This window comes from Bacteroides sp. AM37-9 (genome assembly GCF_003603455.1).
In the GTDB taxonomy this organism is placed as follows: Bacteria; Bacteroidota; Bacteroidia; order Bacteroidales; family Bacteroidaceae; genus Bacteroides; species Bacteroides xylanisolvens.
In genome coordinates, this window is the sequence record NZ_QTNF01000007.1 from 2056 (window position 1) to 117398 (window position 115343).

90 protein-coding genes (1 of these 90 running past the window's edge) are annotated in these 115343 nt (G+C 40.1%); 56 read left to right on the top strand and 34 right to left on the bottom strand.

The window, feature by feature from the left end; genetic code table 11:
- The 14 genes from DW862_RS26305 to DW862_RS06820 all read left to right on the top strand — a co-directional run.
- On the top strand, positions 1 to 277 hold a 277-nt coding region (locus tag DW862_RS26305), incomplete at its 5' end, for a tyrosine-type recombinase/integrase (protein ID WP_243636454.1).
- 707 nt (positions 278 to 984) lie between these two features.
- On the top strand, positions 985 to 1203 hold the full coding sequence (locus tag DW862_RS06765) for a hypothetical protein (RefSeq protein ID WP_120067529.1): 219 nt from the start codon (positions 985 to 987) through the stop codon (positions 1201 to 1203).
- A 23-nt stretch (positions 1204 to 1226) separates the two neighbouring features.
- The gene (locus DW862_RS06770; RefSeq protein ID WP_120067530.1) at positions 1227 to 1469 is read left to right on the top strand and encodes a hypothetical protein; all 243 of its coding nucleotides are present in this window, start codon (positions 1227 to 1229) and stop codon (positions 1467 to 1469) included.
- A 3-nt stretch (positions 1470 to 1472) separates the two neighbouring features.
- The gene (locus DW862_RS06775; protein WP_120067531.1) at positions 1473 to 1883 is read left to right on the top strand and encodes a hypothetical protein; all 411 of its coding nucleotides are present in this window, start codon (positions 1473 to 1475) and stop codon (positions 1881 to 1883) included.
- 75 nt (positions 1884 to 1958) lie between these two features.
- Positions 1959 to 2699: a hypothetical protein gene (locus DW862_RS06780; protein WP_120067532.1), complete on the top strand. Its 741-nt coding sequence runs from the start codon at positions 1959 to 1961 to the stop codon at positions 2697 to 2699.
- A 12-nt stretch (positions 2700 to 2711) separates the two neighbouring features.
- Positions 2712 to 3758: a penicillin-binding transpeptidase domain-containing protein gene (locus DW862_RS06785; protein WP_165861891.1), complete on the top strand. Its 1047-nt coding sequence runs from the start codon at positions 2712 to 2714 to the stop codon at positions 3756 to 3758.
- Positions 3759 to 3760: 2 nt separating this feature from the next.
- Positions 3761 to 4984 (top strand): cell division protein FtsZ, encoded by a 1224-nt coding sequence (gene ftsZ, locus DW862_RS06790; RefSeq protein WP_060451149.1) that lies wholly within the window; start codon positions 3761 to 3763, stop codon positions 4982 to 4984.
- Between the two features lie 139 nt (positions 4985 to 5123).
- A complete protein-coding gene (locus DW862_RS06795; protein WP_060451150.1) occupies positions 5124 to 5897 on the top strand; it encodes a hypothetical protein in 774 nt (257 codons plus the stop codon).
- 13 nt (positions 5898 to 5910) lie between these two features.
- Positions 5911 to 6555, top strand: coding sequence for a hypothetical protein (locus DW862_RS06800; RefSeq protein WP_060451151.1), 645 nt, complete (start codon positions 5911 to 5913; stop codon positions 6553 to 6555).
- A gap of 107 nt (positions 6556 to 6662) precedes the next feature.
- On the top strand, positions 6663 to 6821 hold the full coding sequence (locus tag DW862_RS25825; RefSeq protein ID WP_165601816.1) for a hypothetical protein: 159 nt from the start codon (positions 6663 to 6665) through the stop codon (positions 6819 to 6821).
- 77 nt (positions 6822 to 6898) lie between these two features.
- Positions 6899 to 7312, top strand: a complete 414-nt coding sequence (locus DW862_RS06805; protein ID WP_070782457.1) for a hypothetical protein — start codon at positions 6899 to 6901, stop codon at positions 7310 to 7312.
- A 249-nt stretch (positions 7313 to 7561) separates the two neighbouring features.
- On the top strand, positions 7562 to 8440 hold the full coding sequence (locus DW862_RS06810) for a hypothetical protein (RefSeq protein ID WP_243636455.1): 879 nt from the start codon (positions 7562 to 7564) through the stop codon (positions 8438 to 8440).
- A gap of 99 nt (positions 8441 to 8539) precedes the next feature.
- On the top strand, positions 8540 to 9355 hold the full coding sequence (locus DW862_RS06815; RefSeq protein ID WP_120067534.1) for a hypothetical protein: 816 nt from the start codon (positions 8540 to 8542) through the stop codon (positions 9353 to 9355).
- Between the two features lie 285 nt (positions 9356 to 9640).
- A complete protein-coding gene (locus DW862_RS06820) occupies positions 9641 to 10282 on the top strand; it encodes a carbohydrate-binding family 9-like protein (protein WP_118195138.1) in 642 nt (213 codons plus the stop codon).
- A 162-nt stretch (positions 10283 to 10444) separates the two neighbouring features.
- Here the strand turns inward: DW862_RS06820 and lpxA are convergent, their stop codons facing one another.
- The 5 genes from lpxA to DW862_RS06845 form a co-directional block, all read right to left on the bottom strand.
- A complete protein-coding gene (lpxA, locus tag DW862_RS06825) occupies positions 10445 to 11215 on the bottom strand; it encodes an acyl-ACP--UDP-N-acetylglucosamine O-acyltransferase (RefSeq protein ID WP_117811115.1) in 771 nt (256 codons plus the stop codon).
- Between the two features lie 18 nt (positions 11216 to 11233).
- Positions 11234 to 12625, bottom strand: coding sequence for a TolC family protein (locus tag DW862_RS06830; protein ID WP_120067599.1), 1392 nt, complete (start codon positions 12623 to 12625; stop codon positions 11234 to 11236).
- An 11-nt stretch (positions 12626 to 12636) separates the two neighbouring features.
- A complete protein-coding gene (locus DW862_RS06835; protein WP_120067535.1) occupies positions 12637 to 16068 on the bottom strand; it encodes an efflux RND transporter permease subunit in 3432 nt (1143 codons plus the stop codon).
- 16 nt (positions 16069 to 16084) lie between these two features.
- The gene (locus DW862_RS06840) at positions 16085 to 17260 is read right to left on the bottom strand and encodes an efflux RND transporter periplasmic adaptor subunit (RefSeq protein ID WP_008023959.1); all 1176 of its coding nucleotides are present in this window, start codon (positions 17258 to 17260) and stop codon (positions 16085 to 16087) included.
- 181 nt (positions 17261 to 17441) lie between these two features.
- Entirely contained in the window at positions 17442 to 20549 is a 3108-nt protein-coding gene (locus DW862_RS06845; protein ID WP_117811109.1) for a glycoside hydrolase family 2 TIM barrel-domain containing protein, read from the bottom strand.
- A 485-nt stretch (positions 20550 to 21034) separates the two neighbouring features.
- Between DW862_RS06845 and DW862_RS06855 the strand changes: the two genes are divergently transcribed.
- The 4 genes from DW862_RS06855 to DW862_RS06870 are packed head-to-tail and all read left to right on the top strand — an operon-like array spanning position 21035 to position 30431.
- A complete protein-coding gene (locus DW862_RS06855) occupies positions 21035 to 24160 on the top strand; it encodes a TonB-dependent receptor (RefSeq protein ID WP_008776101.1) in 3126 nt (1041 codons plus the stop codon).
- 11 nt (positions 24161 to 24171) lie between these two features.
- Entirely contained in the window at positions 24172 to 25968 is a 1797-nt protein-coding gene (locus DW862_RS06860; RefSeq protein WP_055235792.1) for a RagB/SusD family nutrient uptake outer membrane protein, read from the top strand.
- 27 nt (positions 25969 to 25995) lie between these two features.
- Positions 25996 to 28767 carry a SusC/RagA family TonB-linked outer membrane protein gene (locus tag DW862_RS06865; RefSeq protein ID WP_009039103.1) on the top strand — a complete coding sequence of 924 codons (2772 nt, stop codon included), beginning with the start codon at positions 25996 to 25998 and terminating at the stop codon, positions 28765 to 28767.
- A gap of 8 nt (positions 28768 to 28775) precedes the next feature.
- Positions 28776 to 30431 carry a RagB/SusD family nutrient uptake outer membrane protein gene (locus DW862_RS06870; RefSeq protein ID WP_120067536.1) on the top strand — a complete coding sequence of 552 codons (1656 nt, stop codon included), beginning with the start codon at positions 28776 to 28778 and terminating at the stop codon, positions 30429 to 30431.
- A 96-nt stretch (positions 30432 to 30527) separates the two neighbouring features.
- Here the strand turns inward: DW862_RS06870 and DW862_RS06875 are convergent, their stop codons facing one another.
- Complete coding sequence (locus DW862_RS06875) at positions 30528 to 31004, bottom strand: HU family DNA-binding protein (protein WP_061447846.1); 477 nt, start codon at positions 31002 to 31004, stop codon at positions 30528 to 30530.
- 298 nt (positions 31005 to 31302) lie between these two features.
- Between DW862_RS06875 and DW862_RS06880 the strand changes: the two genes are divergently transcribed.
- The gene (locus tag DW862_RS06880; RefSeq protein WP_120067537.1) at positions 31303 to 32283 is read left to right on the top strand and encodes an Rpn family recombination-promoting nuclease/putative transposase; all 981 of its coding nucleotides are present in this window, start codon (positions 31303 to 31305) and stop codon (positions 32281 to 32283) included.
- A gap of 124 nt (positions 32284 to 32407) precedes the next feature.
- On the opposite strand, the gene DW862_RS06885 is transcribed toward DW862_RS06880, so the two are convergent.
- The gene (locus DW862_RS06885; RefSeq protein ID WP_004316803.1) at positions 32408 to 33019 is read right to left on the bottom strand and encodes a DsbA family protein; all 612 of its coding nucleotides are present in this window, start codon (positions 33017 to 33019) and stop codon (positions 32408 to 32410) included.
- Between the two features lie 337 nt (positions 33020 to 33356).
- Between DW862_RS06885 and DW862_RS06890 the strand changes: the two genes are divergently transcribed.
- Together DW862_RS06890 and DW862_RS06895 are read left to right on the top strand one after the other, a co-directional pair.
- A complete protein-coding gene (locus tag DW862_RS06890) occupies positions 33357 to 35273 on the top strand; it encodes an Ig-like domain-containing domain (RefSeq protein ID WP_120067538.1) in 1917 nt (638 codons plus the stop codon).
- Positions 35218 to 36093 carry a DUF3108 domain-containing protein gene (locus DW862_RS06895; RefSeq protein ID WP_008998202.1) on the top strand — a complete coding sequence of 292 codons (876 nt, stop codon included), beginning with the start codon at positions 35218 to 35220 and terminating at the stop codon, positions 36091 to 36093. The genes DW862_RS06890 and DW862_RS06895 overlap by 56 nt, the downstream gene beginning before the upstream one ends.
- A gap of 170 nt (positions 36094 to 36263) precedes the next feature.
- Here DW862_RS06895 and DW862_RS06900 read toward each other — a convergent pair whose 3' ends face one another.
- Positions 36264 to 36674, bottom strand: a complete 411-nt coding sequence (locus DW862_RS06900; RefSeq protein ID WP_004315530.1) for a PaaI family thioesterase — start codon at positions 36672 to 36674, stop codon at positions 36264 to 36266.
- 205 nt (positions 36675 to 36879) lie between these two features.
- Here DW862_RS06900 and DW862_RS06905 point away from each other — a divergent pair, with 205 nt between their 5' ends.
- From DW862_RS06905 to DW862_RS06915, 3 genes are all read left to right on the top strand, one after another.
- Positions 36880 to 38082 (top strand): glycoside hydrolase family 88 protein, encoded by a 1203-nt coding sequence (locus DW862_RS06905; protein ID WP_120067539.1) that lies wholly within the window; start codon positions 36880 to 36882, stop codon positions 38080 to 38082.
- Positions 38083 to 38246: 164 nt separating this feature from the next.
- A complete protein-coding gene (locus tag DW862_RS06910) occupies positions 38247 to 39797 on the top strand; it encodes a sulfatase (RefSeq protein ID WP_120067540.1) in 1551 nt (516 codons plus the stop codon).
- Positions 39798 to 39927: 130 nt separating this feature from the next.
- Positions 39928 to 42789: a chondroitinase family polysaccharide lyase gene (locus DW862_RS06915; protein WP_120067541.1), complete on the top strand. Its 2862-nt coding sequence runs from the start codon at positions 39928 to 39930 to the stop codon at positions 42787 to 42789.
- Positions 42790 to 42929: 140 nt separating this feature from the next.
- Here the strand turns inward: DW862_RS06915 and cysS are convergent, their stop codons facing one another.
- The 5 genes from cysS to DW862_RS06940 form a co-directional block, all read right to left on the bottom strand.
- Complete coding sequence (gene cysS, locus DW862_RS06920; protein WP_008023995.1) at positions 42930 to 44411, bottom strand: cysteine--tRNA ligase; 1482 nt, start codon at positions 44409 to 44411, stop codon at positions 42930 to 42932.
- Between the two features lie 230 nt (positions 44412 to 44641).
- Positions 44642 to 45454 (bottom strand): Cof-type HAD-IIB family hydrolase, encoded by an 813-nt coding sequence (locus DW862_RS06925; protein ID WP_120067542.1) that lies wholly within the window; start codon positions 45452 to 45454, stop codon positions 44642 to 44644.
- A gap of 332 nt (positions 45455 to 45786) precedes the next feature.
- Positions 45787 to 47784, bottom strand: a complete 1998-nt coding sequence (locus tag DW862_RS06930) for a PL29 family lyase N-terminal domain-containing protein (protein ID WP_120067543.1) — start codon at positions 47782 to 47784, stop codon at positions 45787 to 45789.
- A 21-nt stretch (positions 47785 to 47805) separates the two neighbouring features.
- Positions 47806 to 50412: a DUF4955 domain-containing protein gene (locus tag DW862_RS06935; RefSeq protein WP_008024001.1), complete on the bottom strand. Its 2607-nt coding sequence runs from the start codon at positions 50410 to 50412 to the stop codon at positions 47806 to 47808.
- A gap of 145 nt (positions 50413 to 50557) precedes the next feature.
- Positions 50558 to 53398: a DEAD/DEAH box helicase gene (locus DW862_RS06940; RefSeq protein ID WP_120067544.1), complete on the bottom strand. Its 2841-nt coding sequence runs from the start codon at positions 53396 to 53398 to the stop codon at positions 50558 to 50560.
- A 53-nt stretch (positions 53399 to 53451) separates the two neighbouring features.
- Here DW862_RS06940 and mnmA point away from each other — a divergent pair, with 53 nt between their 5' ends.
- Entirely contained in the window at positions 53452 to 54591 is a 1140-nt protein-coding gene (gene mnmA, locus DW862_RS06945; protein ID WP_004315547.1) for a tRNA 2-thiouridine(34) synthase MnmA, read from the top strand.
- Positions 54592 to 54831: 240 nt separating this feature from the next.
- Here the strand turns inward: mnmA and DW862_RS06950 are convergent, their stop codons facing one another.
- Positions 54832 to 56358, bottom strand: a complete 1527-nt coding sequence (locus DW862_RS06950; protein ID WP_087317611.1) for a GH3 auxin-responsive promoter family protein — start codon at positions 56356 to 56358, stop codon at positions 54832 to 54834.
- A 137-nt stretch (positions 56359 to 56495) separates the two neighbouring features.
- Here DW862_RS06950 and DW862_RS06955 point away from each other — a divergent pair, with 137 nt between their 5' ends.
- Positions 56496 to 57506 carry an ATP-dependent 6-phosphofructokinase gene (locus DW862_RS06955; RefSeq protein WP_004315551.1) on the top strand — a complete coding sequence of 337 codons (1011 nt, stop codon included), beginning with the start codon at positions 56496 to 56498 and terminating at the stop codon, positions 57504 to 57506.
- Here DW862_RS06955 and rnc read toward each other — a convergent pair.
- The 3 genes from rnc to DW862_RS06970 are packed head-to-tail and all read right to left on the bottom strand — an operon-like array spanning position 57448 to position 59995.
- On the bottom strand, positions 57448 to 58515 hold the full coding sequence (gene rnc / locus DW862_RS06960; protein ID WP_117683800.1) for a ribonuclease III: 1068 nt from the start codon (positions 58513 to 58515) through the stop codon (positions 57448 to 57450). The two genes, DW862_RS06955 and rnc, sit on opposite strands and share 59 nt — an antisense overlap.
- On the bottom strand, positions 58481 to 59743 hold the full coding sequence (gene fabF / locus DW862_RS06965) for a beta-ketoacyl-ACP synthase II (RefSeq protein WP_008024013.1): 1263 nt from the start codon (positions 59741 to 59743) through the stop codon (positions 58481 to 58483). The genes rnc and fabF overlap by 35 nt, the downstream gene beginning before the upstream one ends.
- Positions 59744 to 59758: 15 nt before the next feature.
- A complete protein-coding gene (locus DW862_RS06970; protein WP_002558672.1) occupies positions 59759 to 59995 on the bottom strand; it encodes an acyl carrier protein in 237 nt (78 codons plus the stop codon).
- Positions 59996 to 60093: 98 nt separating this feature from the next.
- Here DW862_RS06970 and purN point away from each other — a divergent pair, with 98 nt between their 5' ends.
- Complete coding sequence (gene purN, locus DW862_RS06975) at positions 60094 to 60720, top strand: phosphoribosylglycinamide formyltransferase (RefSeq protein WP_008024015.1); 627 nt, start codon at positions 60094 to 60096, stop codon at positions 60718 to 60720.
- A gap of 84 nt (positions 60721 to 60804) precedes the next feature.
- On the opposite strand, the gene pdxB is transcribed toward purN, so the two are convergent.
- Positions 60805 to 61845 (bottom strand): 4-phosphoerythronate dehydrogenase PdxB, encoded by a 1041-nt coding sequence (pdxB, locus tag DW862_RS06980; protein WP_120067545.1) that lies wholly within the window; start codon positions 61843 to 61845, stop codon positions 60805 to 60807.
- Between the two features lie 117 nt (positions 61846 to 61962).
- Here pdxB and DW862_RS06985 point away from each other — a divergent pair, with 117 nt between their 5' ends.
- The 3 genes from DW862_RS06985 to DW862_RS06995 are packed head-to-tail and all read left to right on the top strand — an operon-like array spanning position 61963 to position 64739.
- Positions 61963 to 62568 carry a DUF4254 domain-containing protein gene (locus DW862_RS06985; RefSeq protein ID WP_015532111.1) on the top strand — a complete coding sequence of 202 codons (606 nt, stop codon included), beginning with the start codon at positions 61963 to 61965 and terminating at the stop codon, positions 62566 to 62568.
- A gap of 3 nt (positions 62569 to 62571) precedes the next feature.
- Positions 62572 to 63603 carry a glycosyltransferase family 9 protein gene (locus DW862_RS06990; protein ID WP_009039118.1) on the top strand — a complete coding sequence of 344 codons (1032 nt, stop codon included), beginning with the start codon at positions 62572 to 62574 and terminating at the stop codon, positions 63601 to 63603.
- Between the two features lie 59 nt (positions 63604 to 63662).
- The gene (locus tag DW862_RS06995; RefSeq protein ID WP_061448425.1) at positions 63663 to 64739 is read left to right on the top strand and encodes a glycosyltransferase family 1 protein; all 1077 of its coding nucleotides are present in this window, start codon (positions 63663 to 63665) and stop codon (positions 64737 to 64739) included.
- Here the strand turns inward: DW862_RS06995 and DW862_RS07000 are convergent.
- Entirely contained in the window at positions 64722 to 65780 is a 1059-nt protein-coding gene (locus DW862_RS07000; RefSeq protein WP_118407503.1) for a glycosyltransferase family 9 protein, read from the bottom strand. The two genes, DW862_RS06995 and DW862_RS07000, sit on opposite strands and share 18 nt — an antisense overlap.
- Positions 65781 to 66012: 232 nt before the next feature.
- On the opposite strand from DW862_RS07000, the gene DW862_RS07005 reads away from it, so the two are divergent.
- A complete protein-coding gene (locus tag DW862_RS07005) occupies positions 66013 to 66924 on the top strand; it encodes a lipopolysaccharide kinase InaA family protein (RefSeq protein ID WP_049701601.1) in 912 nt (303 codons plus the stop codon).
- Here the strand turns inward: DW862_RS07005 and DW862_RS07010 are convergent, their stop codons facing one another.
- The 6 genes from DW862_RS07010 to DW862_RS07035 are packed head-to-tail and all read right to left on the bottom strand — an operon-like array spanning position 66925 to position 72315.
- Positions 66925 to 67737 carry an FkbM family methyltransferase gene (locus tag DW862_RS07010; RefSeq protein ID WP_009039122.1) on the bottom strand — a complete coding sequence of 271 codons (813 nt, stop codon included), beginning with the start codon at positions 67735 to 67737 and terminating at the stop codon, positions 66925 to 66927. It lies immediately after the preceding gene.
- Entirely contained in the window at positions 67734 to 68867 is a 1134-nt protein-coding gene (locus DW862_RS07015) for a glycosyltransferase family 1 protein (protein ID WP_120067546.1), read from the bottom strand. Before DW862_RS07015 ends, DW862_RS07010 begins: the two co-directional genes overlap by 4 nt.
- Positions 68868 to 68896: 29 nt before the next feature.
- The gene (locus DW862_RS07020) at positions 68897 to 69709 is read right to left on the bottom strand and encodes a phosphorylcholine transferase LicD (RefSeq protein WP_120067547.1); all 813 of its coding nucleotides are present in this window, start codon (positions 69707 to 69709) and stop codon (positions 68897 to 68899) included.
- A gap of 17 nt (positions 69710 to 69726) precedes the next feature.
- Positions 69727 to 70458, bottom strand: coding sequence for an NTP transferase domain-containing protein (locus DW862_RS07025; protein WP_120067548.1), 732 nt, complete (start codon positions 70456 to 70458; stop codon positions 69727 to 69729).
- A complete protein-coding gene (locus tag DW862_RS07030) occupies positions 70455 to 71504 on the bottom strand; it encodes a histidinol-phosphate transaminase (protein ID WP_008024033.1) in 1050 nt (349 codons plus the stop codon). Before DW862_RS07030 ends, DW862_RS07025 begins: the two co-directional genes overlap by 4 nt.
- A gap of 1 nt (position 71505) precedes the next feature.
- Complete coding sequence (locus DW862_RS07035) at positions 71506 to 72315, bottom strand: glycosyltransferase family 2 protein (RefSeq protein ID WP_032811956.1); 810 nt, start codon at positions 72313 to 72315, stop codon at positions 71506 to 71508.
- Positions 72316 to 72511: 196 nt separating this feature from the next.
- Here DW862_RS07035 and DW862_RS07040 point away from each other — a divergent pair, with 196 nt between their 5' ends.
- Positions 72512 to 73495, top strand: coding sequence for a glycosyltransferase family 2 protein (locus tag DW862_RS07040; protein ID WP_008024037.1), 984 nt, complete (start codon positions 72512 to 72514; stop codon positions 73493 to 73495).
- Positions 73496 to 73565: 70 nt separating this feature from the next.
- On the opposite strand, the gene DW862_RS07045 is transcribed toward DW862_RS07040, so the two are convergent.
- From DW862_RS07045 to DW862_RS07060, 4 genes are all read right to left on the bottom strand, one after another.
- Positions 73566 to 74606 (bottom strand): hypothetical protein, encoded by a 1041-nt coding sequence (locus DW862_RS07045; protein WP_008024039.1) that lies wholly within the window; start codon positions 74604 to 74606, stop codon positions 73566 to 73568.
- A gap of 6 nt (positions 74607 to 74612) precedes the next feature.
- A complete protein-coding gene (locus tag DW862_RS07050; protein WP_008024041.1) occupies positions 74613 to 76040 on the bottom strand; it encodes an MBOAT family protein in 1428 nt (475 codons plus the stop codon).
- Positions 76041 to 76124: 84 nt separating this feature from the next.
- Positions 76125 to 77285: a glycosyltransferase family 4 protein gene (locus tag DW862_RS07055; protein WP_008024043.1), complete on the bottom strand. Its 1161-nt coding sequence runs from the start codon at positions 77283 to 77285 to the stop codon at positions 76125 to 76127.
- Between the two features lie 74 nt (positions 77286 to 77359).
- Positions 77360 to 79702 carry a glycosyltransferase gene (locus tag DW862_RS07060; RefSeq protein ID WP_008024044.1) on the bottom strand — a complete coding sequence of 781 codons (2343 nt, stop codon included), beginning with the start codon at positions 79700 to 79702 and terminating at the stop codon, positions 77360 to 77362.
- A gap of 180 nt (positions 79703 to 79882) precedes the next feature.
- Here DW862_RS07060 and DW862_RS07065 point away from each other — a divergent pair, with 180 nt between their 5' ends.
- The 7 genes from DW862_RS07065 (at position 79883) to DW862_RS07100 (ending at position 87627) form a co-directional block, all read left to right on the top strand.
- Positions 79883 to 80731 carry a glycosyltransferase family A protein gene (locus DW862_RS07065; protein ID WP_008024046.1) on the top strand — a complete coding sequence of 283 codons (849 nt, stop codon included), beginning with the start codon at positions 79883 to 79885 and terminating at the stop codon, positions 80729 to 80731.
- A 1-nt stretch (position 80732) separates the two neighbouring features.
- Positions 80733 to 81560 carry a glycosyltransferase family 2 protein gene (locus DW862_RS07070; protein WP_008024048.1) on the top strand — a complete coding sequence of 276 codons (828 nt, stop codon included), beginning with the start codon at positions 80733 to 80735 and terminating at the stop codon, positions 81558 to 81560.
- Between the two features lie 28 nt (positions 81561 to 81588).
- Positions 81589 to 82536 carry a hypothetical protein gene (locus DW862_RS07075; protein WP_008024050.1) on the top strand — a complete coding sequence of 316 codons (948 nt, stop codon included), beginning with the start codon at positions 81589 to 81591 and terminating at the stop codon, positions 82534 to 82536.
- Positions 82537 to 82558: 22 nt separating this feature from the next.
- Positions 82559 to 83695, top strand: a complete 1137-nt coding sequence (locus tag DW862_RS07080; protein WP_157462244.1) for a glycosyltransferase family 4 protein — start codon at positions 82559 to 82561, stop codon at positions 83693 to 83695.
- Between the two features lie 971 nt (positions 83696 to 84666).
- Positions 84667 to 85155, top strand: a complete 489-nt coding sequence (locus DW862_RS07090) for an acyltransferase (protein ID WP_008024053.1) — start codon at positions 84667 to 84669, stop codon at positions 85153 to 85155.
- An 8-nt stretch (positions 85156 to 85163) separates the two neighbouring features.
- Entirely contained in the window at positions 85164 to 86294 is a 1131-nt protein-coding gene (locus DW862_RS07095) for a hypothetical protein (RefSeq protein WP_015532124.1), read from the top strand.
- Between the two features lie 7 nt (positions 86295 to 86301).
- A complete protein-coding gene (locus tag DW862_RS07100) occupies positions 86302 to 87627 on the top strand; it encodes a hypothetical protein (protein WP_120067549.1) in 1326 nt (441 codons plus the stop codon).
- Positions 87628 to 87643: 16 nt separating this feature from the next.
- On the opposite strand, the gene DW862_RS07105 is transcribed toward DW862_RS07100, so the two are convergent.
- Complete coding sequence (locus DW862_RS07105) at positions 87644 to 88786, bottom strand: FAD-dependent oxidoreductase (protein WP_015532126.1); 1143 nt, start codon at positions 88784 to 88786, stop codon at positions 87644 to 87646.
- Positions 88783 to 89667: a UDP-3-O-(3-hydroxymyristoyl)glucosamine N-acyltransferase gene (locus tag DW862_RS07110; RefSeq protein WP_008024060.1), complete on the bottom strand. Its 885-nt coding sequence runs from the start codon at positions 89665 to 89667 to the stop codon at positions 88783 to 88785. The genes DW862_RS07105 and DW862_RS07110 overlap by 4 nt, the downstream gene beginning before the upstream one ends.
- Positions 89668 to 90045: 378 nt before the next feature.
- Here DW862_RS07110 and DW862_RS07115 point away from each other — a divergent pair, with 378 nt between their 5' ends.
- A complete protein-coding gene (locus tag DW862_RS07115) occupies positions 90046 to 91599 on the top strand; it encodes an ATP-binding protein (protein ID WP_120067551.1) in 1554 nt (517 codons plus the stop codon).
- A gap of 173 nt (positions 91600 to 91772) precedes the next feature.
- Here DW862_RS07115 and DW862_RS07120 read toward each other — a convergent pair whose 3' ends face one another.
- Positions 91773 to 92384 (bottom strand): HU family DNA-binding protein, encoded by a 612-nt coding sequence (locus DW862_RS07120; protein ID WP_004314474.1) that lies wholly within the window; start codon positions 92382 to 92384, stop codon positions 91773 to 91775.
- A 603-nt stretch (positions 92385 to 92987) separates the two neighbouring features.
- Here DW862_RS07120 and DW862_RS07125 point away from each other — a divergent pair.
- From DW862_RS07125 to DW862_RS07155, 7 genes are all read left to right on the top strand, one after another.
- A complete protein-coding gene (locus DW862_RS07125) occupies positions 92988 to 95072 on the top strand; it encodes a BT4734/BF3469 family protein (protein ID WP_120067553.1) in 2085 nt (694 codons plus the stop codon).
- An 81-nt stretch (positions 95073 to 95153) separates the two neighbouring features.
- A complete protein-coding gene (locus DW862_RS07130) occupies positions 95154 to 96278 on the top strand; it encodes an ATP-binding protein (RefSeq protein WP_008770438.1) in 1125 nt (374 codons plus the stop codon).
- Positions 96279 to 96398: 120 nt separating this feature from the next.
- Positions 96399 to 98234 carry an ABC transporter ATP-binding protein gene (locus DW862_RS07135; protein WP_008024069.1) on the top strand — a complete coding sequence of 612 codons (1836 nt, stop codon included), beginning with the start codon at positions 96399 to 96401 and terminating at the stop codon, positions 98232 to 98234.
- Positions 98235 to 98263: 29 nt separating this feature from the next.
- On the top strand, positions 98264 to 99067 hold the full coding sequence (locus tag DW862_RS07140; RefSeq protein WP_004314478.1) for a polysaccharide deacetylase family protein: 804 nt from the start codon (positions 98264 to 98266) through the stop codon (positions 99065 to 99067).
- Complete coding sequence (locus tag DW862_RS07145) at positions 99064 to 100020, top strand: glycosyltransferase family 2 protein (protein WP_004314479.1); 957 nt, start codon at positions 99064 to 99066, stop codon at positions 100018 to 100020. The genes DW862_RS07140 and DW862_RS07145 overlap by 4 nt, the downstream gene beginning before the upstream one ends.
- Positions 100004 to 100423 (top strand): GtrA family protein, encoded by a 420-nt coding sequence (locus tag DW862_RS07150; protein ID WP_032811961.1) that lies wholly within the window; start codon positions 100004 to 100006, stop codon positions 100421 to 100423. The genes DW862_RS07145 and DW862_RS07150 overlap by 17 nt, the downstream gene beginning before the upstream one ends.
- A 46-nt stretch (positions 100424 to 100469) precedes the next feature.
- Positions 100470 to 102449, top strand: coding sequence for an LTA synthase family protein (locus DW862_RS07155; protein WP_120067555.1), 1980 nt, complete (start codon positions 100470 to 100472; stop codon positions 102447 to 102449).
- Here the strand turns inward: DW862_RS07155 and DW862_RS07160 are convergent.
- Both DW862_RS07160 and DW862_RS07165 read right to left on the bottom strand, forming a co-directional pair.
- A complete protein-coding gene (locus tag DW862_RS07160; protein WP_120067557.1) occupies positions 102436 to 104208 on the bottom strand; it encodes a glycosyltransferase family 39 protein in 1773 nt (590 codons plus the stop codon). The two genes, DW862_RS07155 and DW862_RS07160, sit on opposite strands and share 14 nt — an antisense overlap.
- A gap of 29 nt (positions 104209 to 104237) precedes the next feature.
- Positions 104238 to 104873, bottom strand: a complete 636-nt coding sequence (locus tag DW862_RS07165) for a viroplasmin family protein (protein WP_117684820.1) — start codon at positions 104871 to 104873, stop codon at positions 104238 to 104240.
- 139 nt (positions 104874 to 105012) lie between these two features.
- On the opposite strand from DW862_RS07165, the gene DW862_RS07170 reads away from it, so the two are divergent.
- The 9 genes from DW862_RS07170 to DW862_RS07210 all read left to right on the top strand — a co-directional run.
- The gene (locus DW862_RS07170) at positions 105013 to 105615 is read left to right on the top strand and encodes a nitroreductase family protein (RefSeq protein ID WP_008770436.1); all 603 of its coding nucleotides are present in this window, start codon (positions 105013 to 105015) and stop codon (positions 105613 to 105615) included.
- 115 nt (positions 105616 to 105730) lie between these two features.
- A complete protein-coding gene (locus DW862_RS07175; protein ID WP_004314493.1) occupies positions 105731 to 106258 on the top strand; it encodes a shikimate kinase in 528 nt (175 codons plus the stop codon).
- Positions 106259 to 106394: 136 nt separating this feature from the next.
- Positions 106395 to 108893, top strand: coding sequence for a tetratricopeptide repeat protein (locus DW862_RS07180; protein WP_120067560.1), 2499 nt, complete (start codon positions 106395 to 106397; stop codon positions 108891 to 108893).
- A gap of 9 nt (positions 108894 to 108902) precedes the next feature.
- On the top strand, positions 108903 to 110669 hold the full coding sequence (locus tag DW862_RS07185) for an HSP90 family protein (RefSeq protein WP_120067562.1): 1767 nt from the start codon (positions 108903 to 108905) through the stop codon (positions 110667 to 110669).
- A 9-nt stretch (positions 110670 to 110678) separates the two neighbouring features.
- A complete protein-coding gene (locus tag DW862_RS07190) occupies positions 110679 to 111749 on the top strand; it encodes a hypothetical protein (protein ID WP_120067564.1) in 1071 nt (356 codons plus the stop codon).
- Positions 111750 to 111818: 69 nt separating this feature from the next.
- A complete protein-coding gene (gene speA / locus DW862_RS07195; RefSeq protein ID WP_008019353.1) occupies positions 111819 to 113711 on the top strand; it encodes a biosynthetic arginine decarboxylase in 1893 nt (630 codons plus the stop codon).
- Positions 113712 to 113767: 56 nt separating this feature from the next.
- On the top strand, positions 113768 to 114541 hold the full coding sequence (argB, locus tag DW862_RS07200; RefSeq protein ID WP_044129844.1) for an acetylglutamate kinase: 774 nt from the start codon (positions 113768 to 113770) through the stop codon (positions 114539 to 114541).
- 61 nt (positions 114542 to 114602) lie between these two features.
- On the top strand, positions 114603 to 115112 hold the full coding sequence (locus tag DW862_RS07205; RefSeq protein WP_087320788.1) for an RNA polymerase sigma factor: 510 nt from the start codon (positions 114603 to 114605) through the stop codon (positions 115110 to 115112).
- A protein-coding gene (locus DW862_RS07210) for a hypothetical protein (RefSeq protein WP_004315419.1) crosses the window boundary here: on the top strand, positions 115102 to 115343 show its 5' portion. It continues 238 nt past the right edge of the window; only the first 242 of its 480 coding nucleotides appear in the window; it begins with the start codon at positions 115102 to 115104; its stop codon lies off the right edge, out of view. The genes DW862_RS07205 and DW862_RS07210 overlap by 11 nt, the downstream gene beginning before the upstream one ends.

Here is a 115343-nt window from a genome sequence, read left to right on the forward strand (position 1 = left end):
AATAAGTCAGAAGGGGACAGTGTACACAGTTCAGAGAATCAATGTCATGCTGAAAGAGATTAAGAAAAAATATAGACTACAAATAGGCAATTTTTCGTGTCATTCTCTTAGAAAGACTTTTGGCAGACAGGTTTATAATATGAACAGTGATAATTCAGAGCTTGCACTTGTTAAGCTCATGGAGTTATTCAATCATTCCAGTGTATCAATTACTAAGAGATACTTGGGATTAAGGCAAGAGGAATTATTAAATACTTATGACTGTCTTAGCTTCTGATAATTGAGATTTGAGACAGAATGAATCGGAGTTTACTTATTTATGCTCTGAATAGTTCTGTCTCAATTTATGGATATTCAGAGTAGAAATAGCTCTCAACTCTCATTTTAACAGATACATTTAATTGCAGAATAAAATACCTTTCATTATCTTTGTGCCAATCCTAGAAATAGGAGGACATATTAACGAAAGGTGTTTTGCATAGTTCTTGTCTCTAAATTCGCCAAAATTTATACAATCACAGGAACGTGCACAACACCGCACTAGTGCTATATGCCTATCTAATGATAGTTCATATATCGTCTGGTGCGGGTTACTGTTGTGTATTTGTGATTGGAGCGTTTGGCGATGCTTGGAGACATATACATTGGCAGTTCCCGCACCTATTTGTATGTAGAATTGTATCTATCGGGAACTAGATACAACTAATAATAGACTATGAAACAGGCATATTTACAACTAGCTCCTACCTCTCAAACAGTATGTAGACAGTTAAAATCTTTACTAAATCCAGAGATTAGGCATTTTTATATTAAATTCTTTGGGCAAATAAACTAAGTAATTATTATATTTGTGACAAGATAAAGTATTATAGCAACCAATTATATGCTATCAGTTCTCTAGTACTTTAAATACTATGATTAACTACTTTCTTTGGGAGAATTGGAAAGTGTCTTTTAATACACACATTTTTTATTTTTGAAGGTATGAAATACTTAATTTTATTATTCACTTTTATCTTCTGTACAAGTTGTGGAGGAAGAAGCGGTACAGATGCTTGGAAAGATGCAAAATCTCATATGTTGCCTTCTGATGAACTAGTATGTACCCAAGCAGGTGGTTCTATCATTGTTAAAAATGGTAATAAGAGATACAGAATATATGCTGATGGCGAACGTAGAGAAGTAGTAATACGCTATAAATAATAATATCAAATTGATAATTGAATATGTTGAAATGGATAAGTAAAATATTTCATCTTTCTTCTACATCTGTAAAAGAAGAAAACAACATAGTACAAAGTATTGCAAAGGCAAAAGCTCTACACAGAGTACTTATATCTAAAGCTCATCCAGATAAAAATCCTTCTAAAGAAGAATTGGCTAAAGTCTTAACAGAAGAGATTAATAACAATAGATATAACTATCGTGAATTATTAAAATTAAAACAAAGAATAGAAACTGAATTGTAACATATGAATGTCGTTGATTTTTTTAAGAATTTATTAAATTCTCTTTTAGACGGTTCATTTGAACGTATGAGAATAATAAATGCTATGAACCAAAGTTTTAAAGAAACTTACTACTCTGGGGAAATAGATAGATTATGTAAAGTATCTATAACTAGTGGAAATGACAATTATAGACATGAAATGAGTGCATTTTTTTTAAGAAGTGGTTTTAAAATATCAATAGAAAATGATAGCACTTTAAAGGATTCTGAAATAAGGGATATTTCCCAATACATATTATCAAACAAGGCATTTGTAAGACAATTGATGTCATTGGGATTTGATACTTTAATTATAATGGGAAAGACTACAGGTAAGGCAATGCAATATTGTTTAAAAGATTATACAAGATTAAGTGGTTTTTCATTAGAGTAGTTTTTGATTATGGTATATAGTTCGACAATAAACCGTTTAAATAAGTCTTTAAGGAATAAAGACTTAATACAATGTATGATAGAGCAGAATTATGTTGTAAAGAAAGATTATGTAAGTAAATGGTTTTCTGTTCAGGAAGTATCTAAGGAGGTTTTAGATAGTGAAATGAAGGTTACATTCAATAATGGGAACATTCTAAAATATGAAACTTTATGCTACATTATTACAGGAAATGGTAGCACCATAACCTCTCTTGAAACAATAGAGTTTAAAAATAAGGAATGTATCATTATTAAAAAACAGATTGATGGAAGAGAGAGAGAATTTAAAATTTTGACTCAAGAGGAGTATTGGGGAAAGCCTAAAATTGGCGTAACAACTTTTAATAGTTATGATGGGAAAACACATCATTCATATTACAGTCATGAAGGAACAATTCTTGAATCAAAGGTCTATGATAACAATGGAAAACTTGAAGAACGAAATACATATTACTATAATGATAAAAAATTACTTTATCAGATTATTTCAGAACGCCAAGGGAAACGATATATAAACAGATATGAATATGATGATAGGGGTAACGGAACCTATGCAGAATGGTATGATGATAATGGAGTTAGAAAGCAAGGTATAACTAGGTATAATCAATATAATGATATTGTGTTTGATGATAATTGGTGGGGAGGAAAGCGAATAAAAAAAGAATTTGAATATAGCTATGACGAATATGGCAATTGGTTAAAATGTCGAGAAATGAATAATGGTATTTATACTAGATTTTCGATTAGACAATTTAAATATTTTAATCGTTAAACAATTTTGCTTATGAAGTTGAGATTACTATTAATCAGTATCATTACTGCAATTAATATAGTAGCCTGCCAACATAAACAGCAAGCACCTATTTCTACTATAGACAGTACATTACAGGTTAATGCTACCTCTATTTTAGAAGAAAAATTATCAGAGATAAATGCCCAATCTGGGCAAGTTATAGTAATGGAAGTTCAATCAGGTCAAATAAAAGCTCTGGTTGGACTTACTAGGAAAGACAGTGCGAACTACCAATCATGTGAGAACTTCTCTGTATGGCAGTCTACTGGTCTGATGCACCCAATATCGCTATTGGCAGCTTTAGAAACAGGTAAGGTGAAATTGAGTGATAAGGTTGATACTGGAAATGGTATCTACCAAGTTCAAGGCAGAGAACTTAAAGACCATAATTGGCATAGAGGTGGATATGGTGAGCTTACAGTACAAGAAGGATTGGCAGCTAGTTCCAATATTGCCATTTATAAGACAATGGAGAAGGCTTTTGGTGATAATCCTCAAACCTTTTTTGATTTACTTACTAATATGAGCTATGGTAAGCCAGATAGTATCAATGGAATTGCCAGTCTGCAACCTTACAAGATTACAGAAAAAAATATCACTTGGAACTGTATAGGATATGAACAGCTTATTTCACCTATTCAAGTCCTTACCTTCTATAATGCAATCGCTAATAATGGGAAGATGATACAGCCTCAACTATATAAGGATAGTGTAGTAGTTATTAATCCCCAAATAGCAAGTAGGGCTAGTATTGATAGTTTGAAGAAAGCTCTAGTATTTAATGTTACTGACGGACTGGGGCAACCTGCCAAGTCTGATAAGGTACTAGTTGCAGGTATGCAGGGAACTAGTTCATTATCTACTAACGAGGATAGTACTAAGGATATGTATGCGGTAGAGTTCTGTGGTTACTTCCCTACTGATAATCCCAAGTATAGTATCATTGTATCTATTAATAAGGCTGGATTACCTGCAAGTGGTGGACTAATGGCAGGTGATGCTTTCAGGCAATTTGTTGATAAAATAATGGAAAAATAATCATGGATGGTATAATTGAATTTGATTTAATCAAGAATCAGGCTTCCAACATTATAAAAGTAATAGGTGTAGGTGGTGGCGGTGGAAATGCTGTAAAGAATATGTACAGTCAAGGCATTAAAGATGTTTCTTTTGCTATATGCAATACGGATAGTCAAGCCCTAAGCCGTTCCAATGTACCTACTAAAATACAGTTAGGAGACACTGGTCTAGGAGCAGGTGGTAATCCTGAAAAAGGACGTGCAGCAGCAGAAACAAGCATTGAGCAGATAAAAGCTCTTTTTAATGATACTACTCAAATGGTATTTATTACAGCGGGAATGGGTGGTGGAACGGGTACTGGAGCAGCACCCATAATAGCTCATATTGCAAAAGAAATGGGAATATTAACGATAGGAATAGTTACAATCCCGTTTCAATTTGAAATGAAGCCTAAAATAGTAAAAGCTATTAAGGGGGTTAATGAGATGAAAGAAAACGTGGATGCGTTGTTGGTTATCAACAATGAACGTTTGAGAGAAATATACGCTGATGGAATCACTACAGCTAAAGAAGCGTTCTGTAAAGCTGATGATATTCTAACAACTGCAACCAAAAGTATTGCAGAAATAATCACCATTGAAGGAACTATAAACAGGGACTTCTGCGATGTTGAAACCATAATGAAAGATGGTGGAAGTGCAATTATGGCAATGGGTAGAGCCAAGGGAAAATATAGAATACAAAATGCAATATTGGATGCTCTCAATTCTCCTTTATTGAATGATAATGATATAGAAAAAGCACAAAAGCTATTATATATTATCTATTCCAGTAAAGAGAATCCTATTCTTATCAATGAATTGTCTGAATTGAATACATTCATGGAGGAATTAGACCCAAACATTGAAGTCATTTGGGGACTATATGACGATGATAGTTTAGGAGAGGATGTAAAGATTACACTAATTGCAACAGGTTTTGATAACAAGAAAGATTCTGTGAACGCTGAAATTAGCGATGATGTAAGACTTAAATCTGAAATTGAGAAATATTACAAACCTACTCCTGAACCATTGAGTAAACAAGTCCAATCAGCTATTGTTGAATCAAATAATGATACAAAAGAAGAGATAACAGAGACGCAAGAGCCTATTACATTTGAAGAGACGACATCTCATTCTACAAAAGAAAAACTTATTACTCGTCTTAGTAATATAATAAGTAAATTGATGGAAGATGAATAGCATAGTAGTGTTTTCAAGAAACTGTTTATCGCATAATTTCTACACAAATAGAATATGGAAGGTTGGATAGTTTTAGGCTTAATACTAATAGTTATCGCCTATTTCTTTGGCAGGATTGGATTATGAAGGAGGTCTGTAAATGATGAAAGGGAATAAACTTTTTTTAGTTGTGACAGATTTATGTAGCAATGCCTTACCGCTTACTTTGCCTACAATCATCTTCAATTTCAATAATACTGGAGTTGTAAGAGGGTGTATCATATTACTGCCATCTAAATTTGAAGGACGAAAACAAATAGAATTAGCTAATGAGCGCATGAGTGTTCTGTCTCCATTATTTGACTTTCTTATTGTGGTTAATCCTCAAAAACTTTCCCGTGAATTTGTAAAGATACATAATATTAACGGGTTTGAAGCTTTTTATGATGAATTATGGAAAGAAGTTGCAACTCTTACAGCTATCGTTCATTCTTCCAAGAGTTTGGATGAAGTTAGGAGAAATTGGGAGAAAGATAAATCATCAAAAGCACTATTGCAGGGTGGAGCTTTATATATCATTAGAGATAAGGATATTGATTTCACTATTGATAAAAAAACTTTGCTTTTAGGTGTAGGTGATGCTGGTACTGGAGTGGCAGAAGAAGTTCATTTATTAGGTTTAAACAATATGACGGTGGTTCGATTGGGAATTGGCGGTGTGAGATGTTGGGGAAATAGCTATAGATTAGATTTAGCGGGAGATTGGAATTATTGTAATGGGATTGATAAAAGGTATCATTCTTGTATCGAATTTGTGAAGAAAAACATAAACGTAATCAAATATGATATAGAGTACTTTTTAGGATTCGATGTTTCTTGCCAATCAGATATACAAATTAAAGAACTTGAAAAATATAGTAAACACGGTCATTAATGAACACAGTAGTATGATAAAATTCAGCCAAATACCATATTCTACATATTCCTATGATGGAATGCCCAAACCAACATGGGTAAAAGCTACTTGTCCCCCAAACGGTATTCCTCATAATTTCAGCTTATCTGATGATGATATGCTGACCTATTATCTTGAAATATTTAGAAATAGAACAGCTAAGGATAAGCCATATATAGACCAATATAACTCTATAGAAGAATTGGAAGAAGATATATATGGTAACTGTTTATACTATTGGATTCCTAAAGATTTTAAGGAAATATATTGTGCTCTTGATAAACAAAATTTTTTTCATAAAATAAATGTATTGATAAAGCAATATGGTAATGCCATTGTAATAAAACATCGTGCTTTATGTATAAAAACAGATGAAAGTATAAATCTATATTCTTTTTATAAAGGTTTATGCCCAGATAAAGATATATTGTCTATATGTATTCCAATACGAATATTTGAATTAGGACTGTGGGAGGAAGGGAGCTTAATGTATATGACTAACGAAGATTATTATAATTTATCAAAAGAAATTCTAGTCAAACATGAAGCAGGAGAATTAACGGAAAACCAAATAGAAGAAATAATAGGTTCTGTAATCATAAAAGAATGGATAATTGACATAAAACCAACCCAATAGAATACTTAAAAAGAGATTATATCATAGAAGGACTTACCAATTGTTGTGTGGAATACGATGAGAATGGTGAGGAGATATTTATAATTGAAAAAACTAAATGAACAAATATGATAACAGCAGAACATTGGATGGAAGGGATTAATTCTGTACTAGATGAGTACGGACTATCAAGAGAGGAGTTTTGGAAAGACCCTAAGGCGTTCCTTGACAATTTAGATGATATGGACGCAAAGCTTACACTGGAGTATTTTATGGAAGTAGTATAAATTGGACAATAAGGATTCTTAATATTATCATCAAAATGTGATTCATTTGCAATAATCCCCATTTTAAACAAGAACTTATGAAAACAAGAAATAAACTATTAAAGTATTTAGATACAAGTTGGGAAATGTTAGCGAATAATGAAAAGCCACCTATTATTGATTTATCTGAATTTAATATGTTTTCATTTTATATTCAAATATTTACCAACAGGAATGAAAGAAAAGCACCATTTATTGGGAAGTACTATTCATCAGAAGAACTGGAAGAAGATATATATGGTAACTGTTTATTCATGCACCAAGGATGGAAATCAATGGATTTTAAGAAAGTTTATTCCATGTTGGACAAAGGATTATTTATTGAAAAAATGAACAATATGATTAAAGATTATGGTAATCTCATTATTGATTTAAATAATCCCAATGATTTAAGCTATAACATATATAGTACCACAAGAATTGATTGGGATAATAAATCTGATAGTTTTTAAGTAAGTGATAGTAAAGGTTTGATTAGTTTCCCCTTTATTCTATTTGCCATAATTGGACATTTGGGAAATGTTTAAGAGGTTCTATAATCTAGGATATGACAAGAAACGCAGGGTGTAACTAAGAAAGATAAGTCAAAGGTTAAGGTGGTAAGTGAAATTTCATTTACTGCCTTATTTTTTATAATACAGTGGACTGGAATATTGGATAAATTTGTTTCTTTGCAGTCATTGATTTTAAAAGATAATACCATGAATGAATATGTAGATTTTTATATGCAGAGATGCTTGCAGGTAGCCACAAGCATAGATGACAAAAGCAAACATATTATATTGAACAATATCAAGGCTATAAATTATGAGGAAGCTGTAAAACTCGCTAAAACCATAATCATAGATGATAACAAACGAAAATTATTGCTAAGTGAAGAAGTCTTTGTTAACGATAGTACTTTAGCTCAATATTTAGAAAGAGAGGAACTGGATGCGTTAAAATTATGGAGATTATCCGTATTGCTGTACGCTATGATAATGGGATGTAATGTTGCTGAACTATCCATATCTGTAGCAGACCAATATTTAGACTTGTTCAACCACCTAAACGATGGAATGAATGTTGCAAGTATTGAAGTAGTGGGTAGGTTGCCAACAGAAACGAAAAAAGGTAAATCGTCAACTAAAACCAAAAAGTTTACTATCTCTAGTCAACTACTGATTAATAAAATGAAACAAGCTTATTTAGAACTGCAAGATGATATTGTAACAGTAGATAACTTGAAGCATTATACAATTGAGAGGATTACCACTATGAATGAAATAGCAAACAAAAGAATCTTGAACTATTATTTTGCACAAGAATTGAAAGCCTTCTTGAGCAAATACAAAGGTGGAAAAATGTCCTCAAACAGAAAGAAGCTTGTTTTATACATCCTATACTTGTTTGGTCGTTTCAAGAACAATATTCCAGTAAATACAGATAATTATAGAGCATTAACGCGCGATTATAATAAATCCCCAATAAAACTTTCTCTATTCACAGTAAACGGGCAGTCGTTCCCCTTAATCTTACTGCCTAATCCAGAAATTGAAAAAATAAGGTCTAAATATAGAAGGTTCATAGAGGAAATGTGAAATTTCGAGATAATCTGATTTTTCACGAAAAGTAATTTATGGTTTCTTACCTTCGCAGCGTTGGCAATATTGCCAACTGTATTAAATTATTTTTCAACCATGAATAAAATAATTTCAGTAAAAGACCTCTATATTGGAGGCAAAATGATTGCTTTTATTAAAGGCAATCGTAGTGTTAATTCAAAGAACATTTCAAGAAAGAAAAAGTCCTTTGAGAAATTTGGAATGAATCTTGTCCCTTTAATGTATGTAGACGGACAAAAAGCGGTAAATGACGGCTGTACTTTGGTGCATCCTATTACGAAAGAGGATATACCGGATGAAGAAGCAAGTAAGTATGTTGCCATTGTTGAGGGACAACATAGATATACGGCAGCCGAAGAAACAGGTTTAGATGAAGAAAAGCTGTTCTTGTATGAATGTTACAGCAATGAGAACACTAAAGAGATTCTCTCTGAAACAAACACAATTACTGACCCGTGGAGTGGTGCAGATTATGCTAATGGCGCGGCACTATTTAATCCCCAAAATGAGTTGGCAAAATTTACAAAAGAACTTGCCGATTTAGGTTATCCAACCACTACGATAGGCTATATTGCTTGTTTTGCTCCTGGTAAGTTGGGAAAGACAGCATACTGTAATTTGATTGCAGGTAAAGAAATAAAAACAGATTATAATCTGGAACGTGCTAAATACTTTTTGGATGCAGCACGAACTAAATTTGACAATTCCTTTATCGCTAAAAGATACTTGATTACTGTAGTTGCCGACCTGTCTACAGAACATGGGTATAAACTTGTTTGTGACGCTTTAAAACAAATGCCAGATGCTATAGTAAAAAGAGTCCTAGAAGCTAAAAGTGAAGAGAAACAAAGTATATTGAAAATGACCTTAGAAAGTCTACTCAATAAATAATTAAAATATAGCCAGTTGTCAGTGATGATAGCTGGCTTTTTTTATCTAAATATGAATTGTCACATCTAAATGCAGACTAAAATTCTAATCTCAAAATTATGCCTTATACATAATTAATCCTATCTTTGTGTCGTTCAAACAAGGCAAGATAAGTACAAATTTGAGGAACTAACTTTGTAAGTTACTAATAGACAGCACCCAATCTAAATATATTGTTTTTATTCGATTTCAGTGAATCTTATTAGAAGAAAGTAACTATATTTGTATCATTCAAACGAAAGATATATGAAAGTAAAGAAAATTAGTGCGGCTAACGTGGAGGCTTGTTCGCTTCCTAAATTATTCGATGAAGAAAAAATAGATTTTCAGCCGGTTCAGTGTGTCAATTGGGCTGAATATCCATACAAACCCAAAGTGAACTTTCGCATTGCTCATACGCAGAACTCAATTTTGCTACACTTTAAAGTGAAAGAGGAGAGTGTACGTGCCAAATACGGCGAAGATAACGGTTCTGTATGGACTGATTCCTGTGTAGAATTCTTTTCTATACCTGCAGGTGACGGGATCTATTATAATATAGAATGTAATTGCATCGGAACTATCCTGGTAGGTGCCGGTCCTGTTCGTAACAACCGGGAACATGCACCGAAAGAAGTGACTGCTCTCGTGCAACGTTGGTCTAGTCTGGGTAATCAGCCTTTTGCAGAACGTGTCGAGGAGACAGACTGGGAAGTTGCTCTCATCATTCCGTATGCTGTATTCTTTAAGCATCAGATTGAATCACTCGATGGAAAGGAGATAAAAGCTAATTTCTATAAGTGTGGTGATGAGTTGCAGACTCCTCATTTCCTTTCATGGAATCCAATAGAGATTGACCAACCGGATTTCCATCGCCCCGATTTCTTCGGTACTTTGGAATTTGAATGATGAATTGAATCTCTGGATTTGAAGATGAATCACTAATGTCGCTGAATCACTGAAATATCCTCCATTTGTAAAAATATTATCTATTGCGTCATCCATCTATAAAAAAGAAGGGTGACGCTTTTCTTTAAGCATCACCCTTTCTTCTTATAGATATTACATTGTTTATTTCACAATACCTCTTTCCGAGTTCTTCACGAAATTTACAATATTCTCGATTTCTTCACTCATAGGAACCTGATCGATAATTTTCTGTACGGCATCCTGAACACTGAAATTACCCTGATAAATCAAACGGTATGCATTAGCGATGTGACGAAGGATTCTTTCTGATGTATTGCGATGTTGAGAAAGAACTACGGCGTTTACGCCATGATATGCTACCGGATTTCCTGACATGATAACGTACGGAGGTACATCTTTAGATATACGGCAGCCGCTTTGTACTAATGTCCAGCTACCTATGTGGCAATACTGATGCAGGGTAACGTTTCCACTTAGAATAGCACTGTCATCCAACGTACATTCACCAGCGATAGTAGTGCCGATGCCTACTACACAGTTATTGTTGATTTGTACATCATGGCAAAGATGTACTTTGTCCATCAGGTAGTTTCCGTTTCCGATTTTGGTAGCATTGCCGCCAAATGTAGCGCGGCTGATTACTACATTCTCACGAATATCGTTATTATCTCCGATAATCAGGCTGCTTTCTTCACCGGTATAGTGGAAATCTTGTGGTTCCGCTCCGAGGACAGCATTCTGATGTACCTTGTTTCCTTTTCCCATTTTAGTACCTTGCAGGATACTAGCGTAAGACATGATGACGCAGTCATCCCCGATCTCTACATTCTTTTCAATGTAGGCAAAAGGCAGAACAGTTACATTCTTGCCCAGCTTTGCTTCGGGATCTACGTAAGCTAACGGACTAATCATAATAGTATATGTTTAAAGTTATTCTTCTCTTCCACCACCCAGTGCCTGGTAAAGGCTTACTACGGCCTGCATCCGGTCAAAGCAATCAGAAACCTGTGAGATTTGTGCGCTCAAGTAAGCCTGCTGTGCAGACAATACTTCCAGGTAGGTTGAAGTCCCTAAGTTAAACAATTCTTTTGTATCTTCCGAAGCTTTTTTTGCAGATTCTACTTGCATTTGACGAGATTCTACCTTTTCACTCGTCTTTTGGTATAAACTTAGCGCATTGCTGACTTCACTACCGGCATTCAACAAGGCCTGCTGGAAAGATAACTTCGCAGATTCTTCCTGGGCTTTGGCAGCTTTCAGACGAGCAATGTTTTGTCCCCGGTAGAACAATGGCTGTGTCAGCGAACCGACAACAGAAGCCAGTAATTTACCAGGATTAACGATGCCGGCTCCGGAATTATTAGTCCATCCTGCCGAACCGCTAAGCGTGATTTGCGGATAGAAAGCGGCACGTGCGGAGTTGGTGTCATAATAGCAGCCTGCCAATGACATTTCTGCTGCTTTTACGTCCGGACGATTGGATAATAACTGGATGGGTACACCAGCCGAAAGTTCGGTCGGAAGCACTTGTGCTTCCAATACACCACGTTTGATGGCGTGGGGAGCTTCGCCTAAAAGAGTAGACAATGCGTTTTCCGTTTCGCGGATGCTCTGTTCGATATCGGGGATGCTGGCGAGTACCTGCGCATAAGCAGCTTTGCTTTGTTCCACGCCGGCAGAATTGATGTTGTACATGGCAGCGTCCTTCATGGCTTCCATTGTTTCGGCATTCTTTTTCAGGATTTCTGCCGTAGCTTTGGTTATTTCCAACTGGCGGTCCAACATCATTAATGTATAATACATATTGGCGATGTTAGAGATCACCTGTGTCTGTACTGCCTGGCGATAAGCCTTTGTTTGCTTCAGAGCAACTTGGGCACCTCGTTTGGCGTTCAGCAACTGACCGAATAAATCGATTTGCCAACTGGCTGTGACAGGTAATGAATAAGTTTTTGTAGCTGCATTCTTGTCAAAGCTGCTGATCGTTCCTTGCGGAGACAATCCTAATGACGGGGCATAAGCCAGGCGTGCCGACATGAGGGACGCTTCTGCTGCTTTCACATTTTGAGCGGCGGACAAGAGGTCTGTATTTTGTTTCAGTCCCGTTTCGATGAGAGACTGGAGTTGCGGGTCGGTGAAGACTTCTCTCCACGGCAGATTACCGAAGTTGGCTGTATCCGAAACCAGTGTATCATTATCCGCTACCGGATCGCGATACAGGCCGGAAGTAGTGATGTCTTCGGGTCTGTCATACGACTTATAGATGTGGCAGCTGCTCAAGAGAGCAGTTGCGCACAACATATATAGAATCTGTTTCTTCATATCGAATTTCATTATTTAGCGTATTGTTCAATCTCTGTTACGGCATCTGTATTGTCGATATCTTCCCATTCCATCGGTTTAACCTTCTCTTGTAAGTACTGGAAGACTACAAACAGTGCAGGAACGATAAAAATCTGGCAAATCATACCGATTAACATACCACCGATAGAAGCTGTACCTAGTGTACGGTTACCGTGAGCACCTACACCGAAGGCAAACATCAACGGAAGCAAACCGACTACCATAGCCAATGATGTCATCAAAATCGGGCGGAGACGTGCACCGGCACCCAATACAGCTGCCCAAGTGATACTCATACCCATCTTACGACGGTCGAGGGCGAACTCTACAATCAAGATGGCATTCTTTGCCAACAGACCCATCAACATGATTAACGCGATCTGCATATAGATATTATTGGACATCGTACCCAGAATCATCTTCAATGCCGAAATATTACCGATAGCACTTACACCGTTCACAAATAGGAAGCTTCCTAACAGACCGAACGGAACGGATAACAATACAGCCAGCGGAAGAATGTAACTTTCGTACTGTGCACTCAACAATAAGTAAACGAATACGAAACAGAGCACAAAAATCAGTCCGGTAGCACTTCCGCTACTTTGAGCCTCTTCACGCGCCATACCTCCTAATTCATACGTATAACCGGTAGGCAGGTTTTCTTGGGCAACCTCGGCGAGGGCAGTCAATGCCTGACCGGATGTATAACCGCTTGCCGGAGCTACCATTACTTTCATAGAGGTATAAAGGTTGAAACGGCTGATAATATCCGGACCATATACTTTCTCCACAGAGATGAACTGGGCAATCGGGGCCATCTCACCTGCACTATTACGCACCTTGATATTCTTCAAAGATTCCAAGTTTTTGCGTGACAATGGATCTGACTGAATCATAACACGATACATCTTACCGAAACGGTTGAAGTTGGATGCATACAAACCTCCGTAATATCCTTGCATGGTAGTGAGGATATCGCTCGGGCTGATACCTGCTTTTTTACAAACTGCTGCATCGATGTCGATCATGTATTGCGGGAAATTCGGGTTGAAGGAAGTCTTTGCCGAATTGATTTCCGGACGTGCTTCCAGTGCTGCCGTATAATCATTAACCACATCGAAGAATTTGTTCAGGTCACCGCCGGTCTTATCTTGCATATTTACCTCAATATCTGTAGATGCCGAGTAACCCGGGATCATAGGAGGAGCGAAGAACAATACCTGTGCTTCTTTGATAATCTTTTGTGCACGCATATATAAGGAACCGACTACAACGTCTGAATTCTGTATCATGGAACGTTCGTCCCAGTCTTTCAATTTGATGATGAAAGAACCGTATGACGGTCCCTGCCCACCGATAAAGCTGAATCCGGAAATCATGGTACGTGACAATACCGCAGGATCGGAAGCGATCAGACTGTCTACACGTGCCAGGATTTTTTCAGAACGGTCTTGGGAAGTACCCGGAGGCAATGTCACTGCTCCCATCAGCGTTCCGGTATCTTCATTAGGCACCATACCTGTCGGAGTGGTGTTCATGAAGAATACAAGTATTGCAATGGAAGCGACAACTAATCCCATAGACAACCATTTCTTCTGGATAAAGAACAATACTCGTTTCTTATAACGTTTCAGGATTGATTCGTATGTATCGTTGAATCTGTTTTTAAACTTCTTCGTACTCATTCCGATCAGTGCCAGAATACTAAGCACTACGAAAATTGCAGTAACTATCGGATTGATACTGAACAAACCAAAGATCATGCCAAGAATGGCAATAAGCGTGAAAGTAAGTGTAATTCCCGGATGCAACATCTTTCCGATAGCCTCGGTATATCTGTTGATCATGGTTGTATGGGCTGCCGTATAGGCTACTTTCATACGTTCTTTCAATGTGGAGTCTTCCGTTGTTCCGTCTTCTTTTTTGTGAGGTTTCAGAAGAACGGCACACAAAGCCGGACTCAAAGTCAATGCGTTCAATGCGGACAGACCGATAGCGATTGCCATAGTCATACCGAACTGACGATAGAATGTTCCTGCTGTACCTCCCATGAAACTTACCGGAACGAATACGGCCATCATGACCAGCGTAATAGATACGATAGCACCACCCAATTCATTCATGGCATCGATAGAAGCCAGACGGGCAGATGTATAACCTTGGTCAAGCTTGGCATGCACACCCTCGACGACCACAATCGCATCGTCGACCACAATCGCGATAGCAAGCACGAGCGCACATAACGTCAACAAGTTCAAACTGAATCCTACCAGGGACAAGATGAAGAAAGTACCGATCAGAGCTACCGGAATGGCGATAGTCGGAATCAATGTGGAACGTAAATCCTGCAAGAAGATATACACTACGATAAACACCAGGATAAATGCTTCGATCAACGTTTTCAACACTTCATGGATAGAAGCGAAAAGGAAGTCGTTGGCATTCATGGAGATGTTCAGCTTCAATCCGGTAGGCAACGTTTTTGATGCTTCATCCAACAATGCCTCAATATCACTGATGGTCTGTGTCGCATTGGTTCCTGCCATCTGGTATACGATACAAGTCACAGACTTGTGCCCGTCTACCCGGTTGGTAAAGTTATATCCCAAGCGGTCCAGCTGAATTTCTGCTATATCTTTCAGACGAAGTACTTCACCGTCAGGAAGAGATTTGATAACGATATTTTCAAACTCTTCAGGCTGTTGCAAGCGTCCTTTATAACGGATGGTGTATTGGAAAGTCTGGTTACTGCGTTCACCGAACTGTCCTGGAGCAGCTTCGACATTCTGTTCTGCCAGAGCAGCGGAAACATCACCGGGAACGAGTTTGTATTGTGCCATGACGTCCGGTCGTAACCAGATACGCATAGAATAATCCTGACCCAAAACGTTGGCGTCACCTACACCCTGTACACGTTGAACTTGAGGAATCAGGTTGATCTTAGCATAGTTTTCAATAAACGATTCGCTATATGTATCTGTCTCATCATATAGAGAGAATACTACCAGCATGGAAGTCTGGCGTTTTTGAGTGGTTACACCGACTCTAGTTACTTCGGCAGGCAGCAGACCTTGTGCCATAGAGACACGGTTTTGCACATTGACGGCGGCCATGTCCGGGTCTGTTCCTTGTTTGAAATATATGGATATATCACCGGAACCCGTGTTTGACGCAGTTGAGGTCATATACATCATGTTTTCTACACCGTTGATTTGTTCCTCCAACGGAGCAATCACGGAATTCAATACGGTCGATGCACTGGCTCCCGTATAGGTGGCTCTTACCGAAACGGTAGGAGGCGCGATGTCCGGATACTGCGTGATAGGCAGTGTCGCCAATCCGATAGCCCCCAGGATGACTATCAGGATAGAAATAACGGTTGATAGTACCGGACGGTTAATAAATCTATCTAATTTCATAATGATTATCTGATTATTAGTTGAAGGCTGTGGCTAAATTACCGTCGTGTTGGTCTTTCAAATGTTGTTGATAGTTTGCTTCTTTTTGCGCCGGTGTGATAGGCTGAACCTTCTGACCGTCTTTCAGGTTTTGTACTCCTTCGATTACGATTTTATCTCCTGAATTCAAACCGGAAGTAACCAAGTACTCTTTTCCGTTATCCAGATTGAAGATTTTGATTTCTGTATATTTTACCGTGTTGTCCGGTTGCAAAACATAAACGAACTTCTTATCCTGGATTTCTACTGTTGCAGACTGCGGTATAGTGATTACATTCTCCATGGTATAAGGAATCAGAACGTTTGCAGTACCTCCGCTACGCAATACATGTTCCTTATTCGGGAAGATAGCACGGATGCTTACCGAACCGGTAGATTGGTCGATAACACCTGTGATAGCATCTACTTTACCCTCTATATCGTATGTGGAACCATCAATTAATTGCAGTTTGATAGTCGGTATTTTGCTGATTTCTTCTTTGATAGTGCTACCGGACTTGGTCATTGCCAGCAATTCCTTTTCTGTCATTGAGAAGTATACATATACTTCGTCAATCTCGGAAACAGTAGTCATCGGTGTAGCGATAGAAGGACTTACCAATGCTCCTACACGATAAGGGATATTGTTGATAACGCCATCTGACGGACTTTTAACCTGTGTGAATGACAAGTTCTGTTGAGCAGTGGTCAGTTGTGCTTTTGCTTGTGCCAATTGGGCTTTGGTCTGTGCCAGGGAATTTTCTGCCATTGCCAGGTCATAGTCACTGATGATTTGCTTTTTGTTCAACTCTTTCTTATTGTCATACGTCATCTGTTGAGTACTCACTGCTGCTTCTGCTGTAGCCACTGCTGCTTTGGCAGTGCGTACAGCTGCTTCGTATTGAGTCGGATCAACAATGAACAACACTTGTCCTTTACGGACAGTTGCTCCTTCGTCTACACAGAGTTTCGTGATGAAGCCCGATACTTGGGGGCGGATTTCTACATCTTGTTTTCCTTTAATTGTAGCCGGATAGGCAGTTGTTAAATTAGCAGTCGTTTTTTGTAACTCTTGTACTGCATATTCAGGAACCTTTCCTGTGTCATTGCCCTTATTGCCACAACTAGACAAGAGGGCTACGCAAAATGCAAATAAAACAATTCTACTTTTCATACTTATAAATATCTGTTTTTTAATTTAATGCGTTTGTTGCCAGTGTGCTGTTCATCCATATAGATAAGGGGGTTAAGGAAGAAAAACCGGAAACTAAATTCCTTAATTTAGTTTCCGGTTGCAAAAGTACTTTAAATTCGGTATTCTTGTTCTCTGATACCGTGTTTTTTAACTATGTTTTTTACTTTATTTTATGATATACAGGAGTCATAATAAAACTTAACTCATAATCCTGATAAGGAAGACGATATTTTTCCAGTGCAATAGCTCCCCAGCTGTTGACACAGGCAAGTCCGGTTTGTGCCTTGTCGATACAGAAGTTGGTGAAGTCTGCCTTTTCTACTTCCGGTGAGTGACGCTGGTCTTTGCCGTCGCCGTCATCCAATGACTCGATGGTGTAATTCAGGGCAGAAGCGGAGAAAGGAGCACTCGATACGAATTGCAGTCCGTTGCCACTGATGTTCAGAAGTCTCCACCAGCGGATATCCGTTTTTGTTCCGGTTTCCTGCGGGCGGATGTAAGGATAGAATTGTTCTTCCACTGTCTGGCGATATTTTCCTAACATTGCCGCGTGGTTGCGGTCGGCATAGTTTTCTCCCGGACCACGGCCGTAATATTCTATCTCGTTGAAGTTGACCGGCATACGCATTTGCATACCGAAACGGAACATGTCAGAAACTTTCTTGCTTTTGTCTGCCGCCATCTTTTGGGTAATTTTCACTGCTCCCTTGTTGTTAATGGTGTAAGTCAGCGATAATGTTCCGCCAATCGACTTCATGTCATATTCGGCACGAACCACTGCCTGATCGTTTTCAATAGCATGTTTCAGAGAAGTCAGTTTCAGTTCCGGATTCTTCCAGGCGGCATATTTGTGTTGCAGTCCGGCTCCGAAGTCATTGTCGGTCGGTGCACGCCAGAAGTTAGGAGTCAGTGCGCTGCCATCTTCCATCAGTTGCATGCCGTTGACGTCGTAACGGCAGAGATAACCATTGTGTTTGTTGAAATCCATAGAGAAGTTTTCACCTTTCACAATCAGGAAGTTGCGGTCGTTGTCCAAAATGGTGGGCACGATGACCGGAAGGTTAGATGCCTGTTGGTTTTCCAGTTTCAGTTCCGGTGCTTTGTAGTCACGGATGCTTAGTTGGTCGTAAGCGATGGTGGTTCCGGCCGGCAGCAGTGTTTCGGCGGCTTTCAGTTTGTAGCTCACGTTGAGTAGCAGTTCTTTGCAAGGACAGATGTTCTTTGTGTCAAATGGAATTTGCACTTTCACAGTTTGTTGGGGCGCTACTTTCAGGTCGGATACGATGCCTGTTTGCACTACTTCTCCGTTTGCCAGTAATTGCCATTCCATGTAATAAGCAGATAAGTCGCGGAAGAAATACTCGTTGAAGATGTTGATTTCGCCTTTGGCAAGATCAGCAGGAGTCGTCCATATATCCTGATAGAAATAAGCTACTTCGTATGCATGCGGATTGGGTACGCGGTCGGGGCTAATCAAACCGTTGTCGTTGAAGTTATTATCCGAAGCGTCGTATTTGTTGAAGTCGCCGCCATAGCCGTAGATGCTTACTCCGTCTTTGTTTTTCCAGTGGCAGGACTGGTCTACGAAGTCCCAGATAAATCCGCCCTGATATTTCGGATATTTGCGGATGATGTCCCAGTATTCTTTGAATCCTCCCTGTGAATTACCCATAGCGTGCGCGTATTCACATTGGATTAACGGCTTTTGGATATTGCCTTCGCTATATTTGATACAAGCGTCGTAGTCATAGTACATCGGGCAGAAAATATCGGTGAATTCGCTGGTTCCTGCTTGTTCGTACTGTACGGCACGTGTCTTGTCTTCATTCTTAATCCAAGTGTAGCATTTTTCAAAGTTCGGTCCCATGCCGGCTTCATTACCCAATGACCAGAAGATGATGGACGGATGGTTGTAACCACGTTGTACGTTGCGTTGGTTACGTTCCATGTGGGCTTTGGCGTAGATTGGGTTCTTTGCCAGTGTCTGGTCGCCGTAGCCCATTCCGTGAGATTCTACGTTTGCCTCGGCTACTACATATAGACCGTATTGGTCGCATAGGTCATACCAACGGTTGTCGTCCGGGTAATGGCAGGTACGCACGGCGTTGATATTGAGTTCTTTCATCACTTTGATATCTTGCAGCATACGTTCGGTAGAAACCACATAACCGCCGTCCGGGTCCATTTCGTGACGGTCGGCTCCTTTGAAGAGTACCGGTTGTCCGTTTACGAGTATCTGTCCGCCTTTCAATTCAATCTTGCGGAAACCTACTTTAACAGGGATTACTTCTACTACGTTGTTGCCGTTTTTCAGTGTAGCGGTCAGCGTGTAGAGATTAGGCGTTTCAGCAGTCCATTTCGCCGGATTGGAGACGGACAGGGTCGTGTTTAATTTGCCCGAACCTTTCAGGTCGGCAGTCGTTACGCTGTTGCCTTGAACATCTGTCAAGTCCAAAGCTACTGTGCCGCTTCCTTTCAGGTCAACGGCTATATTTAATGTACCGTCTTTATATTGGCTGTCCAAATCGGGAGTGATGCGAATATCCTGGATGTATTTCTTGTCGCGTGCGTAAAGATAACAGTCGCGTCCTACGCCGGAGTAGCGGAAGAAGTCCTGATCTTCCAGGTAACTACCGTCGCACCAGCGGAAAACTTGAAAGGCGATGACGTTCTTACCCGGTTTCAGGTAGTTAGTCAGGTTGAATTCAGCTTCCAGTTTGCTGTCTTCGCTATATCCTACGTAGCGTCCGTTCACCCAAAGGTACATATTGGACGTTACCGAGCCGAAATGTGCGAAAATTTCTTTGCCTTTCCAGTCGGCAGGAAGGATGATTTCTTTGCGGTAAGAGCCTACGTGGTTGTTTTCTGTCGGTACTAGCGGAGGGTTGTTTTTGAATTGGCTTCTCCAGGCATATCCTACGTTGACATAGATAGGGTCACCGTAGCCGTTCAACTCCCAAACGCCGGGAACTTGAAGGTCATCCCAACCTTTGTCGTTGAAATTAGTCTGATAAAAATCAGTCGGGCGCGCGTCTGCGTGTCTCACCCAGTTGAATTTCCAAAGACCGTTCAGGGTCATGAAATTCGCGGAATTTTCTTTAATGCCGGCTTTAGCTTCATCAGCCGATGCGAAAGCAAAGTAATTAGTGTGCATAGCGGAACGGTTTACGGAATTCACTTCCGGATCTTTCCACTCGTTGAAGCTTTGCGCTTGAATTGCTGTCAGTCCCAATGCAGCCAAGCAGCAAGAGAGTAGTTGTTTCTTCATGGGTTTTTTGTATTAGGTTTGAATTTCTGGAGTCAAAGATAGGGAATAATTTGATTAATAAAGGAGAATAATAAGTCTAATAGGTATGTCAATAGTTCAATTTTAATTTATTTATGAACTATTCAATGGAGTCTGGTAATGGTATGTGAAGTTGGCATAGATTTATGATGAAAGAAGAACTTGGTAAATTAACTTTTTGAGTATCACCTCTCGAGTATGGTAAAGTCAGGAAGAAACGATGAATAGGCTGTATTTTTCTAACGTGACATCCTGATACTATGAGTAATACAGCTAATTTTAATGCTTTTTATTTCTTGTTTTGTACTATTTTGTCCCTTTTTAGTATGATAATTGTATCTTAAAAACTGTTATATTCACTTATTTTGCGGCGAGTGTTTTTAACAAACCTATTTCAAATTCTTAAATTTATTATTATGAACAAACTAACGAGACTAAAAAGATGCAAGAGGTGCATTAGTACGTTAATGCTTATGTGTTGTTCGCTCTTGGCATGGGCGCAAAATACAGTAACGGGAACTGTATTGGATGAATCCAACTTAGAGGTGATTGGTGCCAATGTAAAGGAAAAAGGCACGGCTAACGGTGCTATTACTGACATGAATGGTGTTTTCCATTTAAAAGTAAGCAATCTTCAAAAAGCAGTTCTGCAAATTTCGTTCATGGGATATGAACCTCAAGAAGTGCCATTAAATGGACGCAAACAACTGAAAATTATTTTAAAAGAAACGGCCAATGAACTTCAGGAAGTTACAGTTGTGGCCTATGGTACACAAAAGAAAGAAACTCTGACAGGAGCTATTTCTGCTGTAAACAATGAGGCGTTGATACGTTCGCCGAATGCAAGTGTGGCCAATTCGCTGGCGGGCCAGATTACAGGACTTTCATCCGTTCAGACTAGCGGTCAGCCGGGGCAGGAGGACCCTAAGGTATTTATTCGCGGAGTGGGTTCCTTAACAGAAAGTGCTTCCTCTCCTTTGATTTTGGTGGATGGTATAGAACGTTCGTTTTATCAAATGGACCCGAATGAAATAGAGAGCGTGACGGTTCTGAAAGACGCTTCTGCTACTGCCGTGTTCGGTGTGCGTGGTGCAAATGGTGTAATTTTGGTGACTACACGTCGTGGTAAAGAAGGTAAAGCGAAAATCTCAGTGAATTCTTCAGTTGGTATCCAGATGCCTACCCGAATGCTTAAAATGGCAGATAGCTATACGTATGCTACTTTGAGAAATGAGATTATAACAAATGATAAGCCAAATGCTACCGAGAACGATTTGGTGTTTAATAATTATGCAGTTGAACGGTTCAGATTGAATGATGAACCTATTATGTACCCCAGTATCGACTGGAGAAAGTACCTGCTTAATAAAACATCTGTGCAAACGCAGCATAACCTTAATATTTCCGGAGGAACAAAGGATATACGTTACTTCATATCTTTAGGTTTCTTATATCAGAATGGCTTGCTGAAACAGTTTGAAGGAGTGGGGTATGATAATAATTATAAATACAAAAGATATAATTATCGCGCGAATTTAGACTTTAATGTAACTAAGACTACCACGCTGAAGATCGGTATCGGCGGGATTGTAGGTAACCGAAATGAGCCGATGATTAATGATGCGACTAATTCGATTTGGACACTGATTAATCAGACAACTCCGTTCAGTAGTCCGGGTGTGATTGACGGACAACTCATAGTTACCCCCGAAGAACGTTTTGATAATAAAATCAATCTGGGCAATAGTGCTTTGCCTAAGTGTTATGGGACAGGTTACTCAACAGCTATTAATAATACGATGAATCTGGACCTTCTGTTGAATCAGAAGTTAGACTTCATAACCAAAGGGTTGTCGGCGGAAATAAAAGGTGCTTATAATACGAGTTATGGCTTTACCAAAAAACGTAAAGGGCAAGTGGAACAATTTATGCCTTTCTATCAATCTTCTTTGGAAGATCCGTCACTTGGTTATGATTCGCCGGATTTCAACAAGAATATTGTTTATAAGATCAAAGGAGAAAATAAGAACTTGCAATATGAGGAAACTTCTTCGCGGGCACGAGACTGGTATCTGGAAGCAAGCTTGAGATATAACCGTAAGTTTGGTTTTCATAATGTCGGGGGATTGTTCTTGTACAATCAGAGTAAGAAATACTATCCCGCTCAGTGGGTGGGAGTACCGTCTGCTTACATCGGTTTTGTAGGCCGTCTGACGTATGATTACAAATCTCGTTATATGGCAGAAGTTAACTTCGGTTATAATGGTTCTGAGAATTTTGCTCCGGGTAAGAGATTCGGTGCGTTTCCTGCCGGTTCCATCGGTTATATCCTGTCGGAAGAGGCCTTCATGAAAAAACAGAAGGTGGTTGATTATCTGAAATTCCGTGCTTCTGTCGGCTTGGTCGGAAATGACAATCTTGGAAATAACCGCTTTTTGTTCTTGCCGGATTCTTATGATGTGAATCTGAGCGGAGTAGACGGGTGGAATAACAATAAGTATGGATTCAACTTTGGTTATAACAGTAAGGCGTTAATTTTGGGTGCATTGGAGAAGCGTTTGGGCAATCCGAATGTGACTTGGGAAACTGCGCTGAAACAGAACTATGGATTGGACGTTCATTTCTTGAAGAGCCGTCTGAAAATCTCTTTGGACTATTTCCTCGAAGAACGTAAGGATATTCTCATCAATCGTAAGACAGTACCTTTATTAACGGGATTGACTTCATCTATTCTACCTGCTGTAAATATGGGTAAAGTGAAAAACCGTGGATATGAGGTAGAAGTGAGGTGGAATGACAAGATCGGGCAGGTTCAGTATAATGTTCAGGCAAACGTTTCCTATTCAAAGAATAAGATTATTTTCCAAGACGAAGTTGAGCCTAATGAACCTTATATGTGGCGGACAGGAAATCCGGTCGGAACACTCTTCGGGTATGTGGCGGACGGTTTCTATACAGAAGCGGACTTCGGAGAGAACGGCAAACTGGTGGCAGGTCTGCCCGATCCGGGTGTGTCTGTGAAGCCGGGTGATGTGAAATACCGGGATTTGAACGGTGATGAGGAAATTACTTCCGACGACCAGACTATTATTGGAAACCCGACTCGTCCGGCTTATACATTCGGATTGAATTATGGTATCAATTACAAAGGCTTTTTCCTGACGATGAACTGGACTGGTGCTGCACAACGCTCTTTGTTGCTGGACGGAGCTTTCAGAGAACCTTTTGGTAATGGTAAAATCCGTGGTTTGATGCAGTTCCATGCAGATACGCGCTGGACACCGGAAACAGCTAATACAGCTACTACACCGCGGTTTACAGAGACAAATGCAGTCTATAATATGCGTTCCTCCTCTTTGTGGGTGCGAGACGGTTCTTATTTGAAGCTGAAGAATGTGACAATAGGATATAACTTCACAGATAAGAAGATGTTGAAGAAACTGGGTATCCAGCAGTTAGGCATAAAACTGACAGGCTATAATCTGCTGACTTTTGATAAGTTTGACATCATGGACCCTGAATGTAATCCGAATAATGCGGATTCTTACCCTATCATTAAAATATATAATTTAGGTATTAATCTAACCTTTTAATAGTGCTGACAATGAAAAACTATAAAAAATATATAGGTTGTCTTTCTCTCTCTGTATTGACACTGATAGGGTGCGAAGACCTTAAATTTGGAGAGAAATTTCTGGATAAGCCGATAAGTAACGAACAGAATATCGATTCTGTTTTTAACAAAAAGGTATATGCTGAGCAGGCACTGGCGGAAACTTATCATTCCCTGCCGGATTATCTGCCGATGCAAGGACGTCTGGGATATGGCGTTCTGGAAATGCTAACCGATCTGGGTGACTGGACGAAAAAGGGAGCGCCTAAATTCTATACAGGAACAGTGGACGGAACAAATACATATCTGGAACATCTTCCATATCGGTTGGATGTCGCCAATACTACGATAGGAGTAGGGCCGGTTTATGGTATTCGAAGAGCCTACATTTACATTGAGAATGTGGATAGAGTGCCGGATATGACTGCGGATGAGAAAGCGATAGGAAAAGCGGAAGCGCAAGTAATCATTGCCTATCATTATTCTCAAATGCTCCGTTATTATGGTGGTATGCCGTGGATAGACCATGCATATACGGCAGAAGATGCGATGAAATTTCCCCGTATGACAGTAGAAGAAACCGTACAGAAGATTGTTGGATTACTGGATGCGGCGGCCTCTGTACTGCCTTGGCAGGTGAATGCAGATAATGACGGACGAATGACGGCTGCTTCTGCTTTAGCGTTAAAGTCCAGAGTGCTTCAGTTTGTGGCGAGTCCTTTATTTAATGCTGAAAAGCCCTATCTGGAAGGAGATGCTTCGTCTCAGTTCCTTACTTGGTATGGCAACTATTCACCGGACAGGTGGCAGAAGGCGTTGGATGCCGGGTTAGAATTTATGCGGGCTAATAAAAAGAACTCAGATGCTTATCAACTGGTGAATACAGGTAATCCCCGCGATGATTTTGCAGCAGGATATTTCAATCGCCATAACGGTGAAGTCTTGATTTCTTCCAGAAGATTCACCACTTATGCTACGGGAAAGCTTCCGTTTGCCCAGGTACGTTATGGAGTTGCTTCTCCTACATTGACTTATGTCGATATGTTTCAGATGAAAGACGGAACAGAATTCGACTGGAACAATCCGGACCATAAAAAATTCCCTTTCTTTGATAAGGACGGAAACCCCAGAAGAGACATCCGCTTATATGAAACGGTTGCTGTGAATGGAGATAAGTTTAGGGGCGCCCAGAAAGTGCAAATTTACGAAGGAGCCACCCAGGCGCCTTATAAAGACGGACGAATGAGTTACAATGGGGTTGCCATGAGAAAATTCATACGGAACTTCAATGACGAAGTGAATGGTAAATTTTATTCTTGTCCGTTGATCCGCCTTCCGGAGGTCTATTTGAATATGGCCGAAGCGATGAACGAATTGAATAAGGCGGAAGTCCGTGATGAGTTTGGTAATACGGCTTATGATTATCTGAATAAAACCAGACTGCGTGCGGGTATGCCTGCGATTTCGGCAACAGATGTTCCGGCCGGCAAACCGTTGCGTGAAGCAATATTACGCGAAAGAGCCATTGAATTCGGCTATGAAGAAGTACGTTATTTCGATCTGGTACGTTGGAAACGCTCAGATATATTTACCGGACAATTGTCACGTCTGATTATTAAAAAAGCGGCCGGTGAGCCAAGCGGCTTTTCTTATACCGTATCTCATGCAATGGCGGAAACGCGTCAGTATGCAAAACCTGAAAAGTGGAACGACAAGTATTTCCTGTTGCCTCTGCCTATAGATGAGATAAACAAGAAATATGGATTGATTCAGAATCCGGGTTGGTAATAATCAAATCGTTGAACAATAAGAAGAATGATTATGAATAAATCACTTTATATCGTAGCTTTCTCGTTGGCGTTTGCCACTACGGGTATAGCGCAAAATAATGAAGGACAAGATAAGGTAATCGATCTGGGCACACAGACGACTACTGAATTACGGAAGACACAGGCTGTCTCTACCATTTATTCGAATGAATTAGATAAAAATGCTGCCACTAGTCCTTACAATGCCATTTATGGCTTGTTGCCGGGATTGAGTGTGATGCAGAACACTAGTTGGGGCACAGATAAATCTCGTCTCAATGTGCGGGGACGCGGTTCTTTGAATGGAGATACACCTTTATTTGTAGTAGATGGTTTTGCACGCCCTCTCGAATATATCAACCTTTCGGAAATAGAATCAATATCCGTTTTGAAAGACGGTGCTGCTACTGCTCTTTGGGGAGGCAGAGGCGCCAACGGAGTGGTATTGATAACTACCAAACGCGGTATATATAGCCAGAAGGATATAAAAGTAGACTATAAGTTTGGTTTAGGCTTCCCTGTTAATCAGCCGGAATTTGCCGATGCTTATACCTATGCCAAAGCCCGTAATGAAGCATTGAGATATGATGGTTTGCAACCGGACATGGATGAGGCTTCTTTCCTGTCCGGAGGCAATAGTGATCTTTATCCGAATGTGGACTGGCAGAAAGAAGCGTTACGCAATCATACAACCAGTCATCAACTGGACATCACTTTCCGCGGAGGTGGCAAGCGGCTTCGTTATTTCAGTGTCCTCAATTACAAAAACGATATGGGACTGCTGAATAGCAAGTACACTGATTATACAGATCGCTATAACTCCCAGATGAAGAAATACTTCCTCAATCTTCGCATGAATCTGGATGTGGATATTACGGACGCGACAAAATTGAAATTGAGTATGCTCGGTATGCTGCGAGAGACCAAGCGTCCCACCACGTCGGAAGCTACTTTGTTTGAACAGATTTTCAACACCCCGTCCGCCGCATTTCCCGTGCAGACACAGAATGGATTCTGGGGCAGTAACAATGTGCTGAAAACAAACCCGATAGCCAATCTGGCGGACGTAGGTTATTATAAACTGAATCAGCGTATGTTGCAGGCGGATTTGCGGTTAGTGCAGGATTTGTCTGTATTGACTCGCGGGTTGAGTGCGGAACTCGCTATTGCTTATGATAATAATGCGACCTATCAGGAAACAGCCAAGAAAAGTTTTATGTACCAGACCATTGAAAAAGGCACAGATGGAGAACCGATTTACACGAATTACGGAAATCCTAACGATGAACTGGAAATCAGCAACAAAGGATTGGCCAATCAATACATACATGCCAATTTTGAAGCGAAGGTCAATTATCACCGGACATGGGATAAACATGATTTTACGGCCAGTGCTATGTTTCGTCAAGAATCAATGACGTTGACAGGGGCTAATAACAGTCGTTACCGTCAATACATCATCGGAACCGCAGGTTATAATTTTGACAACCGTTATATGGTGGATATCGTAGCCAACTGTTTTGGCAGCAGCGTATTGGGGAAGAACGACAAGTATCGTGCATATCCCGCCATTTCTGCCGCTTGGATACTTTCGAACGAGAATTTCATGAAAGAAATTTCCGCTTTTGATTATCTGAAACTTCGTGCTTCTTACGGACGCTCCGGATATGATATTTATGATTATGACATGGATAAGCAATATTGGGTAGGAAGCGGTGCTTACTATTTTCAGGCCGGAAATACTTCTGCCGGAAGTAGCCTGAAGGAAGGAGTGTTGGCAATGGAACAACTGGATTTGGAAGTTGCGGATAAATATAATATCGGTTTGGATATGAGCCTGTTCAAGGGACTGACTTTTTCTATTGACGGTTTTTATGACAAGCGCACTAATATCCTGATTGACGGAAGTGGGCTGATCTCATCGGCAATCGGGGTTACTATTCCGCAGATGAATGCAGGAAAGGTGGAAACAAAAGGAACGGAACTCTCTGCCATGTGGAAAAAGGAATACAAGGACTTCAACTATTATATCGGAGCCAACTTCTCCTATGCCAAAAGTAAAGTCGTAGAAAATGGTGAGGGATATCAGCCGTATGGCTATTTGTCTAAAAAAGGTTACCCTGTCGGGCAGTGTTTTGGCTGGGAGGCTATCGGTTATTTCAGAGATGAGGCGGACATAAAGAGCAGTCCGGTGCAGAAATTCTCGGAAGTACGTCCAGGTGATGTCAAGTACAGAGATCTGAATGGCGATAACGTGATTGACAACAATGACCAGAAGGCGATAGGATATTCCACTGCCATACCGGAGATTTATTATGGCATTAATTTGGGATTTGAATATAAAGGTTTTGGCGTGGATGCTCTGTTTCAAGGAGTAGCCCATTATAGTGTGATGTTGAACACTGCCAGCGTATACTGGCCGTTGAGAAACAACACGAATATTTCCAACTGGTATCTGAATGACAGAATCCGCTGGACGGAAGAAACGAAAGACATCGCAAATGTCCCCCGCCTGACTACGCTGGATAATGCCAATAACTTCAGAAACAGTACACAGTGGTTGGAGAACGGGAGCTATTTCAAACTTCGTAACCTGAATGTCTACTATAACCTTCCTTCCTCTTGGGCGAAGAAAGTGAAAATGGAGAAGATTCAGGTGTATGCGAGAGCTAACAATCTTTTTTCGCTCGATCATGTGAAGTATATGAACTGTGAAGATCTGAAAATCAATTATCCGGATATGACTTCTGTTTATTTCGGGTTGAATATTAACTTCTAAAATGTGAGATGACCATGAGAAAATATATCCTATTATATACAGGTTTGCTATTATCCGTATCGGGGTGTAGCTTGCTCGAATTGGACGAATCGACAGGCTTGGACAGGGAAGAGGCCTATTCCTACTTTAGCAATGTGAAAGGTTTGGCTACCTACGTTTATAGCCAGTTGCCCGGAGATCTCGGAGTGCTCGACGGGGCTTTGAGGGAGTCTGCAACGGATAATTCTGTTTATGTCTGGAGTGATAATAGTGTTCACGACTTTTATAACAATGCCTGGAGTCCCAACAATGCAGTCGATAATATGTGGTCGAAGTGCTATGGAGCTATCCGTTCCGTCAATTCATTTCTTGAAAACTATTCACAGGAAAAACTGGAGCGTTTCCGCTGGAACGACACGTATGAAGAAGACATTGCCAAAGCTACCATGTATCGTGAAGAATTACGGGTGTTGCGAGCTTTTTATCTGTTCGAACTGGCTAAACGATACGGTGATATTCCACTTTTGACACGTACGTATGCTTTGGATGAAATCAACGGCGTGGAAAAGACTTCTTTCAATGAAGTGATAAAATATATCTGTGACGAATGTAGTGACGCGGCCAAAACTCTGCCTGTCAGTCATCAGGACTTTTGGGCGGAGACGGGACGTGTGACCAAAGGTACAGCGTTGGCATTGAAATCCCGTGCTCTTCTTTATGCGGCGAGTTTGTTGCATAATCCCGCACAGGATGCCGATAAATGGAAAGCGGCTGCCGATGCGGCTTATGCTATCATAAAAGAGAACTGGTACAGTTTGCCGAAGACGAATGTAGATCCTCTGTATGACAAGAATGGTGGAAACGATGTATTGAAATCTCCGCAATTAATTTTTGAACGTAGAAATGGGGAAAGCTTTGATTTTGAAGCTAACAATTTGCCCATCAGTTATGAAAAGGGGAAAACAGGCAACGTGCCCACCCAGAACTTGGTGGATGCCTTCCAGATGACTAATGGAAAAGACTTTGACTGGGAACAGATTACACCGGGGCAGAATCCGTATGAAGGCAGAGACCCGAGATTCTATAAAACGGTGCTTTGCAATGGCGATACATGGATGAACTCGACCATCCAGTCTTATGAAGGAGGAAAAGACGGTGCCGGAACAACCGGAGCGACTACCACAGGTTATTATTTGAAGAAGTATATGAATGAGACTGTTTCTCTAGCTCCTTCCAATGAGAAAAAGAAACCGCACCATTTCATCATATTCCGTTATGCGGAAATTCTCCTGAACTATGCGGAAGCAATGGATGCCTGGAAAGACGCTGATTATACGGATAATGACCATCCGTTGTCTGCACGTGCGGCACTGAATCAGGTGCGTGCTGCTGCTGATATGCCTGTCATTACAACAAGCGGCGACGCGTTTACTGAAAGCGTCCGTCGTGAAAGACGAGTGGAACTTGCGTTCGAAGACCATAGGTTCTGGGATATCCGCCGTTGGAAAATCGGTGATAAAACCAAAGCTATTTATTGCATCAAGATCACTATGGAAAACGGCTTGCCTGTTTATAAGAAAGAATTGCTTGAAACACGTAACTGGGATGATAAGATGTACTTATATCCTATACCACAGACTGAATATTATAAGAATCCTAATTTAGGTCAAAATACAGGCTGGTAACTATGACTAAGCGAACCCTAAAAGTTTTTGTCTAACTTTTAGGGTTCATTTTTATGGGAAGAAGTCCTTTTCTATGTGTGGTCCCTTGTTCCAGTTTTATGCTGCAGGATCCGGGGCCTCACCGCTACCGCCTTCGTCCGGATTTTCCGGTTTATTTCCCCCTCCATTTCCGGAAGAGATGCCGCCGTTTCCTTCCGTCTTGTAGATACTTACATTATCCAGCATATCCTTAAATTTATATCCCGGAGTAAATACAATTTTCACTCGACGAACGGTATCGGCATCTACATCTTTTTCTTCATTCTGACTTTTACAGTTCATGCCCGGACGGAAACATCCGAAGTCACCTAATTGCACAGACAATCCTTTGTTGAGGTTCGTGTTCAACGCATCAATCAGTGCGTCAATCACGTGTTTCACTGCGCCTTCGGGAATCATACCGAACATGGATACTTCCTTGCATAAATCTCTGAAATTTACCGTATTGGTAATTACATTCTGTGCTACATACTTTTCAGTCTTTGTTTTGTCAAAGCCGAAAACTCTTTTCTTGACAACATACTTTAATGCCATAGTCTTTCTTCTTTTAATAGTTAGTTAATCTGTTTTATTGTTGTTTTGTGATCACGATGCAAAGATATGGTTTCCGAAATTCATGACCAAGCTGAAAAAGAATTGTGCGTTAATAAATTAGTTAATAAGTAGAATGCTGCTGTATTGGGGAATTTTATGTAAAAAAGATGGAACGGAAGGACTACTTTCACAAGTAATTTCTATATATACTGATAAGGGTTATGATTCTATAATACTTTTGGCTGAAATTTATCCCTTTTATCAATATAATGCTTACCTTTGCTAAAAACGTATTCTTATGGAACAGAAAGACAAATATATTCGTTTTGACTGGGCAATCAAGCGCCTTTTACGCAATAAGGCTAACTTTGGCGTGCTTGAAGGTTTCCTCACAGTATTATTAGGTGAGGAGATCCATATTCTTGAAATTTTAGAAAGTGAAGGTAATCAGCAACGGGAAGATGATAAATTTAATCGTGTTGATATTAAAGCCCGCAATAGTAAAGATGAAATAATTCTTGTCGAAGTTCAAAATACTCGTGAACTCTATTATCTGGAGCGAATCCTGTATGGAGTAGCTAAGACTATTACCGAACATATTGATCTGGGCGAAATCTACTCTAATGTGAAGAAAGTATATTCTATCAGTATTCTTTATTTCGACATTGGACAAGGAAGTGATTACCTTTATCATGGACAGAATACATTCTTAGGTGTACACACGGGCGATCATCTGAAAGTTACTACCAAAGAACAGGGAGCTATTGTTCGTAAGTTGCCTGCTGAAATCTTTCCAGAATATTTCCTTATCCGTGTGAATGAGTTTAATAAAGTAGCTGTTACTCCTCTGGAAGAATGGATCGAATATCTGAAGACAGGGTGCATACGTCCCGATACAAAGGCACCCGGACTTGAAGAGGCTCGTAAGAAACTGGTTTATTATAATATGGATAAGGCTGAAAAGCTGGCATACGATCGCCATATAGATGCGGTAATGATACAGAATGATGTGTTGAGTACTGCTAAATTAGAAGGGCATGAAGAAGGACACCAGCTTGGACTTGAAGAAGGACGACAACGAGGACTTGAGGAAGGCATTAAGGAAGGCATTGAAAAAGGTATTGAGCAAGGCATTGAGCGAGGCATTGAACGAGGTATAGAAAAAGGAATCGAAAAAGAAAAAACAATCACTGCCCGTAAGTTGAAATCTCTCAATCTCCCCGTTGATACTATTATACAGGTTACCGGTTTGTCGTCAGAAGAAATAGAGAAACTCTAATTGTTTTTTGCTATTTTCTTATTTAAGAACTCCTCTTTCTATAGAATATATAAAAATAATTCTGCACTGAACAATTGTTTTTTGTCCAGTGCAGAATTTTGGTCATTCCGCTAATGATTGTAATTTATTCTTCACTTTTCTTTGCGTAAACCACCAGTTTACCCGCTCCATAACGGATCAATAATCCACGTTCGATAAAGGTGTTTAACTCATTGATCGCCCGTTGTTTGTCATGTCCTGTCATTCGGCAATAATCTGCACGGGTCAGGCAGGGAAATTGTTGGAGATGTTTATTGATTAGCTTCAGACATTCTTCTTCACTGCGTCCTTTCCCGTGAGGGCGGGTGAACGATGCTCCGCGCTCCGGTCTCATTTGTTGGGCCACTTCTTTCTTGAACTGTTTGCCTGCCCTGAAATTGATATTTTTCAAGCTGATGGATTGTGCATGCACGTCTTTCTTTTTCATTACGGGAGGTCCTTGTAGAGATACGGAAAAATATCCGATGTCACCCAGTTCTACAATCCATCCGTTTGCAAGCAAATCTCGCAATTCATTTTGGAAAGACTGCATGGCACCTACCAGTAGGCTACGGCTTATTCCCGTGAATTTGTGAACACGATCCAGAAATTCTTCCTGATCGATCGTTCCGTTGAAAACAACACGGGGATGAAGCGGTTGTTCTTCGCCTTTCTTCTGAATGTCGGGCGTGTCGTAAAGGTCGTAATGTATACTCATAATCAGAATTGTTTTATATCGGCACTTTTATCTATCCGATTGCCTGCGCGGATTTGTTTCATTCGTTATTCTTACTTCGTTTGACTATAGTTTCCCTTTCGTATGATTATAGTTATACGAAAGGGAGACTATGGTTATCTTTGCGGAACACTATAGTGGAACGAAAAAAGATTAGGCAACAAAGGTAATCTCTTTAGGCAATAAAACTAATTATATTAGCAGGAAAAAAATAAAAACGTCGCAAATATTGTTTATTACCTTAAGTCACCCTTTCCTTTTTTAATAAATTAGCTAGAAAGTGTGGTATTTATTGAATAAGAACGCTTATTTTTGCAGCATGTTACAATTTGAGAATCAAAAGATAAAACAAATAGTTCGCAAGGTGCTTCCGGTAGTAACGCTGGGGGTGATGTTATATTCCTGCGCCAGTATTGGACGGCCGGACGGTGGACCATACGATGAGACGCCGCCCCGTTTCATCGGCAGCACTCCGGAGGCGGGGGCTTTGAATAATAAAAGGACTAAAGTCTCTTTGATGTTCGACGAGTTTATTAAGCTGGAGAAAGCGACCGAGAAAGTCGTTGTTTCCCCTCCCCAAATACAGCAACCGGAAATCAAGGCTTCCGGCAAGAGAATACAAGTCAACCTGCTCGACTCTCTGAAACCTAACACGACCTACACGATTGACTTCTCGGATGCAATTGTCGACAATAATGAAGGTAATCCGTTGGGTAACTTTGCATTTACGTTCTCTACCGGTACGGAAATCGATACGATGGAAGTAGCAGGTACGATGCTCGATGCCTCTAACCTGGAGCCTATTAAAGGTATGCTTGTCGGACTACATTCCAACCTGAACGATTCGGCTTTCAACAAATTGCCTTTCGACCGTGTGGCACGTACGGACAGCCGTGGGCGTTTCTCTATCCGGGGTATAGCTCCCGGCAAGTATCGTATCTACGGTTTGATGGATGCCGACCAGAACTTCACTTTTAATCAGAAGAGCGAGATGATCGCTTTCCATGACTCGTTGATTATCCCTCGTATGGAAGAACGTATCCGCATGGATACGGCTTGGGTGGATTCATTGACTTATGACACGATTGTTGAGAAGAAATATATGCATTATTTGCCGGATGATGTCATCCTCCGTGCCTTTAAGGAACTCAATTATTCGCAATACCTTATCAAGTCGGAAAGACTGGTTCCGCAGAAGTTTACGTTCTATTTTGCAGGTAAGGCAGATACTTTGCCTGTATTGAAAGGCTTGAACTTCGATGAAAAGGATGCTTTTGTTATCGAAAAGAATCAGCGGAACGACACCATCCATTATTGGGTAAAAGACTCCCTGCTCTTTAAGCAGGATACGCTGGCCATGAGCCTGACTTATCTTTATACGGATACATTGAATCAGTTAGTGCCCCGTACGGATACGCTCAACCTCGTTTCGAAGCAGAAATATAAGAAAGAGGAGCCGGATAAGGACAAAAAGAAAAAGAAGAAAAAGAAAGGTGAAGAGGATGAACCCGAACCGACAAAATTCTTGCCGGTAAATGTCGGTGCTCCTTCGTCAATGGATGTATATGGTTCTATCTCTTTGAGTTTTGAAGAACCGATAGCCAGTTTCGATACTGCGGCCATCCATCTACGGCAAAAGGTAGATACGCTCTGGAAAGATATACCATTCGACTTTGAACAGGACTCTGTGAATCTAAAGAGGTTCAATCTGTATTATGATTGGGAGCCGACACTGGAATATGAATTTTCGGTAGACTCGACTGCGTTCCATGGTATATACGGATTGTTTACAGACAAAATAAAACAAGGGTTCAAGGTGCGTAGTTTGGAAGAATATGCCAAAATCACGTTTGTGGTGACGGGAGCGGAACCTAATGCTTTCGTTGAACTGTTGGATGCGCAGGATAAAGTGGTACGCCGAAGAAGAGTAGAGGAAGGAGGTTATGCCGACTTTTATTACTTAAATCCCGGTAAGTACTCCGCCCGGTTGATTAACGACCGGAATGGAAACGGTGAATGGGATACCGGCAATTTTGAAAAAGGGGTGCAGCCCGAAGAGGTGTATTATTATAATCAGATTTTAGAGCCGAAAGCCAACTGGGATCTAGAACAAAGTTGGGATATTCATGCAGTTCCGCTGGATAAGCAAAAGCTGGATGAACTTAAAAAACAAAAACCAGATGAAGACAAGAAGAAAAAGGATCGGGAACGAAATAGTCAGAACCGCCGTCGTTAGCGTTCGACGCAATTTTATTATCGGATTAGTGGCCTTACTGATGGGAGCTTTCGCCCTCCCAGCCAGTGCTCAATGTGAAGCGAAGAATGATGCGTTTCAATCCGGCGAACACGTAATGTATGATTTATATTTTAACTGGAAGTTTGTCTGGGTGAAAGCCGGACTTGCCAGTCTGACGACGAATGCTACTACTTATCATTCACAACCTGCCTACCGGATTAACCTGCTTGCTTTGGGCAGTAAACGGGCGGATTTCTTTTTCAAGATGCGCGATACGCTGACTTGTGTGATCGGTGAAAAACTGGAACCGCGCTATTTCCGCAAAGGTGCCGAAGAGGGAAAACGTTACACGGTCGATGAGGCTTGGTTCTCTTATAAGGACGGTCTTTGCCTGGTAAATCAGAAGCGTACTTACCGGGATGGGGCGTTTAATGAATCTGAAGATAGTGATAGCCGCTGTATATACGATATGTTGAGCATTCTGGCGCAAGCGCGTTCTTACGACCCTGCAGATTATAAGGTGGGAGACAAAATTAAGTTCCCGATGGCTACGGGCCGTAAAGTGGAAGAGCAAACGCTTATCTACCGTGGGAAAGAAAATGTAAAAGCGGAGAATGGAGTTACTTACCGTTGCCTGATCTTCTCATTGGTAGAATATGATAAGAAAGGAAAAGAAAAGGAGGTGATAACTTTCTTCGTAACGGACGACTTGAACCATCTTCCTGTCCGCCTGGATTTATTCCTGAACTTCGGTTCGGCAAAAGCATTCCTGAATAATGTGACGGGTAACCGGCATCCGCTGACTTCTATCGTTAAATAGATATAGAGAAAAAACGAAGGCATATCAGAAGTAAATTGACCTGCCAACCTGTTATTTTTTAGACGCGGATAACGCGGATGACACGGATTTATTATCTTCTTATCCGTATCATCCGCGTTATCTGTGTCTAAAAGGTATACTTTTAAAAGTGTTGATGCACCTTCCTGTTTTTATTCCTGAACTTCGAAAGGCACTTTTTGATCCTTTCGGAATACGCTGGATTCAAAAGTTGCAATCAACTCTCCGTCTTGGTTTGTTATATCTACCTGATAGCAACCTGTGCTTCGGCCGATATAGCGTTCGCGTGCTTCGGCAAAGAGAGTGTCTCCGGGGCCGCTGGCACGCAGGAAAGTAATAGTGGACGAGAGAGAGAAAGCTAGTGTGCCGTGCGAGTTAGCAGCTGCGGCAAGCGCAAGGTCTGCCAGCGTAAAGATGGCTCCTCCTTGTGTGCGGGCACCTGCATTAAGATGTTCGGCTTTTATTTCTAACTTGGCTTTACTATACCCTTTTCTTACTTCCAGCAGAATTATACCTGCATTTTTGGCAAATATGTCATTCTTAAAGAATTCTTGTGGTGTCATGATGATTTATAATTTATGATTTATGGGGTGGATTCTGATTTATGAAAATGTCATTCAGGCATAAATCATAATTCATAAATCCAAAATCTTTTGCAAATGTACCAAAATAGTTCCTCATTTGGATTATTTGGGTCGGTCTATTCTCTTTAAATGCACTATTTTTGCAATCAAGAAAATTAATCACTTAATAAACAATCCATGTATTATGAAAACAATTCTTAGCGCATTAGGACTTTCCCTTTTGATCTTAACGAGTTGCGGTGGACAAAAAAAGGTTGAAGTAGACTTTCTTCAGGACAACATCGACAACGCAGTTGCACAAAACACGATTCAAACGGACATTATTGAAAAATCCGGTAAGATCCTGAATCCAAGAACTATCAACAAAGATGGTAGTATATCCTATATACCTATCGAAGACTGGTGTTCCGGCTTCTTTCCCGGCAGTATGTGGCTCACATATAATCTGACCGGAGATCAGAAATGGTTACCATTGGCCGAGAAATATACGGAAGCTCTTGATTCGGTAAAACATCTGAAATGGCATCATGACGTAGGGTTTATGATCGGTTGCAGTTATCTGAACGGATACCGTTTGGCGGACAAGAAAGAATATAAAGATGTAATTATTGAAACAGCTAAGTCACTTTCTACCCGTTTTCGCCCGAATGCAGGCGTTATCCAGTCATGGGATGCCGATAGAGGCTGGCAGGGAACGCGTGGATGGAAATGTCCGGTGATTATTGATAATATGATGAATCTCGAACTTTTGTTTGAGGCAACCGCTCTTTCAGGTGATTCTACTTTCTATAATATTGCAGTGAAACATGCCGATACGACAATAGCTCACCACTTCCGTCCGGACAATAGCTGCTACCATGTGGTAGATTACGATCCGGAGACAGGTGAAGTGCGTAAGAAACAAACTGCACAGGGATATGCGGATGAATCTTCTTGGGCTCGTGGACAAGCTTGGGCACTCTACGGATACACTACTTGCTATCGTTACACGAAAGACAAGAAATATCTCGACCAGGCACAAAAAGTATATAATTTTATATTTAATAATAAGAATATGCCAGAAGATCTCGTTCCTTACTGGGATTACGATGCTCCGAATATTCCGAACGAACCGCGTGATGCTTCTGCTGCCGCTTGTACAGCTTCTGCCCTTTACGAACTGGATGGTTACCTGCCGGATAATCACTACAAGGAAACCGCTGATAAGATTATGGAGAGTTTAGGGTCGCCTGCTTATCGTGCAAAGGTTGGAACAAATGGAAACTTTATCCTGATGCATTCAGTAGGTAGTATTCCTCACGGTCAGGAAATCGATGTCCCTCTGAACTATGCTGACTATTACTTCCTGGAAGGATTGATGCGTAAAAGAGATTTGGAAAAGAAATAAGGAATAAGAAATAATAAAAAATAATGAACGGTAAGCAGTGAACGATGAATACTCTACAGATTCTAACGTAACATGTTTACCGTTTATCATTCAGCATTGATTGTTTATTATTCCCCTCTCATTATTTATTACTAACCTGTTTAAATCATTTATCGTAAACTATCATGAACAAACCTATTAACCTTCTTGTAGGAGGCCTGACGCTGTTTGCCGCACAGGGTTGCAAGGCTCCGAAGCAAGTGCCCCAACAAGCAGAACATCCCAATATAATTTATGTATTCCCCGATCAATACCGTAATCAGGCGATGGGCTTTTGGAACCAGGACGGATTTCGGGATAAAGTAAATTTTAAAGGAGACCCCGTGCATACTCCTAATTTGGATGCGTTTGCGCGTGAATCGATGGTGCTGTCGTCTGCACAGAGTAACTGTCCGTTGAGTAGCCCTCATCGTGGAATGTTACTGACTGGTATGTACCCGAATAAAAGCGGTGTACCATTAAATTGTAACTCCTCACGTCCGATCAGTTCTTTACGCGAAGATGCGGAATGTATTGGTGATGTATTTAGTAAAGCAGGTTACGACTGTGCCTATTTCGGCAAACTTCATGCCGACTTCCCAACTCCGAACGATCCCGAACATCCGGGACAATATGTGGAAGAGAAACGTCCGGCATGGGATGCTTATACTCCGAAAGAACGTCGTCATGGTTTTAATTACTGGTATTCTTACGGTACATTTGATGAACATAAGAACCCGCATTATTGGGATACGGACGGCAAGAGGCATGATCCGAAAGAATGGTCGCCCCTGCATGAAGCAGGCAAGGTTGTTTCTTATCTGAAAAATGACGGTAACGTACGCGATACCAAGAAACCTTTCTTTATTATGGTAGGTATGAATCCTCCTCACAGCCCGTACCGTTCTTTGAATGACTGCGAGGAACAGGATTTCAATCTTTATAAAGACCAGCCTTTGGATAGTCTGTTGATTCGCCCGAATGTAGATTTGAAGATGAAGAAGGCAGCATCCGCCCGCTATTATTTCGCCTCTGTAACCGGTGTGGACCGTGCTTTCGGTCAGATTCTGGAAACATTGAAAGAGATGGGATTAGATAAGAATACAGTAGTCATCTTTGCTTCCGATCATGGTGAAACGATGTGCAGCCAGCGTACCGATGATCCGAAGAATTCCCCTTATTCCGAATCTATGAATATTCCGTTCCTGGTTCGTTTCCCCGGTAAGATTCAGCCGAGGGTGGATGATTTATTGCTTTCCGCTCCTGATATTATGCCTACGGTGCTTGGCCTGTGCGGGCTGGGTGATTCTATCCCGGCAGAAGTGCAGGGACGTAATTTTGCTCCTCTTTTCTTCGATGAAAAGGCGGAAATTGTTCGTCCTACCGGTGCGTTGTACATTCAGAATGTAGACGGTGATAAAGATGAAAATGGATTGGTGCAGACTTACTTCCCTTCTTCAAGAGGTATCAAGACGGCTCAATATACATTGGCTTTATATATCGACCGTGATACGAAGGAGTTGAAAAAAAGTCTTTTGTTCGATGATGTAAAAGATCCATATCAACTGCATAACTTGCCTTTGGAAGAAAATAAGGAGATTGTGGCACAACTTTGCGGTGAAATGGGAGCTATGCTAAAGGAGATTAATGATCCTTGGTATACGGAAAAGATTCTGTCGGATCGGATTCCTTATTAACGATTTATGTATTCTTATATAATCATTTAGGCACAGATCACGCGGATTCACGGTCTTTAGTGTTGTCATTGTTGCAAAGTAACCGCGTTCATCCGTGTAATCCGTGCCTAAAAAAGATAACAATTCAGTAATGAAAAGCAGTTGTTTTATAATATTATTCCTTTTGGGAATTATTCCTTCAGCTTTCGCCCAACTCATCGGATTTGAAGAGAAAGTGCCCGAAGCATTTACAGTTTCCGGAAAGGGAGAAGTGAAAATCTCTTCTCTTTTTTACAAAGAGGGTGAAAGTAGTCTGGAATGGGACTTTCAGCCCGGTTCTACGCTGGATGTTCAAATTGCTCCTTTATCGTTGAATACGAGAAACGAGAAGCAGTTCGGCATTACCTTGTGGATTTATAATGAGAAACCGCAGCAGGATTCTATTCGTTTTGAGTTTCTGAATAAGGAGGGAGAAGTCTCTTATTGGTTCTCTTATCGTTTGCAGGCAGCAGGTTGGCGGGCTTGCTGGATCTCTTTTGAGTATATGCAGGGAGACAAGAAAGATAAGAAGATTGTAGCCTATCGACTGGTTGCCCCGCAACGGAAGGGGCGTATCTTTCTTGACCGTCTGATTTTCCCGGAAAAGAAAATGAATCTTCGTACCACCCCCGATCAGCAGTTGCCTACTAATAATGGGCTGTCTAATCGTGACTTGTGGCATTGGTGCCTCGTGTGGAAATGGGAACAACAGTTGTATGATATCCCTCTGCCTTCTAAATTGACAAGTAAGCAAAAGAAAGAATTGAAGACTATTGAACAACGTTTGACAGATTTTCTGGAAATAAAGAAAGCACCCCAAGGAGCGATTAATGCTGCCTATAAGACATTTGAGAAGGCTGCAATTAGTCCGTCTATCGCCGGAACGGGATTTATAGGGACTCCTATTGTTGCCCCTGATGAACAGGACAAGAAGAAAGGGGAGATGTCGTGGAATGATATTGAAACAATGCTTTCCGGTTTTGCTTATGATGCTTATTATAATCAGAATGAAACGTCAAAGAAGAATTATTTTACCGTATTCGATTATGCTATTGACCAGGGATTTGCATACGGTAGCGGTATGGGGACTAATCACCATTATGGATATCAGGTACGTAAGATATATACGACTGCCTGGCTGATGCGTGATGCTATCTACAAACATCCTCATCGGGATGCTTATCTATCCACATTGCGTTTTTGGGCGGCTTTGCAGGAAACTCGTCAGCCGTGTTCTCCAACGCGTGATGAATTATTGGATTCTTGGCACACGCTATTGATGGCGAAATTTATCTCTGCTATGATGTTTCCCGATACAAGAGAACAGGCGCAGGCTTTGAGTGGTTTGTCGCGTTGGTTATCTACTTCTTTGCGTTATACTCCGGGAACGATTGGGGGCATAAAAATAGATGGTACGACTTTCCATCATGGCGGTTTTTATCCGGGATATACCACTGGAGTACTTGCGACTGTAGGAGAATATATTGCATTTACCAATGGTACAAGCTTTGAACTGACAGAAGATGCACGCAAACACATGAAATCAGCCTTTATTGCTATGCGCAATTATTGCAATCTTTATGAATGGGGCATCGGAATCAGTGGTCGTCATCCTTTTGGAGGGAAGATGGGAAGCGATGATATCGAAGCATTTGCCAATATCGCTTTATCCGGCGATTTGTCCGGTCAGGGAAATACGTTTGATCGCGGTCTGGCTGCCGACTATTTACGTCTGATACGCAATAGTGATACTCCGAATGCGCGTTTCTTCAAGAAGGAAGGTATTCAACCGGCACAGGCTCCACAGGGATTCTTCGTTTACAACTATGGTTCGGCAGGCATTTTCCGTCGTGCGGACTGGATGGTGACATTGAAAGGGTATACCACTGACGTATGGGGCTCTGAAATTTATACGAAAGATAACCGTTACGGACGTTATCAGAGTTATGGCTCCGTGCAGATTATGGGGAAAGGAAATCCCGTGTCACGTGCCGGAAGCGGTTTTGTGCAGGAGGGATGGGACTGGAACCGTTTGCCGGGCACAACTACCATTCATTTGCCTTTCAACTTGCTTGATAGCCCATTGAAAGGAACGACTATGGCACGCTCCAAAGAGAATTTCTCCGGAAGCAGTTCTTTAGATGGTAAAAATGGAATGTTCGCTATGAAATTGGCAGAACGGGATTATGAGAACTTCACACCAGACTTTGTGGCCCGTAAATCCGTTTTCTGTTTTGATAACCGGATGGTTTGCCTGGGAACAGGTATTGCGAACTCCAATGCGGATTATCCTACGGAAACAACTCTTTTCCAGACAAAATATAATGGTAAGGAGCCCAAGGTAGGAGAGGATAACTATTGGCTTCATGATGGTTATGACAATTATTATCATGTAGTGGACGGAACCGTTCGCTCACAGGTGGCAGAACAGGAATCACGGCACGAAAAGACGCGTGAAGTTACTAAGGGAAAATTCTCTTCTGCCTGGATAGAACATGGCAAGGCGCCGAAAGAGGGGACTTATGAATATATGGTATTGATACAGCCTTCTGCTTCCGATCTCGACGAACTGCGTAAAACTCCTGCATACGAGGTGTTGCAACGCGATCAGACTGCTCACGTTGTTTATGATAGAAAGACTGGTATCACGGCGTATGCCGCTTTTGAAGCTTATCAGCCTGCCGCTGATAAAATGGTCGTCGCTATTCCTGCGGAAACAATGGTGATGTATGCAAAAGAATCTGATAAGGGTATCCGTTTAAGCGTCTGTGATCCGAATCTGAATATAGAAGAGAAGACGTATACAACGAAAGAGCCCAGTCGTCCTATTACTAAGGAGATACGGCTTAAAGGGCATTGGACATTGACAAGCCCGATGGAAAATGTCCGGTTGGAACAGCAGGGAGATCAGACCGTACTGACGGTAACCTGTCAGCATGGACAGCCGGTTGAAATGCTCATGGAAAATAAATAATTAGTGAATAAGATAAGAGAAAACAAGAATTTAAAGAGAGGGTATTAGTTATCATGTTTCTATGAAAAAAGAGAAGACCGGTTCGTAGTGAGCCGGTCTTCTTTGTATTTACACGGTGCGTTGAGCACTTTCTTTTCTTGTTACTTATTCAGTCTCCATTCGAAACCGTCTTTAGTATCTTTGATTTCAAATCCGAGTGCTGTCAGGGTGTTGCGGATTTCGTCGGAAGTAGCCCAGTCTTTGTTGGCTTTCGCTTTCATACGTTGTTCCAGTAGCATATCTACTACCTTGCCGTAGGCTGCTTCACGACCATCAGAAGAGCCTTTTTCTTCTTTCAATCCCATGATGTCGAAACTGAATAGATGGAATGTTTCTTTCAACTCTTTCAGGTCTTCGGCGGATATGGTAGCATTGCCGGCAATGATATTGTTAATAATGCGGGCACCTTCGAAAAGCTGTGCGATGACAATCGGTGTATTCAAGTCGTCATTCATTGCTTCATAGCATTTAGCGCGCAGTTCTTTCACGTTGATTCCCTCTGAAGTTGCCGGTGCGGGAGTAATCTTATCCAATGCGTCAATGGCTTCCATCAGACGTTGCAGCCCTTTTTCGGATGCTTGCAGTGCTTCATTGCTAAAGTCTACCGTGCTGCGGTAATGAGCTTGCAGGATGAAGAAACGGATTGTCATTGGTGTGTAGGCTTGTGCCAGCAGCTTATGAGTACCGTTGAAGAATTCGTCCAAAGTGATGAAGTTGCCGAGTGATTTACCCATCTTGGTTCCGTTGATGGTAATCATGTTGTTGTGCATCCAGTAGTGAACCATGTCATCACCTTGTGAGGCTACCGATTGTGCGATTTCACATTCGTGGTGAGGGAAAATCAAGTCCATTCCTCCTCCGTGAATATCGAAGTGTTCGCCTAGGTATTTGCGTCCCATAGCGGTACATTCGGCGTGCCATCCGGGGAAACCGTCGCTCCATGGAGACGGCCAGCGCATGATATGTTCAGGTTGTGCCTTTTTCCAAAGGGCGAAATCGGCGGGATTTCGTTTTTCGCTTTGTCCGTCGAGGTCACGGGTGGTATTCAATACGTCGTCCAGATTACGTCCGGAAAGTTTTCCGTAATGGTGATCTTTGTTGTATTTGGCTACATCGAAATAAACGGAGCCTTCGCTTTCATAGGCGTATCCGGCATCCAAAATCTTCTGTACCAGTTGGATTTGTTCAATGATATGTCCTGAAGCATGTGGTTCGATGCTCGGAGAAAGTACATTCAGTGCTTCCATTGCTTTATGATAGCGGTTCAGGAAATATTGAACAACCTCCATTGGTTCCAACTCTTCCAGACGTGCTTTCTTGGCAATCTTGTCTTCTCCGTCATCGGCATCATGTTCCAGATGACCTACATCGGTAATATTTCGTACGTAGCGTACTTTATATCCTAGGTGGGTGAGATAGCGGAATAACACATCGAAGGTTATAGACGGGCGGGCGTGTCCTAAATGGGCATCTCCGTAAACAGTCGGTCCGCACACATACATGCCTACATGAGGTGCATGAAGCGGTACGAACAACTCTTTCTTTCTATCTAAGGTGTTGTAAATGGTAAGTTGATGTTCCATAACATTTTATATTTGTTTTATTGGAACTGCAAAGTTAGTATAAAATCTGAATATGCGCTCTATCTTTGATGAGTTGATTTTAGCTCTTGAGCTGTTTTACTGGTAATATTATTAGTTTCCCGGTATGAAACTAAAAGTTTCACACCGAGGAACCAATGGTTTCATTACGGGAAACCAAAGGTTTCTCACCGAGAAACTAAAATTTTGTCGGCATGAAAGTAAATGTTTGGTTATTGTTGACTGTAAAACTTATCAATAGCTTCTGCTACACCGTCTTCTTCGTTGCTTAGAGTGATGTAATTTGCTGCTTTTTTTACAGGTTCTTGTGCATTTCCCATAGCAATTCCCAGTCCTGCAAACTTAATCATGGATAAGTCATTATAGCCATCTCCCATTGCTATGACTTCTTCTCGTGCTACTCCTATTTCTTTCAATAAGACAGCAAGAGAAAGAGCTTTGTCAATTCCTTGCGGAACTAATTCGAGGAAATAGGGTTCTGAACGGAAAACGTTAATATGTCCTTGTAGCCGGAGACTAAGTTCTGCTTCAAGCGGAATGAGTTTATCTGCGTCTCCTACGATGAGGCATTTGGCTACAGGAAGCGTGATCTCTGTGAGGAAGTCGTTTGTTTCCCGTACTGCCATTTTATTGAGAAAGGCCTCTTTCTGTACGTATGGGTCTTGAGAGTTTTCTGTTATTATATCTGCTCCGTCATAGGTTAATATACTTAGTTGGTGGGTACGGGCACATTCATAGAGCATCGGAACAACTTCATTAGGTAACACATTTTCATATACCATCTCTTTTGTTTCCCAATTGATAATTTCACCTCCGTTATAGGAGAGGATGAAACCTCCGAATTCATTCATCCGTAATTCGTTGGCTAATGGTACAATACCATAAGTAGGTCGTCCGGAAGCTAATACGAGTCGTATTCCTTGCTCTTGTATACGTATTAGAGTTTCCCTGTTGCGGGGAGTGATTTCTTTTTTAGAATTGGTGAGTGTGCCGTCAAGGTCGAGCACGATAAGTTTGTATTTCATGTAGCGTTGTTTTGGGTGCAAAGATAGATTAAAATAGTTTTTCCGCAAGGTGGTGGGGGAAAAGATGTGGCTTTAGCTAAGCCAGCCATCGTTTGTTCAACTTGGCAGATGTTTTTGTAAAGTATTGAATATTAATAAAGGAGCTTCAGATCTGAGTCGTCGTGCTGTCATGCATCAGATGCAGGGACTTTCTTTTTGAACCAGACTCGTATTTTTCGGATGTAGTAGCTTCTCCTGTTTCTGATTTCTTGATTGATGATATGACATTTAGATAAATAAAAGCCGCATAACTTTCGTTATGCGGCTTTTATTATTAAACTGGTAAAAGAGTTTTATTCAATTGTTGCTCCATAACCAGCTACATCGCTAGCTAATGTAAATATACCATTTACATAATCATATTGAGTAATAGGAGCTGTTGCGTGCTTGGTTATGTTATTACCGCTTGTTGGTTCTTTAACTAAAGAACTTGTATGATAATAATTCCAATTTTTGGTTAAGCCATATACGATATTGTCGGTTACATCTATTTGAGGTGTGCAACTTTCTAAGAAAGAATAATAGTAGGAGCCGAATTCTGCTTCCGGACTTACGTCAAAGATATTCTTGCTTATAGTCAATGATGTTCCTTTTTGATATCTGAAGAATATATTGCTACCTATCATGTTGACAAAAGTATTATTTATAATTTCGGCAGAAAGTACACCATCTGATAAAGGTATATTACCAGTAGCCCAGTTTAATATTTGCACGCCTTCTTGAGGTGTCTGGCTATACACTATATTGTTCTTGAAGTTGAAAGTTTTATAATCTCCTAAATTGAAGCCTTTATATATATTTATCAAGGCAATTTTGATAGCATTAACTTCAATACGAGTGTCTTGAACAGAGATGTTGTCTATACCAAAGTAAGTCTTTTGTGCTGCATCGTAATAAATTGGTTTCAAGACATTCGCAATCAGACAGTTGTCAATGCAGATGTCAGTAAAGTCTCCCTTGCTGATAACGCCTGCATTATTTATAAAATAACCAGCATTGCTACCTCCATTGAGATCACTTAAATCTATTTTTATATTCTTAAAAAGTAGCTTTCCTTTGCATGATTTCCAGCAATTAATAGGACGAAGTGTTACTTGCTCGTCATCATATCGACCGATGATAATAACATCATTGCTGATTGATTTTACTCCGGTTGTGGTAAAATTGTGTGCTGTACCTGTGAGGAACAGTATAACAGGTTTACTCATTGTAGCACTAAAGTAAGTGTCAAGTGCCACATCGGCATCTGTTGCATCCAATATTTGTATGTCAGCATCTGAATAAATTTGGTTGTTGATGGTGATGCCGCCGATAGTAATGTCTTTACCATGAGCAAAATCGGCTTTATAATCCGTACGATTCTTAATACTAACCTGAATCTTTGCAATCATAGCATACTTTCCACTTGTTGCCAATATCGCAATATCAGTACTGTTATCAGCTGTTGCACGAGTCATCATCTTTGCGCTTGATGCAGGGGCAGTAACAATCAATACATTTTCTTTTCCAGCTTCCTTAGAGAATTTAGCACTCCATCCTTCTGGAGCAGTAATCATTGTATTTTCTACTCCTCTCATGGTCATGGTAAATTCTTTCGTTTCACCTGCAGAAAACTCTTGTATTTGTTCTAAATCTTCAGCCGCAAAACTACATTCAAAGTCGCTGATGATAGGGATACGTATGGTTGGAGCATCCTCACCCGCAAGTACTAAGACCAGTTCGTTGTTTTCTACTGTTACACTCTTGAAGTTTTTGTCTTCTGCCGGAGCGGAACCGTCACCAGTTGCGCTGACTTTGTCAGTAGTTCCTTCTTTGTATATATATTCATAGTTTTTTCCTTCATCATAGCTAACCTGCCAGTAGCCTTCACTATCTACATTAAATGTAGGAGTCTTGCCACTCTCTCCATTAGCTTTCACAGGTTGTCCGTTTACAGTCAGACGCTCCGGAGTTTCATTTTTGTTGTAAAGAACAGTCCAGTAGCCTTCTGAATCGATACCGATAATAGGGCATAACAGGTTATTATCGTTTTTCATATATAGATTTACTGTCTTTCCATTGCTCAAAGTGAGTGTGTAAGAATCAGACTTTTCCTCTATATTAGTAATAAATGTTCCTTCATTATAAAGTTCGCGAAGAGCTTCTGTGTTACTATTTATATCACGTACTTGTGTCTCGAGTGCGGTAACGCGCTTTTTCAGTGCGTCTACATCATCTTCCAAATCGTCAATGTTGGTACATGCTACCAGGCATACAGCCAATAACATGAACATACTCCATACTTTTTTCATGATTATATTGTTTTAAAGTTATTATTTTAAAGAGGATAGCCAGGAAGGAACATATCCCAAACGTTTACGTAATTGAGCCTCATAGAGTGAATATGGTTCCACAGCAGTTCCGTTACTTTCGAGTCGCTTCATTTGAGTAGCATCAAAATCTAAAGGACTTCCGTGGAAACCGACAATGATAGGAGGCATAAATTTCCACCAAAAGCCGTTACTATCCCACCAGGTAAATTTACCTTCTGTATCGATGTCCTGATCTGTTTGTACATTTGTTGCATAGAAATTCCATATTGTCAGATTCTCCATGTGATTTGGCATTTGAGCAGAGTCTCCTCCTTGTCTCCAATGCATGAAACCGCCAGTACAGCAGTCAATTAATGTTGCACGTGGCTGTGTGGCATGTGATTCAAAGCAAGAATCATCTCCCCATTTCACATTCCATATTACAGCACCCATGCTTTGCTTTGAAACACCGCAAGCGTGATATTGACCAACGTTTGTTTTATATTCCATCAATGTGCTTTCACCTTCTCCTTTTCTAAGTGTGTAGCCATTGCTGCTTTCAGTTACTTTTCCAATAAAGATACGGGAAGAAGCTTGCGAGCGGATAGAAGCATGTCCACGATTACCACCAATAGTGATGTCATAAGCAGAACAATTGGCAGAACTTGTGATTGACATGGCTTCACTAACACTTTCAAAATTAACCCGGCGCATCCATGAATTGGTCAGACGTACAAAATCGATAAGCTTAAAACCACCGTCATCTATGTCAGAGCCGTGATGAATAAACTTCTCTTTGGCATGTCCTTTAAATGTAAGGTCTTCTACGCCAACATTGGCATAATTGGCGAATTTATGTACATTCCATCCCCAATCTTTATTAATAGCATGCATGATGGGTTCTTTAAAGGTAATACTGTTACCACTAATCTTTTCAATCTGATGGTATTCGAATATTTGAATACCATTTGTTTTGATATTGGGAGTAATGCCTTGTTGTACCTTAATATCTTGCCATTGATAAGGCGATAGTTCGGAATTAATAACATCATTATCCGTGTTTCCCAACTTGGGGGTTCCCAGTACGAGACATACCCAACTGCCCGCACTTACTCCTGTTAAACTGGCCGTTATGGTTTTGCTGCCTATGGGAGCGTCTTCAGTGATAGCACCAATTGATTCTCCTAATCCTGTATTATGTTTGAACTCCATCATAACAGGAGCATTCCACATTTCCTCAGTAGGTTTGGGAGAATTATTTGCAGCAGTCATTTCGAGTGTTGTTTTGTTTCTTCCGGCTCCTTTTAAAACAATATCACTCATCGATATACGAATCCTGCGATCCTTAGAATCCTCATCTTGTAGAATATAATTCCCTTCTGGGAAGTAGATAATAGCTTTAGCGTTTTCCTTAATATATCGATCTGTCATATTATTGAGATCTTCTTGCTTTGTTTCTCTTGCTATTTCTTCCAGTACCTTCATGAAAGCTGCTCTGTCAGATTTGCCGTCGTTGGGGATAGCCCCATATTGGGGATCTGTAACATCGTATACTTTATATCCTTGTGCTATTAATGTTTCTATTTCAGGAGGAGCTATTTCACCATGTTTATATCCGGCGTATGAAAAGTCCAATAATACATTTTGTTGATCTGCGTTTACAAATTGTTGCCAGGCTTTTGCTCCGGTTTCATTGGAAAGTTGTTTCACTTCAATAGAAACAATACGGATATAATTCTTTGATGAAGTAAGTACAATCTTAATTGTTTCTTCTACGTCTTTTACAACAGTTGCTTGTGGTGTGATAGTTAATAAGTTCTCGGATAAAAGAACATCCCATCCTTTAGGAGCTTGTATTGCAGCTTGTTGCACGTCATTCTGTTCTACTTTATACTCTTTATGGCTTTCATTGGGGGCAAAAACTTGCACAGCTTGTTCACTTTCAGCGTCATTGAGACCATAAATGATCAGTCCGAAGCTGTCGTCTACTGGGAAAGTATATGTTTTTTCACCATCAGCCAGGGTGAATGAGAAAGTATGGTTTGCTTCATTATATTCTACCTTGCTGAATATGCTGGTTCCTCCCTGACTTCCACCTTCGGCCTTAGTTCCTAAGCTTGTATATGTTTGTCCATTATCGTAGCTCACTTGCCAATATCCACTGGAAGATACGCTGATTAATGGAGTTGCCACCACATTGCCTTCTCCATCACGGGGCCAGGCTGATATTTTCTCTCCATCGGCTCCTGGCAGATATTTGAAATCTGTATCATTACTTGTTTTATATATCCAGTAGCCTTCTTCGTCTACGGAAAATTCAGGGACAGACGCTTGTACTGCTTCACTCTCCATGACTTTAATGCTTGTTCCGTCACTAAGTTCCAGCAAATATCCTAAGCCATCTTTAGTCGGAGTAATTCCGATAATGATTTTGTTTTTTTGCATAAGGGCTTGCAGACTGGCAAATGAAGTATTCAGTCCTTCCGTTGCTTTTTCCAAAGCAGCGACACGGTCTTTCAGAGAATTGATGTCTGCTTCCAGGTCGTCTGTTTTTTGGCATGATTGCATGATTGCCAACATGCTGCAAATACCAAATAGTAATAGGTAGGTAATGCTCCTGTTTTTCATACATTTATTATTTCGGGTTATTTATAATTTTCACAGTGGCAAAGATAACCGGATAAAATAAGAGTATATGGATAAAAAAATTCAGGAATACGATGAAATAATACATTTTACACACCTCTGTGATAGATTGAGGCTTTATGTATTATTAGAGCAGGTCTACCCATTGCTCATTGCTTAATATAGGCAATGACTCACTGTCGGCAACAAATGTTTCCGCCAGTTTTCGTTTCTCATCTTGCAGATGCAGAATCTTTTCCTCAATGCTGTTTTGTGTAATGAAGCGATAGGCAATCACCTGTTTGTCTTGACCGATACGATGGGCACGGGCGATGGCTTGCGATTCGGCGGCAGGATTCCACCAGGGATCTATGATAAATACATAGTCGGCTTGTGTAAGATTGAGTCCCACACCCCCTGCTTTTAGTGAAATAAGGAATGCCTGAACATCTTTTTGCTCGGTGAAATGGGCGATTTCGGAAGGCCGGTTGTTGGTTGCTCCTGTTAATAGGGCATATTTCCAGCCTCGTTCTCGGAAAGCTTCAGCCAAGACCTCCAGATGTTTGACGAATGAAGAGAAAATTAGGACTTTGTGTCCTTCGCTTTGTAATGTAGCGAATGTTTCGATTATCTGTGCGGTTTTTCCGGATGTTCCGGTATAATCAGGAAGAATGAGTTGCGGATGACAAGAGAGTTGTCGTAAACGCAAAATGCCATTTAGTACACTAAATGAATGGAGCCTGTTCGTACTTTGAGGGTGCTGGAGAAGTATGTTTCGCAGGCTGTTTTTCTCCTGTTCGTAACACGTGTTCTGCTCTTCAGTCATGTCGCAGTAGATTGTTTCTTCCGTAAGTTCAGGAAGTTCCGGAGCTACCTCTTTCTTGCTTCTGCGGAGGATGAATGGGGCAGTCAGTTGTTGCAACTGCACTCGTACGCGTTCGTTTCCCTGGCGAATCGGCATTATGAACTGCTTTTGGAAAGCACTTTCCGTGCCCAGTAAGTCCGGTTGTATAAAATGAAATTGAGCCCACAGGTCCTTTAATGAGTTTTCGATAGGAGTACCTGTCAGTGCGAGTCGGTGTTTGCTTTGCAGTTGAATTGCCGACCGGAAGGTGAGCGATTCGCTATTCTTGATATTCTGGCTTTCATCGAGCACAACGTATTCGAAACGGTAGGAAGAGAGTATATCAATGTTATTTCTCATCATGCCATACGTAGTAAAGATCAAGTGAAAATGACCGAAGAATTTTTCCGGACGTTTCTTGTCTATAGCCACGGTGTTGTTGTATTCCATCATTGAGAGCCCTGTAAAGCGCTTGGCTTCCCGTCGCCAGTTGTGAAGTAGCGATGTGGGGACTACAATTAGGGTAGCGGGTTGTTTGGGAGCGGATGGCTTATATATGTACTGTAGCAGGGTAAGAGTCTGAAGAGTCTTCCCGAGTCCCATGTCATCTGCCAGGCATCCGCCAAATCCTTGTTTATGGAGGTGTACCATCCACGAGAATCCTTTCTGCTGATAGGGGCGTAACGTTGCTTTAAGCGTTCTTGGTACGGCAACGTTATGTATTTGCTGCTTCGCGGGGAATTTTTTCACTCCATCCTCACCCAAAGCTGTCTGTACGGCACCTATAAATGCATGTTTCAACCGAATTCCTTTTTCTGTTTGTACTCCCATCTCCAGTAAGTTCGCATATTTGCTGAACCACTCTTCAGGCAGGAGAATCATACGCCCGTCAGGTAGCAGATATTCCCGCTTTTCTTCGAGGATATGTTTGCGGAAACGTGAAAAAGGAATGCGCAGATTACCGATAACAACAGTGATGTGCAGTTCGAACCAGTCAACCTCATCGTCGCAGCTTTGCTCGATGCGTATCTCATCCAGACAATATAATGCATTCCCTACATTACTGGTAAGGTGAAAGGATTGCTGCAACATCTCCCGATGATTGTTGATCCATTCGACAATTGTCTTTTCCGGAGCTTTGGCGGATAGTTGGAAGTGTGTGGCATTGAGTTGTTGCAGACCGGCATTCGTTAAGAGTTGGACTGCTTGTTCTTCCACTGTAATATTACGCGGGAAAAAGCCGATTTCACGGGATGTTTTCCGATAAATGATTTTCTTCATTTCATTAGCACTATCTGGTGCAAATGTCTGGTCTCCATAGCGGAAGACAAGTTGCAATGCTTGTCCGTTGTATGTGGCATCTTCGAATGAGAGAACAGCTTCACAGGCACATTCTTCTTCAGTAATATTCAAACCGTGAGTCTCGATATCGTGATAACGTGCAATTGGAATAACGATGTTGTCTATGTATTTCTCAATCTGCAAAGCGTCTACGCTAATCGATCTTTTCTTTGTGAAAGGTAAGATACGTGCGCTTTCAATGTGCGGAAAGAAATATAACTCCATTCCCAATAATAGAGTGGCCGGCGAGGAGGTCAGTACAACTACCGGTTTTAACTCACTCAAAGAGAACGGTTGCCCTTCATAATAACACTGCAACTGATAACGGAACGTTTTACTGTCAACATGAAACGTTACGCGAATTTCTACGTCGTGAGGGTTGATATGATAAATATGATGGGCGTATAAGATTTTGCTACCGGCTTGTTTCTGATAAAAAGGCAGTCCATTTTCCCGTATCAACGCCAGCATCTCCAACAGCTTCTTTTCGATGAACGGGCGAATATTATTTTTAATTCGTTCCGGATCTTCGGATAGCTTATGTAGAAAGCGTGATACTGTTTTTTCACGGGAGTAGAGGCCCATCAGATACTTTTCTGTATAGTATGAAGCGATATCGATAGCTTGTCTTTCCGCTTCGCTCATTATGCTCATAGCTTCCGGAGAGGCGTGAAACGCTTGCTCCACTAATTGCAAGGTGCCATCGTTCAGCCTTTCCGCAATATACGGAATCAGTAATATGCCGAGTATCGGATGCTCTGTGAAAACGATTATAACTTGTCCGTTAGTTGGTCTCTCTTTCATTCTCTTTTAGGCTTTAACTGACAAAGATACGGGAAAATACTTAATTTTGCAGCATGATAGAGGAAAACAAACGCGTATTGCTTGGAATGAGTGGCGGTACAGATAGCTCTGTTGCTGCTATGCGATTGCTGGAAGCCGGTTATGAAGTAATCGGGGTAACCTTCCGTTTTTATGAATTGAATGGTTCGACAGAATACTTGGAAGATGCCCGTAATTTGGCAGAACGTTTAGGAATACGGCATATAACATACGATGCCCGTGAAATATTTGCCCGGCAGATTATTGAATATTTTGTGCAGGAATACCTGGCAGGACGTACTCCGGTCCCCTGTACCTTGTGCAATAATTATCTGAAATGGCCTTTGCTTGCTAAGATTGCCGATGAAATGGGAATTTTTTATATTGCTACCGGACACTATGCGCAGAATATACAACTAAATGAAACCTTTTATATAACGTACGCCGCCGATTCGGATAAGGATCAAACCTTCTTCTTATGGGGATTGAAACAGGATATTCTTAATAGGATGCTGTTGCCGATGGGCGATATTACGAAAGCTGAAGCCCGTGCCTGGGCTGCTGAACATGGTTTTCGAAAGGTGGCAACCAAAAAGGATAGTATTGGTGTCTGTTTTTGCCCGATGGACTATCGGACCTTTTTAAAAGACTGGTTGGTCAGAAATGGTCAGATGTCGGTCAGTAATAGTGAGGCATCAATCAACAATAGTCAGACATCGGGCAGCGATAAACAGACCTGGTCTGACAGAATCAGAAGAGGAAGATTTGTCGATGAAAAGGGAAATTTTATTGCCTGGCATGAAGGCTATCCCTTTTATACTATTGGGCAGAGACGCGGTTTGGGCATTCATCTGAATCGTCCTGTATTTGTGAAAGAGATTGATCCTGAAAAGAATGAAGTGATGTTGGCTTCTCTTTCATCGTTGGAAAAAACAGAAATGTGGTTGAAAGATTGGAATCTTGTAAATCAGGAGCGTACTTTAGGACGCTCTGACATAATTGTGAAGATACGCTATCGCAAGCAGGAAAACTATGGCACGATTACCGTCACATCGGATCATTTACTGCACGTGCAGCTCCATGAACCATTAACAGCCATTGCTCCCGGGCAGGCTGCTGCATTCTATGGAGACGGATTGCTACTAGGAGGAGGAATCATAGTCAACGCCCGGTAATCTTATATATTGGGAAGATGAACGCTCTGACGCAAGTTTTTTAAAACAAAACTTAGCTTGCTAATCGACATAACTAAGGCACGGATTACACGAATAAACAAGGAAAGAGAATAAACTTATCCATGTAATTCGTGTAATCCGTGCCTGAAAGAAATCGGAGAGTTGTTTTGACGCTCTCTCCTTATACAAGTAACCTCTGTAATGGAAAAAAACTTGTAGTGGTTATGTTTTGGTTTTTGGTTATTCTTCCGGATGAGCGCTATTATTCAGCACCAGCATTGCTTCTATATATTCGCGTGTATTGCTTAATCTGGGTACTTTGTGTTGTCCTCCCAGTTTTCCTTTCTGTGCCAGCCAGTCATGGAACAATCCCTGACGGGCAACGATCACTTCCAATGGTTGCAAAGCAATATCTTTCCATCGTTTGGCCTCATAGTCAGAGTTAACCTCTTTCAGCGTAGCGTCAAGTATTGCGGCGAACTTTTCTACGGAATCCGGCATTTTGGCAAATTCTATCAGCCACTGGTGCCTGCATTTTGCGTTCTCATCCATAAACACCGGCGCCGCAGAGTATTCGCAAATTTGTGCTCCGGTTTCGGCGCAAGCCTTTGCCAAGCCTTTTTCAGCATTATCGACAATCAGCTCTTCACCAAATGCATTGATGAAATGCTTCGTTCTTCCCGTGATGACAAACTTATAGGGATTTTTGCTGGTAAACTTCACTGTATCACCAATCATGTATCTCCACAAACCACAGGAAGTAGAAATAACCATTGCATAGTTCTTGTTGAGCTCGACTTCTTCAAGACAATAAGCCCGTGGATTTTCTTTTCCCACTTCCTCCAATGGAACAAATTCGTAGAAAATTCCATAGTCGATCATTAATAACATGGCAGGATCGGAAAGGTCGTTCTGGGTTCCGAAATATCCTTCCGAAGCATTGTAGGTCTCTACATAATGCATTTTAGGTGTTGTAATCACCTGTTTATATTGCTCACGATACGGTGTGAAAGCCACTCCACCGTGGAAGAAGACTTCCAGATTGGGCCATACTTCTTCTAGTGCCTGCTTTCCTGTCTTTTCAAGAACACGTTTGATAAGTACCAACATCCACGACGGTACACCGGACAGACTTGTCACATTTACCGGAATAGTGCTGTTGGCGATTGCTTCTATCTTGGTTTCCCATTCGCTCATCAACGCAATTTTCTTGCTTGGTACACGAATGAAATTGATAAGCGGATTTACGTTTTGAATCAGAATAGCGGATAAATCTCCTACTAAACTATGATTGGAATTGAGGTTCGGGCTATGGCTTCCTCCTAGAATCAGTCCCTTGCCGGAGAAGAAATGGCTATCCGGATTGATGCGGAAATAAAGAGCTGCCGCGTCTTTTCCTCCTCTGTAATGAATATCTTCCAGCGCTTCCTTGCTGACGGGAAGGAATTTACTTTTATCATTAGTCGTTCCGGAGGATTTTGCAAACCAGCGTATCTCCGATGGCCAAAGCAGATTCTGTTCCCCAGCTCGCAAACGTTCTACATAAGGCTTAATTTCTTCGTATGTCTGGATAGGAACACGTTTACGGAAATCTTCATAGTTACGGATAGAGGAATAATCGTACTTTCTTCCCCATTCTGTTTGAGCGGCCTGGCGTGTTAAGCGGCTTAACACACGATGCTGTATCTCACTAGCCTGACTAGCATATAGGTCTATCTGTTTTAAACGGGAATCGAAAGTCTTACTAATAATTTTTGTAATATTCATTTCTGCTTTAACATAATAATGTTTAGTCGTGCAAAAGTAACTTATTTATCTTTTTTTTCTATCTTTACGACGGAAATAATCGTTAAAAATAGACGACTTTCATATAAATCCCGAGTTTTAGACTAAAAAATGCGACAATGAGAATTGGAATCTTAACATCCGGCGGGGACTGTCCCGGTATTAATGCCACGATTCGTGGCGTGTGCAAAACTGCCATCAATTATTACGGGATGGAAGTAGTAGGTATTCACAGCGGTTTTCAGGGCTTGCTGACTAAAGATGTCGAATCTATTACAGACAAGTCGCTCTCCGGTTTGCTCAATCTGGGTGGAACGATGTTAGGAACATCTCGTGAGAAGCCTTTCAAAAAAGGAGGCGTTGTCTCTGATGTTGACAAACCGTCTTTAATCCTTCAGAATATCCGGGAAATGGAACTCGACTGTGTCGTTTGTATCGGCGGAAATGGAACACAGAAGACTGCGGCGAAGTTTGCTGCGATGGGAGTGAATATCGTATCTGTTCCTAAAACCATTGATAATGATATTTGGGGTACAGATATTTCTTTCGGTTTCGACTCGGCAGTAAGTATTGCTACCGATGCCATCGACCGTTTACATTCCACCGCAAGTTCTCACAAAAGGGTGATGGTGATTGAAGTGATGGGGCACAAGGCGGGTTGGATTGCCTTGTATTCCGGTATGGCAGGAGGAGGGGATGTGATTCTTCTCCCTGAAATTGCTTATGACATTAAAAATATTGGTAATACGATTCTGGAAAGACTGAAAAAGGGCAAGCCTTATTCTATTGTAGTGGTAGCAGAAGGTATTAGGACAGACGGACGCAAACGGGCTGCTGAATATATTGCGCAGGAGATTGAATATGAAACTGGTATAGAAACTCGCGAAACAGTTCTGGGCTATATTCAGCGTGGTGGTTCGCCTACTCCTTTCGACCGCAATCTTTCTACCCGTATGGGCGGCCACGCGACAGAATTGATCGCCAAGGGTGAATTCGGGCGTATGGTAGCTTTAAAAGGGGACGATATTGCATCTATCCCTCTTGAAGAAGTTGCAGGAAAACTGAAATTAGTTACTGAAGATCACGATTTGGTGATTCAGGGGCGTCGCATGGGGATTTGCTTTGGCTAGTCTTCTCGGCTTCCATAGTAGGTTGTGCCGTAGAAATTTCATTATCGGAGGTGTTTTCTTCTAAAACATTCTCCGGTTTTGTCTCGGGAATTACATTCAGTTCGGCTTCAAGTTCATTCTCAAATTCATTCTCAAGTTCAGTTGCCAATTCAGTTTCAGAGTTAGTTGCAAGTTCAACCTCCGGTTCTGTTGTAGTTGTTGAATGTTGTGCTTTGATCTCTTCGACAGTTGACATAAATACGGGTTCCTTTACTTTCTTTATAGCCATTTGGGCAGCATTCTGTTGAGACTCTTTCTTGGAATATCCCGTACCTGTTCCTGCCGGAAGTCCTTCAATGCGTACTTCGGTTTGGAAGACAGGGTTGCTGTCGTGATCGAGAAATTGCTCGATTAACTCAAAGGAAACCTCCATCTTATTTTTTTGGCTCCACTCAATAAGTTTGGATTTGAAGTTAACCTCTTTTCGGGATATTTTATCCAGGTCGATATAACGGTTGATGATCCGTTGCTCCATAAACTGTTTGCAGCGTTCATACCCCTGATCCAGATAAATAGCTCCGATAAATGCCTCAAAAGCATTTCCGTACATATAACTGTTGTGAGAAGAAGAGCGGGTGGAATACTTTATGAGTTTATCCAAGCCGATTTCAACGGCCAACTTATTCAAAGTCTCCCGTTGTACGATTTTAGAACGTGTGTTGGTCAGGAAACCTTCTCGTTTCCCTTCAAAACGTTTATAGACAATATCTCCTACGATGGCGTCGAGGATGGCGTCACCTAAAAACTCCAGCCGTTCATTGTTGAGGGGACGTCCCTTGTCGGAGCGGACAGAAGTTGATTTGTGCAGGAGAGCCTGCTCATAAAGTTGGATATTGCGCGGGTAGAACCCGAGTATCCGGTAAAAACAAAGATAAGACTCTCTATCCTTGCGGAACAAGAGCCTTATCTTATCTATTTCGTTACGTAACACGATATTACTCTGCGTATTTCTTGAAGATAACGCACGCATTGTGACCACCAAATCCAAATGTATTGGACAAGGCAACATTAACTTCGCGTTTCTGTGCTTTATTGAACGTGAAATTAAGGTTATAGTCGATATTCTCGTCGTTGTCACCTTCTTCGTGGTTGATAGTCGGAGGAACAATGCCGTTCTTGATAGCAAGGATACTTGCAATAGATTCTACCGCACCGGCAGCTCCCAGCAAGTGACCTGTCATAGATTTTGTTGAACTGATGTTCAACTCGAACGCATGATCACCGAATACTTCCTTGATTGCTTTTGCTTCTGAAATGTCACCAACCGGAGTAGATGTACCGTGTACATTGATATAATCTACTTCTTTCGGATCCATTTCCGCATCTTCCAGTGCATTTTTCATCACCAATTTCGCTCCCAGACCTTCCGGATGAGAAGCTGTCAGGTGATGTGCATCTGCAGACATACCTACACCGGCAACTTCTGCATAGATTTTTGCACCGCGAGCTTTAGCGTGTTCCAGTTCTTCCAGGATCAGGCAACCGCCACCTTCGCCCATAACGAAACCATCACGGCTTGCGCTAAACGGACGTGAAGCTTTAGAAGCTTCGTCGTTGCGTGTTGACAGTGCGTGCATAGCGTTGAAACCGCCCACACCTGCCGGGAAGATAGCTGCTTCCGAACCACCGGATACAATTACGTTTGCTTTACCCAGACGAATCAGGTTGAAAGCATCTGCAATAGCGTTGGTTGAAGTAGCACATGCTGAACAAGTCGCGTAGTTAGGACCATGGAAACCATACATGATAGAAATCTGTCCGGCTGCAATATCCGAAATCATCTTTGGAATGAAGAACGGATTAAATTTCGGACCCATTTCCTGACGAGTGTAGTAGTTGCCTACCTCTTCTTCAAATGTATGTATACCACCAATACCGGCGCCGAAAATAACACCGATTTTGTTCAAGTCTTCTTTCTCGACATCAAGACCGGAATCACTCACCGCTTCTTTGGCAACAGCGATGGCATATTGAGTATACAGGTCCATCTTTCTTGCTTCTTTGCGGTCTATGTATTTCGTTGCATCGAAGTCTTTCACTTCGCATGCGAATTGGGTCTTGAATAACGACGCATCAAAATGAGTAATAGGCCCTGCTCCACTAACCCCGTTCACAAGGTTTTCCCAAAATTCGGGAACGCTGTTGCCAACGGGAGTAATGGCGCCAAGGCCTGTTACTACCACTCTTTTTAATTCCATATTGATGAAATCGAATTACTTAGCGTGTTCTTCGATATAAGATACAGCATCACCTACAGTACCAATCTTTTCTGCTTGGTCATCAGGAATAGAGATACCGAATTCTTTTTCGAATTCCATGATAAGTTCTACAGTGTCAAGAGAATCTGCTCCCAGGTCGTTAGTGAAGCTTGCTTCGGTTGTAACTTCTGATTCTTCTACGCCTAATTTATCAACGATAATCGCTTTTACTCTTGATGCAATTTCAGACATAACTTTAAGTTTTTAATTAATAATTAGTTTTATTTCTTTAAATTTGCGGTGCAAAGGAATGAATATTTATCGTTTTGCGCAAATATTTGACTAAATAAATGCAAAGTTTTGCACATTTTTCACTGTTTTGTGCATCGAAATTGAGGGTTATGAAGAAAAACATCGCAATTTTTGCTTCCGGTTCCGGTTCAAATGCCGAGAATATTATCCGGTATTTCCAAAAAAACGATTCCGTTCAGGTTTCGTTGGTACTTTCTAATAAAAGTGATGCATACGTTTTGGAACGTGCGCATCGTTTGGGAGTGCCCTGTAACGTGTTTCCAAAGGAGGACTGGATAGCCGGAGATGAAATTTTGGCTATTTTGCAGGAGTACCGCATCGACTTTGTCGTACTGGCTGGCTTTCTGGTTCGTGTGCCTGACTTGCTTTTGCATGCTTATCCCGATAAAATTATAAATATACATCCTGCTCTTCTGCCGAAGTTCGGAGGCAAAGGAATGTATGGTGACCGGGTTCATGAAGCGGTAGTGGCTGCCGGTGAAAAGGAAAGCGGTATCACTATACATTATATAAATGAGCATTATGACGAAGGAAATGCAATCTTCCAGGCTACCTGTCCTGTTCTTCCGACAGATTCTCCGGATGATGTAGCCAAGAAAGTGCATGCCTTGGAATATGAATACTTCCCGCAAGTCATAGAACAAGTATTAAGAAATAAGTATTAATTAAGTATTACTCCATGCAGATAATCGTTTGACGGAATTTCATGAAGTTCTCGGTCGCTACGGTTAATACTTAATACTTATTTCTTAATACTTGATTAAATAAGCTGTCTCTTCTCGCCGCAAAGGATAATCCCCGCGTAAGGTTTCGAATTGTTCCGGTTGATTTTTCAATCGGGTGCTATCTTCGACTGGATTATATATTTGGAGGATTGCTTCTTCATGGTTTTTGGCATGTATGATAGGAGAGGCGGGTGTCGGTGCGTTTATTTTATAATCAGCTTCTATTTGGAAGAATTTGCAAATGGCATCCAGTGACATGCGTGTGGCGTTTGCTTTTCCATCGGCAGAGTAACCCGCAATGTGGGGAGTGCCAATAAATACTTTATCCAGTAACTCACGGTTAATTTCCGGTTCATGTTCCCATACATCAATGATGGCATCTAAAATGATCCGGCTGTCTAGGGCTTTTAAAAGAGCATTGGTGTCAATGACCTCTCCTCGGGAGGTATTAATGATAACCGGTTTTCGTTTGAGTGACTGGAAGAAGTTCTCATCTGCCAGGTGGAAGGTTTTATATTTCCCTTCCTTATATAAAGGTACGTGAAAGGTTATGATATCACATTCTTCTGCAATTTTATTTAGTGAGGCAAATAGCTCTGTTCCTTCTTTTTCCTCCCGTGGCAAATCATTCAGTAAAACGCACATGCCAAAATCCCGGGCAACTTTAGCTACCTTACTCCCTACGTTTCCCACTCCTATGATTCCAATCGTCAGTTCGTTTAACTTTTTGTTTCTGCAAGATTTCCACACCAGAAGCGATGACTGTATATATTGGGCGACAGAAGCAGAATTGCATCCCGGAGCATTTGTCCATTCTATGCCTGCCTGTTTGCAATACTCTGTATCAATGTGATCGAAACCAATAGTTGCCGTCGCTATGAATTTCACCCGACTACCTTCCAATAAATCCCGGTTGCAATGTGTGCGGGTACGGACAATAAGTGCGTCTGCCTCCCGTACGAGCTCCGGAGTGAAATCTTTCCCCGGTACATAAGCCACCTCATCGGCTATTCTCTGAACCGCTTCTTTTATAAATGGTATTTTATTGTCGATAATAATTTTCATATACAATTCATCTTTTATACCCACAAAGGTAACAAATAAAAAAGTAAGAAACGGTTGCTTGTCTGAAAAATATTACATAGATTTGCCCTATTATATATCTATTAGCTAGTTAAGATTATGACATTTAGTAACCTTTGCAACGAGATTTTTTGGAAATCGACAACAGATTACCATGTAACGGATAGTGTGGATGCTCCGATGAACAATCCTTACGAGTTGAAAACTATTGAGTATTATTTATATCTAAAGAACTGGATTGATGCTGTGCAATGGCATTTTGAGGATATTATCCGTGACCCGCAGATTGATCCGGTAGAAGCATTGGCTTTGAAAAGAAGAATTGATAAATCAAATCAGGATCGTACAGACTTGGTGGAACTAATTGATAGCTACTTCTTAGACAAATACAAAGAAGTAAAACCTCTTTCTGACGCAACGATCAATACAGAAAGTCCTGCATGGGCTATTGACCGCTTGTCAATTCTTGCATTGAAAATTTACCACATGCAGCAGGAAGTGGAACGTACGGATACTACAGAGGAACACCGTCTTCAATGTCAGACTAAGCTGAATATCCTGCTGGAACAACGTAAAGACCTCTCTACGGCTATTGAGCAGTTATTGGTTGATATCGAAGCCGGGAGAAAATATATGAAAGTATATAAACAGATGAAAATGTATAATGACCCGGCATTGAATCCGGTGCTTTATGCTAAAAAATAACGAATGGCGCGTATTCTCATTATTCGTTTTTCAGCTCTTGGCGATGTAGCCATGACAATACCGGTAATACATTCGCTGGCTGTGCAATACCCGCAGCACGAAATAACAGTGTTAAGTCGTGCTGTATGGCAGCCGCTCTTTCAGGGGCTGCCTACGAATGTAGGTTTTGTCGGAGCTGACTTAACAGGCAAACACAAGGGGCTTTGGGGCTTGAATAGCCTCTATTCGGAGTTGAAAGCGATGCATTTTGATTACATTGCTGATTTTCATCATGTGCTTCGTTCCAAATATTTATGTCTGCGATTCCGTCTTGCCAATAAACCGGTAGCTTCCATATGTAAGGGAAGGGCCGGTAAAAAGAAACTGGTTCGTCGTCACGATAAGGTGATGGAGAATCAGAAGAGTTCTTTTCGCCGTTATGCCGATGTGCTTGAGAAGCTCGGTTTGCCGGTTTTATTAAATTTCTCTTCTATTTATGGCGAAGGAAAAGGCAACTTTGCAGAGATAGAGCCAGTCACAGGACCTAAGGAAGGTCAAAAATGGATTGGTATAGCCCCTTTTGCCAAACACAGAGGTAAGATTTATCCGTTAGAGTTGCAGGAGCAGGTTATAGCACATTTTGCGGCTAACCCACAAGTGAAAGTTTTTCTTTTTGGAGGTGGTAAAAGCGAGCAGGAAGTGTTTGACGCATGGATTGCTAAATATCCTTCTGTTGTTTCAATGATCGGTAAACTGAATATGCGTACCGAGCTGAATCTGATGAGCCATTTAGATGTGATGCTTTCAATGGATTCTGCCAATATGCATTTGGCGTCCTTGGTCAATATTCCGGTTGTTTCTATTTGGGGGGCCACTCATCCTTATGCCGGTTTTATGGGCTGGAAGCAATTGCCGGTTAATACCGTGCAACTTGATTTGTCATGCCGTCCCTGCTCTGTATATGGACAGAAGCCTTGTTGGCGTGGTGATTATGCCTGTTTAAGAGATATAAAGCCGGAACAGGTTATTGCAAAAATAGAAGGGATTGTAGGTTGATATTTGCAGGAATTCAATTTAGTTGTTTTTGAGCCGAAAGAGCGTAGAATCAAATAATGATGGAAAAAGAGATACAACGAAAGAAAAAGGTACTGATAGATCTTACGAATTATGGTAGTCTAACAGCTGGTTTCGGACAGATTGCGGCCAACTATGCGGCCGCTTTTTCGTCTATGCCGGTAGAGGATCTTCATTTTGTATATTTGTTGAGACAGAAATATATGCAGGAATTTGGCCCGAATGTGACCTCTGTTCCGGTACGTCGTATCAATAAGTTTTTCCCTTTTACTCTTCCTAAAGTAGATGTATGGCATGCGGTGAATCAGCAGCGGAAGTTGTTACGTATTGCCGGTGGTACAAAGTTTATCTTTACTATACATGACTTTAATTTCTTAACGGAGAAAAAGCCTTGGAAGGCTAAAATGTATCTTCGTCGGATGCAGAATAAGGTCAATAAGGCATCAGTAGTCACAACGATTTCTCATTATGTAGCAGATGTCATTCGCCAACATATAGATTTGAAGGGGAAAGAGATCCGGGTCATCTATAATGGGGTGGAGAGGATCGATATGTTGGAAGGAACCCAGCCGTCTTTTGCGACGGGACGTCCTTTCTTTTTTACGATTGGACAGATCCGTAGGAAAAAGAATTTCCATCTCCTGGTTGACGTAATGCGCCATTTCCCGGAATATGATTTGTATATTTGTGGAGATGCCCATTTCGCTTATGCTGAAGAAGTGCGTAATCTGATTCGTGAGAAGCAAGTCACTAATGTGTTTTTGACAGATGTAATCACTCAAAGTGAAAAGATTTGGTTGTATCGGAACTGTGAAGCGTTCCTGTTTCCTAGTGAAGGAGAAGGTTTTGGGCTGCCTGTGGTAGAAGCTATGCAGTTTGGAAAAGCTGTATTTGCTGCTAATCGCACTAGTTTGCCGGAAGTTTGTAATGGACATGCCATCATGTGGGAACATTTGGATACAGAATCTATGGTGCAAAGTATCCGGGAACATTTGCCTGATTTCTATAAAGATGAGGAACGCTTGACCAGAATGAAAGAACATGCAGCTTCATTCAGTTACGAGAAGCATATACAAGCTTATCTTGATTTATATCGCGAGTTAGCTCAATTGTCTTAATGTCGAAGTTAATTGATCGTATACCTTTTCCGGGGTAATTAATGCGAAACGTTCTTCATAAGTTAATGTTGCTTGTTGTTCCGGCGGAAGAATATCGTCGGGACTAATACCTCGGGCAAGTACGGAATTTGCAGGTAGCCACATTGATTTAGAAGCGCTTGGCGAATAAATAGCGAATGAAGGAATTTCGAGGGCTTGCGCAATGTGTCGGGCTCCTCCTTCGTTTCCGAAATAAAACGAGCAGTTGGCGCAAAGTGCTGCCAGTTGTCGTAATGAAGAGGCTTGTATATCAATCTTGATGCGTTCCGGGCATCCCAATTCCTTGTAGATATTTCTTGCATCTTCTTCTTCATACCCCGGTGCATAGTTGAAGATCATTTGTATGTCCTTGTATTCTTCCAATATTCTTTTAAGTGTGGTTATCATAAACTCCGTATTCCATTTTTTATGGAGGAGCTTGGTGGTGACTCCTATTAGGAATACAGGGCGCGCGAAATCTATCCCCTCCTTTTCCATATAATATCGAAAGTCTTTTTTCTCCTGGTCAGTGAGGTATAACCTGAATTCTTTTGTATATTGAATAGGCCTGATTTTCTCTAATGGCGCTGCAAGCAATAGGTTGCGTTCTACCATATCAGTTGTTAGACTATTGCTGTAAGTGTCTGTCCGATAATTTAATAGAAAACGTGTGTATCCCTTGATACGCCCTATCCGGAAAGGAGTTTTTAATGAGAAAAGAGAGAAAAAAAGAGTCCGGATCGTAGAACGCATATCGATGATGACATCGTATTTGTTTTGATGCGTCACTTGCCATACTTTTTTTATATAAGCAGTGAATGGCTTATTCTCATTCTTGTCAAATGTAATAACTTTATCTATGTCCGGGTGACCCTCATAGAGCGATGCTATATTTTTATTCAGCACAAAGTGTATTTCTGCATCGGGAAAACTTTTTTTCAGCGTACTGCACAATGCAACAGCCAGAATAGAGTCCCCTATTTGTCTAAATCGAATAATCAGAATTTTTTTGATTGGTTTCATGCTTGACTTCTTTATGCTTTTTATCGTGCAAACATAGCTAAAAAAAAGCATTTATGTCTAAATATAAATGAAAAGAAAAAAGAAAAAACGACTAAAGTTGTTCGCAACAGTACTTAATATGTATAGAGAGTTAGCCAATCTTTGTGAGAAAAGAAAAAAATATAGTCGGAATATGCCTTAATTTCTTTATCTTTGCTCCATCTTTGTAATTAGTATTATATAGGAGAGTGTAATGAGAGTGATTGTAAATCCCAAGTACGCGCATCTGCAGAAGGAGATAGAAGAAATTCCAAGGTCCTTCCAGGAAAAAGGAGATGTGGTGTACGATGGGCGTAATGTTTTAAAACGAATTGGCTTAGGCAGCATTGATGTTGTGGTGAAGAGCTTTAAGAAGCCTCACATCATCAATCGTGTTGTATATTCGTTTTTCCGGCAATCAAAAGCAGAGCGTTCCTATATTTACTCTATGGAAATTCAACAACATGGCTTTGACACTCCGGAGCCAGTTGCTATGATTGAACAATTCCAGAGTGGTCTTCTTTCACATAGCTATTACATTTGTTGTTATGATGGTGGCGAAACAGTCCGTTCCCTGATGGATGGGAAAGTGGAAGGAAATGAAGATAAACTTTCTGCTTTTGCGCGCTACACAGCTGCTTTGCATCAGGCAGGTATCCTGCATTTGGACTATTCTCCCGGCAATATATTGATCCATCAGAATGATGCGAATGAATATAGTTTTTCCCTGGTTGACGTGAATCGCATGCAGTTACTATCGGATATTGATTGTGATACTGTGTGCCGTAATATGTGTCGTTTATGCATCTCTCGTGAAGTGCTGACTTATATAATGACAGAATACGCTTCTTTGAGGGGATGGGATGTAGAATCTACTGTTAGTCTGGCTCTTCGTTATAGCGATCAGTTCTTTACTCATTATATTTATCGTCGTGCGGCACGAAAAGAAAAAGAAAGGCATATCGTATCCCTAATTTTATTCTTCCGTTTGTACCGTTCTGTGCGTAAGTTCTTTTCCTGGGAACCGCATATCTCACGTTTCTTATTGAAAAAAGAAAAGCACATTTATGATACATACTTGTGTAAGTATGACTATTGCGAATTGCTTTCTGCTGATTATCAATGATTAACTCTTGCTTCCGCGCATGACTACACTGCGGATTTTATGCCTGAAAAAACCTTTCTGATTGGTATATGTGCAGTTATGCTTATCCAAAAATGCAGAAATGACTGCTTCGTCATCATGTAGATGGTATGTGCAAATTGCAAAATCCAACTTCTGGCAATTTTGAAATAAGTTCTTGCATCCGGCCAATGCATGCCGTTCAGCTCCTTCGATATCCATTTTTAGAAACAGATGCTCATCCGTTTGATTGTTGAAGAAGTCATCCAGGGTTTGTTCTCTTGAAGAGTTATGGTCGCTTACATACTTTTGGACAATCGTAACTTTATCTTGCCATGGCTCAAAGGTCGCTCTAATGGCCTCCAGCCATTGTTCGTCCTGTTCAAACAGGTAAACATGTTTAGCTTCTTCGATGATTTCCAATGAAGAATATCCTTCGGCGCAACCGACATCTACAAATACCTTTCCTGTCACTTCTTTAACGCTGTTGAAGTAATGGTGCGGTGAACGCCTGTCTTGTTCCATGCTCAAAGCCCTGTAATATTTTTGAATTTTCCTGGCCGGAGTGCTCTTTCTGAAATAGAGCCGTTTCTCTTCTTTTTGAACATAGTATAAACCTTTCTCCTCGTCTTTCTGTACGTCAACGGGCATATTTGCATATTCATCTTTGAATTCATACAGGTGTCTTGAATATCCATGCTCTTTAATATATTCATAGTATTTCAGATAAGGAGAGCCGGGCTTATATCCTTTCATGAAATAATATGGGAGAGTGCCATATATAAATTTCTTTATTGTGTGTTTAAGTATGTTCATCTCATTAATTTCTTGTAGATGTTTAAGATCTCTTCCGCTTGCTTTTCTTCAGAGAATCTTTTGGCAAATATTTGCCCTTTTTCAATCATTACTTTCTTTCTTTCAGGGTCAGAGTATATCTGTTTGAAAGCATTGGCCATTCCTTTGATATCATCGGGATGTATATAGATCGAGTCGGGACCTCCGGCTTCTTCCAGGCAAGAACCTGTTGCGGCTACTACCGGAATTCCGGAGTATAAAGCTTCTATGATGGGGATGCCAAAGCCTTCAAAGCGTGAAGGATATACAAAAATTTCAGCTAGCTGATAAAAAGTCGGCAGATCATCAAAAGGAACATTGCTGATGATGTGTACTCTTTCTTCCAGCTTATTCTCCTTAATAAAACGTTCAATCTTATCAGTGTATTCTGTATGGCGTCCTACAATGACAAGATGAATTTGTTCAGGAAGCATCGTTAGTGTTTGTACCGCCGAAAGGGCATTCTTTCGTTCTTCAATACTTCCTACGTTGAGGATATAGTGCTCCGGTAGTTGATATTTAGCTCGAACTTCTCTTTTTTTCTCTTCTGTTACAGGGTGCGTGAATGAAGTATCACATCCTTGATAAACAACCTCTATCTTATCGGCAGGAATCCCGAAATACTCAATGATATCACGTTTGGTACATTCGCTGATAGCAATGATTCTATCTGCATTTTCGCAGGCTTTGCGGAATTTGTATGTATATATATTCCTGTCGATCGAATGGTAGTATTGTGGGTATCGCAGAAATATCAGATCGTGGATCGTCACGATACTTTTTACCTTACTTTTATGGATATTCAGGGGCAATTCGTTGCTAAGTCCGTGAAAAATATCAATTCTTTCTTTTTCCAATTGGCGGGTGACTCCCAACACTCGCCATAACGAGCTTAACTTTTTCCAGAAAGAAGTAGTGGGATAAGAAAGCTGTAGTTGCCGATATTGCTTCGTTAATTTGTTCAGCCTTTTATTTTCCCGTTTCTTGGGGGCATACAATACATATTCATTCTCCGGATAGAATTGGCATAGAATATCCACTATATAGCGGCTATAATTACCCAAACCGGTGAAATTCTGTACTGCACGTTTTCCGTCAAAACCTATTCTCATTTCTACTTCTTACCTTTATGTGATTATAGTTAGACTTCAAACTCCCGATAAGGTTTATTCAGGTCTAAATAATGGAAATTGTGTTGTCTTTGCCCACTTTGTTTAGGTATGGTCATGTAATCTCCGTATTTCTGTGACAGATAGACATCGTATTTCTGTACTCCCCATACTTCTTCATTTTCAAATAAGATTGGAGTAGGGGTACCCAGAATATCTTTAGACATGATTCCTTTCATTCCGTCATCATAATCACAGACCAATGCGGATTGGTCGAAATCATACTTTTTCATTACTTTCCTGATACTTTCCTGTGCTTCGGTAAGGGTAAAAAGCTTTCTGCATAATAGCGGTATCCATGAACTGGGACCTTTTCCATGCTTGTATGGATCGCGATGAATCAGATAAAGTACACGTTTGTAGAATTCGTACTTTGCAAAATGCATTCTTTGCGCCATGCGGCTCTCCGGAACTCCGTCCAGTGGGAATATATCAATATATACGCCTCCCAAATATTTGAGATGCATACGTTCAATTAGAGTGGTGTCGGCATCCTGTACTTTTGCGAATGGAAGAGGATATTCCTTGTCGTTTTCAGCACATACAGCTTCGTATGGTTTCGGCAACCATTCTTTGGCATTAGCCATTAATAAATCATAATCGGCTCTTGGCATGCCGATATCCAGATCATCATCCCAAGGGATAAATCCTTTGTGGCGGACGGCTCCCAGCATGGTGCCTGCCATGATGTAATATCGCAGATTATGTTCTTTGCAAACTTTGTCAACAGCTAATAAATTCTTTAATATGCGAAGCTGTAGAGGGCGGATATCGTAATTTGCCATTTCTATCTGAATTTTGATTAATAAAGACTGGCTGGAATCAACTTTTGTGCTTGTTGAAAGTCCTCTACGGTGTCCAGTTCGGCCGAGAAGAACTCGGTGGTATCCATGACGTAAAAGCTATATCCTTGCGGAATCAGTCGCTCAAAAGCCCGTTCGTAGAATATATTGTCCAGTCCTTCAGTGGTAATCATAATTTCCAGTTCCCGGAATAGAGCTTTGGTGTATTCAGTTGACATCTTTTCGATACCGATAGACTCTCCGATAGCATCGGATATAGAACAGACTTTGCTGATTTCAACAACCTTTTGTGCGTCGTCTACGATGACTTTTATTTCTTCCGCTCCAAGCTCGTGCCGATTCAGTGCCAATATGTCGTTTTTATCCGAATGAAGCAGTTTTTCTACAATTTGAGGATCAAAAACAATGTCGCTGTCTAATAACAATATTTCTTCCCCGTCTGTATACGGTCGGGTAAGCCATAATGAATAGATATTGTTGGTTGATTCATATCTGTCATTATAGATGAAAGTAATATTTTGGACTGGATAACGTGCCTGCAGAAAATCAACGATTTGTTGCTGGCGATACCCCGTGACGATAATGAATTCGTCGAATCCGTTTTGTATCAGAGCATCAAAAGCCCTTTCCAGTAGGCATCGTTCTCCTATCTTGAGGAGGCATTTGGGCGTTGTATCGGTCAGCGGGCGTAAGCGTGACGCTATTCCTGCGGCTAATATTACTGCTTTCATTTGGAGGCGATTTCTTTAATTGTGTCTATAACGATCCGGTTCTGCTCTGGGCGTCCCAATGTGATACGCAAATGAGTGTTGATATCCGGTTCATTCATAAACTTCACTTTATAACTTTGTTCGGCAAAAGCCTTTTGTAAAGCCTCTTTTAGCTCTATCGGGTATTTGATTAAAATGAAATTGGCAACCGATTCATATACTTTGAATCCGGGTAACACGCCGATTTCCTTTTCGTAACGCTCACGGTCTTCGTTCATCAGTTTGGCGATGTTGCGGTAGTGTGCATCCGATTTAAGAGCTGCAATGGCAATATCTTCGGATATTCGGTTGTATCCCAGATATTTATTGCTGTATCTGCTGAAATTTTCCAGTTCCTTACTCATAAATCCGAATCCCATACGTAAACCGGGCAATCCATAAAACTTGGATAAAGTACGGGAAATAATCAAATTCGGATATTTATTAACCAGCTTTTTGATATAACTGGTATCAGTTGAAACAAAAGAAGCGTATGCTTCGTCTATCAGTACCACTGTTTGGCTGGGTACTTCTGCAAGCAGTTCATCCAGTTCTTTCGGAGTTAAACCGTTGCCGGTAGGGTTATTGGGAGAAGCCAGTAAAAGAATCTTCGGATTCTCTTTCTGAATCATATCTTTCAGCGTCTCAAAGTCATATTTAAAAGTGTTTCCGTCTTCGTAAAGAGGATATTGCAAAGTATGGCCATTCACCTCATCTGCAATTGACTTATAATACCACCATGAGAACTTGGGAATCAACATCGTTTTGTTTCCATCTTCTTGAGTCAGGAAGTAATGAACGGCTTGCTTCAGAATATCTTCTCCGCCGTAGCCTAGCAGGACTTGTGTTTCATCTATATCATATAATTCGGATAAGAAAACAGATAATATACTTTTCTTTCCTTCATCGTAAATGCGGGTATAAAAACAAAGTTTATTTATATCGAAGTTTTTTAAAGCTTCTACTACTTCTTTTGATGGACTGTAGTTAAATTCGTTTCGATCTAAAAAGTTCAAATTCTTTTCCATATTAGTTTTGTATGATTCCTTTATCGCACCAGGTTAGTTTCCTGACTTTTGTTTCGTTCAAAATACTGCGGTTGTTGTTTAGATTATCTGTTCCGTGTAGTTCATGATGAAGATGGAACACGATTCCCGCAAATTTGATGGTACGCTTGCGTACACCGCTGTTGATAAGACGGCATACTAATTCATGATCTTCACTTCCCCATCCGGTAATAGCTTCATTGTACCCATTGACTTTTAACAAATCCTCTTTCCAAAAAGCCATATTGCATCCTCTCGAGTAAGAAACATCCCATTGACGATAATGTTGAAGTAGTGGACTCAACCAAGGTAAATGTACTCCGTTGATTGTATTTTTAGTACCTTTGTCGTGAATGGAAATGATGCAGTTTTTTTCTGCTAACATTTTTCTCGTTAAGCCTTCCCGGATTAATACACGGCTACCAGTTACGAAACTACCTCTTTTGGCAAAACGTACATGATCTTTGACGAAATCTTTGTGTAAGACGATATCTCCGTCAATTTGTATTATATATTCTTTAGATGCTTTCGCAATAGCTTTGTTGCGGATGGAGGCCAGTCTGAAGCCTAAATCCTCATGCCAAACATGAATAATGGGAACTTCAGAGGAAGTTGCCAATTGATGAATTAGTTCTCCTGTGTCTTCTTTAGAACCATCATCGGCAATGATAATTTCATCAGGAAGGAGAGATTGACGTAGCACGCTTTTAACGCATAATTCTAATGCGTCGCTTCTATTATAGGTGGATATAATTAGCGATGTACTTATGTTGCTCGCCATTGGTTTATTCATATAATTATTACTATGTTAGTTAAATAGTTAAGGGGGCTTGCACTAAAATTCTACAAATGTATACATTTTATTTGGTTGTGACAAGTGTTAAAGGCTTTTTTGCTAAACATTAGAGGGTTAGCGTCTTTTTTAAGAATAATATCTGTATCTTTGCTATCAGTTTGTTATTATAACTAAGATTAATAGTGTATTTGTAATGGAAAATCATTCGGTGGAAGTTAGTGTAATCATTCCTAATTATAACTATGCTCGTTTTTTGCGGCAACGTATCGAATCGGTATTGGCCCAAACATATACAGATTATGAGATTATATTATTGGATGATGCGTCAACGGATGATAGTACATCTATTTTAAAACATTATAGTGCTAATCCTCATGTCAGTCATTTGGAGATTAACTCAGTCAATACAGGAAGTCCTTTTGCTCAATGGCAGAAAGGCATTAGTTTGTCTCGTGGAAAGTACATTTGGATTGCCGAAAGTGACGATGCGGCTGAACCCTCTTTTTTGAAAAAGGCAGTCTCTGTTTTGAAACAATATCCGGATGCTTCTTTTTGCTTTCTGGGTTCACATTGTATAGATGGGGAAGGTAATCAGTTAACTACTGATTTTGATCGTTGGACTTCAAAACAGTTGAGTCGTTCTCATAATATGGGTGTTTTTGATGGTGAAGATTATATAAAACATAATCTTTATTGGCGTAATTATATTTACAATGCTAGTGGTGTTGTCTTTCGTAAACAATGTTTTGAACAAATAAAAGACTTGTCTTGCTTTTCAATGCGCTATAGTGGCGATTGGCTTTTCTGGATAGAAATGGCCAAGCAAGGAATGGTAGTCGAAGTTTATGAAAAATTGAATAATTTTCGTTTGCATAATGTAAGCACTACCAAGAAGGGGCAAAAGACAGGAGATGGGGTTCGGGAAGACATATATATAGTAAATAGAATAGAGCATTCTCTCGTTAATATAGGGAGGCAAAGAAAGACTGTGCGTCATGGGAGCTTTTATAAAGAGATAAAAAGACTTAAGGTTCCTACTGAAATCAAGGAGGAACTTACATTGCATTTAGTATCTTCTTTAAAAGCAAATTCTAGTGATTATTATGTAGAACGCTTTAATAAAAGTTTTAGTTGGCTGATGCCTTGGTTGATTACTCGTGATAAAGATCGTCTGTGATTACTGGATGTTTTTATTGGAAATTGATAATGTTTATGACATACTTGCTAATAATCACTTAAAAGTAAATTTAGTCGGTGGATTTTTCTATCTTATCTGCAATAATATTACCAACAGTTTCACTAGCTATAGTTGCCCAATGCGTATCATCTATATGATAAACGTCTTTGACTCCGCTGGCAATCATTTCTCTAAAATTATCTCTAGGATTAATAAACCATTTTAGTTGGTTAATTCCATTTTCTTCTAGTTGATCAATTACTTTCTTAGGCGGGTATGGATTATTTATTATATATGGTTGGTATACATCATATTTATCGGGAGCTATCATATAATAGAGGTCAATGCCTTTTTCTTGAAAGCGTTTATGAAGGTAGTTTAGTTTGTCTAAAATGGCGTTGTATTCTTCTTCTGTGATTGATAATTTCCATAAATCGTCATTGTAAAAATAGAAGGTGTTGTATGGTGGAACAGAGAAACAATCAGTGTTTAACTGTACTTCTTTTACTGGCCTTTTTGATTTGTATAAATGATATTTGATATATTTAAACGTTTCCATTAAATAATCTTTCTTCTTTTTTTCTGTAAAATTATTTTCTGGCTTATTGTCTTCTTTCTCAAGAGTATAATTGATGTCTTTAATATCTCTAAAGCTAAGTATATGCTGTACAAATTCTCTTTCGACCGTTTCAATAATAACAGTCTTACATCCTAGGCTAGCATATATATCGTTATTCAATAAATACAATGCAATATCTTCAGAGCTATATCCTCTTCCTCTTGGATCAGGATAGTTGAGGATTCTTTCTCCTAATTTGGCTGCTAAATAATTTTGATAACCACTGAAACCTTGTTGGCTAAAGGAGTCTCCTATGGTCATAACTTTGTAATTTCTTTGTATGTTGTCATAATATGTATCTACCTTGTTCTCTGATAATGGTGTACCTAAATTGGTTTGGGTTTTGTCTATGTAAAAGTAGCCAAGTTTCCCTAAATCACCGGCTTTGGTTAGACGATCTATCAAATAGAAATTCACATAAAAACCATATGCGTATATTAATACCATGACAGGGAATATGGTGAATAAGCATTTTAATATAAATTTTCTCATAAAGTTCTAGAATTGAAAATAGATAAATGTTTGAATATCATTAGAGTAATAAAATATATAATAGAATATGGCACAGTAGATTCCCCATCTGATTATAGGGTATTTTATATTTATTTCTAGTCCGTGCATTTTGCGTCTGTTAATCCATTCTATGATAATCAAAATAGCAATGTATTGGATGCATTTAACTCCATATTCAAGCGATGAAGGTTGCCATTTAGTAAACATATAAATGATATATTGATAGGCCTCTTTTATATTTTCGGCGCGGAAGATAACCCAACCAATCATTACAAGAATGAAAGTACTAATAATCTGTCCAAGTTCTTTGAGGGATGGTAGGTATTTGTTTTCAGCTACTATGTCTTTATACTTTCTGTTTCTTCCCATGAGTAATAATGGTAGAAATAGTAGAGCATGAAATGCACCCCAACAAATAAACGTCCAATTGGCTCCATGCCAGAGACCGCTAACTAAGAAAATTATCATAGTGTTACGGAAAGATTTCCATTTGCTACATCGACTTCCTCCTAATGGGATATAAATATAATCTCTGAACCAAGTGGTGAGTGAAATATGCCAACGTCTCCAAAATTCGGCAATATCTCTAGAAAAATATGGAAAGTTGAAGTTCTGTAGTAAGTTAATGCCAAATAACTTTGCTGTACCTATAGCGATGTCCGAGTATCCAGAAAAGTCTCCATAAATTTGGAAAGTAAATAAGAAAGCTCCCCAAACCAGATTCAAACTATCAAGTGTTTGATAATTTGCAAAGATTTGATTGACTGCGACAGCGCATGTGTCTGCTACAACAATCTTTTTGAATAATCCCCATAAAATTTGCCTCATACCATCTACTGCCGCTGTGTAATCGAAAGCTCGTTGTCTTTCGAACTGCGGTAGTAAATTGGTCGCTCTTTCGATAGGACCTGCAACAAGTTGAGGAAAAAAACTGATAAAAGCAAAGAATGCTACAATATCATGTGTGGGTTTCATCTTGTGACGGTAGATATCGATTGTATAACTAAGTGCTTGAAATGTATAGAAGCTAATTCCTACTGGAAGTAAAATATCTAATGTGACCCAATCCAATTCAAATCCAAACCACTGAAACAGGTGTTGTAAATTTTCCGAGAAGAAGTTGAAATACTTGAATATTCCTAATATGGTTAGGTTTAATACAATGTTGGCAATACTTATTAAACGTTGGATGTGTCTATGTCCTTCTTGCCGTTCAAGTAGGATTCCGCTTGCATAACTACATAAAGTAGTAAACGCTATTAAGATAAGAAAGCGCCAATCCCACCAACCATAAAATAGATAACTAGCTACAACAACAAATAAGTTTTGTGCTCTTAATTTTTTGAAAGCAAACCAATATAATAAGAATACTATTGGTAGAAAGACTAAGAATTCGAATGAGTTAAATAGCACGGCCTAATTTTTTTTGCAAAGATAAATATAAAATAATTATTGATATTGTAAATGCATGTAATTTTGTTTACGTCTTATAAATAATTATGTTCTAAGAATAGATGTATATAGACACTCTATCTGTTTGGCATTGTTCTCAATAGAGTATAATGACGAAACATAATTATATGCTCGTTCGATGATTTCAGTGTATTGTTGTATCTGTTTTTGTTCTATATCTGTTAAATGGGTGGTTAATTGCTGTTCGTTGGTAAAACGAAGAGCAATTTCTTTATTGTATTTTCTTTGACCATTGTCAAATTGTTCTTTTGTTCCGGCAGTATCTTTTCCAATAACTAAGCATTTGTTAAACATAGCTTCTGCTGTAATTAGGCCAAATGCTTCAAAAGGTGATGGGACGATTAAAGCTGTTGCGCGATTCATTAGATCATATATTTGATTGGTGGGTAGTATTCCTTTAAGCATAATATTATTTTGTATATTGTATTTTTCTATTAGTCTATCAATTTTTTGTTTTGTCTTTGAAGAATAGTTCCCGGCAAGTATTAATTTGAAGGTACCTCCTCTTAGTAGATAGTCTTTATAGCTATTTAGTAGTGAAAAGATGCCTTTTTCTTTCACGATGCGTCCTACAAATAGAAAATACTCTTCTTTAGGAAGCTCTTTAGGTTTATAACTTTGCCTCAAAACACCGTCGTAAATAATAGTCGAGTTTTCCTCCTTTAGTTGGTAGAAATTATATATACCTTTTGTTATTGCTATATTGAAATTACCGGATTTGTGTAGTTGTTTTTTTAAATATGGAAGTGAGTAAGCGTGTGAATGTCCAAAATCTAAAGATTGATACTCTCTTAGGTGCCATATGTGTGGAATCTTTAGTGCTTGAGCTGCAGTAGCCCCAAACTGATATGCAGAAGAATTGGTATGGATAATATCAATCTTATATTGTTTGGATAATTCTATGATTTGTTTGGCAAAGAATTTCTTTTTATTTTTTAATTTAAGGGCATATATGGGACGAGTAATATAATTCCATAAATTTCTCTTTGAGGGATACCAGAAGAAGTCGTAGTTAAGAATACTATATGGTATATTTTCCGATTTCAATTTATCAATGGTTGATTGGCTAGCTAATTTCCCTAATATGATATAAGGCCTTATTTTGCATTTAAGTTCTTTAATTAAAGTGATTAATGCTTGGTCAGAGCCTCCTTCACCTACTGCTATGTATAAGACGTTAATCATTTTGATGGAACTTTATTGAATTTGGTTTATGACTTCTTTTGTTATGTGTATGGCATCTTTTTACGATGAACTATCTAATAATATTTTTTGGTAAAAGTACTACAAGTATTAAGACATATAATTCTATACCATATAAATTTGAAAAGGATTTTATTTCGCCACTTGCTATTTTTATAGGTCTCACGATAGAGCTTCATTTCTCTAAAAGCGCGTTTAAAGGGTGCCGATCCTTTAATGATATTTTTTATGCGTTTATATTCTTTCTTTTCTTGTATCGACTTTATACTTGATGGATTGAGTTCTCTGCTTTTTTTGTAGAATTCAATCTTTGATTGTGTGTCATTGGTATCATAAGCTAAAACAGGGAATGTATTGATGGTTTTATTGTATATTCTTGCATATTCATCAGCCATTTCTTTTACAGACTTCATTTCTTTTAAATAATGTCTGATATTCTCTTTTTTCTTTTGATATTCTCCTGCGATGTTTGATTTGACTGTTAAAATGAACTTAAAAATATCTTTTGCAGTACTGTGTATGGGGAAAATCCATCCTGCATCAATTGCTTTCACTCGTTCAGCTATAGCTCCTAAATCGAATGTGATTACAGGAATTTCAGCAATAAGGCTTTCTGATAAAGTATAGGAATATGTTTCTGGCCACATGGACATTAAACATACTAGTTTAATGTCGTTCTCAAGTAGTAGATTAGGTAGGTCTTTCTGTAAATATTCACCATGATAGATATAATTTTGTTTATTGGTGTTATATTTTTTATTTTCTGCCATTCCAAAGAGATGGATTGTTATCTCGGATTTTCTAGCTTCAGCTATTAACCCTTTTAAATATCTTAAACCTTTTTCTTCTGAAATCCCACCAATAAAAGCGATATTAAACTTTTCTTTTTTGTTTTTCTTTATGTTAGAATAATTCGATTCTTTGTTTGCTTGATTGTAGCCATGTTCTATTACGTCGATTGTTAGGTCTTTGTATATATCTAAAACAATATTCTTAGTATTGGAAGAGGGGACGATTATTTTCTTTGCTAATTTAAGATTCGAATAAAATTCTTTTCTCCATAACGGTATAAAATTAATATTCAGTTTAAACTTTTTTGATATGCATGAACTACATCCATTTTGGTTGTTATAATTACAAAGAAAAGTTTCCTCGTCGAAGAGTTTTACCGAAGGACATATTGAATAAAAATCATGCATTGTATATATAAAGGGAACGTTCTTCTCTTGTGCCACTTTGAAAATATCCAAATACATGTTTCTTAAGTGATGGATATGGATTAAATCTATTCTTAGGGCCGTTATCAATCTCTCAATATCTTTCTTGAAAACATCATTATAAAGATTTAAAGCTGTATATTGAGAATACATGCCTAGAGAAACAGTAATTTCGTCAGATGAAAAATAAGAGGTTAGATAGTATCTGAAATCATCCACAGAATAATAGATTACATGAAAATTAAATTCCTTTCGCATGTTTCTAATTAAATCATGTACATGCAATGTTGTTCCGCCGATGTTCCTTTCGTTGATCGCTTTGAACTCATGTATTACAATCAGTACATTCTTTTTAGAATACATATCTGTGTTATAACGCACATTCAGTTGTATCTCTGAGATCGGATTTTGTTGAACAAAAGCTTCTGTGTTTGCAAAGCATACTGGGTATCTCTCTTTTAATATTTGTAGATGAGAGTTTATCAAATTGGTCTTTTCTTGAGTGAAAGATTGGGTTCCTTTATGATAAATATATGTGTTATCACATAATAAATGTCTATATCCAGCTTGTAAACATCTATATGAGAAATCATTTTCTTCCCCATATCCTTTTCCAAAAGTTTCTTCGTCGAATAGACCTAGATCGTCTATTGCCTCTCTTTTAATATACATACAGAATCCGTGCGCAGTAGGAATATCAGGAAATAAATTCATGCTGCATTTTTCGACAATGTCAGCATATTCTTCTACACTTAAACCTGGAGGAATGGTGTTTTCTGCCAAAAAAACAGGTACAGATGCTAAAGTCGCGTTATTGGATAGGGGAGTAACAGTAGCTACTGCAGGTTTACTATATGCGCAGTTTTGTATTTTGGAAAGCCAATTTCTGGTTACTTCAGTGTCACTATTTAATAAGACTACATCATGGTGTGAATATTGCATGCCAATATTCACAGTTCGGACAAATCCTTGATTATCTTTGTTATCTATTAATATGATATTTAGCGATTGATTTTCTTTTATAAAAGAATTCAATAAGGGTAATATTCTTTCGTCTGTGCTTTTATCATTGACTAACAATAATGTGTGCTGGGTAAGATCTGTATGCTCAATTACTGTTTCAATGCACTTTTTGACAAAATCAAAAGCATTATAAATGGGTATTATAATATCGATATCCATAGTGCGTAAAAATTGTTAGATACAAAGGTATGAAGAAAAATAGAAGTGGCAAGGGAACTTACGTTTTATCTTGGAATAAAGACAGTTTTTAAAGTAATTGTTTGGGGCTAGTGTTATTTTTCGTATGTTTGTATAATTAAAATTTGAAATAAAGAAAGTTGTTTATTATTTAATATTAAAATGAAATCTGAAGAAGCTCCAATCATCTCGGTTGTTATAGCATGTTATAATCAGGGAATTTATCTTTCGGATGCTTTGAATTCATTGGAAAAGCAGACTTTTCAGAATTGGGAGGGGATCATCGTAAATGATGGGTCTACTGATGGTACAGAAGAAATAGCTTTGGAATATGTGAAGAAGGATGAAAGGTTCAAATATGTCTTTCAGGAAAATGGGGGTGTTTCTAAAGCAAGAAATATAGGAGCTGCACAAGCGTTAGGTACTTATATTTTACCTTTAGATGCGGACGATAAATTGGAGGAGACTTATATAGAAAAGGCCTTGTCGCATTTTACTCATCATCCGGAAACATTGTTGGTGTATTGTCAATGGGGCTTTTTTGGGGAAGCGACTAATCACAGTCAAGTATCTTATAAAGGTTATGCAAAGTTATTAGTCAACAACGAGATTTTTTGTTCATCAGTTTTTAGAAAGAGCGATATGCTCCGCATTGGTGGTTTTGATGAAGATATGCATTTGGGATTAGAGGATTGGGAATTTTATATACGCTTGTTGGATGAGCAAAGTGTTGTATATCAAATACAAGAACCTTTGTTTTTTTATCGAATTAAGGCGGTCTCTAAAAATGTAACCGCTGCTCAGAATATCGCGGAAGTTGAGAACTATATTTATCAGAAACATATAAGACGTTATTCGTTGTATTATGGAAGTGCAATTCTTTCTTTACGTCGATTGTTTCTTTGTGAGAAAGAGCTGGAAGATTGCAAAGCGCGAATTGCTCGGCACAAAAATAAGTGGTATCGCCGTTTGTTTTATAAATATATAAAGGGTAACCTGAAAAAGAAGTAGAATGAAACAGATTTCTATTATTACGATCAATTATAATAATGCTTCTGGATTGGAAAAAACAATTCGAAGTGTTGTGGAACAGACATATAATGAATATGAGTATATAATTATAGATGGTGCAAGTTCAGATAAAAGTAAAGAAGTTATTCAAGAATATCAACGGTATATAGATTTCTGGTGTTCTGAAAAGGATTCAGGAATTTATAATGCGATGAATAAAGGGATACAGAAGGCTTCTGGTGAGTATCTGTTATTCTTGAATTCTGGTGATGTATTGAACAATTCTGCCGTGTTAGCTGATATTCATGGTTTCTTATCTGGGGAAGATATTGTTTATGGGGATTTAGTTTTTGTGAGGGGGGATGGAGAAGAAACAGTTTTTATCTATCCTGATATCTTGACAGTGGATTATTTTTTGGAGCGCTCGTTGGGACACCCTGCGACATTTATTAAAAGGGAGTTATTTCGCAATTGTCTTTATACGGAAAGTTTAAAGATCGTTTCGGATTGGGAATTTTTTGTGAAGAAGATTATTCTGGAAGGATGTTCTTATCGACATGTAAAACGAACGATTAGTAATTTTGATACAAGTGGCGTTAGTTCTCTTTCAGCAAAAGAATGCAATAGAGAAAGGGAGTTGGTATTGAAACAATTGTTCTCACCTGTTTTACGTGAATATTTTCAAGAAGCAGAGCAATTGAAAAAGCTTCCTTTACTAGATGTCTTTTTACGTTTAAGTAAGACTCGCCGACTTCAGTATCGTATTAAACCGTTGCTCTTGTTTGTGTTAAAAATAGATGATTTTGTAGTTCGCAGAAAAAAGAAATGAATATTTTATTTCGCTAAAAAAGATATGTATGAATAATGAATTGACATTTGAACGTTATCAAGCATTGAATCGAACTTTTCGAAAAGAGCTTATTTTCCACTTAGGATCTGATGCTGGTTTTTACTCGGAGTTTAATAATATGATACTTGCTATAATATATTGTTTGCAATATCATATAAAATTTTCTATGTATTCTTTGGATGCGAATTTTAAGTATAAGGAAGGATGGAGAGATTTTTTTATGCCTTTCTGTGATGAGATCTCTGATTCTTTTCATCATAAGTATAATATGAGGTATGAAGATCCTTTTTTTGGAGCACATGGTTTTGAACGATTAAAAATATTATATTGGAGAATGCGGCATAAACATACATATCTAACTTCAGACTTGTTCTTTAATTTTAGGAATGTGGAGTTTGAACGAATGAGTTTCTCTATACCAGAGCTAGGACTTGCTGGAAATTTGCGTGAGATAGGGGGAGATATTATTAATAATTTGATATATCGTTTTAATGAACAGACAAAGGATGCAATAACGAATATGATAGATGCGTTGAATCTGCCAGATAAATATGTTGGATTTCATATTCGTGGTGGGGATAAATTTGTGGAGCATAAATTAGAACAATGTATTGGGTATATTTCTAAAGCAGAGCAGCTAACAACAGTTAGGGAAGCTTTTGTCTTAACAGATGATTATTTGATCATTGAGGCTTTGCGAAATGATTTTCCTCATTGGCGCTTTTATACATTAACAGGTTTAAATGAGCGTGGGTATTTTCATGCAGAGTTTCAGAAGTTAAATATGGAAGATAAAAAGGAAAATCTAGTGAAATTATTTGCTTCAATGGAGGTTTTAAGAAATGCGGACCTATTTGTTGGAACATATAGCTCTAATCCAGGAATGTTTTTAGGAATGTGCATGGATGAGAATCGAGTATATGGGATCGATTTTGACAAGTGGCTTTTATGGTGAGTATAATCAGAAAGAAATGAGTATGAAAGATAAAAAATTTGCGTTGATCTTTAGTAATGTTGATGAGTCTCATTTAGGAAAGGATGTCTTTTTAGTCCCTTATTATTGGTGTAAGGTGGTTGGTGCATCAGGTGTTATTGTTTATCCACGGAAAAAGGCACATGCGGAGTTGCCCCCTAAATATCGAGGGATATGCCTTGAACCTTTGCGTGAGTATTTAAAAAGAAGTAAGAAGTCTTATTGGATCAGTGCTCTTGTTTATTTATTGAGGGAAGCACATAAAATAGATATATTGATGCAATTTCATTTTTCTGATAATACTCTCTATATCGGTAATTTTTATAAGCTGTTACACCCTAAGGGGTTCTTGTATATTAAATGTGATGGGGAAATTTGGTTGGACCATTTTTTAAAAATATTAGAGGAGGGAAGGGGATTTAAGGGAGTGTGGAAACGCTTTTTGGTAACTCGATTGTTGAAGAAGGCTGATTTAATTTCGATAGAGACTGTTACAGGGTATGAAAAAATGCAAACACGGAAATATTGTGGGGTTAGTTTAAAGAATAAATCGGCTTTGCTAAGTAATGGCTTTGATGAAGATTTGCTTCACTCATTTTCTATAAAGGAACGAAAGTGTGTGGAGAAGGAAAATTTAATAATCTCTGTAGGAAGGCTCGGAACATATGAAAAAAATACGGAAATGATTCTAGATGCAGCAGAGAATGTGAATTTTGATGATTGGAAATTGGTCTTGATTGGTCCTGTTGAGCCTAATCTGAAAGAGCTGATTGAAGAGTTCTATATTAATAATCCTCATTTAAAGAATTCTGTGATATTTACAGGTCCAATTTATGATAAAAAGGAACTTTGGGAGTGGTACAATAGATCGAAAGTTTTTTTATTGACCTCACGAGAAGAATCGTTTGCTCTAGTCTTGATGGAAGCCTATCGGTTTAATAATTATATTGTATCTACAGATGTTGGCTGGGCGAGAACAGCAATTGATCAATCTATGGGTGAAATAATACCCCAAGATGATTCTAGTGCATTAAAGAGAAGTTTACAGAGAATTATAAATGGGAGTGTTACGATCTTTAATGACCATTATCATAAAATAGATGTTTCTTATGAGGCTGCTGTGAGAAATGTGCTTAAATGATTATTGTTGCGTGAATATTTTTTTATGTATTGATTTTGCATTTTAGGTCAGGATATTTTCCGAATAAATGAGAATCGTATTATTAGCAAGGTTGTTGGCGGAATATTGCTAAAATATATGTATATATTAAGCAGACGAATTGAAGTGAACTAAAAGCTGGAGAAACTGTTTTAGGAGTTACTTCAATTTGTGTATTTCTTTCCCCATTTTAATATTAGGTTATAAGACTTACAATCTTTTAATTTCATTCATACTGTCATCATATTCTTTGGAATCATTAAATAGGGCTACTTTCACATTATATCCTAATCAATGAAAAATCTCACCTATAATAAGAGCTTCTCTTTTATTTTGGCGAGATAGCATATAATGTAAATCTTTCTTTTTGTAATATACTTCAGGTATATATGAAATATAAGTCCACTTTCTATTTAATAAAGAATGTAATATATGATGATTTTTATTTTTTGTAAATAATTCAAATGCCATATGGATATTGTATAATTCAATTTCTAGCTAGGGTATATATATAAGATGAAAGTTTAATAATGAACTTTTTACTTTAGTTTTATTTAACGCAATAATTTGTAGGATACTTTTGCATGAAGATAGAACTGATAAACGATGATTAGTTCGTAAGTCTTCTGTGGCTTTTATTTGGTATTTTTGAAGGTTTGCTAATCTTCTAATAAAAACACCTTTGAAAGCTATAGTTAATACTATAAAATTAATATTTTGCTATTGTTTTATTATTCAATAAGAGAATTATTGTCATTATATCGAATTCACGTTAAATTATTGACAAACAGTTTGCAAATATCAAGATTATTTGCGAATATTGCATCTTAGTTGTGTATACGCCTGTTGGATTTAAATACTTGGGTGCTTCTATTATGCTAAATGACAGTAATAGTGCGCAACTTATTAATAATAAAATATTTAATTCCGCCGATAGGTGTAATACCGTTTTTATGTACAATTTAAAATTTCCAAACTATGTTGCTCCGGAAGCTGTAATAGGGGCTGAAACCATTATCGAAGAGGGTACTATTATATTGAAAGGAGCTATTATCGGTAGTCAGTGTAAGATTCATCGCCACATATTTGTGGATGAGGGGGTTAAGATAGGCGATAAGGTTAAGATTCAAGACGGTGTGATGATTCCACATGGTGTGACTATTGAGGATGGCGTTTTTATCGGTCCATCAGTTGCTTTTACAAATGATAAATATCCAAGAGCTATCAATAAAGATGGAACATTGAAAAGTGGGGGTGATTGGCAGGTTAGCGAAACTATTCTAAAGTATGGTTCTTCTATTGGGGCGAATGCAACTATAGTATGTGGTGTTACTATAGGTGAATGGGCAATGGTGGCTGCTGGTTCAGTTGTAACAAAAGATGTCCCTGCAAATGCATTGGTTATGGGGAATCCTGCAAAGGTGATAAGATATTTTGAGTAATATTAGCTATGACTGACTATCTTGTAGAATTTTTGGAAACTCCTCTATTTAAGCTGGGCTTAACTATCTTTTTTAGTTATGTAACTTGGAGACTGACAGAGAAGTTAAATCCAAGGTTTTTGTGGAAAGATTATAAACGCAGACAAAATCTTAAAAGAGGCTATATCAATAAGGATAATGTTAAATTCGGAATTGATCATCATGATTATTTTGATCATGATGATGGCGGGTATATTGATGATTTAATAACTATACGATTAGACAAAACTCTCTATGAGTATAATTTTGAGGAAGAGTTCTCACAAAATTGTCAAAGAATACCTAAGCTCGAGCTAATTAAAGAATATATTAATATTAATTTCCCGGAAATAAATCTTGACGAAGTTGTTAGAACTGTAATAGTGCCGGGGGTGCTTAGGAATTCAGGGGGTAATATTTATGTGGTTAATGATATTCGGAAAAGTAGAAAAGACTATATTAATGGGAGAAATTCTGTAAAACGCCTTGAAGCCTCAGTTTTTGAGCTTGATTTAGTTAGGATGACTGCTGATACAGTTCAGTTGATTGATCGATTGTACTTATATTTTCAAGGAAAGAATCCGGATTTATTTGAAATTAATTATAAGACAAATAAACGGTTGGAAAATACAACAAAAGAGGTGACTGAGTTAATTGGATTTATGACTAAGGTTAGTTTAAATGGCTTTATCATAAGTACTAAGAAAGTTAATAAAGAATATCAGTTGTTTTATAATAAAAAACAAGGTTTCTCATATGGAATTTTGTTCTCAGAAACTACATTAAAAAGCATAATAAGAACTTCTAGAACTAAAGTAAACGGGCTGATGTTAAAAGAAATGCTATGTAAAGCAGTGCCGTCTTTAGAGGTTAGAGAACAGCAATTCACAGATATTGCCATATCATATTTAGATGGCCTGTATGTCGAGATTCTAGGTGTATTACTTGTTGATAATCTTGCTCCCTTTTCTGACAGTGACTCTGTGTGGCTGGATTTTACTCTTGATAGTATTCGTCAAGAAGCATTCAATAAAGACAGTTCTTTAGAACATGCTTTGTCATATGCTGCTAATATCAGGCAAAGGGCGAATAATAATCGTTTTTATTCATTTAATAAGTAGCTTATCTATGAACATAAATTTAAAAGATACTCTTGTTGATGATACTATTATAGTGCAAGTCCAACCTGTTTTAGAGCAGGTTCAAACAGTAACTACCCATTTTGATATTGTTGGGAATTTGCTTTGGGATAATTTGTTTGCACCATTACTCTTTGGAATATCTATTCCACTTGTATATAAGTTTGTAAAAAAACTCTTGAAAAGGTATAATTTGAAGAAATATCAATCTAAAATAATACGGGAAGACCAATATAAAGTGCTTGTTAATAATGTTTGTCTGGAGGATAAGTATTTTCGGGTTAATAAGATTAATGATGACGAATTTATTATTCCATTTCCTGAAACAAGAGAGAAGAAATTGGAGGAATTAGGATTTAGAAAAGTATATAAAAAGAATAAAAATCAATGTTTGCATAATAGTCTTTATAATTATATTAGCAAGTATTATGGAGAACAATTGACTTATAGAGGAGAAAATTACTCAATCTCAGAATTTATAACTAGGCTTTCTGAAGAGACGGCTGATGTTTTTATACATGAAATGCATCAAGCGAAACTGCGGTTTAATAAATATCTATATGGTATATATGATGTGAGAGTGGATGAGGATGATAAATGTGAAATTTCTGTTTATAATTCAGACTATTTTACATATAAGTGTACTGTTAATTTGTATAATGCGTTGGCTACTATTCCAGTTAAATCATGCTTTCCGGATTTTAATGTAAATGTGGCACAAGTAAGACCTTTTTATAATTCAGTAGCTGTTGGAGGTTTTGTTATAATCGATCGAGGAAATGGTGATGAACTTGTTACTGGGTTTCGTGGGGAGAATTGCCAAAGTGGTGGGTATTGGCACTTTTCTTATGATGAGACATTTACGGAAGATGACAAGTCGGATGAGGATGATCAACCAAACCTTATGACATGTTTGAGGAGGGCGTTAAGTGAAGAACTTGGGATTTTAAGAAAAACTCAGGAAAAATGTATCCCTACATCTCAAATTACTTTTTTAAATGTGGGTGTCATCCGTACAGCTGGAAATGATAATAGACTGGAATTTGAGGTGTGTTCATTTGTTCGAGTGTGCTTGTCGGAGGCATTCACATTGGAGGATTTTATTCATGGTTATCGTTTTGCTAAAGATGCAGAGATTGAAACCAGATGCCTGGAGTTTATTCCAATCAAAGAATTGGATAAATTTATATCTACTCATAAGATATCTCCAGAATCCAAGCATTTGGCCCAAACGATCTCTTTGTTGAATGATTTTGATTTGCTCGGGACCGACAAAGAAGGATATCATGAAATTTTAGAAGCAAATAAGCAATAATGAAAATAGCATGAAATTATGACCCTTTTAATAGGTTGATAAGTTCTATTAAATAGCTATCAAGCTCATAAAATGTCGATATTTTACCAGAGAGGACAGAAATATAGAATGGCGGTTGCTTTGCCATTTGAATAAGGGTATTTCTTTCATCTGTTTTTTCTGATGAAATCTGAATGGGCTTAATTGCAAACATGGAAGAGATGTATTCGATACCATGTAATTGGGGGTGTATAAATTCCTCATACTGTGTTTTCATTGCTTCATATGCAGTTAGTGGTTTATGTAGGCATAGGTTACAGTTCCCGATATTGTGAGGACTGCAACTACCATTTTTCATACATGGAAATGATGGCTCTGGGGATGAAACGGTATGTGGGGTGTAGTGGACAGAAGTTAGTGTATGATATTTACTAAAGCCGAATGGCATGATTGAAAAGAATTCGCCGTCCATAACAGTAATGCCGATATCTTTCAAAGTGTCTGGTACTTTGCATAAAATAACTTCACAAAGTTCGTACTTTAAGTTGAATCCCGGTTTGTTGAATAATTGGCTTACTATATTGGTAGAAGCATAAGTTGCATTTACCACTCCTTTGCATTCAATATACTCGCCGTTTTCTATTTCTATTTGATAGCGTTCATTTTTATCTGTAATTGAAATAACCTTCGTTCCCGAAAACGTATCTACATTTTTAACATCACTAATGTGGTTTAGTAGTTTATTTAGAACAATCTTATAGCTATATGAGTATTCTTTAGTAAGATATAATGCTTCAACTTTATTTGAGTTAAATAGTGTATTAGGATCAACTTCAGAATATGGTATATTATTTCTATTCATAAAATCTTCATATTCAGATTTGTTGGTTAACGACTCATTATTTGCGATAGCATAATAGGCCTTAAATTGAGAATTAATACTTTCACCAAAGTCATGTATAAAGCGCTCTTTATATTTTAGTATTGTGTTTACTGTTTTTTGACCTCTTGGGTAATGTAAGCCATTGTGGAGGCGGGCTTGATTGACCATTGATGCTCGAGAGAAGAAATTTTGATCTATATCAATAACAGCAACGGTAACTTCACGTTGCGACAAAAAAAGGGCAGTATATAAACCATATATGCCTCCGCCTAATACGACTATATCAAATTGTTTCATAGTTGTTTAATTTGTTTTGCCGGTGCGCCATACCACATCTGATTATCAGGTATATTTTGGAGTATTAATGATCCCATACCAATAATAACATTATTCCCTATACGAATTTGATCTTTGATATTGCTGGATGCATAAATAATACACTCATTTCCGACTTTGACGGAACCGGCTATTGTGACGGAACTTGCTATCCAATTATTTTTACCAATAACTGTATTGTGCCCAATAGAACACAAACCATCTATTTTAGTTCCATCTCCTATTGTTGTAGGTGATAATGTGCCTTTGGTAATTTGACAATTAGGGCCAATATCAACCTTGGAGCCTATAATGACGTTTGAGTAATGCGGGAATTTGTGTAAGCTTCCATATTGATCTCTTTCGCAGCCTAATCCGGAATGACCTATGACTGTTCCAGCATGAATGATTACATCGTCTCCTATTTCAACGCCATCATAAATGACAACATTTGAGTGAATGATGCAATTATTTCCAATGGAAGCATTCATGATTGTTGCAGATGGGCTTATCTGTGCGTTTTTGCCGATAGATTTTTGAATGTCAATAGGCTTATAATAATTGGGATGGAAAAATCTTTCTGCAATGAGAATGAAAACAAGACGCGGATTGCTGACATGGATGATGACTTTGTTGAAAAGTTTCGGAGTGATTAAAACCTCTGTGTCAGTTATTAGATATTTTACATTTGATTGCTCAGCTAACTTTTGTTTCTCTTTTTTGTATGTTGCTATCCATCCCATACATTCGGGTAATGAAGAATCTAATGTCGAGATATTTTTAACAACTAAGTCCTCTACATCATGTGATACATTAATAACGTATTCTTTGATATATTCAATAATGTCTGATAGCTGAATCATCTTTATATTTGTTTGCAATTTATTGTGTGTAAGTATTCTTTTTGCTTATCCTTACAAAGATAGTTATATTTGGCATAACTCCTAAATAAATATCTATAAAAAGTTATGCACTATTCTATTTCAATATTCAAAAAGGAATGTGAAAAGTGGCTGGCGAAGAATTAATGTTTTCCTAGTTGTAGGAAATTGGAAAGTATTTTGTGGATGTGATATTTGCTTTTGCTGTCTTAAGCGGTAAATGGTTCTCTTTTTATTCAAAGTCTATTATCTATCTCTGTCATTATATCTTGCTTTTTGCAATTCTTTCCTTGTTGGACTTGTTGCGATACAGATATTTCTATGTATATTTGTATGATGTGAACTTAGACAGATTGAAATATGAGTGGCAAGATTTACCCTATCGGTATACAGAACTTTGAAAGTCTTCGTAATGATGGCTATTTTTATATTGATAAAACAGCATTGATTTATCAATTGGTGAAAACCGGAAGTTACTATTTTTTGAGTCGTCCGCGCCGTTTTGGCAAAAGTCTGCTCATTTCTACGCTTGAAGCTTACTTTCAAGGAAAGCAGGAACTCTTTGAAGGGCTGGCTATGGAGAAACTGGAAAAAGATTGGGTAAAATATCCCGTTTTATATCTTGATCTTAATACGGAAAAATATGATACTCCGGAAAGTCTGGAGAACAAACTCAATGGGGCGTTGGTGGAATGGGAGAAGATGTATGGTGCGGAGCCCTCGGAAAAATCCTTAGCGATGCGTTTTGAGGGGATTATTAAACGTGCTTGTCGACAGGAAGGACAGCGTGTGGCTATTCTTGTAGATGAGTATGATAAACCGATGTTGCAGGCCATTGGTAATGATGCCTTGCAAAAGAGCTTTCGTAGTACATTGAAAGCTTTCTATGGCGCATTGAAAAGTCAGGATGGCTGTATTAAGTTTGCTATGTTGACGGGAGTTACCAAGTTCGGTAAATTTAGTGTGTTCAGTGATTTGAATAACCTGAATGACATTTCAATGTGGAATAAGTATATAGACATTTGTGGTGTGAGCGAACAGGAATTATACGATAATCTGGATGCCGAGCTTCATGAGTTTGCCAATGTGCAGGAAGTGACGTATGAGGAGATATGTGTCCGGCTGAAAGAGATGTATGATGGTTATCATTTTACGCACAATTCTAAGGGAATGTACAATCCTTTCAGCCTGCTTCATGCTTTTAATCGGAATGAGTTTGGGAGTTATTGGTTTAAAACGGGTACTCCCACTTATTTGGTGGAATTGCTGAAGAAACACCATTACGACCTTCATCGGATGGCTCATGAAGAAACTGATGAACAGGTACTGAACAGTATAGATTCTGAATCTACCAATCCTATTCCGGTAATCTATCAGAGCGGGTACCTTACCATTAAAGGGTATGATGAAGAATTTGGTATTTACCGTTTAGGTTTTCCTAATCGTGAAGTGGAAGAAGGGTTTGTCCGTTTTCTGCTTCCTTATTATGCGAACGTAGATAAAGTGGAATCTCCCTTTGAAATTCAGAAACTTGTTCGTAAAGTGGAGGCTGGTGATTACGAATCTTTTTTCCGTCGTCTGCAAAGTTTCTTTTCTGATATTCCATACGAGCTTGCCCGCGAATTGGAGTTACATTATCAGAATGTACTTTATATTGTATGTAAACTGGTCGGTTTTTATGTAAAAGCGGAATATCATACGAGTGAAGGCCGTGTGGATATGGTATTGCAGACTGACAAGTTCATTTACATTATGGAATTTAAACTGAATGGTACAGCGGAAGAAGCTCTGCAACAGATAAATGACAAGCATTATTCCCGACCATTTGAAACGGATTCACGAAAACTTTTCAAGATTGGTGTGAATTTCAGTGCTGAAACGAGAAATATAGAAAAGTGGCTGGTCGAAAATTGAATTCAGCGCCTGCGCAGGAAATAAGATATTCATTTCTCATATTCTCATAGATTTGATTTAAATAGCAGATAATTAATAAAGTAAGCTATGAGAAATACTTTTAAAATTGGTATTTCTCATAGTTTTATTCGCAAATAGACCTTGATTTGGCTTATTTCTCATACCTGTTGAACTCATTTCTCATAATGGCCCGGTGTTGGTATATAAATAGGCTGTGTGGGCTTACCTATATTCTGTAAGTTGCCTTGTGCTTTTAGGCGACGGATTTGCCTACTGGCCATACTTTGAGTGAAACTGCAGAGCGACTGCATATTACTACGGGTTAATACAGGATGAGTTGCAAAATAGGCGGTAAGTTTCTTGTCGATCTCTTCTTCTGAAAGAGAAGCCGAATGTGGCTTGTATTTCGAACGTCGTAAGTGACTAGTCATGCACAAACTCTTTAAATCTCTGTCAGCCTGGAAGTTAATGGACTTAAGTTTCACTTTGTCAGCACGAGTGGTAAGCGAGTGCACGGGTTCGGTAGCTTGCAATGTAATCTGGAAATAGCCGATTCCATCCAGATGTACTCGTTCTCCCTCGCACAGATGGTTGCCCATGCATCTGCTCAATTCCATTAACATGGCTTCTACTTCTGCTTTCCCGAAAGTAGTTGCCATGTGGATTTCTCTCGCCAGCTTTTGAGTGGTCACATGTTGAAAATTAACCACCCGTGGGTGATAACTAGGTTCTTCCCCTTCTTTTTCCGGTTGGGGATTCTTATAAAACTCGAATTGTATTGCCATCTTTGTTTTAATTTAATGGTTATTTATATGTTATGTACTGATGCTCTTAGTGTATCTTGCTTTTATTCTTTTATTATTCAACCGCCATCCTGATTGTTCCACTACAGTGAACGGTTCTTTTCACTCTAGTAGACAGAACTTTTTACTGTAGTGAACAGGTCTGTGCACTCCAGTGGAACGATTGGGATGCTCTTTCAAAGATACGACATTATTAGGTGAAAAACAAGTAATTAACTAGTTGTTTGCATGAAAGAAATAGCTAGCTGTTTTCTAAGATAAGCTTGGCGGATAAACAGGAGAATAGTTGTGTCTGACTATGAGAAATACCCTGAAAGAGTATGAGAAATAGCGGTTTTTTGAAGAAAATCGATGAGGATAGTATGAGAAACACCTGTTTTAAAAACGTTTCTCATAATGTACTTCTTTGATTATATGTGCTTTATCTGAAATCTATGAGAACATGAGAAATAGAATTGAAAAATCTTTTCTAGTAGAAAGATGAAATAAGTATTCTCTGAAAAGTTGTTTGTGCGGAATATTTACAGTATATTTGTATCGTAATAATCGCCCTACAAAACACATGCAGGACAAATAAATGAAGTAATGAGAATAACACTGGTAAGAGACGATGGCAAGGTGAACACTATGCGTACGTTGAGAATTGAACAGCTCGTGGAGCAAATGAAAGTGGAAACTAAAACACAGCCCGTCTCAAAAATGAGAGAAGTCCTGCCTTTTATGCTTCCGGGTGATAAAAATGACTATGTACAGAAAGTGCCGAAGCTGATACCTGCAGCCGCCTTTTTTCGTAAAGGCGGCATAACGACGATGAGTGAATACAATGGAATTGTGATGATTCAGGTCAACAACTTGTCCGGACACATGGAGGCGGATGAGGTGAAAGAACGGGTAAAGGAGCTTCCGCAGACTTACTTAGCTTTCACCGGTTCTTCCGGAAAGTCTGTGAAAGTATGGGTACGCTTTACTTATCCCAATGATCGTTTGCCGACAACTAGTGAAGAAGCGGAGCTTTTTCATGCGCATGCCTATCGGTTGGCAGTGAAATTTTATCAGCCACAACTTCCTTATGATATTGAACTGAAAGTACCTTCGTTGGAGCAATATTGTCGTTTAACTTTTGACCCGCACTTGTATTTTAATCCCGAAGCAATGCCTATTTATATGAAGCAGCCTGCCGCTATGCCGGGTGAGGTGACTTATCGCGAACGGGTGCAAACGGAAACTTCGCCGTTGCAACGGCTTGCACCGGGATATGAAAAGTGTAATGCGCTTTCTGTCCTTTTCGAAGCTGCTTTTGCACGTGCGTTGGATGAAGAGACTGATTATCAACCGGAAGGAGACAAACAATCGCTGTTGATTAACCTCGCAGGACATTGTTTCCGTGCCGGTATCCCAGAGGAAGATACAGTGCGATGGTCTCGCGCTCATTATCGCTTGCCGAAGGACGATACATTGGTTCGGGGAACCGTGCGAAATGTATACCGCACTTGTGAAGGGTTTGCGAGTAAAAGTAGTCTGTTGCCGGAACAATTATTTGTCATGCAGATGGATGAGTTTATGAAACGGCGTTATGATTTTCGTTTCAACCAGTTGACATCACAAGTGGAATGTCGTGAACGGAACAGCTTTAATTTTTATTTTCATCCGGTGGATAAACGGTTGATGGCAAGTATTGCAATGAATGCACATTATGAAGGGCTTAAGCTGTGGGATAAAGACGTGGTACGTTACCTGAATTCGGATCATGTGCCGGTTTATCAGCCTATCGAGGAATTTCTTTATGACCTTCCTCATTGGGATGGTAAGGATCATATCGGCGATCTTGCCAAGCGAGTTCCTTGCGATCATCCTCATTGGGCGCAATTGTTTCGTCGTTGGTTTCTTAGTATGATAGCGCATTGGCGTGGAATGGGAAAGAATCATGCAAATAGCACTTCTCCTATATTGATAGGTCCACAGGCTTATCGTAAGTCTACATTTTGCCGGTTGATTTTGCCTCCATGCTTGCAGGCTTATTATACGGATAGCATTGATTTCAGCCGGAAGCGGGATGCCGAGTTATACTTGAATCGCTTTTTATTGATTAATATGGATGAGTTCGATCAGATTGGCATCAATCAGCAGTCTTTCCTCAAGCATATTCTGCAAAAGCCCGTTGTCAACACACGACGACCGAATGCTTCGGCTGTGGAGGAACTTCGTCGGTATGCCTCTTTTATAGGAACGAGCAACCATAAAGATTTGCTGACGGATACTTCCGGTAGTCGCCGTTTTATCGGTGTTGAGGTGACAGGAGTGATTGATGTGGTCCGTCCTATTGATTATGAGCAATTGTATGCGCAGGCAATGGCACTGCTGCGTAGTAATGAACGCTACTGGTTTGATGAGAAGGAAGAGGCTATTATGACGGAGGCGAACCGGGAGTTTGAGCAGTCGCCGGCAATCGAGCAGTTGTTCCAGGTGTATTACCGGGTAGCGGAAGAGGAAGAAGAGGGAGAATGGTTACTTGCTGCAGATATACTTCAGCGGATACAAAAGGCAAGTAAAATGAAGATTTCTTCCGGGCAGGTTAATTATTTCGGGCATATTTTGCAGAAGCTGGGAGTAAAGTCATTCAGGAAAACACGCGGAGTTTATTATCATGTGGTGGCTGTTGGGCAAGGGTGATGATGAAATAATGCACGAGATGTGCATTTTATTATTTTATAATAATTATCTTTGCGTAATAACGTGAGATATACGAAGACTATGATAAGAAATCCTTTTATAACAAGTGGATATGTGTCTGCTGATTATTTTTGTGACCGTCAGCAGGAAAGCGAACAGTTGGTACGCGAAGTGATGAATGGGAATAACCTGGCTCTTGTCTCTACCCGACGAATGGGAAAGACGGGCCTGATCCGTCATTGCTTTCAGTTTCCTGAAATTAAGCAGGACTATTACACCTTCTTCATTGATATATATGACAGCCGGTCATTGCGCGACTTGGTATTTGCACTTAGTAAAGAGATTTTGGAAGTACTGAAACCTATAGGGAAGAAAGCTTTGCATGGTTTTTGGGAATGTGTGAAATCTTTGCAGGCCAGTATCTCTTTTGATGTGAATGGTATGCCTTCTTTGAATTTGGGATTAGGAGATATACAAGCTCCGGCTACTACGCTCGATGAAATTTTCCGGTATTTAGAGCAAGCGGATAAGCCTTGTTTGATTGCCATTGATGAATTTCAGCAGATTACCGGGTATGCAGAGAAAAATGTAGAGGCTACTCTCCGGACTTATGTGCAGCATTGTAATAATGCGCGTTTTATTTTTGCCGGGAGCCAGCGTCATGTGATGGGGAATATGTTTTTGACGCCTTCCAGACCTTTTTATCAAAGTGTGTCAATGATGCATTTGGAAAGTATTCCTTTAGAAGAATACATTCGTTTTGCATGTATGCATTTCAAACGTGCAGGCAAAGAAATGGAAGAAAGTGCTGTTACCACAGTTTATCAACAGTTTGAAGGAGTCACATGGTATATACAAAAAGTATTGAATACACTTTATGATATGACCCCGGAGCACGGAGTCTGTAAAGTGGAAATGGTGTCAGAGGCTATTCGGCAGATTATTGATTCATTCAGATATACTTATTCGGAAATCCTTTTTCGTTTGCCGGAAAAGCAAAAGGAGTTACTGATTGCTATCACTAAAGAGGGAAAAGCGAAAGCTATCACTTCCGGTGCTTTCATAAAGAAATACAGACTGGCTTCAGCCAGTTCTGTGCAGGCAGCATTGAAAGGATTATTAGAAAAGGATTTTGTGACCCAGGAAAAGGGAGTGTATCAAATATATGATCGTTTCTTGGGTATTTGGTTGAAAGAGAATTATTGAGTCGTTTTTTGTTTGTTGAAACGTGCTTTTCGATAAATCGCGTTAATAATTAGCTGAAACTACTGCCTGTTAATCAGTTTTATTGTATCTTTGCGGTCTTAACTTTTTTAATGGTAAATAATGAAGGAATTTCTACAACTAATGCGACGTTTCGTGTCGCCTTATAAGAAGTATATCGGCTGGGCTATTTTGCTGAATATTTTGTCTGCTGTATTCAACGTGTTTTCATTTACTTTTTTAATTCCTATTCTGAGTATTCTGTTTAAAACAGAAGGAGCGGATAAAGTATACCATTTTATGGAATGGGGTAGTGGTGATTTAGCAGATGTTGCCAAGAATAACTTCTATTATTACATATCTCAAATGATAATGGATAATGGTCCTACTATAGCCCTTATCTTTTTAGGATTGTTCCTGATGATAATGACATTGTTTAAAACCGGTTGTTACTTTGCTTCTTCAGCTGTAATGATTCCATTGCGTACGGGAGTAGTACGTGATATTCGTATTATGGTATATGCAAAAGTAATGCGCTTGCCAATGTCTTTTTTCTCTGAAGAAAGAAAGGGAGATATCATAGCTCGTATGAGTGGTGACGTGGGAGAGGTTGAAAACTCCATTACTAGTTCGTTGGATATGTTGATGAAGAGTCCGATTCTGATTCTTCTTTATTTTATCACTTTGGTTATAACGAGTTGGCAGTTGACCCTTTTTACCATCGTTGTATTGCCGGGAATGGGTTGGCTGATGGGAGCGGTCGGAAGAAAACTGAAACGCCAGTCATTGGAGGCACAGTCAAAATGGAGTGATACGATGTCGCAATTGGAAGAAACATTGGGTGGATTGCGTATTATCAAAGCTTTTATTGCAGAAGATAAGATGATTAATCGTTTTACCAAATGTAGTAATGAATTGCGTGATGCTTCGAATAAAGTTGCTATACGTCAGGCATTAGCACATCCGATGAGTGAGTTTTTGGGAACCATTCTGATTGTAGCCGTACTGTGGTTTGGTGGTACATTGATTTTGGGACAGAATGCAACCATCGATGCTCCGACATTTATCTTCTATATGGTTATCCTGTATAGTGTAATCAATCCGTTGAAAGACTTTGCTAAAGCAGGATATAACATTCCGAAAGGTTTGGCTTCTATGGAACGTGTTGATAAAATCCTGAAAGCAGAGAATAAGATTAAGGAGATTCCGAATCCGAAACCGTTGAAAGGTTTGAATGACAAGATTGAATTTAAAGATATCTCTTTCAGCTACGATGGTAAAAGAGAGGTACTGAAACATGTAAATTTGACAGTTCCCAAAGGAAAAACGATTGCACTGGTTGGACAGTCAGGTTCCGGTAAATCTACCTTAGTCGATTTGTTGCCACGTTACCATGATGTACAGGAAGGTGATATTACCATTGACGGAACGAGCATCCGCGACGTGCGTATTGCTGATTTGCGTAGTCTGATTGGTAATGTAAACCAGGAAGCTATTTTGTTTAATGATACATTCTTCAATAACATTGCTTTTGGTGTGGAGAATGCGACAATGGAACAAGTGGTAGAGGCAGCAAAGATTGCCAATGCACATGATTTCATCATGGAGAAACCGGAAGGATATAACATGAATATCGGTGACCGTGGTGGTAAATTGTCCGGTGGTCAGCGCCAGCGTATCAGTATCGCCCGTGCCATCCTGAAGAACCCTCCGATTCTGATTCTCGATGAGGCTACTTCTGCATTGGATACCGAATCAGAACGTCTCGTGCAGGAAGCGTTGGAACGTTTGATGAAAACACGTACAACGATTGCTATTGCCCACCGTCTTTCTACTATTAAGAATGCAGATGAAATCTGCGTGTTATATGAAGGAGAAATTGTAGAACGTGGTAAGCATGAGGAACTTATAGAATTAAACGGCTATTACAAACGCCTGCATGATATGCAACAACTGTAATGCAGCAATTGTAATTTTTTGATAATGCAATGATATTATTAAGTTTTGATACAGAAGAATTTGATGTACCTCGTGAACATGGCGTAGACTTTCCGCTGGATGAAGCGATGAAAGTATCAGTCTATGGTACGAACCGGATACTGGACTGCCTGAAAAAAAACGGGGTGAAAGCTACCTTCTTCTGTACAAGCAATTTTGCAGAAAATGCGCCGGAGGTGATGCGGCGCATTATGGACGAAGGACATGAAGTGGCTGCGCATGGATGTGACCATTGGCAACCGCAGGCTTCCGATGTCAGCCGTTCAAAAGAAATCTTGGAACGTCTTACCGGCAGAACGATAGAAGGCTATCGCCAACCGCGTATGTTTCCCGTATCAGATACGGAACTTGAACGAATGGGGTATGTGTACAACTCCTCATTGAATCCCGCATTTATCCCCGGAAGATATATGCATTTATCAGAGCCGCGTACCTGCTTTATGACAGGCAAACTACTTCAAATCCCGGCTTCTGTAACTCCATGGATTCGTTTCCCGCTATTTTGGTTGTCTTGTCATAATCTGCCGATGTGGCTTTATCAAAGCCTGGTAAACCGGGTGTTGAAACATGACGGATATTTTGTGACCTATTTCCACCCATGGGAGTTCTATCCGTTGGGTGAACATCCTGAATTTAAAATGCCTTTTATCATCCGCAACCATTCCGGCAAAGGAATGGAGGAACGTTTGGATATGCTTATCCGCAACCTGAAAGAAAAAGGCTATCCTTTTATGACTTACTCGGAGTTTGCGCAGATAAAACTGGCTGAACTAAATAAACCGGACGAAAAATGATTAAATTGGCTATTGTATCCCCCTGCTATAATGAGGAGGAAGTGTTGGAAGAGTCAACCACCCGTTTGACAGCTTTGTTTGATGACTTGGTGGCGAAAAAAAAGATCAGTGCCGACAGTTTTGTGCTCTTTGTGAATGATGGCAGTAAAGATCGTACATGGAGCATTATTAAACAACTGCACCGGACGAATCCATATATAAAAGGAATGAACCTGGCTCGCAACGTAGGACATCAGTATGCCATCATGGCCGGTATGATGACCGCTAAAGATTGGAGCGATGCCGTTATTACCATTGATGCCGATTTGCAGGATGACCTGAATGCGATTGAGGAGATGATCGATGCTTATACACAAGGATATGATGTCGTATACGGGGTGAAAGTATCCCGCCAGGCAGATCCGATGCTGAAACGTCTTTCCGCAACCGCTTTTTATAAATTACAGCACCGGATGGGAGTAGAGACAATCTACAATCATGCGGATTTCCGTTTTTTGAGTAGGAGAGTACTGGAACAGCTGTCTCATTATCAAGAACGTAATGTCTATTTGCGTGGTATTATCCCATTGCTGGGTTTTCCTTCTACTACGGTAGATGACGTAATCCGGGAACGGACAGCCGGAACCTCCAAATATACAGTAAGAAAGATGTTCAGCCTGGCCTTGGACGGAATAACCTCTTTCTCGGTGAAGCCTATTTACGGTATTGTTTATCTGGGAATTATATTTGTTTTTATCAGTATACTGATAGGAATTTATGTATTGTATTCTTTAATTTCGGGTACGGCAGAGCATGGCTGGGCATCTTTGATGTTGTCTGTCTGGTTTGTTGGTGGAATTGTTCTAATGTCAATAGGAGCTGTCGGGTTGTATATTGGGAAAATCTATAAAGAAGTAAAACGTCGTCCGCTCTATAATGTGGAAGAAGTACTATACGATGACCAAGATAAGTAAAGCTATATTTGACAGGCATCCGGACTGGCGGGATAAGTTCTGGCAATTCGTTCGTTTCGGAGTTGTCGGTACTGTATCCTCGGCTATTCATTACGGAGTGTATTGTCTGGTTTTACTGGTTGCAAACGCTAATATCTCTTTTACGGCAGGTTATGCCGTCGGATTTATTTGCAATTATTTCCTGACTACCTTTTTTACTTTTCGTTCCAAGCCCTCGTCTCGCAATGCGGTTGGGTTTGGCTTTAGTCATCTGATTAATTATCTGCTTGAGATTGGTTTGTTGAATCTCTTCCTTTGGATGGGGGCAGGCGAACTTCTGGCGCCGATACTGGTGATGATAATTGTAGTACCTATCAATTTCCTAATTCTTCATTTCGTTTATATCTACAAAGGGAGAAAATAATTTTATTAAATCTCTTTCATTTAATTCATAAAAAGAAAAGGCTATTATGAAACGTTTTCTAAATCTTATTGTATATATACTCACAATACATGTTTCGGCTTTGCTGATCGCAGGACTGTTTCGCCTGGTACTTTTTATCTCATCCTATCATCAATTGACTTCTGAAGCCTTGTCGGATAAGAGCCTTTCAATGCTTGCTTTTGTGCATGGTGTCTGGTTTGATAATGTGATCGGTTGTTACATACTTCTGTTGCCGCTGGCAATTGCGGTGGTGTGTGGAGTCTGCAACTACTATGGGAAAGCATTGTTCCGTTTTTTCACAATCTTTTTCAGTGTGTTTTATGGACTGGTCTATTTAATCAGTGCGTCGGACATACCCTACTTTGCCTATTTCTTTAAGCATATCAATTCTTCTATATTCGAATGGTTCGGTTATGCAGGAACTACCGCCGGAATGATATTGGGAGAAAGTGCCTATTACTTGTCCATCGGATTATTCCTGCTCTTCTTGGCCGGGTTCATAGTATGGCTTGTCTGTCTGTCGCGTTATTTCCATCGTCGTAGCCTTACCATTTCCGCTTCGTTCCCATTTTGGAAGAGAGGAGTTGTGGTTCTGGTCGGAGCTTGTCTGATCGGTCTCTGCATCTTTGGAATTCGGGGGCGTACAGGTTATAATCCGATCAAAGTGAGTGCGGCATATTTCTGTCAGGATGCTTTTCTGAATCAATTGGGAGTAAGTCCGACTTTTAATCTGTTGACGAGTGTGATGGATGATATGCGTCCTGAAAATAAATACTTGCATCTGATGGATGAGCAGGAAGCCATAACTAAGGCGCAAGCTCTGCTCAATCGTCAGGGAGAGGTAGCTGTCTCACCGTTGGCTGTGTACAGACATGCTTCAAAAGCAGATAGTGTGCAGCAAGGTCGCCCCAATGTTGTACTGATTATGATGGAATCCATGTCCAGTAAACTGATGAAGCATTTTGGGCAATCAGAAACGCTGACTCCTTTCCTGGATAGTCTGTATACCCGTTCTATTAGCTTCCGTAATTTCTATTCGGCAGGAATCCATACGAATCATGGTTTGTATGCCACCTTATATTCTTTCCCGGCGATGATGAAACGAAACCTCATGAAAGGCTCTGTCATTCCCCGCTATTCGGGACTGCCTACTGTCCTGAAAGAAAACGGTTATTATAACCTTTTCTTTATGACGCACGAAGGGCAGTATGATAATATGAACGCTTTCTTCCGGACAAACGGCTATGATGAAGTGTTCTCACAAGAAAATTATCCGGCTGATAAGGTTGTGAATAGCTTCGGAGTACAGGATGATTTCCTGTATGACTATGCAATTCCGGTATTGAATCAGCGGGCTGCCACCGGAGAGCCTTTCTTTGCTACTTTGTTGTCCATCAGCAATCATCCGCCGTATGTGATACCTCCTTTCTTCCATCCGAAAACGAGTGAACCCGAGATGCAGATTGTTGAGTACGCGGATTGGGCTTTGCGTAAGTTTTTTGAAGAGGCACGTAAACAGCCCTGGTTTGATAATACGATATTTGTGTTGGAAGGAGATCATGGCAAATTGGTGGGAGACGCCGAATGTGAGCTGCCGGAATCTTATAACCATATCCCGCTGATGATTTACTCCAGCCGTATTCATCCGGAAGAGAAAAACACTTTTGGAGGTCAGGTAGATATACAGCCTACGATATTGGGGCTGTTGAATATTGATTATCTACAGAATAATTTTGGAGTGGATTTGCTGAAAGAAGAACGTCCCTGTATGTTTTATACTGCCGACAATATGATTGTGGGACGCAATGATACGTTATTGTATCTTTATAATTACGAGACGCAGCAGGAATTTACTTATCATATAGACAATGGCAAATTGAAAGCCGTTCCGATGGATGATCGCTTTTTGCCTTTAAAAGAATATAGTTTTTCCATGCTCCAATCGGCAGAGTTCCTTGTGAAGCATGGAAAAACGGTAAATACTGTCCCTTTTACTCAACAATAGGAGTAGTTTCGGTTTTTTCAGGCTGTTCGTTTTTAATGAACTTGTATACTTTGGCTATTTGCCGGAGCACTCGTTTAGGAGATTCGTAAACCTGTTCGAACTGATACCCCTCTTTCTCAAATTCAGGAAGATATTTCTCTGCGTCATTGGTGCCGATCAACAAGAAACCTTTGGCAGGACGTTTTTGGTAGAAGTTGTCGAGACGGTTATTCAGGTAGAAATTAATCTCGAAGTAATGCACAGGGTCACCTGCCGCATGCAGACTTTCTTCAATGAATTCGTACATAGTCCCTTCGCTTTCCGGCGCAATCTTTTCGATCTCTGCAGCGACGAATTTGACGGATTTCGAATTTAATGCTGCCGGCTGATAAGCACCGTCTAATGCAAGGTATAATCCCATGGTAAGCACGACGAGGGCATACAGGAAGCGGTTGCTCAATGCATGTTTCCGTTGATAGAACCACCAGTAGATACCGAGGACGGTAGGAACGGCAACCAGCAACAAGGCCCCTGCACCGCTGATATTCTGTATGGCGCGCATGAAATTAATGTTGTCCTGTGCGTGACGGCCATGGAAGATTGTTTCAGGGATGAGCCCGCATTTTAACACAATGAAGCAAGTGAACAGCAACAGGCTGATTGCCGCAAGAATACTTCCATATACTTTGATGACTTTGGATTGCTTCTTGACCAGATAAAATAGATATTTGGCAAGAAAATAAGCAATGAAAGGATAGATAGGCATCAGGTAGACGCTGCGTTTGCTCTGCGGAATGCAGTAGAAAACGAAGATGACGACGATGCTGGTGAAAGAGAATAAATCCACCGGATCCATATTCTTTATCCAAGCAGTGAAACGTTTCCACCAGGCGGCTGGCTGGATATTGAACTTACGGTAAGTCAGGCTGAACAGAGAAAGTACGATTAACAGTGTCCAGGGAACATATCCGGCAAACAAGGTCACAAAATTATAGTGCCAGGGGTTCACGCATGAATCATAACTCATGGTATTCGTCATACGGCCGAGGTTTTCTTCCATCACTAATGCGAGGAATTCTTCTCCACCTTGTTGGTAAGCAGCTACATACCAGCAGATAGGCAGGATGAGAGAAAGGATAGCCCAGGCGGAAAGCAGCAGGAATGCCTTGAAGAAGTTGACACCTCGGAGCAACAAGAATATGCCTACAACTAAGCATGGAATGATAGTACCTACCGGTCCTTTAGTCAGTGTTCCGCAACTCATCAGGAGAATGGCCAGCCAGGGAATACCTTTGAGCCCCTTCTCATACCATCTGTAGAGACAATATAGAGCGCCAACGGTGAGAGCTGTCAATACCATGTCCACCCGGCAGTTGGCTCCGGCCCGGTGTAATTCGAAATTAGTCAGGGTAATAAAGGCGGCCAATAACGCCAGTTGCACTCCTTTTCTTTTGGCAAAGAACAGAAAGCCGCAGAGAGTCATGGCAATCAAGGCGATGGCGGACGGCAGGCGGGAGGTCATTTCTGTGACTTGCCCTCCGTTCACTACTGCTGATACAGCAGCGATGCTCCAATGGAAGAAAGGCGGTTTGTAAGCCATTTCTCCTCCGTTGTTTCTGGGTAAGATCCAGTTTCCGCTATCCAGCATGGAATAGGAAACAATAGCTTCGCGAGGCTCACCTTTCGTGTGGTATTCCGACAAGCCGAGGAAAGGCAGGATAGTAACTACGCAAATGACTAATAACAGCCAGAAAGCTTTGTTTGAAGTCAATGTTTTCATCTTTTCTTATGATTGAAATTTATGTTCTTTTATTTTCTGCCGAAGTCGGCCGGAATTTCTCCCCATTCTTTCGTTTCCCATTTCAGGATACGAGTGGTATATGTATTTTCCCGCAACCATTTTTCTGCCCGTTCGATCAATAAAAACAGTTCTTCCGTCTCCGGAGTGCGGGGGAGCTTGGTTTTGCACTTCTTCTGTCGTACCCAGCTGATCGCATTGGCGCTGTCGCTGTAAATAGGCATGTCGAAACCTTTGTTCTTCAACAACGCCAACCCGTGTACGATGGCTAGAAACTCACCGATATTATTCGTGCCTTTCATCGGGCCGAAATGAAAAATTTCCTGACGGCTGGCAATGTGTACTCCACGATACTCCATCGGTCCCGGATTGCCGCTACAGGCTGCATCGACTGCCAGGCTATTGTCGATCACGCAAGAGGGTAAAGCATCTGACGAAGGTTTGGAACCTCCTGATTTAGACTTTGCGTTTTTGCCGATATAAGCGTATGGAGACATTGTCAGCGCGCGTTCCGCTTCTTCGCGCGTATCGAATGATTTGTATTTGGCAGCTTCGTATCCTTTGATTTGAAGCTGGCAGTCTGTCCAGGAAGTGTAAATCCCGGGTGTGACGCCTTCCCATACGACATAAAATTTTTGTTTTGCCATTTTTCTGACGATAAATTTAGATAGTCAATGAATTGACGCTGCGAAGGTACAAATATATTCTCTAACTGAACAAGTTAGGGGGGATACTTGTTATAAAAAAAAGAGAGTTTTAAGAATATAAAATAAGAAAGGAACTATGATGGAAAGATCTTTTAGTGAAGCTTTGAAACAACGTCGGACTTACTATTCAATTACTAATCAGTCACCTATATCCGATCAGGAGATCGAATGTATCGTTAATATGACCGTGCGTCACGTACCGTCAGCATTCAATTCACAGACTACACGTGTGGTGCTCCTGTTGGGAGAATCTCATAAGAAACTGTGGCAGATCGTGAAAGATGCATTGAAGAAGATTGTACCGGCTGAAGCTTTTGCAAAGACAGAAGAGAAGATAGATCATTCCTTTGCCTGTGGCTACGGAACTGTACTGTTCTTTGAGGATCAAAAAGTAGTGAAAGGACTTCAGGAGGCTTTCCCGTCTTATCAGGAGAACTTCCCGGGATGGTCATTGCAGACTTCTGCCATGCACCAGCTGGCTATCTGGGTGATGCTTGAGGATGTAGGTTTCGGAGCATCGCTGCAACACTATAACCCGTTGATTGATGAAGAAGTGCGCCGTGCATGGAACTTGCCGGAACATTGGCATCTGATTGCGGAAATGCCGTTCGGACTTCCTATTGGCAAACCGGGTGAAAAAGAATTTCAGCCGCTTGAAGAACGGGTGAGAATCTTTAAATAAATCGGGAATGAAGAATGAATAATGAAGAATTGGATGGCATAATGGCTAAAATTCTTCATTCTTCATTCTTCATTCTTCATTAAATGATTAATTTTGTGAGCAAAATTAGTCATTTATGGTTCGTATCTTCCTTACCGGCTATATGGGTGCCGGAAAAACGACGCTGGGTAAAGCATTTGCCCGGCAGATGGATATACCGTTCGTTGATCTGGACTGGTATATCGAAGAGCGTTTTCACAAAACCGTTGGAGAATTATTCACTGAACGAGGCGAAACAGGATTCAGGGAACTGGAGCGGAATATGCTTCATGAAGTAGCCGAGTTTGAGAATGTGGTAATTTCGACGGGAGGTGGAGCGCCTTGTTTTTTTGATAATATGGACTTTATGAACCGGACCGGAAAGACGGTTTTTCTCGATGTGCATCCGGATGTGCTGTTCAGACGCTTGCGTGTGGCTAAACAGCAACGCCCTATTCTTCAGGGGAAAGAGGATGACGAACTGAAAGCGTTCATCGTTCAGGCGCTTGAGAAACGCGCACCTTTTTATCACCAGGCACAATATATCTTTAATGCAGACGAATTGGAAGACCGTTGGCAGATTGAAACATCGGTGCAACGTTTGCAACAACTTCTTGGATTATAATCTGTGCCTAAATTGTATATCAGACTTTATTTTTTTGATACTCTTTATTGTTCATTCAGTCAATATTAGTACCTTGCACTCGTTATGAGATTTTTTTTATTGACTAATAACACAAAATTAAGGTAAAGTCTATATCATGAAAATTTTAAAAGAGAAATTTGGAGAGTTATCCGCTAGAATAAAAGCATCCGGACAGCCTGCAAGAGTATGGTTTCCACAGTATACACCGGCCTCATTATTAAATGCGGAAAATTGGTGGGAAGCATTGGCTGTATGTGAATATGCTTTGGACACAAAAGAAGACGAGAAATTAACAGAAGATTTTTTTGAACTGATATTCAGTGCTTTTGACTGTAACGTAGAGGTCGATCTCAATGCAGAAGAATATGAATTCTGGTGGGAGAAGGTAATGCAGGTATGCGACCGGGTAGCTGTGTTTAGCGGTGCGGGATGGGCACAGAAGGGTGCGCAATATTCTGAAGCCCGTTATGGAAAGCGGGATATGAGTTATTTGTTTCCGTATTACGAAAAGGCTGCCGATATGGGTTGGGCTGAAGCGGAAGCAACTGTTGCCTATTGGCGATACATGGGATTCTATTGTGAACAAAATAAAGAAGAGGGCGAACGACGTTTTGCTGCTCTCACTTCTCCCGAAGCTATTTTATGGGGAAAACATTATCGTGCTTTTGTCGAAGAATTTACAGGCGATAAAGCGAAAGCATCGCAGATGCGTCATGACCTGCTTGCCGAACTGCCAGCAGGAGAACGTTTGCGTGCTCATGTATATGCAGCACTGGGAGACGCACTCGACAGGGCGGAAGGCAGCGTGGCAGAGGAAGCTGCTTACTACGAAAAGTCTCTGGAGATAGTTCCCAATCTTTATAGTCTTAAAAATCTGGCTACCCTTTATTTCCGTTATCCGGAACTGAATAAACCGAAAGAACTGGGCTTTGAACTTTGGAAAAAAGCCTGGCATGCAGGGGTGTGGTCTGCCGCTAACTTCCTGGGATATAATTATCAGGAAGAAGAATGGCTGGATATGCCGAAAGCTATTGAATGGCTGGAAAAGGGGATGCTTTATTGTGAATCTTACAGTGCGTATGAACTGGCGCTGATCTACCTGTATAATGATGAATATAAGAACGTGGAACGTGGACTGGTGTGTCTGAACCGTTGCGTGGAAGATAACTATATACAAGGTATAGAAGGACTGGCTAATATCTATTTCAACGGTGAATTGGTGGAAGAGGACATGAATCGTGCGAAAGAATTGTTGGAGAAGGCTATTGAACTGGGTTCGGGAAATGCAGCTTATCGTCTAGGCTGGATGTATGAGCGTGGCTTCTTGTCTGAACAACCGGATTATGTGAAGGCGTTTGAGTATTATGAAAAGGCAGCTTCGCTGAACAATGCCGACGGATATTGTCGGATGGCGCTTTATCTGGCTAATGGATATAGCGGTGTAAAAGATGCCGATAAGTCAAGAGAATGTTATGAAAAAGCAGCCGAACTGGATTCCTGCTTTGCTCTTGTAGAACTGGCGTTCTTGTATGAGAATGGCGATGGAGTGGAGAAGAACTATGAAAAGGCATTTGAACTGATTAGTAGGGCTGCCGGACAGGGTTATCCTTATGCGATGTTCCGTTCTGGTCTTTATATGGAAAAGGGTGTTCTTGGCGAAGCAAAACCGGAAGAGGCGTTCGCTTGGTATACAAAGGCGGCTGAAGCGGATGATAATGATGCGATTTTTGCTCTGGGACGCTGCTATAAAGAAGGAATCGGAACGGCAGAAGACTGGGATAAGGCACTCGAATGGTTCGGCAAAGGAGCGGAGAAGGAAGAGTCCCGTTGTTTGACAGAGCTGGGCCTGGCTTATGAAAATGGCAATGGCGTGGAAGAAAATCCGCAAAAGGCTGTGGAATATATGATGAAAGCTGCTGAACAGGACTATGGTTATGCCCAGTTTAAGATGGGAGATTATTATTTCTTTGGTTGCGGTCCCTGTCTGGAAGACAATAAAAAGGCTATGGAATGGTATGAGAAGGCTGTGGCCAACGAAATTCCAATGGCAATGTTGCGTATGGGTGAGTATTACCTGTATGATTATGACAGTCTGAACGAATCGGAAAAGGCTTTTGCCTATTTCAAGAAAGCTGCCGAATACGAGTGGTATAGCGAAGGATTGGGTATCTGTTATGAAATGGGTATCGGAGTGGAAGATAATGAAACGGAAGCTTTTAAATATTATACGCTGGCTGCGGATAATGGAAATACGATGAGTATGTATCGTACCGGACTTTGCTATTACAACGGAGTAGGTGTGAAACAGAACTATGCCGAAGCTTACCGCTGGTTTACGGATGCGGCAGGGAATGAAAATATTGCTGCGACTTATTATCTCGGTAAGATGATGATGTATGGCGAAGGTTGTACTCCTGATCCGGAAGCTGCGGTGCAATGGCTGCTGAAAGCTGCTGAAAAAAATAGCGACAAAGCGCAATTTGAACTTGGAAATGCCTATCTGACGGGCAAAGGCGTGGAAGAAAACGATGAAATTGCAATGGAATGGTTCGAAAAGGCCGCAGAGAATGGCAATGAGAAAGCTCTTAAAATTACCGGAAGGAGGAGAAAGTAAAAGAGGAACATGGAAAAAGAAGGGAATAATCTGTTTCAGGTCAATCTTAAAGGTATGATTGCCCTGTTATCAGAGCACATTTATAGTAACCCGAATACTTTTGTTCGCGAACTGTTGCAGAATTGCGTAGATGCCATCACGGCACTACGCAATATCGACGAGAATTATAAAGGACGTATCGATGTCTTTCTGAATGAGGACAAAACGGTGGTGTTCAGGGATAATGGAATCGGACTGAAAGAGGAGGAAGTTTATCGTTTTCTGACGGTTATCGGAGAGAGTTCAAAACGGGATACTCCCGATGCGGACGATTTTATCGGAAGGTTCGGTATCGGATTGTTATCTTGTTTTGTGGTGACTAATGAAATCACCGTGGAGAGTCGTTCGGCAATGGGCGGACAACCTGTTTGCTGGTGTGGCAAAGTAGATGGGACGTATCAGCTGACTTTATCGGACGAAGAACGGCCTATCGGGTCGCAGGTGGTGTTGCATCCGAAAGGAGACTGGATGCATCTTTTTGAATATGAAACGTTTAAGAAGATACTGGTCAGTTATGGGGAAGTGTTGCCATATCCTATCTATCTGCATTATCAGGGGGAAGAGGAGTTGGTAAATACGCCTTCGCCTGTATGGCTTGATCCGAAGGCGACTCGTAAGGAGTTGCTGGATTATGGGGCAAAAGTATTCCAGTCGTCTGCTCTTGATGCTTTCCGGATTTATACTGAAAGTGGTAAGGTAGAAGGGGTGCTTTATGTTTTGCCTTTCCGAACACAATTTTCAGTACGCAATTCTCATAAGGTATATCTCAAACGTATGCTGTTGAGTGAGGACGATTGTAATCTGCTGCCGCCGTGGGCTTTCTTTATCCGTTGTCTGGTGAATGCGGACGGATTGCTGTCTACTGCTTCCCGCGAGTCTTTGGTGAGCAATGACCAGCTGAAGGATGCACGGAAAGAGATCGGGATAGCTATCAAGGATTATCTGCGGGGATTGGTGCAGAATGACCGAGCTATGTTCAACCGGATCTTGGATGTTCATCACTTCCATATCAAGGCGATTGCTTCGGAAGATAATGAACTGCTCCGTTTGTTTATGGATTACCTTCCTTTTGAAACAAATAAGGGGCTGCGTGGTTTTGGAAGTATTCGCTCGGCAAGCAATGTGATATGCTATACCAAGAATCTGGAAGATTTCCGTCAGGTGCGCCGTATAGCCGGAGCACAAGGATGGTTGGTGGTGAATGCTGCTTACACCTTTGATGAAACTTTGTTGAAAAAGTATGTCCGTCTGAATCCGGAACTTACGTTGGATGAAATATCTCCTTCACGGTTGCTGGAACAGTTTGGCGAAGTGGAGGCGAATAAAGAGTTTCAGGCTTTTGAAATGAAAGCGAACGAGCTGTTGAAGCGGTTTGGCTGTGTCTGCCGTCTGAAACATTTTACTCCGGTGGATATTCCGGTAATCTTTGTGGCAGAGGAAAAGGAGAATGTAGCTAAAAGTGCCAATAATCCGTTGGCGGCTGTATTGGGGGCTGTGAATACTGCCAAGCAGATTCCACCGACACTCACTTTCAATGCGGATAACGAAATGGTGCAGACTTTATTGCAAATACAGGGAGACAATAAACTGTTTCAGCATGTGGTGCATATATTGTATGTACAGTCGCTTTTGCAAGGTAAATATCCGGTGAACAGTGAAGAAATGGAGCTTTTCAACCGTTCGCTTAGCGAACTGATGACTTCGAAAATGAATGATTTTATAAATTTCCTGAATTAAAAAAAGAGTATGAGATACACACTTGAAATACAAAAACTGCTGTTGCAGACACAGAATGACAGCCTGCATCCCCGTGAAAAAGCCAATCTATTGAAAGAAGCTATCCGCATCGCTGATGAGAACGAAGATGTGGAATGGGCTACGGAGTTGAGACTGGATCTTATCTATGAACTGAATCTTCTTTCGGCAGATGCGGAAGAGATTACCGTGTTCTCTAAAATCCTGGATGATTACGAGAATCACAAGGATGTAATCAAAGAAGATGACTTGTTGTGGAAATATAAATGGATCTGGGCTTGTACGTTCGATCTGCCGGAAATTCCGATGGAACAGGTGAAAGCGATCGGTGAGGATTATAAAACCCGTATTCTCCGGAATGGATATTCTTTGCGGAGTTATTATCACCGCTGGTCTGTGGAATGTGTTTGGATGCGCCAGTATGACAAGGCAAAAGAATACATTGACAAGATGCTGAATGAAAAGATAGACGGTCAGTCGTGTGAGGCTTGCGAACTGAATTTTATGCTGGATTATTATTTGGAAACAGGGCAGTTTGATGAGGCTTACAGCCGGGCGCAGCCATTGATTAATAAGCAGGTCACCTGTTATGAAGCCAATTTGCGGGCTTACTTGAAGCTCTCCTATTATGCACAGAAAGCTGGCAAACCGGAGGTTGCCGCTGATATGTGTGCACGTGCCGAAGAAGCATTGCAGGGAAGAGAAAAGGATGAATATCTTTTGCTTTACTTGGGATTGTTTATTGCTTATAATATAATGACGAAGCCGGAAAGAGGCTGGGAGTATGCCGAGCGGTGCATCGGTTGGAGTTTGCGTACGAATACGTTGAAGAGATATCGCTTCTCTTGCGATATGGTAGAGGCCTTGAAGTATGAGACCCGTCCGGAAGTCTCCTTATCGTTGCCGGAGGAATTCCCTCTTTACCGTCCGGACGGAATTTATCAGGTCAGCGAGCTTCGCAATTATTTCTATCAGCAAGCAGAAGAGCTGGCACTTCGCTATGATGTCCGCAACGGAAATAGTGGTTATATGGACCGTTTGAAACAATTAATGTCCAATTAATTGCCAACATGTAGATTAATCCGTATTTTTGCCGTCCAATTATTTACTAAAAACACTGAATAACAGAAAATGAGAAAGTGGCGTATTGAAGATTCTGAGGAACTCTACAACATCACAGGTTGGGGTACCTCGTACTTTGGTATTAATGACAAAGGTCATGTCGTTGTTACACCTCGTAAAGATGGAGTATCCGTTGATTTGAAAGAACTGGTCGATGAGTTACAATTGCGTGATGTGGCATCTCCCATGCTGGTGCGTTTCCCGGATATTTTGGACAACCGTATTGAAAAGATGTCATCCTGCTTTAAACAGGCAGCCGAGGAGTATGGTTATAAAGCCCAGAACTTTATTATTTATCCGATTAAGGTCAACCAAATGCGCCCTGTGGTGGAAGAAATTATCAGCCACGGAAAGAAGTTCAATCTCGGACTGGAAGCCGGTTCTAAACCGGAACTCCATGCGGTGATTGCGGTCAATACGGACTCTGACTCATTGATTGTTTGCAACGGATATAAAGACGAAAGTTATATTGAACTGGCTCTGCTTGCTCAAAAGATGGGTAAACGTATCTATCTCGTTGTGGAGAAGATGAACGAACTGAAGCTGATAGCAAAAATGGCAAAGCAGCTGAATGTGCAGCCTAACATTGGTATACGTATCAAACTCGCTTCTTCCGGAAGCGGAAAGTGGGAAGAGTCGGGAGGAGATGCCAGCAAGTTTGGCTTGACTTCCAGTGAACTTCTCGAAGCGCTCGATTTTCTGGAGAGCAAAGGCTTGAAAGATTGTCTGAAGCTGATTCATTTCCATATCGGTAGTCAGGTGACGAAGATCCGTCGTATCAAAACGGCTTTGCGTGAGGCTTCACAATTCTACGTGCAGCTCCATTCAATGGGGTTCAATGTGGAGTTTGTTGATATTGGCGGTGGACTGGGAGTGGATTATGACGGAACCCGTTCGTCCAATAGTGAAGGTAGTGTAAACTATTCCATTCAGGAATATGTAAACGACTCTATCTCTACGCTGGTAGACGTGAGCGATAAAAATGGCATCCCGCATCCGAATATCATAACGGAAAGTGGGCGTGCATTGACGGCACACCATTCTGTTCTCATTTTTGAAGTTCTTGAAACCGCTACTTTACCCGAATGGGATGACGAGGAGGAAATTGCTCCGGATGCACACGAATTGGTGCAGGAGTTATATGGAATCTGGGATTCGCTGAATCAGAACAAGATGTTGGAAGCATGGCACGATGCGCAGCAGATCAGGGAGGAAGCATTGGACTTGTTCAGTCATGGAATCGTGGATCTGAAAACCCGCGCACAAATCGAGCGTCTGTATTGGTCTATTACACGTGAGATTAATCAGATTGCCGCCGGTTTGAAGCATGCGCCCGATGAATTCCGTGGATTGTCCAAACTGCTTGCCGATAAATATTTCTGTAACTTCTCGCTGTTTCAGTCACTTCCTGACTCTTGGGCAATTGACCAGATATTCCCGATCATGCCTATTCAGCGATTGGATGAAAAACCGGAGCGTTCGGCTACCTTGCAAGATATAACCTGTGATTCGGACGGCAAAATTGCCAACTTTATCTCTACCCGTAACGTGGCTCATTATCTGCCTGTACATGCACTGAAGAAAACAGAACCTTATTATGTGGCTGTATTCCTGGTGGGTGCTTATCAGGAGATTTTAGGAGATATGCATAATTTGTTCGGTGATACGAACGCCGTGCATGTTTCGGTGAACGAGAAAGGATATAATATCGAACAGATTATCGACGGAGAAACGGTAGCGGAGGTGTTGGACTATGTGCAGTACAATCCGAAGAAGCTGGTACGTACGCTCGAAACTTGGGTGACGAAATCAGTGAAAGAAGGAAAAATCTCCTTGGAAGAAGGAAAAGAATTCCTTTCCAACTATCGTTCGGGGCTTTACGGATATACTTATCTGGAATAACCGGCAGGGTGCCGGAGCCGGATTCTCCATTCGGTGAACTTATTAGAAATCAAGAAATGAGAGAAAAACTAACAGTTATTAAGGTGGGTGGCAAAATCGTAGAAGAGGAAGCCACCCTTCGTCAGTTGTTAAATGACTTTGCCGCTATTGACGGACATAAAGTGTTGGTTCATGGTGGCGGTCGTTCGGCAACAAAGATTGCCGCGCAACTGGGTATTGAAAGCAAAATGGTAAATGGTCGTCGGATTACCGATGCCGAAACGTTGAAAGTCGTAACGATGGTGTACGGCGGATTGGTGAATAAAAATATTGTGGCAGGTCTGCAAGCACGCGGAGTCAATGCACTCGGATTGACCGGAGCGGATATGAATGTAATCCGTTCGGTGAAACGTCCGGTGAAAGAAGTAGACTACGGGTTTGTGGGAGATGTGGAACAGGTGGATGCTACTTTATTGTCGGATTTGATACATAAAGGCGTTGTTCCCGTGATGGCTCCATTGACGCACGACGGTCACGGCAATATGTTGAATACGAATGCAGATACCATTGCCGGGGAAACAGCGAAAGCGTTGTCGGCTCTGTTTGATGTGACATTGGTGTATTGTTTCGAGAAGAAAGGTGTGTTGCGTGACGAGAATGATGACGACAGTGTGATTCCTCAAATCACCCGTGCCGAATTTGAACAATATGTAGCCGATGGCGTTATTCAAGGAGGTATGATTCCTAAGTTGGAAAATTCTTTTGAAGCAATAAATGCAGGAGTTTCTGAAGTGGTAATCACCTTAGCGTCAGCGATTAACGACTCTGGAGGAACGAGAATAAAAAAATAATTCAAAAAAAAGTAGTGGGCGACTGTAACTTTTCATATCCTAGCCCGTCATTATTATAGAGATGCAAGAAATCAGCTTCCGAAACGATATTTTGCCGTTGAAGGATAAACTCTTTCGATTGGCTCTCAGAATCACCCTGGATAGGGCCGAAGCCGAGGATGTCGTTCAGGACACCATGATAAGAGTGTGGAACAAGCGTGATGAGTGGTCTCAATTTGAATCGGTCGAAGCCTATTGCCTGACAGTGGCAAAGAACCTGGCGATAGACCGGAGTCAAAAGAAAGAAGCTCAAAACGTGGAACTCACCCCCGAAATGGAGGAAGAACCTGATGCAAACAGTCCGTATGACCAGATAATTCATGATGAAAGAATGAACATCATTAATAGACTGGTAAACGAACTTCCCGAAAAACAGCGGCTTATCATGCAACTGAGGGACATTGAAGGTGAAAGCTATAAAAAAATTGCAACCTTGCTGAATCTGACAGAGGAACAAGTCAAAGTGAATCTCTTCAGAGCCAGGCAAAAAGTAAAACAAAGGTATTTAGAAATTGACGAATATGGATTATAAGGATATAGAACAGCTCCTCGAGCGATATTGGCAATGCGAAACTTCCGTTGAGGAGGAAGCAACATTGCGCGACTTCTTCGCAAAGGAAGAAGTTCCGGCTCATTTGCTTCGCTATAAGAATCTGTTTGTTTATCAGCAGGTTCAGCAGGAAGTAGGACTGGGCGAAGACTTTGATGCACGTATTCTGGCAGAGGTGGAGCCTACGGTAGTAAAAGCGAAACGTTTGACACT

Excerpts from the sequence above, each read along its gene's own strand:
- DW862_RS06765 (WP_120067529.1), top strand. The coding sequence starts at position 985 with ATGAAATACTTAATTTTATTATTCACTTTTATCTTCTGTACAAGTTGT.
- DW862_RS06770 (WP_120067530.1), top strand. The coding sequence starts at position 1,227 with ATGTTGAAATGGATAAGTAAAATATTTCATCTTTCTTCTACATCTGTA.
- DW862_RS06775 (WP_120067531.1), top strand. The coding sequence starts at position 1,473 with ATGAATGTCGTTGATTTTTTTAAGAATTTATTAAATTCTCTTTTAGAC.
- DW862_RS06780 (WP_120067532.1), top strand. The coding sequence starts at position 1,959 with ATGATAGAGCAGAATTATGTTGTAAAGAAAGATTATGTAAGTAAATGG.
- DW862_RS06785 (WP_165861891.1), top strand. The coding sequence starts at position 2,712 with ATGAAGTTGAGATTACTATTAATCAGTATCATTACTGCAATTAATATA.
- ftsZ (WP_060451149.1), top strand. The coding sequence starts at position 3,761 with ATGGATGGTATAATTGAATTTGATTTAATCAAGAATCAGGCTTCCAAC.
- DW862_RS06795 (WP_060451150.1), top strand. The coding sequence starts at position 5,124 with ATGATGAAAGGGAATAAACTTTTTTTAGTTGTGACAGATTTATGTAGC.
- DW862_RS06800 (WP_060451151.1), top strand. The coding sequence starts at position 5,911 with ATGATAAAATTCAGCCAAATACCATATTCTACATATTCCTATGATGGA.
- DW862_RS25825 (WP_165601816.1), top strand. The coding sequence starts at position 6,663 with ATGATAACAGCAGAACATTGGATGGAAGGGATTAATTCTGTACTAGAT.
- DW862_RS06805 (WP_070782457.1), top strand. The coding sequence starts at position 6,899 with ATGAAAACAAGAAATAAACTATTAAAGTATTTAGATACAAGTTGGGAA.
- DW862_RS06810 (WP_243636455.1), top strand. The coding sequence starts at position 7,562 with ATGAATGAATATGTAGATTTTTATATGCAGAGATGCTTGCAGGTAGCC.
- DW862_RS06815 (WP_120067534.1), top strand. The coding sequence starts at position 8,540 with ATGAATAAAATAATTTCAGTAAAAGACCTCTATATTGGAGGCAAAATG.
- DW862_RS06820 (WP_118195138.1), top strand. The coding sequence starts at position 9,641 with ATGAAAGTAAAGAAAATTAGTGCGGCTAACGTGGAGGCTTGTTCGCTT.
- lpxA (WP_117811115.1), bottom strand. The coding sequence starts at position 11,215 with ATGATTAGTCCGTTAGCTTACGTAGATCCCGAAGCAAAGCTGGGCAAG.
- DW862_RS06830 (WP_120067599.1), bottom strand. The coding sequence starts at position 12,625 with ATGAAGAAACAGATTCTATATATGTTGTGCGCAACTGCTCTCTTGAGC.
- DW862_RS06835 (WP_120067535.1), bottom strand. The coding sequence starts at position 16,068 with ATGAAATTAGATAGATTTATTAACCGTCCGGTACTATCAACCGTTATT.
- DW862_RS06840 (WP_008023959.1), bottom strand. The coding sequence starts at position 17,260 with ATGAAAAGTAGAATTGTTTTATTTGCATTTTGCGTAGCCCTCTTGTCT.
- DW862_RS06845 (WP_117811109.1), bottom strand. The coding sequence starts at position 20,549 with ATGAAGAAACAACTACTCTCTTGCTGCTTGGCTGCATTGGGACTGACA.
- DW862_RS06855 (WP_008776101.1), top strand. The coding sequence starts at position 21,035 with ATGCTTATGTGTTGTTCGCTCTTGGCATGGGCGCAAAATACAGTAACG.
- DW862_RS06860 (WP_055235792.1), top strand. The coding sequence starts at position 24,172 with ATGAAAAACTATAAAAAATATATAGGTTGTCTTTCTCTCTCTGTATTG.
- DW862_RS06865 (WP_009039103.1), top strand. The coding sequence starts at position 25,996 with ATGATTATGAATAAATCACTTTATATCGTAGCTTTCTCGTTGGCGTTT.
- DW862_RS06870 (WP_120067536.1), top strand. The coding sequence starts at position 28,776 with ATGACCATGAGAAAATATATCCTATTATATACAGGTTTGCTATTATCC.
- DW862_RS06875 (WP_061447846.1), bottom strand. The coding sequence starts at position 31,004 with ATGGCATTAAAGTATGTTGTCAAGAAAAGAGTTTTCGGCTTTGACAAA.
- DW862_RS06880 (WP_120067537.1), top strand. The coding sequence starts at position 31,303 with ATGGAACAGAAAGACAAATATATTCGTTTTGACTGGGCAATCAAGCGC.
- DW862_RS06885 (WP_004316803.1), bottom strand. The coding sequence starts at position 33,019 with ATGAGTATACATTACGACCTTTACGACACGCCCGACATTCAGAAGAAA.
- DW862_RS06890 (WP_120067538.1), top strand. The coding sequence starts at position 33,357 with ATGTTACAATTTGAGAATCAAAAGATAAAACAAATAGTTCGCAAGGTG.
- DW862_RS06895 (WP_008998202.1), top strand. The coding sequence starts at position 35,218 with ATGAAGACAAGAAGAAAAAGGATCGGGAACGAAATAGTCAGAACCGCC.
- DW862_RS06900 (WP_004315530.1), bottom strand. The coding sequence starts at position 36,674 with ATGACACCACAAGAATTCTTTAAGAATGACATATTTGCCAAAAATGCA.
- DW862_RS06905 (WP_120067539.1), top strand. The coding sequence starts at position 36,880 with ATGAAAACAATTCTTAGCGCATTAGGACTTTCCCTTTTGATCTTAACG.
- DW862_RS06910 (WP_120067540.1), top strand. The coding sequence starts at position 38,247 with ATGAACAAACCTATTAACCTTCTTGTAGGAGGCCTGACGCTGTTTGCC.
- DW862_RS06915 (WP_120067541.1), top strand. The coding sequence starts at position 39,928 with ATGAAAAGCAGTTGTTTTATAATATTATTCCTTTTGGGAATTATTCCT.
- cysS (WP_008023995.1), bottom strand. The coding sequence starts at position 44,411 with ATGGAACATCAACTTACCATTTACAACACCTTAGATAGAAAGAAAGAG.
- DW862_RS06925 (WP_120067542.1), bottom strand. The coding sequence starts at position 45,454 with ATGAAATACAAACTTATCGTGCTCGACCTTGACGGCACACTCACCAAT.
- DW862_RS06930 (WP_120067543.1), bottom strand. The coding sequence starts at position 47,784 with ATGAAAAAAGTATGGAGTATGTTCATGTTATTGGCTGTATGCCTGGTA.
- DW862_RS06935 (WP_008024001.1), bottom strand. The coding sequence starts at position 50,412 with ATGAAAAACAGGAGCATTACCTACCTATTACTATTTGGTATTTGCAGC.
- DW862_RS06940 (WP_120067544.1), bottom strand. The coding sequence starts at position 53,398 with ATGAAAGAGAGACCAACTAACGGACAAGTTATAATCGTTTTCACAGAG.
- mnmA (WP_004315547.1), top strand. The coding sequence starts at position 53,452 with ATGATAGAGGAAAACAAACGCGTATTGCTTGGAATGAGTGGCGGTACA.
- DW862_RS06950 (WP_087317611.1), bottom strand. The coding sequence starts at position 56,358 with ATGAATATTACAAAAATTATTAGTAAGACTTTCGATTCCCGTTTAAAA.
- DW862_RS06955 (WP_004315551.1), top strand. The coding sequence starts at position 56,496 with ATGAGAATTGGAATCTTAACATCCGGCGGGGACTGTCCCGGTATTAAT.
- rnc (WP_117683800.1), bottom strand. The coding sequence starts at position 58,515 with ATGCGTGCGTTATCTTCAAGAAATACGCAGAGTAATATCGTGTTACGT.
- fabF (WP_008024013.1), bottom strand. The coding sequence starts at position 59,743 with ATGGAATTAAAAAGAGTGGTAGTAACAGGCCTTGGCGCCATTACTCCC.
- DW862_RS06970 (WP_002558672.1), bottom strand. The coding sequence starts at position 59,995 with ATGTCTGAAATTGCATCAAGAGTAAAAGCGATTATCGTTGATAAATTA.
- purN (WP_008024015.1), top strand. The coding sequence starts at position 60,094 with ATGCAAAGTTTTGCACATTTTTCACTGTTTTGTGCATCGAAATTGAGG.
- pdxB (WP_120067545.1), bottom strand. The coding sequence starts at position 61,845 with ATGAAAATTATTATCGACAATAAAATACCATTTATAAAAGAAGCGGTT.
- DW862_RS06985 (WP_015532111.1), top strand. The coding sequence starts at position 61,963 with ATGACATTTAGTAACCTTTGCAACGAGATTTTTTGGAAATCGACAACA.
- DW862_RS06990 (WP_009039118.1), top strand. The coding sequence starts at position 62,572 with ATGGCGCGTATTCTCATTATTCGTTTTTCAGCTCTTGGCGATGTAGCC.
- DW862_RS06995 (WP_061448425.1), top strand. The coding sequence starts at position 63,663 with ATGGAAAAAGAGATACAACGAAAGAAAAAGGTACTGATAGATCTTACG.
- DW862_RS07000 (WP_118407503.1), bottom strand. The coding sequence starts at position 65,780 with ATGAAACCAATCAAAAAAATTCTGATTATTCGATTTAGACAAATAGGG.
- DW862_RS07005 (WP_049701601.1), top strand. The coding sequence starts at position 66,013 with ATGAGAGTGATTGTAAATCCCAAGTACGCGCATCTGCAGAAGGAGATA.
- DW862_RS07010 (WP_009039122.1), bottom strand. The coding sequence starts at position 67,737 with ATGAACATACTTAAACACACAATAAAGAAATTTATATATGGCACTCTC.
- DW862_RS07015 (WP_120067546.1), bottom strand. The coding sequence starts at position 68,867 with ATGAGAATAGGTTTTGACGGAAAACGTGCAGTACAGAATTTCACCGGT.
- DW862_RS07020 (WP_120067547.1), bottom strand. The coding sequence starts at position 69,709 with ATGGCAAATTACGATATCCGCCCTCTACAGCTTCGCATATTAAAGAAT.
- DW862_RS07025 (WP_120067548.1), bottom strand. The coding sequence starts at position 70,458 with ATGAAAGCAGTAATATTAGCCGCAGGAATAGCGTCACGCTTACGCCCG.
- DW862_RS07030 (WP_008024033.1), bottom strand. The coding sequence starts at position 71,504 with ATGGAAAAGAATTTGAACTTTTTAGATCGAAACGAATTTAACTACAGT.
- DW862_RS07035 (WP_032811956.1), bottom strand. The coding sequence starts at position 72,315 with ATGAATAAACCAATGGCGAGCAACATAAGTACATCGCTAATTATATCC.
- DW862_RS07040 (WP_008024037.1), top strand. The coding sequence starts at position 72,512 with ATGGAAAATCATTCGGTGGAAGTTAGTGTAATCATTCCTAATTATAAC.
- DW862_RS07045 (WP_008024039.1), bottom strand. The coding sequence starts at position 74,606 with ATGAGAAAATTTATATTAAAATGCTTATTCACCATATTCCCTGTCATG.
- DW862_RS07055 (WP_008024043.1), bottom strand. The coding sequence starts at position 77,285 with ATGATTAACGTCTTATACATAGCAGTAGGTGAAGGAGGCTCTGACCAA.
- DW862_RS07060 (WP_008024044.1), bottom strand. The coding sequence starts at position 79,702 with ATGGATATCGATATTATAATACCCATTTATAATGCTTTTGATTTTGTC.
- DW862_RS07065 (WP_008024046.1), top strand. The coding sequence starts at position 79,883 with ATGAAATCTGAAGAAGCTCCAATCATCTCGGTTGTTATAGCATGTTAT.
- DW862_RS07070 (WP_008024048.1), top strand. The coding sequence starts at position 80,733 with ATGAAACAGATTTCTATTATTACGATCAATTATAATAATGCTTCTGGA.
- DW862_RS07075 (WP_008024050.1), top strand. The coding sequence starts at position 81,589 with ATGAATAATGAATTGACATTTGAACGTTATCAAGCATTGAATCGAACT.
- DW862_RS07080 (WP_157462244.1), top strand. The coding sequence starts at position 82,559 with ATGAAAGATAAAAAATTTGCGTTGATCTTTAGTAATGTTGATGAGTCT.
- DW862_RS07090 (WP_008024053.1), top strand. The coding sequence starts at position 84,667 with ATGTACAATTTAAAATTTCCAAACTATGTTGCTCCGGAAGCTGTAATA.
- DW862_RS07095 (WP_015532124.1), top strand. The coding sequence starts at position 85,164 with ATGACTGACTATCTTGTAGAATTTTTGGAAACTCCTCTATTTAAGCTG.
- DW862_RS07100 (WP_120067549.1), top strand. The coding sequence starts at position 86,302 with ATGAACATAAATTTAAAAGATACTCTTGTTGATGATACTATTATAGTG.
- DW862_RS07105 (WP_015532126.1), bottom strand. The coding sequence starts at position 88,786 with ATGAAACAATTTGATATAGTCGTATTAGGCGGAGGCATATATGGTTTA.
- DW862_RS07110 (WP_008024060.1), bottom strand. The coding sequence starts at position 89,667 with ATGATTCAGCTATCAGACATTATTGAATATATCAAAGAATACGTTATT.
- DW862_RS07115 (WP_120067551.1), top strand. The coding sequence starts at position 90,046 with ATGAGTGGCAAGATTTACCCTATCGGTATACAGAACTTTGAAAGTCTT.
- DW862_RS07120 (WP_004314474.1), bottom strand. The coding sequence starts at position 92,384 with ATGGCAATACAATTCGAGTTTTATAAGAATCCCCAACCGGAAAAAGAA.
- DW862_RS07125 (WP_120067553.1), top strand. The coding sequence starts at position 92,988 with ATGAGAATAACACTGGTAAGAGACGATGGCAAGGTGAACACTATGCGT.
- DW862_RS07130 (WP_008770438.1), top strand. The coding sequence starts at position 95,154 with ATGATAAGAAATCCTTTTATAACAAGTGGATATGTGTCTGCTGATTAT.
- DW862_RS07135 (WP_008024069.1), top strand. The coding sequence starts at position 96,399 with ATGAAGGAATTTCTACAACTAATGCGACGTTTCGTGTCGCCTTATAAG.
- DW862_RS07140 (WP_004314478.1), top strand. The coding sequence starts at position 98,264 with ATGATATTATTAAGTTTTGATACAGAAGAATTTGATGTACCTCGTGAA.
- DW862_RS07145 (WP_004314479.1), top strand. The coding sequence starts at position 99,064 with ATGATTAAATTGGCTATTGTATCCCCCTGCTATAATGAGGAGGAAGTG.
- DW862_RS07150 (WP_032811961.1), top strand. The coding sequence starts at position 100,004 with ATGACCAAGATAAGTAAAGCTATATTTGACAGGCATCCGGACTGGCGG.
- DW862_RS07155 (WP_120067555.1), top strand. The coding sequence starts at position 100,470 with ATGAAACGTTTTCTAAATCTTATTGTATATATACTCACAATACATGTT.
- DW862_RS07160 (WP_120067557.1), bottom strand. The coding sequence starts at position 104,208 with ATGAAAACATTGACTTCAAACAAAGCTTTCTGGCTGTTATTAGTCATT.
- DW862_RS07165 (WP_117684820.1), bottom strand. The coding sequence starts at position 104,873 with ATGGCAAAACAAAAATTTTATGTCGTATGGGAAGGCGTCACACCCGGG.
- DW862_RS07170 (WP_008770436.1), top strand. The coding sequence starts at position 105,013 with ATGGAAAGATCTTTTAGTGAAGCTTTGAAACAACGTCGGACTTACTAT.
- DW862_RS07175 (WP_004314493.1), top strand. The coding sequence starts at position 105,731 with ATGGTTCGTATCTTCCTTACCGGCTATATGGGTGCCGGAAAAACGACG.
- DW862_RS07180 (WP_120067560.1), top strand. The coding sequence starts at position 106,395 with ATGAAAATTTTAAAAGAGAAATTTGGAGAGTTATCCGCTAGAATAAAA.
- DW862_RS07185 (WP_120067562.1), top strand. The coding sequence starts at position 108,903 with ATGGAAAAAGAAGGGAATAATCTGTTTCAGGTCAATCTTAAAGGTATG.
- DW862_RS07190 (WP_120067564.1), top strand. The coding sequence starts at position 110,679 with ATGAGATACACACTTGAAATACAAAAACTGCTGTTGCAGACACAGAAT.
- speA (WP_008019353.1), top strand. The coding sequence starts at position 111,819 with ATGAGAAAGTGGCGTATTGAAGATTCTGAGGAACTCTACAACATCACA.
- argB (WP_044129844.1), top strand. The coding sequence starts at position 113,768 with ATGAGAGAAAAACTAACAGTTATTAAGGTGGGTGGCAAAATCGTAGAA.
- DW862_RS07205 (WP_087320788.1), top strand. The coding sequence starts at position 114,603 with ATGCAAGAAATCAGCTTCCGAAACGATATTTTGCCGTTGAAGGATAAA.